99 protein-coding genes, 1 tRNA gene and 2 rRNA genes (1 of these 102 running past the window's edge) are annotated in these 115343 nt (G+C 66.9%); 67 read left to right on the top strand and 35 right to left on the bottom strand.

Annotation, left to right across the window (positions count from 1 at the left end; translation table 11 throughout):
* Positions 1–233, bottom strand: partial view of a LuxR C-terminal-related transcriptional regulator gene (locus FHU31_RS27080; protein WP_167163873.1) — the beginning only. 2404 nt of this gene lie to the left of the window's left edge; 233 of the gene's 2637 nt are visible here — the first part of the coding sequence; its start codon is at positions 231–233; its stop codon lies off the left edge, out of view.
* Between the two features lie 76 nt (positions 234–309).
* Entirely contained in the window at positions 310–1533 is a 1224-nt protein-coding gene (tap, locus tag FHU31_RS27075; protein ID WP_167163871.1) for a multidrug efflux MFS transporter Tap, read from the bottom strand.
* 69 nt (positions 1534–1602) lie between these two features.
* On the opposite strand from tap, the gene FHU31_RS27070 reads away from it, so the two are divergent.
* Both FHU31_RS27070 and FHU31_RS27065 read left to right on the top strand, forming a co-directional pair.
* Entirely contained in the window at positions 1603–2436 is an 834-nt protein-coding gene (locus tag FHU31_RS27070) for a uracil-DNA glycosylase (protein WP_263988109.1), read from the top strand.
* Positions 2437–2443: 7 nt separating this feature from the next.
* Positions 2444–3499: an LLM class flavin-dependent oxidoreductase gene (locus FHU31_RS27065; protein ID WP_167163869.1), complete on the top strand. Its 1056-nt coding sequence runs from the start codon at positions 2444–2446 to the stop codon at positions 3497–3499.
* On the opposite strand, the gene FHU31_RS27060 is transcribed toward FHU31_RS27065, so the two are convergent.
* Genes FHU31_RS27060 through FHU31_RS27050 form a run of 3 tightly spaced genes read right to left on the bottom strand, consistent with a single transcriptional unit; the run spans position 3496 to position 4874 of the window.
* A complete protein-coding gene (locus tag FHU31_RS27060; protein WP_090364034.1) occupies positions 3496–3942 on the bottom strand; it encodes a nitroreductase family deazaflavin-dependent oxidoreductase in 447 nt (148 codons plus the stop codon). The genes FHU31_RS27065 and FHU31_RS27060 overlap by 4 nt on opposite strands.
* 3 nt (positions 3943–3945) lie before the next feature.
* Entirely contained in the window at positions 3946–4383 is a 438-nt protein-coding gene (locus FHU31_RS27055; RefSeq protein WP_167163867.1) for an HIT family protein, read from the bottom strand.
* 23 nt (positions 4384–4406) lie between these two features.
* Entirely contained in the window at positions 4407–4874 is a 468-nt protein-coding gene (locus tag FHU31_RS27050; RefSeq protein ID WP_167163865.1) for a VOC family protein, read from the bottom strand.
* A gap of 27 nt (positions 4875–4901) precedes the next feature.
* Between FHU31_RS27050 and FHU31_RS27045 the strand changes: the two genes are divergently transcribed.
* The 3 genes from FHU31_RS27045 to FHU31_RS27035 all read left to right on the top strand — a co-directional run bounded on the left by FHU31_RS27045 (position 4902) and on the right by FHU31_RS27035 (position 8692).
* On the top strand, positions 4902–5729 hold the full coding sequence (locus FHU31_RS27045) for a helix-turn-helix domain-containing protein (RefSeq protein ID WP_167163863.1): 828 nt from the start codon (positions 4902–4904) through the stop codon (positions 5727–5729).
* 17 nt (positions 5730–5746) lie between these two features.
* Positions 5747–7150: an amidase gene (locus FHU31_RS27040; protein ID WP_167163861.1), complete on the top strand. Its 1404-nt coding sequence runs from the start codon at positions 5747–5749 to the stop codon at positions 7148–7150.
* A 159-nt stretch (positions 7151–7309) separates the two neighbouring features.
* The gene (locus FHU31_RS27035) at positions 7310–8692 is read left to right on the top strand and encodes an HNH endonuclease signature motif containing protein (RefSeq protein WP_167163859.1); all 1383 of its coding nucleotides are present in this window, start codon (positions 7310–7312) and stop codon (positions 8690–8692) included.
* Here the strand turns inward: FHU31_RS27035 and FHU31_RS27030 are convergent, their stop codons facing one another.
* Complete coding sequence (locus FHU31_RS27030; protein WP_167163857.1) at positions 8693–9148, bottom strand: SRPBCC family protein; 456 nt, start codon at positions 9146–9148, stop codon at positions 8693–8695.
* 9 nt (positions 9149–9157) lie between these two features.
* Positions 9158–9646, bottom strand: a complete 489-nt coding sequence (locus tag FHU31_RS31730; RefSeq protein ID WP_234901694.1) for a DNA-deoxyinosine glycosylase — start codon at positions 9644–9646, stop codon at positions 9158–9160.
* A 48-nt stretch (positions 9647–9694) separates the two neighbouring features.
* Between FHU31_RS31730 and FHU31_RS27020 the strand changes: the two genes are divergently transcribed.
* Complete coding sequence (locus tag FHU31_RS27020; protein WP_263988108.1) at positions 9695–10804, top strand: adenylate/guanylate cyclase domain-containing protein; 1110 nt, start codon at positions 9695–9697, stop codon at positions 10802–10804.
* On the opposite strand, the gene FHU31_RS27015 is transcribed toward FHU31_RS27020, so the two are convergent.
* Positions 10790–12991 carry a heavy metal translocating P-type ATPase gene (locus FHU31_RS27015; RefSeq protein WP_167163851.1) on the bottom strand — a complete coding sequence of 734 codons (2202 nt, stop codon included), beginning with the start codon at positions 12989–12991 and terminating at the stop codon, positions 10790–10792. The two genes, FHU31_RS27020 and FHU31_RS27015, sit on opposite strands and share 15 nt — an antisense overlap.
* Positions 12988–13194: a cation transporter gene (locus FHU31_RS27010; protein WP_167163850.1), complete on the bottom strand. Its 207-nt coding sequence runs from the start codon at positions 13192–13194 to the stop codon at positions 12988–12990. Before FHU31_RS27010 ends, FHU31_RS27015 begins: the two co-directional genes overlap by 4 nt.
* A gap of 69 nt (positions 13195–13263) precedes the next feature.
* Here FHU31_RS27010 and FHU31_RS27005 point away from each other — a divergent pair, with 69 nt between their 5' ends.
* Positions 13264–13857: a DUF305 domain-containing protein gene (locus FHU31_RS27005; RefSeq protein ID WP_167163848.1), complete on the top strand. Its 594-nt coding sequence runs from the start codon at positions 13264–13266 to the stop codon at positions 13855–13857.
* Positions 13858–13864: 7 nt separating this feature from the next.
* Here FHU31_RS27005 and FHU31_RS27000 read toward each other — a convergent pair whose 3' ends face one another.
* Entirely contained in the window at positions 13865–14713 is an 849-nt protein-coding gene (locus FHU31_RS27000) for an AIM24 family protein (RefSeq protein ID WP_167163846.1), read from the bottom strand.
* Between the two features lie 190 nt (positions 14714–14903).
* On the opposite strand from FHU31_RS27000, the gene FHU31_RS26995 reads away from it, so the two are divergent.
* Complete coding sequence (locus tag FHU31_RS26995) at positions 14904–15440, top strand: ATP-binding transcription factor AbmR (RefSeq protein ID WP_167163844.1); 537 nt, start codon at positions 14904–14906, stop codon at positions 15438–15440.
* A gap of 22 nt (positions 15441–15462) precedes the next feature.
* Here FHU31_RS26995 and FHU31_RS26990 read toward each other — a convergent pair whose 3' ends face one another.
* Together FHU31_RS26990 and FHU31_RS26985 are read right to left on the bottom strand one after the other, a co-directional pair.
* Positions 15463–17349 (bottom strand): ABC transporter ATP-binding protein, encoded by a 1887-nt coding sequence (locus FHU31_RS26990; protein WP_167163842.1) that lies wholly within the window; start codon positions 17347–17349, stop codon positions 15463–15465.
* Positions 17346–19070, bottom strand: a complete 1725-nt coding sequence (locus tag FHU31_RS26985) for an ABC transporter ATP-binding protein (RefSeq protein ID WP_208411485.1) — start codon at positions 19068–19070, stop codon at positions 17346–17348. The genes FHU31_RS26990 and FHU31_RS26985 overlap by 4 nt, the downstream gene beginning before the upstream one ends.
* Before the next feature lie 105 nt (positions 19071–19175).
* Here FHU31_RS26985 and FHU31_RS26980 point away from each other — a divergent pair, with 105 nt between their 5' ends.
* Together FHU31_RS26980 and FHU31_RS26975 are read left to right on the top strand one after the other, a co-directional pair.
* Positions 19176–19766, top strand: coding sequence for a DUF3558 domain-containing protein (locus FHU31_RS26980; protein ID WP_263988110.1), 591 nt, complete (start codon positions 19176–19178; stop codon positions 19764–19766).
* Positions 19763–20308, top strand: a complete 546-nt coding sequence (locus FHU31_RS26975; RefSeq protein WP_167163836.1) for a DUF3558 domain-containing protein — start codon at positions 19763–19765, stop codon at positions 20306–20308. The genes FHU31_RS26980 and FHU31_RS26975 overlap by 4 nt, the downstream gene beginning before the upstream one ends.
* Positions 20309–20314: 6 nt before the next feature.
* On the opposite strand, the gene FHU31_RS26970 is transcribed toward FHU31_RS26975, so the two are convergent.
* Positions 20315–20806 (bottom strand): SixA phosphatase family protein, encoded by a 492-nt coding sequence (locus FHU31_RS26970; RefSeq protein WP_167163834.1) that lies wholly within the window; start codon positions 20804–20806, stop codon positions 20315–20317.
* 79 nt (positions 20807–20885) lie between these two features.
* Here FHU31_RS26970 and FHU31_RS26965 point away from each other — a divergent pair, with 79 nt between their 5' ends.
* Positions 20886–22031 carry a metallophosphoesterase family protein gene (locus FHU31_RS26965; protein ID WP_167163832.1) on the top strand — a complete coding sequence of 382 codons (1146 nt, stop codon included), beginning with the start codon at positions 20886–20888 and terminating at the stop codon, positions 22029–22031.
* Positions 22028–24643, top strand: a complete 2616-nt coding sequence (locus FHU31_RS26960) for an AAA family ATPase (protein ID WP_167163830.1) — start codon at positions 22028–22030, stop codon at positions 24641–24643. The genes FHU31_RS26965 and FHU31_RS26960 overlap by 4 nt, the downstream gene beginning before the upstream one ends.
* Positions 24644–24776: 133 nt before the next feature.
* Here FHU31_RS26960 and FHU31_RS26955 read toward each other — a convergent pair whose 3' ends face one another.
* Positions 24777–25973: an integrase core domain-containing protein gene (locus tag FHU31_RS26955; protein WP_167163828.1), complete on the bottom strand. Its 1197-nt coding sequence runs from the start codon at positions 25971–25973 to the stop codon at positions 24777–24779.
* Between the two features lie 119 nt (positions 25974–26092).
* Complete coding sequence (locus tag FHU31_RS26950; RefSeq protein WP_167163826.1) at positions 26093–27295, bottom strand: acyl-CoA dehydrogenase family protein; 1203 nt, start codon at positions 27293–27295, stop codon at positions 26093–26095.
* A 90-nt stretch (positions 27296–27385) separates the two neighbouring features.
* On the opposite strand from FHU31_RS26950, the gene FHU31_RS26945 reads away from it, so the two are divergent.
* The gene (locus FHU31_RS26945) at positions 27386–28627 is read left to right on the top strand and encodes an alpha/beta fold hydrolase (RefSeq protein WP_167163824.1); all 1242 of its coding nucleotides are present in this window, start codon (positions 27386–27388) and stop codon (positions 28625–28627) included.
* Here the strand turns inward: FHU31_RS26945 and FHU31_RS26940 are convergent.
* From FHU31_RS26940 to FHU31_RS26925, 4 genes are read right to left on the bottom strand one after another with little or no spacing between them, the layout of a single operon-like run.
* Positions 28614–30293: an oligopeptide ABC transporter substrate-binding protein OppA gene (locus tag FHU31_RS26940; protein WP_167163822.1), complete on the bottom strand. Its 1680-nt coding sequence runs from the start codon at positions 30291–30293 to the stop codon at positions 28614–28616. The two genes, FHU31_RS26945 and FHU31_RS26940, sit on opposite strands and share 14 nt — an antisense overlap.
* A complete protein-coding gene (locus FHU31_RS26935; protein ID WP_167163820.1) occupies positions 30280–32130 on the bottom strand; it encodes an oligopeptide ABC transporter ATP-binding protein OppD in 1851 nt (616 codons plus the stop codon). The genes FHU31_RS26940 and FHU31_RS26935 overlap by 14 nt, the downstream gene beginning before the upstream one ends.
* Complete coding sequence (locus FHU31_RS26930; RefSeq protein WP_167163818.1) at positions 32127–33044, bottom strand: oligopeptide ABC transporter permease OppC; 918 nt, start codon at positions 33042–33044, stop codon at positions 32127–32129. The genes FHU31_RS26935 and FHU31_RS26930 overlap by 4 nt, the downstream gene beginning before the upstream one ends.
* Complete coding sequence (locus FHU31_RS26925; protein WP_167163816.1) at positions 33041–34018, bottom strand: oligopeptide ABC transporter permease OppB; 978 nt, start codon at positions 34016–34018, stop codon at positions 33041–33043. Before FHU31_RS26925 ends, FHU31_RS26930 begins: the two co-directional genes overlap by 4 nt.
* 145 nt (positions 34019–34163) lie before the next feature.
* On the opposite strand from FHU31_RS26925, the gene FHU31_RS26920 reads away from it, so the two are divergent.
* Positions 34164–34355 (top strand): hypothetical protein, encoded by a 192-nt coding sequence (locus FHU31_RS26920; RefSeq protein WP_167163814.1) that lies wholly within the window; start codon positions 34164–34166, stop codon positions 34353–34355.
* 54 nt (positions 34356–34409) lie between these two features.
* Here FHU31_RS26920 and FHU31_RS26915 read toward each other — a convergent pair whose 3' ends face one another.
* A complete protein-coding gene (locus tag FHU31_RS26915) occupies positions 34410–34916 on the bottom strand; it encodes a hypothetical protein (RefSeq protein WP_167163812.1) in 507 nt (168 codons plus the stop codon).
* A 224-nt stretch (positions 34917–35140) separates the two neighbouring features.
* On the opposite strand from FHU31_RS26915, the gene FHU31_RS26910 reads away from it, so the two are divergent.
* From FHU31_RS26910 to FHU31_RS26865, 10 genes are all read left to right on the top strand, one after another.
* Positions 35141–35845: a response regulator transcription factor gene (locus tag FHU31_RS26910; protein WP_167164388.1), complete on the top strand. Its 705-nt coding sequence runs from the start codon at positions 35141–35143 to the stop codon at positions 35843–35845.
* A gap of 43 nt (positions 35846–35888) precedes the next feature.
* The gene (locus FHU31_RS26905) at positions 35889–37415 is read left to right on the top strand and encodes a sensor histidine kinase (RefSeq protein ID WP_167164390.1); all 1527 of its coding nucleotides are present in this window, start codon (positions 35889–35891) and stop codon (positions 37413–37415) included.
* 50 nt (positions 37416–37465) lie between these two features.
* Positions 37466–39292: an ArnT family glycosyltransferase gene (locus tag FHU31_RS26900; RefSeq protein ID WP_263987932.1), complete on the top strand. Its 1827-nt coding sequence runs from the start codon at positions 37466–37468 to the stop codon at positions 39290–39292.
* Positions 39293–39347: 55 nt separating this feature from the next.
* Entirely contained in the window at positions 39348–40571 is a 1224-nt protein-coding gene (locus FHU31_RS26895; protein WP_167163808.1) for a bifunctional glycosyltransferase family 2/GtrA family protein, read from the top strand.
* Positions 40572–40599: 28 nt separating this feature from the next.
* Complete coding sequence (locus FHU31_RS26890; RefSeq protein ID WP_167163806.1) at positions 40600–42567, top strand: ArnT family glycosyltransferase; 1968 nt, start codon at positions 40600–40602, stop codon at positions 42565–42567.
* A 72-nt stretch (positions 42568–42639) separates the two neighbouring features.
* Positions 42640–43146: a beta-class carbonic anhydrase gene (locus FHU31_RS26885; RefSeq protein WP_167163804.1), complete on the top strand. Its 507-nt coding sequence runs from the start codon at positions 42640–42642 to the stop codon at positions 43144–43146.
* A gap of 96 nt (positions 43147–43242) precedes the next feature.
* Positions 43243–44574 (top strand): MFS transporter, encoded by a 1332-nt coding sequence (locus tag FHU31_RS26880; protein WP_167164386.1) that lies wholly within the window; start codon positions 43243–43245, stop codon positions 44572–44574.
* Positions 44575–44693: 119 nt separating this feature from the next.
* On the top strand, positions 44694–45623 hold the full coding sequence (cysD, locus tag FHU31_RS26875; RefSeq protein WP_167163802.1) for a sulfate adenylyltransferase subunit CysD: 930 nt from the start codon (positions 44694–44696) through the stop codon (positions 45621–45623).
* Position 45624: 1 nt separating this feature from the next.
* Complete coding sequence (gene cysN / locus FHU31_RS26870) at positions 45625–47475, top strand: sulfate adenylyltransferase subunit CysN (RefSeq protein WP_234901693.1); 1851 nt, start codon at positions 45625–45627, stop codon at positions 47473–47475.
* Positions 47472–48209 carry a 3'(2'),5'-bisphosphate nucleotidase CysQ gene (locus tag FHU31_RS26865; RefSeq protein ID WP_090363974.1) on the top strand — a complete coding sequence of 246 codons (738 nt, stop codon included), beginning with the start codon at positions 47472–47474 and terminating at the stop codon, positions 48207–48209. Before cysN ends, FHU31_RS26865 begins: the two co-directional genes overlap by 4 nt.
* Before the next feature lie 24 nt (positions 48210–48233).
* On the opposite strand, the gene FHU31_RS26860 is transcribed toward FHU31_RS26865, so the two are convergent.
* The 3 genes from FHU31_RS26860 to FHU31_RS26850 all read right to left on the bottom strand — a co-directional run bounded on the left by FHU31_RS26860 (position 48234) and on the right by FHU31_RS26850 (position 52763).
* Complete coding sequence (locus FHU31_RS26860) at positions 48234–50720, bottom strand: alpha/beta hydrolase fold domain-containing protein (protein ID WP_167163798.1); 2487 nt, start codon at positions 50718–50720, stop codon at positions 48234–48236.
* On the bottom strand, positions 50717–51874 hold the full coding sequence (locus FHU31_RS26855) for an FAD binding domain-containing protein (RefSeq protein WP_167163796.1): 1158 nt from the start codon (positions 51872–51874) through the stop codon (positions 50717–50719). The genes FHU31_RS26860 and FHU31_RS26855 overlap by 4 nt, the downstream gene beginning before the upstream one ends.
* Before the next feature lie 61 nt (positions 51875–51935).
* On the bottom strand, positions 51936–52763 hold the full coding sequence (locus tag FHU31_RS26850; protein ID WP_167163794.1) for an alpha/beta fold hydrolase: 828 nt from the start codon (positions 52761–52763) through the stop codon (positions 51936–51938).
* Positions 52764–53039: 276 nt separating this feature from the next.
* On the opposite strand from FHU31_RS26850, the gene FHU31_RS26845 reads away from it, so the two are divergent.
* Both FHU31_RS26845 and FHU31_RS26840 read left to right on the top strand, forming a co-directional pair.
* A complete protein-coding gene (locus FHU31_RS26845) occupies positions 53040–54002 on the top strand; it encodes an alpha/beta hydrolase (RefSeq protein ID WP_263987930.1) in 963 nt (320 codons plus the stop codon).
* Positions 53999–56770 (top strand): helix-turn-helix transcriptional regulator, encoded by a 2772-nt coding sequence (locus tag FHU31_RS26840; RefSeq protein WP_234901707.1) that lies wholly within the window; start codon positions 53999–54001, stop codon positions 56768–56770. The genes FHU31_RS26845 and FHU31_RS26840 overlap by 4 nt, the downstream gene beginning before the upstream one ends.
* Here the strand turns inward: FHU31_RS26840 and FHU31_RS26835 are convergent.
* Positions 56760–57731, bottom strand: coding sequence for an alpha/beta hydrolase (locus FHU31_RS26835; protein WP_167163790.1), 972 nt, complete (start codon positions 57729–57731; stop codon positions 56760–56762). The two genes, FHU31_RS26840 and FHU31_RS26835, sit on opposite strands and share 11 nt — an antisense overlap.
* 140 nt (positions 57732–57871) lie before the next feature.
* Between FHU31_RS26835 and FHU31_RS26830 the strand changes: the two genes are divergently transcribed.
* The 7 genes from FHU31_RS26830 (at position 57872) to FHU31_RS26800 (ending at position 64693) form a co-directional block, all read left to right on the top strand.
* The gene (locus FHU31_RS26830) at positions 57872–60136 is read left to right on the top strand and encodes a xanthine dehydrogenase family protein molybdopterin-binding subunit (RefSeq protein WP_167163788.1); all 2265 of its coding nucleotides are present in this window, start codon (positions 57872–57874) and stop codon (positions 60134–60136) included.
* Complete coding sequence (locus tag FHU31_RS26825; RefSeq protein ID WP_167163786.1) at positions 60126–60665, top strand: (2Fe-2S)-binding protein; 540 nt, start codon at positions 60126–60128, stop codon at positions 60663–60665. The genes FHU31_RS26830 and FHU31_RS26825 overlap by 11 nt, the downstream gene beginning before the upstream one ends.
* Positions 60662–61678, top strand: coding sequence for an FAD binding domain-containing protein (locus FHU31_RS26820; protein WP_167163784.1), 1017 nt, complete (start codon positions 60662–60664; stop codon positions 61676–61678). The genes FHU31_RS26825 and FHU31_RS26820 overlap by 4 nt, the downstream gene beginning before the upstream one ends.
* Before the next feature lie 100 nt (positions 61679–61778).
* Entirely contained in the window at positions 61779–62372 is a 594-nt protein-coding gene (locus tag FHU31_RS26815) for an isochorismatase family protein (RefSeq protein WP_167163782.1), read from the top strand.
* A 91-nt stretch (positions 62373–62463) separates the two neighbouring features.
* Complete coding sequence (locus FHU31_RS26810; RefSeq protein ID WP_167163780.1) at positions 62464–63153, top strand: pyridoxamine 5'-phosphate oxidase family protein; 690 nt, start codon at positions 62464–62466, stop codon at positions 63151–63153.
* Positions 63154–63179: 26 nt separating this feature from the next.
* Positions 63180–63650: an Rrf2 family transcriptional regulator gene (locus FHU31_RS26805; RefSeq protein ID WP_167163778.1), complete on the top strand. Its 471-nt coding sequence runs from the start codon at positions 63180–63182 to the stop codon at positions 63648–63650.
* Between the two features lie 26 nt (positions 63651–63676).
* A complete protein-coding gene (locus FHU31_RS26800) occupies positions 63677–64693 on the top strand; it encodes a nitronate monooxygenase (RefSeq protein WP_167163776.1) in 1017 nt (338 codons plus the stop codon).
* Here the strand turns inward: FHU31_RS26800 and FHU31_RS26795 are convergent.
* The 4 genes from FHU31_RS26795 to FHU31_RS26780 form a co-directional block, all read right to left on the bottom strand.
* A complete protein-coding gene (locus FHU31_RS26795; RefSeq protein ID WP_167163774.1) occupies positions 64686–65558 on the bottom strand; it encodes a DUF4097 family beta strand repeat-containing protein in 873 nt (290 codons plus the stop codon). The two genes, FHU31_RS26800 and FHU31_RS26795, sit on opposite strands and share 8 nt — an antisense overlap.
* Positions 65559–65571: 13 nt before the next feature.
* A complete protein-coding gene (locus FHU31_RS26790) occupies positions 65572–66216 on the bottom strand; it encodes a response regulator transcription factor (RefSeq protein ID WP_090363948.1) in 645 nt (214 codons plus the stop codon).
* The gene (locus tag FHU31_RS26785) at positions 66204–67520 is read right to left on the bottom strand and encodes a sensor histidine kinase (RefSeq protein WP_167163772.1); all 1317 of its coding nucleotides are present in this window, start codon (positions 67518–67520) and stop codon (positions 66204–66206) included. The genes FHU31_RS26790 and FHU31_RS26785 overlap by 13 nt, the downstream gene beginning before the upstream one ends.
* Positions 67521–67594: 74 nt before the next feature.
* Positions 67595–68008 carry a VOC family protein gene (locus FHU31_RS26780; protein WP_167163770.1) on the bottom strand — a complete coding sequence of 138 codons (414 nt, stop codon included), beginning with the start codon at positions 68006–68008 and terminating at the stop codon, positions 67595–67597.
* Positions 68009–68062: 54 nt separating this feature from the next.
* On the opposite strand from FHU31_RS26780, the gene FHU31_RS26775 reads away from it, so the two are divergent.
* Complete coding sequence (locus tag FHU31_RS26775; RefSeq protein ID WP_167163768.1) at positions 68063–68944, top strand: LLM class flavin-dependent oxidoreductase; 882 nt, start codon at positions 68063–68065, stop codon at positions 68942–68944.
* On the opposite strand, the gene FHU31_RS26770 is transcribed toward FHU31_RS26775, so the two are convergent.
* Positions 68937–70076: an acyltransferase family protein gene (locus FHU31_RS26770; protein ID WP_167163766.1), complete on the bottom strand. Its 1140-nt coding sequence runs from the start codon at positions 70074–70076 to the stop codon at positions 68937–68939. The two genes, FHU31_RS26775 and FHU31_RS26770, sit on opposite strands and share 8 nt — an antisense overlap.
* A gap of 258 nt (positions 70077–70334) precedes the next feature.
* Here FHU31_RS26770 and FHU31_RS26765 point away from each other — a divergent pair, with 258 nt between their 5' ends.
* Both FHU31_RS26765 and FHU31_RS26760 read left to right on the top strand, forming a co-directional pair.
* Positions 70335–74564 (top strand): cadherin-like domain-containing protein, encoded by a 4230-nt coding sequence (locus FHU31_RS26765; protein ID WP_167163764.1) that lies wholly within the window; start codon positions 70335–70337, stop codon positions 74562–74564.
* A 95-nt stretch (positions 74565–74659) separates the two neighbouring features.
* Positions 74660–74995 (top strand): RNA polymerase-binding protein RbpA, encoded by a 336-nt coding sequence (locus FHU31_RS26760; protein WP_090363941.1) that lies wholly within the window; start codon positions 74660–74662, stop codon positions 74993–74995.
* 84 nt (positions 74996–75079) lie between these two features.
* Here FHU31_RS26760 and FHU31_RS26755 read toward each other — a convergent pair whose 3' ends face one another.
* On the bottom strand, positions 75080–75373 hold the full coding sequence (locus FHU31_RS26755) for a hypothetical protein (protein WP_090363939.1): 294 nt from the start codon (positions 75371–75373) through the stop codon (positions 75080–75082).
* Between the two features lie 204 nt (positions 75374–75577).
* On the opposite strand from FHU31_RS26755, the gene FHU31_RS26750 reads away from it, so the two are divergent.
* From FHU31_RS26750 to FHU31_RS31720, 3 genes are all read left to right on the top strand, one after another.
* A complete protein-coding gene (locus FHU31_RS26750) occupies positions 75578–76210 on the top strand; it encodes a GIY-YIG nuclease family protein (RefSeq protein WP_167163762.1) in 633 nt (210 codons plus the stop codon).
* A 249-nt stretch (positions 76211–76459) separates the two neighbouring features.
* On the top strand, positions 76460–76795 hold the full coding sequence (locus FHU31_RS31725; RefSeq protein ID WP_234901692.1) for a hypothetical protein: 336 nt from the start codon (positions 76460–76462) through the stop codon (positions 76793–76795).
* A 141-nt stretch (positions 76796–76936) separates the two neighbouring features.
* Entirely contained in the window at positions 76937–77539 is a 603-nt protein-coding gene (locus FHU31_RS31720; protein WP_263987928.1) for a tyrosine-type recombinase/integrase, read from the top strand.
* 79 nt (positions 77540–77618) lie between these two features.
* Here FHU31_RS31720 and FHU31_RS26740 read toward each other — a convergent pair whose 3' ends face one another.
* Both FHU31_RS26740 and FHU31_RS26735 read right to left on the bottom strand, forming a co-directional pair.
* Positions 77619–78209, bottom strand: a complete 591-nt coding sequence (locus FHU31_RS26740; RefSeq protein WP_167163760.1) for a hypothetical protein — start codon at positions 78207–78209, stop codon at positions 77619–77621.
* A gap of 719 nt (positions 78210–78928) precedes the next feature.
* Positions 78929–80212: an AAA family ATPase gene (locus tag FHU31_RS26735; protein ID WP_167163758.1), complete on the bottom strand. Its 1284-nt coding sequence runs from the start codon at positions 80210–80212 to the stop codon at positions 78929–78931.
* A 718-nt stretch (positions 80213–80930) separates the two neighbouring features.
* Here FHU31_RS26735 and FHU31_RS26730 point away from each other — a divergent pair.
* The 3 genes from FHU31_RS26730 to FHU31_RS26720 all read left to right on the top strand — a co-directional run bounded on the left by FHU31_RS26730 (position 80931) and on the right by FHU31_RS26720 (position 83863).
* The gene (locus FHU31_RS26730) at positions 80931–81443 is read left to right on the top strand and encodes a hypothetical protein (RefSeq protein ID WP_167163756.1); all 513 of its coding nucleotides are present in this window, start codon (positions 80931–80933) and stop codon (positions 81441–81443) included.
* Complete coding sequence (locus FHU31_RS26725) at positions 81440–82927, top strand: hypothetical protein (RefSeq protein ID WP_167163754.1); 1488 nt, start codon at positions 81440–81442, stop codon at positions 82925–82927. Before FHU31_RS26730 ends, FHU31_RS26725 begins: the two co-directional genes overlap by 4 nt.
* 141 nt (positions 82928–83068) lie before the next feature.
* Entirely contained in the window at positions 83069–83863 is a 795-nt protein-coding gene (locus FHU31_RS26720) for a hypothetical protein (RefSeq protein ID WP_167163752.1), read from the top strand.
* Between the two features lie 108 nt (positions 83864–83971).
* Here the strand turns inward: FHU31_RS26720 and FHU31_RS26715 are convergent.
* A tRNA-Arg gene (locus FHU31_RS26715) sits at positions 83972–84047 on the bottom strand.
* 124 nt (positions 84048–84171) lie between these two features.
* Here FHU31_RS26715 and argS point away from each other — a divergent pair.
* The 6 genes from argS to rho all read left to right on the top strand — a co-directional run bounded on the left by argS (position 84172) and on the right by rho (position 92959).
* Positions 84172–85821, top strand: coding sequence for an arginine--tRNA ligase (gene argS / locus FHU31_RS26710; protein ID WP_167163750.1), 1650 nt, complete (start codon positions 84172–84174; stop codon positions 85819–85821).
* A complete protein-coding gene (lysA, locus tag FHU31_RS26705; RefSeq protein ID WP_167163748.1) occupies positions 85818–87215 on the top strand; it encodes a diaminopimelate decarboxylase in 1398 nt (465 codons plus the stop codon). The genes argS and lysA overlap by 4 nt, the downstream gene beginning before the upstream one ends.
* The gene (locus FHU31_RS26700; protein WP_167163746.1) at positions 87212–88537 is read left to right on the top strand and encodes a homoserine dehydrogenase; all 1326 of its coding nucleotides are present in this window, start codon (positions 87212–87214) and stop codon (positions 88535–88537) included. Before lysA ends, FHU31_RS26700 begins: the two co-directional genes overlap by 4 nt.
* Complete coding sequence (gene thrC / locus FHU31_RS26695) at positions 88534–89640, top strand: threonine synthase (protein WP_167163744.1); 1107 nt, start codon at positions 88534–88536, stop codon at positions 89638–89640. The genes FHU31_RS26700 and thrC overlap by 4 nt, the downstream gene beginning before the upstream one ends.
* A 17-nt stretch (positions 89641–89657) precedes the next feature.
* On the top strand, positions 89658–90641 hold the full coding sequence (gene thrB / locus FHU31_RS26690; protein ID WP_167163742.1) for a homoserine kinase: 984 nt from the start codon (positions 89658–89660) through the stop codon (positions 90639–90641).
* Positions 90642–90928: 287 nt separating this feature from the next.
* On the top strand, positions 90929–92959 hold the full coding sequence (gene rho, locus FHU31_RS26685) for a transcription termination factor Rho (protein WP_167163740.1): 2031 nt from the start codon (positions 90929–90931) through the stop codon (positions 92957–92959).
* Between the two features lie 67 nt (positions 92960–93026).
* On the opposite strand, the gene FHU31_RS26680 is transcribed toward rho, so the two are convergent.
* Positions 93027–93638 (bottom strand): TetR/AcrR family transcriptional regulator, encoded by a 612-nt coding sequence (locus FHU31_RS26680; RefSeq protein WP_234901691.1) that lies wholly within the window; start codon positions 93636–93638, stop codon positions 93027–93029.
* Positions 93639–93772: 134 nt separating this feature from the next.
* Here FHU31_RS26680 and fadD1 point away from each other — a divergent pair, with 134 nt between their 5' ends.
* The 16 genes from fadD1 (at position 93773) to FHU31_RS26600 (ending at position 108367) form a co-directional block, all read left to right on the top strand.
* On the top strand, positions 93773–95347 hold the full coding sequence (gene fadD1 / locus FHU31_RS26675; protein WP_167163735.1) for a fatty-acid--CoA ligase FadD1: 1575 nt from the start codon (positions 93773–93775) through the stop codon (positions 95345–95347).
* Positions 95348–95504: 157 nt separating this feature from the next.
* Positions 95505–95735 carry a 50S ribosomal protein L31 gene (gene rpmE, locus FHU31_RS26670; RefSeq protein ID WP_090363897.1) on the top strand — a complete coding sequence of 77 codons (231 nt, stop codon included), beginning with the start codon at positions 95505–95507 and terminating at the stop codon, positions 95733–95735.
* A gap of 72 nt (positions 95736–95807) precedes the next feature.
* Entirely contained in the window at positions 95808–96881 is a 1074-nt protein-coding gene (prfA, locus tag FHU31_RS26665; protein WP_167163733.1) for a peptide chain release factor 1, read from the top strand.
* Entirely contained in the window at positions 96878–97717 is an 840-nt protein-coding gene (gene prmC, locus FHU31_RS26660; protein ID WP_167163731.1) for a peptide chain release factor N(5)-glutamine methyltransferase, read from the top strand. Before prfA ends, prmC begins: the two co-directional genes overlap by 4 nt.
* Before the next feature lie 12 nt (positions 97718–97729).
* Positions 97730–98383 (top strand): L-threonylcarbamoyladenylate synthase, encoded by a 654-nt coding sequence (locus FHU31_RS26655; RefSeq protein ID WP_167163729.1) that lies wholly within the window; start codon positions 97730–97732, stop codon positions 98381–98383.
* A gap of 67 nt (positions 98384–98450) precedes the next feature.
* On the top strand, positions 98451–99617 hold the full coding sequence (locus tag FHU31_RS26650) for a glycosyltransferase family 4 protein (protein WP_167163727.1): 1167 nt from the start codon (positions 98451–98453) through the stop codon (positions 99615–99617).
* A gap of 289 nt (positions 99618–99906) precedes the next feature.
* The gene (locus FHU31_RS26645) at positions 99907–100371 is read left to right on the top strand and encodes an ATP synthase subunit I (protein ID WP_167163725.1); all 465 of its coding nucleotides are present in this window, start codon (positions 99907–99909) and stop codon (positions 100369–100371) included.
* A gap of 10 nt (positions 100372–100381) precedes the next feature.
* Entirely contained in the window at positions 100382–101188 is an 807-nt protein-coding gene (gene atpB / locus FHU31_RS26640; RefSeq protein ID WP_090363890.1) for a F0F1 ATP synthase subunit A, read from the top strand.
* 82 nt (positions 101189–101270) lie between these two features.
* Positions 101271–101528, top strand: a complete 258-nt coding sequence (locus tag FHU31_RS26635) for a F0F1 ATP synthase subunit C (RefSeq protein ID WP_170847486.1) — start codon at positions 101271–101273, stop codon at positions 101526–101528.
* 12 nt (positions 101529–101540) lie between these two features.
* Complete coding sequence (locus FHU31_RS26630) at positions 101541–102077, top strand: F0F1 ATP synthase subunit B (protein WP_167163723.1); 537 nt, start codon at positions 101541–101543, stop codon at positions 102075–102077.
* Complete coding sequence (locus FHU31_RS26625) at positions 102078–103406, top strand: F0F1 ATP synthase subunit B/delta (protein ID WP_167163721.1); 1329 nt, start codon at positions 102078–102080, stop codon at positions 103404–103406. It begins immediately after the preceding gene.
* A gap of 46 nt (positions 103407–103452) precedes the next feature.
* The gene (gene atpA / locus FHU31_RS26620) at positions 103453–105102 is read left to right on the top strand and encodes a F0F1 ATP synthase subunit alpha (protein ID WP_167163719.1); all 1650 of its coding nucleotides are present in this window, start codon (positions 103453–103455) and stop codon (positions 105100–105102) included.
* Between the two features lie 7 nt (positions 105103–105109).
* Positions 105110–106033: a F0F1 ATP synthase subunit gamma gene (locus FHU31_RS26615; RefSeq protein WP_090363883.1), complete on the top strand. Its 924-nt coding sequence runs from the start codon at positions 105110–105112 to the stop codon at positions 106031–106033.
* Between the two features lie 25 nt (positions 106034–106058).
* Positions 106059–107486 (top strand): F0F1 ATP synthase subunit beta, encoded by a 1428-nt coding sequence (atpD, locus tag FHU31_RS26610; RefSeq protein WP_167163717.1) that lies wholly within the window; start codon positions 106059–106061, stop codon positions 107484–107486.
* Positions 107487–107555: 69 nt separating this feature from the next.
* Positions 107556–107921, top strand: coding sequence for a F0F1 ATP synthase subunit epsilon (locus tag FHU31_RS26605; RefSeq protein ID WP_090363880.1), 366 nt, complete (start codon positions 107556–107558; stop codon positions 107919–107921).
* A gap of 11 nt (positions 107922–107932) precedes the next feature.
* A complete protein-coding gene (locus FHU31_RS26600) occupies positions 107933–108367 on the top strand; it encodes a DUF2550 domain-containing protein (RefSeq protein ID WP_167163715.1) in 435 nt (144 codons plus the stop codon).
* Here the strand turns inward: FHU31_RS26600 and FHU31_RS26595 are convergent.
* Positions 108364–108960: a cob(I)yrinic acid a,c-diamide adenosyltransferase gene (locus FHU31_RS26595; RefSeq protein ID WP_167163713.1), complete on the bottom strand. Its 597-nt coding sequence runs from the start codon at positions 108958–108960 to the stop codon at positions 108364–108366. The two genes, FHU31_RS26600 and FHU31_RS26595, sit on opposite strands and share 4 nt — an antisense overlap.
* Before the next feature lie 83 nt (positions 108961–109043).
* On the opposite strand from FHU31_RS26595, the gene murA reads away from it, so the two are divergent.
* From murA to FHU31_RS26580, 3 genes are all read left to right on the top strand, one after another.
* Positions 109044–110297: a UDP-N-acetylglucosamine 1-carboxyvinyltransferase gene (murA, locus tag FHU31_RS26590; protein WP_167163711.1), complete on the top strand. Its 1254-nt coding sequence runs from the start codon at positions 109044–109046 to the stop codon at positions 110295–110297.
* A gap of 375 nt (positions 110298–110672) precedes the next feature.
* A 16S ribosomal RNA gene (locus tag FHU31_RS26585) occupies positions 110673–112190 on the top strand.
* Between the two features lie 392 nt (positions 112191–112582).
* A 23S ribosomal RNA gene (locus FHU31_RS26580) occupies positions 112583–115343 on the top strand; the annotation flags it as partial.

The following is a 115343-nucleotide window of genomic DNA, read 5'->3' as shown; positions in this document are numbered from 1 at the left end:
TCGTCAGCCGAGGTGGTCCACGCGGCGAAGGCACCCAACGGGATGTCGCGTGCGGAGGTGGTGCCGACGATCCAGCGGTACTCGGTGCCCTGCAGCGCGTCACGCACGATGCGACTTTTGCCGATACCGGCCGGACCGCACACCACGATGCCGGCTGAGTCAGGGTCCGACACCCCCGCTCGAACAGCTCGGATCTCCTCGGTGCGGCCCGTCAGCGGCCACGTCAAACGCACATAGGCAGCGTAAAAGGCGTGCCCAGGAAATGCCTAGCATTATTGGGTTTTTGGTCGGACCGATTGATCCGGTGTGCTAGCCGGGCCGGTCGAGTTCGCGCAGTGACGGCAAGGCGACGGCGACCACGCCGATCACCAGCATCGGCAGGGCCAGCGCGAGAAATGTCGTGCGCAATCCGGCTGAATCGGCCAGCGGCCCGGCCAGCAGCAGACCCAGCGGCCCCGCCGCATACGCCAGCGAACCCATCACGCCGACCACCCGACCGCGCAGGTGGTGCGGTGCCCGGGTTTGCATGACGTAGTTGTAGATCGGTGCGATCGGGCCGTAGACGAAACCGACTATCGCGCACAGCACCAGGATCACCGGCAACGGCGGCAGGAACGCCACGATCGTCATGGCCACCCCGAGCGTGATCACCGCGATCAGCATGGTGGTGCGCCGCTTCAGGTATCTCGACAGCACCGCGTACCCCAGCGCGCCGACCAGGCCGCCCACCGACAGCGCCATCAGCACCCAGCCCAGCTGCGCGGGTTCGTTGCGGTCGGTGAAGTACTTGGGGAACAGCACGCTCTCCATCGGCATGTACAGCCCGGTGGCCGTCAGATCGATGATGGCCAGCGTGCGTAACACCTTGGTGTTCCACACGAAGGACAGGCCCTCGACGACGCCGGCCCACACGCGTTCGGGCAGTGCCTCGCGGTTCGGCTTGCCCGCGCCCTCCAGCCGCAGCAACCCGATCGCCGCGATGGAGAAGCCGAAGGTGGCCGCGGTGACCCACATCGTGTTGATCCCGCCGAGGGTGGTGATCAGCAGGCCGCCGATGCCCGGCCCGACGATGTAGGCGAGGTTGAACACCGCCTCGTAGATGCTGTTGGCGTGATCGAGTGTCCAGCCCGCCCGCGCGGCCGCCTCGGGCAGCATCGACTCCCGTGCCGTCATCCCGGCCGGGTCGAACGCGGCGCCGAGCGCGGCCAGACCTGCCAGTACCGCGACGTTGACGGCGTGCACGCCGAAAATCAGCGCGATGACCGGCACGGCGATGACGGACAGGGCAGACAGTGCGTCGGCGAGCATCGAGACCCGTCGCCGGCCGATGTAGTCGACGGCGGTGCCGGCGATCACGGTGGATGCCAGCAGCGGCAGTGTCCCGGCCATCGCGACGATCGACGCGTCAAGAGCTGATCCGTTGCGTTGCAACACAAGCCACGGAAAGGCGATCATGGAGATGCCGTTGCCGGATCCCGCCATGAGGGCAGCGAGCAGGATGAGCAGCGCTGGGCCGCGGGGGCGTGTATTCATGACGTCTCGCCGGAGAATCTAACAGCGCTTCGCCGCACCCGGCCATCGAATTTCAGACAGGATGAGGGCGTGTCCCGCGAGCTTCCCCATCCGCGCACCGGACGGCTGTTCGCCTCGCCGGTGCCACCCGGGACGGGTTGGCCGGGGGATCGCGCGAAATCCTCGACGCCGGTGGCCCACGATCCCGAGGCCGTCGCGGCGCTGGCCGCCGGCGCGGGAACGGTCGCCGCACTCGACGCCGCCTGCGCGGTGTGCGCGGCATGCCCGCGCCTGGTCTCTTGGCGGGAAGAGATCGCCGTGACCAAACGGCGCGCCTTCGCCGACGAGCCCTACTGGGGCCGCCCGGTGGCGGGCTGGGGGGCGGCCCGCCCCCGCGTCCTGGTGGTCGGGCTGGCGCCGGCCGCGCACGGGGCCAACCGCACGGGCCGGGTGTTCACCGGGGACCGGTCCGGCGACCAATTGTTCGCCGCGATGCACCGGGCCGGCCTGGTCAGTTCCGGTCTCAGCGTCGACGCCGCCGACGGGATGCGGGCCAACGGCGTGCGGATCGTGGCGCCGGTGCGCTGCGCCCCGCCGGCCAACAAACCCACCCCCGCGGAGCGGCTGACCTGTGCGCCGTGGCTGCTCGCCGAATGGCGGCTGGTCGCGCCGTACGTGCGGGTGGTGGTGGCGCTGGGTGGCTTTGCCTGGCAGGTCGCCCAGGGACTGCTCGCCGAGGAGCTTGCCGGACAGCGGAAGCCGGTGTTCGGTCACGGCGCGGTGGCGACACTGTCCACGGGCCGCACGTTGCTGGGCTGCTACCACCCCAGCCAGCAGAACATGTTCACCGGCCGGTTGACACCGGCCATGCTCGACGAGGTGTTCGTCCAGGCACGGGAACGTTCCGGCATCACCCGGCGTTGACGCAGTCGTGCGTCTTTCTGTGCTCGATCTCGTCCCGGTCCGGTCGGACCAGTCCACCGCCGATGCGCTGGCAGCCACGGCGGCGCTGGCCAAGACCGCCGATCGGCTGGGGTTCAGCCGATACTGGGTGGCCGAGCACCACAACATGGCGGCGGTGGCGGCCACCAGTCCGCCGGTGCTGATCGCTTATCTGGCCGCCCAGACCTCGCATATCCGGCTCGGTTCCGGTGGGGTGATGCTGCCCAATCATGCGCCGCTGGCGGTCGCGGAGCAGTTCGCCCTGCTGGAGGCTGCCGCCCCGGGGCGTATCGATCTCGGGATCGGCCGTGCGCCCGGCTCGGACCCGGTCACGTCGGTGGCCTTGCGCGGCGCAGCCGGCCGTGACGATACGGATATCGAGCGGTTCCCGCAGTATCTCGACGATGTGGCCGCCCTGATGGGTGCTCGTGGTGTGCGGGTGGCACTGACCCGTGGCGGCGTGGCGCAGCAAGAGGACTACGTCTTGAAGGCCACCCCGGCCGCGGCCAGTGAGCCGCGCCTCTGGCTGCTCGGCTCGTCGATGTATTCGGCGCACCTGGCGGCGGCCAAGGGGTTACCGTACGTTTTCGCCAACCATTTCACCGGGCAGGGCACCGCCGAGGCGCTGGCCGCCTACCGCGCTGAATTCCGGCCGAGCGCAGAGCTTTCCGAGCCCACTACGTTCCTGACGGTCAACGCGTCGGTGGCTCAGACCCGCGCCGAGGCCGAGGATCTGCTGCTGCCGAATCTGCAGATGATGGGCCGGCTGCGCACCGGTCGGCCGCTGGGGCCACTCGATCTGGTCGAAGATGCGCTCGGTGCGACCGTTTCGGCGCAGGAACAGCTCATCATCGACGCGGGCCGGGCCCGCACCGTGGTTGGCGACCCGGCCGAGGCCGCCGAGCAGATCCGTTCGCTGGCCGAGGAATTCGATGTCGACGAGGTGATGGTCAGCCCGGTCGGCTCGGCGTACCGTGGCACCTCGCCTTCCACCGCGCCGGCCCGGGTGACGGCGCTGGAACTGCTCGCGAAGGAGCTTCTCTAAGCGGGCGTCAGGGCGACGATCGGGATGGGCCGGCTGGTCTTGCGCTGGTAGGCCTCATAGCGGTTGGCGTTGTTCTTGTTCACCAACTGCCACAGTCGCGCATAATCCGGGTCGTCGGGCAGGATCGGGCGCGCCGTGGCCGCCAGTCGCCTTGTGCCCACGTTGATCTCGACCTCCGGTCGGGCCTTGAGATTGTGGTACCAGCCCGGCGAGCGCGGTGCGCCCCCCATCGATGCGACCACCAGGTAGTCACCGCCGTCACGGGCGTAGCTCAGCGTGTTGACGCGTGGCTGCCCGGTCTTGGCGCCCACGGTGTGCAGCAGCAGGCTGTTGGGCAGGCCCGGGACCCGGTGACCGATCAGGCCGTTGGTCTTCTGGTACAGCAGGTCGTGCAGGTGCAGCACGCGCAGGCCGGCTTGCTCTATCGGGGACAGATGCGTCATGGGTCAATCCTGCGCGGTGTGCTCCAGTCTCGCCAACCCCGCACGTAGCAGGCGTGCGGACTCCTCGCGATCTGGATCGCGGCGCAGCACCAGGCCCTTTGCGAACGACAATTTGTCGCCGGTGCGGCGTGGCACCACGTGCAGGTGGATGTGGAAGACCGACTGGAAGGCGGCCTTGCCGTCGTTGATCGCGATGTTGTTGCCGTCGGCGTGCAGGCCGGATACCCGGGCCGCCTTCGCGATGCGCTGGCCCAGCACCGTCAGCCCGGCGAGTGTGTCCGGCGGGGTGTCCGTCAGGTCCACGGTGTGCCGCTTGGGGATCACCAGGGTGTGGCCGCGGGTGAACGGCCGGATGTCGAGGAACGCGAGGTAGTCGTCGTCTTCGTGGATCCTGATCGCGGGGGCGGCGCCGGTGACGATGGAGCAGAACACGCAGGTCATGACGCCACGTTAGCCGCCCTCCGTCAGGTGTTCGTGGACGCCCACTCGGCAAGCCTGCGGTCCTGCTCCTCCGGGGTCAGGTCTTCGACGCGGGTCATCACGGTCCAGCGCCGCCCGAACGGGTCGATGAGGGACGCGAATCGGTCACCGGTGACGAAGGTCTGCAGGGGTTCCCGGACGGTGGCGCCCGCATCCACCGCACGTGCCACCACGGCGTCGGCATCGGCGCAGTACAGCCCGATCGACTCGGTGGCGAATGCACCCCGGTCCGGGGCGGCCAGTTGGTAGGCATCCTGGGGATCGCCGAGCTGCAACCGGCCCGCACCGAAGTCCAGTTCCGCGTGGGTGACGGTCCCATCCGGGCCATCCATCCGGCTGATCAAGGTGGCACCGAACGCTTCGGTGTAGAAATCGATCGCCGCGGCCGCGCCGTCGACGCACAGGAACGGGGTCAGGCTGGTGTAACCCTGGGGGATCGGAGTGCTGCTCATATCGGCCAGTTTCGTAGCCTTGAGCCCGTGGCGGCTTGGAAAAACACGCCAGCGCCGGTCCGGGGTGTGGTCGGGCGGGCAGGCAGCATCGCGGCCTTCGAGCTGCGCCGCTGGCCGCCGTCGGACGACGCCGGCAGATTCGTCGAACATTTCTGGTCGGTGCGGTGGGACCGCCGGGCCGAGGGTCCGCACGACAACACCGTCATCACCTTCCCGTCGTTGCACCTCACCAGGGAGTGGGGCGATGACGCCGCCCGGCACGGCTTCGCACTGCCGAACACGCTGGTGCACGGTGTGGTGCCACGCGTGTTCCGCACCACCATCGCCGAGCGTGGCACCGTGGTGGGCGCCCGATTCCGGCCCGGCGGGTTCACCGCGCGATTCGGCCGCGACGCCGCAGAACTCACCGGTCTGGTGCAGCCCGCGGATGACGACCTCTTCGGCGCGCCAATCGAACTCGGTGAGGATCGAGACGTGGTGCGCTCGCGCCTGGATGACGCGATCGGGGACGTCCGTGCGCCGGCCGATCCCGTCTACCGGGAGCTCACCGGACTGATCGAGCGGATGCAGCAGGACACCGCCCTGCACCGGGTGACGCAGGTGATGGCGATCTCGCCGTGGAGTACCCGCACCACGCAGCGGGTTTTTGCGCATTATGTCGGGGTCCCGGTGAAATGGGTGTTGTGCCGCTACCGGCTGCAGCAGGCGGCCCTGGAGATCGAGAGCACGCCCGGCGTCGACTTCGCCGACTTGGCGATCCGGCTGGGTTGGTACGACCAGGCTCATTTCATCAACGACTTTCGTCTCATGCTCGGTTGCACGCCGGGGGAGTACGCCACCGCGCACGGGCCGTGAGCGCTACCGTGGCCACCATGAGCGATATCGCGTTCGCGGGCGCGGCCGAACATGCCCGCATGCTGGCCGCCAGAACCCTGAGTGCGCCCGATCTGCTTGAGCTGTTCCTGGACCGGATTGCGCATATCGATCCCGAGATCCGTTCGTACCGTGTCGTTCTCGCCGACTCGGCGCGGTCCGAGGCTGCCGCGGCACAGGTCCGGCTGGACGCCGGGGAGCGGCTGCCGCTGCTCGGTGTGCCGGTGGCGATCAAGGACGACACCGACGTCGCCGGCGAGGTGACCGCCTACGGGAGCAGCGCGCACGGCCCCGCCGCCACCGAGGACGCCGAGGTGGTGCGGCGACTGCGCGCCGCGGGTGCGGTCATCGTGGGCAAGACCGCGGTGCCGGAGATGATGATCTGGCCGTTCACCGAAACCCTCAGCTACGGGGCGACGCACAACCCGTGGAACACCGATTTCGCCCCCGGCGGCAGCAGTGGGGGCAGTGGTGCGGCGATGGCCGCCGGCTTGGCGTCGATCGCGCTGGGATCCGATGGCATGGGATCGATCCGGGTGCCGTCCACCTGGTGTGGTCTGTTCGGGATCAAGCCGCAGCGTGACCGGGTGCCCACGGCACCGCACGAGAACGCCTGGTGCGGTCTGGTGGCCAACGGCCCCCTCGCGCGCACCGTGGCAGATGCCGCGCTGTTCCTCGACGTCACCGCCCCGGGTGGCGATTTCGTGGCTGCGGCGGCACGTGCGCCCGGCCGGCTGCGGATCGCCGTGAGTCTCAAGGTGCCGCCCGGGGTGACGGCACGGGTCGGTGCTCCGCAGCGCGCCGCCGTCGCCGAAGCCGTTGGGCTGCTTCGCGATCTGGGCCACGAGGTCATCGAACGGGACCCGGACTATCCGGTCGGTGTGGTCTACGGCCACGCCTTGCCGCGGTACTTCCGCGGTGTCCACGACGATGTGCAGATGTTGCCGCATCCGGAGCGGCTGGATTCCCGGACAAGGGCTTTCGCCCGGATCGGCGGCTTGTTGTCCGAGCGCAGGATGGCCGCGATCCGGGCCGCCGAGCCCGCCATCGCGGCGCGGGTGCTGTCTATCTTCGACGACGTCGACGTGGTCCTCACCCCCGGCGCGGCCACCGGACCGTCGCGGATCGGGGCGTATCAGCGCCGCGGCGCCATCTCCACCCTCGCTTTGGTGGCAGCACGGGTGCCGTTCCAGGCCATGTGCAATGTCACCGGGCAGCCGGCGGCAGTGGTGCCGTGGGGACTGGACCCCCACGGGATACCGATGTCGATCCAGCTGATGGGACGACCGTCCGGCGAGGCGACGCTGCTGTCGCTGGGCGCGCAGATCGAGTCGGCCCGGCCGTGGGCGCATCGACGACCTCCGGTGCGCACTGTGAGCCCAACGACGCCGGGTTGGGCTTGACGGAGGCGAAGGACATCGTGGATCGGCTGGGGTAGCGCCCTAGCACTGTTTCTCGGTCGCCGCAACATCGAATCATGTTGTGCGCGTGGATCTGTGGATGGTTTGTTGGGCTGTGGATAACGCCTGAACGTGTCGGTGGTTCGTACTAGTGTTCGAGTCATGGAGGGTGTGGTCGATCTGGAGGCGGTGCTCGACAAGCTGTCGGGCATGGTGTTCGACGATGCCTCGGTCACCGAACTCCTCGACATCCAGACAGCGCTGGAGCGGGTGTATCGGAGGGTCCCGGCGATCCAGCATCGGGTGATGGCGGCGGTGAAAGCCCAAGCCGGCCCCGCCGACTTAGGTGCCCGTAGTTGGAAGGATGCGTTGGGGATCCGGTTGCGGCTGTCCCCGACGGAGGCTGGGCGCCGCCTGGCTGAGGGGGAATTACTGGCCCCACGGCGGACGGTGACCGGTGAGCGGTTGGCGCCGGTGTATCCGGGTACTTCGGCCGCCCAGGCGCGTGGGGAGATCACCGCCGAGCATGTCCGCATCATCACCACAACCATGAAGAAGCTCCCGCCACGGGTGGATGAGCCGACCCGCGCCGATGCCGAGGCCCGGCTGGCCGGGTACGCCAGCGTGCACGATCCGGACACACTGCGGCGCCTGGCCAAGCACCTGCTCGCTGTTCTCGACCCGGATGGGCCCGAACCTCACGACGACGATGAGGTGGCCGAGCGTGGTGAGCAGCGCCGCACGTTCGTGCTGGGTCAGCAGCGCCCCGACGGGACCAGTGAGTTTCATGGCACCGTGACCGCGCAGGGCCGGGCGTATCTGGAACCGGTGCTGGGCAAGTTGGCCGGGCCGGGGATGTGCAATCCCGCCGACCAGAGGCCGTGTACCAAGGGCACGCCGTCGCAGGAGGCGATCGATGCCGACACCCGCAGCCTGGGGCAGCGTCAGCACGATGCGTTGATCACCGTCGCCCGCAACGCCCTGGCGTCGGGTGAGTTGGGTGAGCACAACGGGCTCCCGGTGACGGTGGTGCTCGGTGCCACCGTCACCGACTTCGACGAGGCGATCGGGCACGCGGTGACCGCGGCCGGTAGTCGGGTGCCGATGCGTGAGGTCATCCGCCTGGCCTCGCATTCGTTGTTGTGTCTGGCGGTGTTCGATGAGGTGACCGGGCGGCCGCTGTATTTCGGGCGGACCCGACGCTGCGCCAGTGCGGATCAGCGTCTGGTGCTCACCTACCGGGATCGGGGCTGCACGTTCCCCGGCTGCCGGGTCCCGGCGTATGGCTGCCAAACCCATCACGCGGTGCAGGATTTCGCGCAGGGCGGCCACACCGATATCGACGAACTGGTGCTGGCCTGCGGCCCGCACAACCGTCTGGTCAAAGACGGCGGCTGGAAAACCGTCGTCGCCACCACCGGCAGCGTCGAATGGATCCCACCACCGCTACTGGACACCGGCCAAGCCCGCACCAACCTCTACCACCACCCCGAACACATCCTGGGTGACGGACCGCCGGACCCGGCCCAGGACGCATCCGGGTGATCAGGCCGCCTCGACCTCGGCCTTGATCCGGTTGAGGGTGGTGGTCATATCCCGGATATTGCGCCGGGTGCGCAACTGACCGCCGAAGATACCGAACACGGTGTCGAGCAGGCCGGGTGTCATCCAGAACGACTCGGTGACATCCGTGCCGTCACCGGCGGGGGCCAGGGCGTAATGCCAGTTGTTCACCGGCTTGTCTCCGGCGAGCACCTCGAAGCCGAACTCTCGCCCCGGCTCGCAGGCGGTGACACGGCACGTCGTCCAGTAGATCGGCCCGATCTCGTTGCGCTTGACGTGCCCGCGGAACCGCGCGCCCAACGCGGGTCCGGTCGCGCCATCCAGCCATTCGGATTCGAACACCTCCGGTGAGTACTTGGGGGTGTTGCGAACATCGGCGATCAGATTCCAGACCTGGTCGGCCGGCGCGTTCATGTGTACGGTCACTGAACCTTTCATGGCGCGATCCTAGTCGGCCAGTTCGGCGCGCCAGATCGCCAGCTTGTCGGCGAAGCGCATGGTCTGCGCCGGACTGGTGGACGGCAGCCGCACGGCGGGGACCGGGGTGACGCCGACCAGCCGCCGGTAGTTCGTCTCGGCGGCAGCCCCGTTGAACAGCACCCGCTCGATCGACGGATGCCGGGTGAAGAAGGCCGCAAAGTCGTTGGGCACCATGCTGTCGCGCTGCACCGCGGAATCCAGGCTGCCCTGGCGGATGCAGGTGTGCAGCACATCCCACACCGCGATGCCGTGTGCCAGCAAGGACTCCACCCGCTCCGGGTACGGCGCGTCCGCGGTGAACCCGTACACCTGACCGGCGATCCGCCAGAACGCGTTGCGCGGGTTGCCGTAGTACTCGGCCGCCGCCAGCGACATCACGCTGGGCATATTGCCGCAGATCAGCAAGCGGGCGCCGGCACCGACCAACGGTGGCAGCCCGCGCAGGACGTCGGTCATTCCAGCCACGATCCCACACCGACGATCCCGTACCGCTACGTTGACGTCGTGGACTCTCCAGACATCGCCGACCTACTCGACGGGCTCGAAGGGGACGCGCGGGCCGAGCGCGCCGAGCTGATCGAGTGGCTGTTGGAGCAGGGCATCACCACCGGCCAGATCCGCGATGCGTACTCACCGCTGCTCCTGGCGTCACGGCGGGTACTCGGGGATGACGGCACGCTGGTGTCGGCGCGTGAGATCTGCGAGTCGACCGGCATCGATCTCGATCTGCTGCGGCGGATCCAGCGCGCCATCGGGTTACCGCAGTCCGACGATCCGGACGCGCGGATCCACCCCGCGATCGACGGCGACATCACCTCCTATGTCGTCAAGTTCATGGATCTGGGCTTCGATGAGGACCGCATCGTGGCGGTGATCAGGGTCATCGCCGACGGTTTGGCGAAGACGGCAGAAGCCATTCGGTTCACCGCGCTGTCGGCGATGATGGCCGCCGGCGCCACCGAGCTGGAGATCGCCAAGGCCTCCGAAGCCCTGCTGCGCCAAGCTGATCCGCTGCTCGGGCCGATGATCCAGGACATGCTTCGGCTGCAGTTGCGCCACACCATGGAGACCGAGGCGGTGACGGCTGGGGAACGCGCCAAGGGGCTCCCGCTACCCGGCGCCCGGCCGGTGGCGGTGGCCTTCGCCGATTTGGTGGGCTTCACCCGCCTCGGCGAGGCGGTGCCGCCCGAGGAGTTGGAGGACCTGGCGCGCCGTCTGGTCGACTTGACCTACGACGTGGTCGTGCCACCGGTGCGGTTCATCAAGTCGATCGGCGATGCCGTGATGCTGGTCAGTCCGGACCCGGTGCCGTTGCTGGTCACGATGCTGGCTCTGGTCGACGCGACCGAGGCGGGTGAGGACTTCCTGCGACTGCGTGCCGGCGTGGCCACCGGCATGGCGGTCAGCCGGGGCGGGGACTGGTTCGGCAGCCCGGTCAACCTGGCCAGCCGTATCACCGGGGTCGCACGCCCGGGTTCGGTACTGGTGTCCGAGGCCGCCCGCGACGCGATCGGCGACGATGCCGGGTTCGAGTGGTCCTTCGCCGGTGCACGGCGACTCAAGGGCATCAAGGATGACACCAAACTGTTCCGGGCGCGGCTACCGAACGGGTGAAAACCGGCGCAGCCGTAGGCTGTTCGTCACCACGAATACCGAGCTGAACGCCATCGCCGCGCCGGCGATCAACGGGTTCAGCAGTCCCAGCGCGGCCAACGGCAGCGCGGCCACGTTGTAGGCGAACGCCCAGAACAGGTTGCCCTTGATGGTGCGCAGGGTGGCTCGGGACAATCTGATCGCGTCGGCGGCGGCGCGTAGATCGCCGCGCACCAGTGTCAGATCCGACGCCTCGATGGCGACATCGGTGCCGGTGCCCATCGCCAGACCCAGATCGGCCTGCGCCAGCGCGGCGGCATCGTTCACGCCGTCGCCCACCATCGCCACCACCGCACCGCCGGCCTGCAGCCGCTTGATCTCGGCCACCTTGCCGGCGGGCAGCACCTCGGCCACCACCTGCTCGATACCCAGTTGTGCGGCAACGGCTTCGGCGGCGCCACGGTTGTCGCCGGTCAGCAGGACCGGAGTCAGGCCGAGAGCCCGGAACTGGGCGATCGCCTCGGCCGAGGTGTCCTTGATGGTGTCGGAGACGATGATGACCGCGCGGACACGTCCGTCGGCGGCGAACCACACCGGGGTGCGGCCCTGCCTTTCGGCCGCCTCGGCGGCCGAACGCAGATCGGCCGGCACCGTCATGGCCCACTCCTCGGTCAGCCAGGACAACCGGCCCGCGGCCACCGCCCGGTCGTCCACGACGCCGGTCACCCCGCGTCCGCCGTGATTCTCGAACCCGTCCACCGGCGGCAGCGCTCCACCGGCGTGCTCGGCGATCGCGCGGGCGATCGGATGCTCGGAGGCATGCTCGAGAGCGCCTGCCAGCCGGACGATTTCGGCCTCGGATTCGCCATCGGCGACATGTACCGCGACCACCGACATCCGGCCCGTCGTGACGGTGCCGGTCTTGTCCAGCACCACGGTGTCCACGCGGCGGGTGGATTCCAGCACCTGCGGGCCCTTGATGAGGATGCCCAACTGCGCTCCCCGGCCGGTGCCGACGAGCAGTGCGGTCGGCGTGGCCAGTCCCAGCGCGCACGGGCAGGCGATGATGAGCACCGCGACGGCGGCGGTGAAGGCAGCGGCCACCGAGCTGCCGATCAGCAACCAGCCCGCCAAGGTCAGCAGGGCCAACCCGATCACGATCGGCACGAAGACCGCCGACACCCGATCCGCCAGCCGCTGCACGTCGGCCTTACCGCTCTGCGCTTCGCTGACCAGCCGGGCCATCTGTGCCAACTGGGTGTCCGCACCGATGTGGGTGGCCCGCACCTCGAGCCGTCCACCGACGTTGACGGTCGCCCCGACCACGGTGTCGCCCGGACCGACCTCGACGGGCACCGGCTCGCCGGTCAGCATCGACGCGTCGACGGCCGACGCGCCTGCGGTGACCGTGCCGTCGGTGGCGATCTTCTCGCCGGGGCGCACGACGAACACATCGCCGACCGCCAGTTGTGAGGTCGGGATCCGCACCTCGCTCGTCCCGTTGCGCAGCACCGCGACATCCTTGGCGCCCATATCCAGCAGGGCCCGTAACGCTGCCCCGGAGGTGCGCTTGGCCCGCGCCTCGAAATACCGCCCGGTGAGCAGGAACGTCGTGACGGCGGCTGCCACTTCGAGGTACAGGTGCGGCGCACCGCCGCGGGACACCCACTCGAAGGGCATCTTCATACCCGGCATCCCGGCATGGGTGAAGAACAGCGCCCATACCGACCACAGGTATGCGGCGCTGACGCCCACCGAGATGAGCGTGTCCATGGTGGCGGCGCCGTGCCGCAGGTTGGTCCACGCGGCCCGGTGGAACGGCCAGGCGCCCCACACCACCACCGGCGACGCCAGCGTGAAGGCCAGCCACTGCCAGTTGGTGAACTGCAGTGCGGGGATCATCGACAGTGCCACCACCGGCACGCTCAGGGCGGCGCTGATCAGTAGCCGTTGCCGCCACTCGGTGGACTCGTCACGTTCTGGGGCGGCTGCGGGTTCCGGGGAGGGCAGTCTGGCGGAGTAACCCGTCGACTCGACGGCCGCGACCAGATCGTCGGGGCTGACGGTGTCGGGGAAGTCGACGCGAGCCTGCTCGGTGGCGAAGTTCACGGTGGCGTGAACGCCGTCGATCCGGTTGAGCCGCTTCTCGATTCGTGCTGCGCAGGAGGCACACGTCATCCCGCCGACGTCGAGGGTGAGGGTACTCATGCTGCCTCGTAACCGCAGTCCTCGATGGCGGCAGTCACGGCTTTGCGATCGGGGTAGGTGTCGGGTGTGCCGGAGACGGTGACGGTGCCGGCGCTGAGATCGACCTCGACTCCGGTGACGCCGGGCAGCGGCTGTACCGCGGCGGTGATGGCCGAGACGCAGTGGCCGCAGCTCATACCCTCGACATTGAGAACGATGTTCATGCCCCCATGATATACCGGTAGGGGGTATGGGTAAATGGTCACGTCCGGCCCAGCGATGTGAGGAGAGAGATGAAGAAGACAGCGGCAGTGATCGCGGCAGCGGTTGCGGTGCTGGCGGGTTGTAGCAGCCAGCCCAGTGCGACGAGCCACGACGGCAACGCCGGCCATGACCACCCCAGTTCGGCGGCGGCCGGTGCGGATGCCACGGCCCATGACGATGCCGACGTGATGTTCGCCCAGATGATGATTCCGCACCACACCCAGGCGGTGCAGATGAGCGACATCCTGCTGGCCAAGCAGGGCGTCGATCCCCGGGTGGTTCAGCTCGCCACCGAGATCAAGGCCGCGCAGGCCCCCGAAATCCAGCAGATGCAGGGCTGGCTCACGTCCTGGGGCAGCCCGGCGACGGCGCCGATGAACCACGATTCGATGCAGGGCATGGTCTCCGAGAAGGACATCGAGGCGCTGCGCAACGCCCCCGGCCCGGAAGCGGCCAAGCTCTACGTCACCCAGATGATCGCGCACCACGAGGGTGCGATCACCATGGCTCAGGACGAGATCGCCACCGGGCAGTACGGCCCGGCGATCGAGTTGTCCCACGCCATCGTCGACTCTCAGCAGAAGGAGATCGACACCATGAAGGCGATCCTCCAGACGCTGTAGCGACCGGTCACTGAACCGGGACGGTGACGCCCTCCGACGGCTGGACGATCACGAAGCCCTGACCGGCGAAAGCCACCTGCAGCGCCTCGCCGGAGCCGCGCCCGATCAGCGCACTCGCCTTGAAGCTGGTTTTCAGCGAGGTCTGCAGGTTGGCCGACCAGGCCACCACCGCATTGGTGTCGGCGAAGGTCGGCGCTTCGGCGGCATTGAGCACCACCGGTGGCCCATCGGTGGTCAGGGCCACCCAGCCGGTGCCGCGGAGTGTCGTGTTGAACAGGCCGCCGGTGGCGATGCTGCCGCCTTTGACCCGCTCGATGTTCCAGTCCAGGCTCGATGAGAAGGCCAGCACGTTCTTGCCGCTGATCGACAAGCCGGAGTTGTTCAGATGCAGCAGGTGCACGTCGAAGGACTGCTCGGCGAGGAACACATCGCCCTGGCCGGCGACCCGCATCAAGGGCAGACCCTCACCGGTCAGTGCCTTCTTGAGGAACTTCCCGGCGCCGCCGCCCTCGTAGTTGAACTCGACAGTGCCCTGGTAGGCCACCATCGCACCTTGGCGAGCCAGGAACGGTTCACCGACGCGTACGCGGAGCAACTTCTTGTTCTGGTTGGCGACGGCGGCCGATTCCTTCTCGCTGAACCGTCCGTCGACCAGATCGCCGGTGATGCCGGTGAATCCGTCGCCGGCCGAGGGCGTCACCGGCTGCGGTGGTGCCGGCTGCTGCTGCACGGGCGGCGCGCCCAACGGTGCGGCGTGCACCTGTCCTTGATGTGAGACCTGATCGGTCCACTTCTGTCCGTCCCACCACCGGTATTCGAACCGGCCTTCGGGATCTCTGAGCCACTGACCACTCACCGTATCTCCTCAAATTCCCCAGAATTCGGCACGTGCTAGAGCCACCTTAGGCTGGCGTTCTTTGTTGATGGCAGGAGACGAGCTCGATCGGGTGCGGGCCAAGCGTGCCCTGGCCGGTGCCGGGTAGCCGTGCTGTTCACCGTCGGTGAACTGCGCCCACAACCGTTTGTAACGGTGTAATCATGTAATCATGAGGACACATCATCATCATCGAGATCACGGGCACCGTGCCCCGCGCGACGCCGCGGAAGCCGCCGACTGGTTCGCCGGACGGCTGCCCGACGGCTGGTTCGACGGCGATCCGGACGTCGTGGTCGACCGCGAGGAGATCACCGTCATCGGCCGGTTGCCCGATACCGACGGCGAGGAGAGCACATCGCGCCTGTCGGGCCGCGCCGCGAAGTTCCGCGAGGAGACCCGCGGTGAACGCATGCGGATCGCCGACGAGGCGCAGGATCGCTTCGGGCGCAAGGTCTCCTGGGGCGTCCGGGCCGGCGAGGAGCGAATCCTGTTCACCCACTTGGCGGTACCGGTCATGACGCGGCTGCGCCAGCCCGAGCGTCAGGTACTGGACACCCTGGTCGACGCCGGCGTGGCCCGGTCCCGTTCCGACGCGCTGGCCTGGTCGGTACGTCTGGTCGGTGAGCACACCGACGAATGGCTGTCCAAGCTGCGTGCGGCGATGACGGCGGTGGACGATCTGCGGGCCGAGGGACCGGGGCTCTAGCCCTGGTGGCAGCCACCGGGGGCTACATCTGACTCAGTGTCCAGTACTCGCCGCGGCGGTCCAGCAGGTCGGCATGCGTGCCCTGCTCCACGATGCGGCCGTCCTCGATCACCACGATCCGGTCGGCATCGCGGATGGTCGACAGCCGGTGGGCGATGATGAAACTGGTCCGGTCCCTGCGCAACTCGGCCAGTGCCTGCTGGATGAGCAGTTCGGTCCGGGTGTCCACGGAGCTGGTCGCCTCGTCGAGAATCAGCAGCTGCGGGCGGGCCAGCACCGCGCGTGCGATGGTGATCAGCTGTTTCTCGCCGACGCTGAGACGGCCACCGTCGTCGCCGACCCTGGTGTCGTAGCCGTCGGGCAGGCCGGCCACGAACCGGTCGACAAAAGCGGCGCGGGCGGCGTCGTGCACCTCGTCCGGCCCGGCGCCGGGGCGGCCGTAGGCGATGTTGTCGTAGATACTGGCGCCGAACAGCCAGGTGTCCTGCAGCACCATGCCGATCCGCGAGCGCAGCACCGCCCGTGGCATCGACGTGATATCGGTGCCATCCAGCAGGATCCGGCCCGAGTCCACGTCGTAGAACCGCATCAGCAGGTTCACCAGGGTGGTCTTGCCCGCGCCGGTCGGCCCGACGATGGCGACGGTGGTCCCGGGCTCGGCGACCAGCGAGAGGTCGTGCAGCACCGGGGTGCCGGGCCGGTAGCCGAAGGTGACCCGGTCGAATTCCACCCGCCCGGTGGTGGGTGTCACCGGCAGAGGCGGGGGATCGGGAGCCTCCTCGGGGGCATCCAGGACATCGAAGATCCGCTCTGCGCTCGCGATCCCGGACTGCAGGGTGTTGTACATGGCGGCCACCTGGGTCAGCGGCTGGTTGAACTGGCGCACGTACTGGATGAACGCCTGGATACTGCCCAGGGTGATCTGGCCGGTCGCCACCTGGACGCCGCCGACCACCGCCACGGCCACATAACTGAGGTTGCCGATGAACGTGGTGGCCGGCCCCACGAGGCCGGACAGGAACTGTGCGCCGGTGCTGGAGCGGTAGACATCGTCGTTGAACTCGGCGAACTGCGCGCTGGCGTGGTCGCGGTGGCCGTAGGTCTTGACGATGGTGAAACCGCTGTAGGTTTCCTCGATGTGGGCGTTGAGCCGGCCGGTGTTCGTCCACTGCGCGACGAACAGTTTCTGCGAACGGCGGGTGATGGCCCGCGTTGCCAGCAGCGACAGCGGCACCGTCAGCACGGTCAGCAGGGCCAGCAGCGGTGAGATGGTCAGCATCATCACCAGCACGGCGATGACCGTCAGCGCCGCGGTGAGCAACTGACTGATCGACATCGCCAGCGAGGACTGCACATTGTCGACGTCATTGGTCACCCGGCTGAGCAGTTCACCGCGCTGACGGGCATCCACATAGGACAGCGGCAGCCGGTGCACCTTGTTCTCGATATCGGTGCGCAGCGTGGCGATGGTTCGTTGCACGACGACGTTGAGAATCCTGGCCTGGACCCAGACCATCAGGGCGGCAACGAGATACAGTCCCAGTGCGAGCAGCAGGGTGCGCCCCACCGCGCCGAAGTCGACACCGTGGCCGGGTATCACGTTCATGCCCGAGAGCAGGTCGGCGAACGTGTTGTCACCCCTGGCCCGGGCCGCCTCGATCGCCTGTTCCTTGCTGATCCCGGCGGGCAGTCGACGCCCGATGACCCCGTTGAACAGCAGGTCGGTGGCGTGGCCCAGAATCCGCGGGCCGATCACCCCGATCGCGATCCCACACACGCCCAGCGCGATCACCGCCGCTGTCATCCCGCGCAGCGGTGTCAGTCTCGTCACCAAGCGGATCGCGGAACCCGTGAAATCCCTGGACCGGGCGGCCGGTGGTTGCGGCATCCCGCGCACGGGTCTGGTCATGCGGTCACCGACTGGGAGTCGACGAACTCGGCGTAGGGCGGGCAGTCCCGCAGCAGCGAGGAGTGCGTGCCCGTACCGACCACCCGTCCGGCATCGATGACGATCACCTGATCGGCACCGGCCACGGTGGAAATCCGTTGCGACACGATGATCACCGTCGCGTCCGCCGACGCTTCGCGCAGCGCCGCACGCACCCGTGCATCGGTGCGTACGTCCAGCGCGGAGAAGGCATCGTCGAACAGGTACACCGAGGGCCGCCGGATCACCGCCCGCGCGATGGCCAGCCGCTGCCGCTGACCGCCGGAGAAGTTGATGCCGCCCTGGGCGACCCGCATCTGCAGGCCGTCGGGGTCGGCCCGGACGAAATCGTCGGCGGCGGCGACCCGCAACGCGGCCCACATATCGTCCTCGGTGGCGTCACTGCGCCCATAGCGCAGGTTGTCGGCGATCGTCCCGGTGAAAAGGTAGCCGCGCTGAGGCACCAACCCGATTGCCGACCACAGGGTTTCGGTGCCGTAGTCCCGGATGTCGAGCCCGTCGACCAGCACCGCGCCGGCGGTGACGTCGTACTGGCGGGCGATGAGCGACACCAGTGTCGATTTGCCCGATCCGGTGCTGCCGACGATGGCCGTCACGGTGCCCGGCCGGGCGGTCAGCGAAACCCCCTGCACGACAGGTCGGTCCGCGCCCGGGTAGCTGAAGGTGGCTCCGCGCAACGTGACCTCGCCGCGGAGCGCGTCGACGCGCACCGGATGCGCGGGATCGGTGATCTGCGGGTGGGCGCCCAACACCTCGGTGATGCGTTCCGCGCATGCCGACGCGCGGGGCAACAGCACCAGCAGCAGGGTGGCCAGCAGTACGGCCATCAGGATCTGCATGAAATAGGCCAGGAACGCGATCAGCGAACCGACCTGCATCTGCCCGGCGTCGATGCGGTGCCCGCCGAACCAGATCAGCGCGACGCTGGACACGTTGATCACCAGGGTGGTCACCGGCAGCATCACGGCCTGCCACCGTCCGGCGGTGATCGCGGTGTCCGCCAGCGCGCGGTTGGCCTCGTCGAACCTGCTGCGCTCCAGCGATTCCCGGGCGAAGGCCCGCACCACCCGGATACCGGCCAGCTGCTCGCGCAGCACCCGGTTGATCCCGTCGATGAGGCGTTGCATGGAGCGGAAGATCGGCAGCAGATGCCTGATCACGAGATAGTTGGCCAGCGCCAGCACCGGCACACTGATCAGCAGCAGCCAGGACAGGCCGGCGTCCTGGTGCACCGCCATCGCGATACCGCCGACACCCATGATCGGTGCGGTGATGAGCATGGTGGAGGTCATCTGCACCAGCAGCTGGATCTGCTGGACGTCATTGGTGGTCCGGGTCAGCAACGTCGGGGCGCCGAACCGGGCCGTCTCGGTCGACGAGAAGCCGAGCACATGGCGAAAGATCGACGACCGCAGGTCGCGGCCGAAGCCGACACTGGCCCGGGAGCCGAAGAACACGGCGCCCACCGCGCACACCACCTGCAGGGCGGTCACCCCGAGCATCACGCCGCCGAGGCGGACGATCGCCGGGGTGTCGCCCTTGGCCACACCCTGATCGATGATGTCGGCGTTGATCGTCGGCAGATACAGCGACGCGAGGGTGCTGATCACCTGAAGCGTCGCCACGACGATGAGCAACCCGCGGTAGGGCCGCACGTACCGTCGCAGCAACGCCAGGAGCATCTGGTTACTGTCGCATACCGCCCTGTGTTCGCCGATCTTCGGCATGGGACACGAAAAGGCAGGTCAGTGCGCATGTCAGTGGTTCTGCGCCAGGCTGCCGCTACAGTGCATGTCGTGACGCCCAGACGAGGCCACCGCCGATTCAGCGGTTCCGCGAAGACATTGGTCCTTGTGACCGCCGCGGCCGCCGCGCTCCCGTTGGTTGCCGCCTGCTCGAACTCGGACAGCCCGAGCTCGCCCCAGGTGCCCTCCAGTACGGCGTCGGCGCCGCAGGCCAAGCACGGTCCGATCTTCCCCGAGTGCGGCGGCATCAGCGACCAGACGGTTGCGCAGTTGACCAAGGTGACCGGTCTGGTCAACACCGCACGCAATTCGGTGGGGTGCCAGTGGCTGGCCGGTGGCGGCATCGTCGGCCCGCACTTCTCCTTCACCAGCTTCCGTGGCAGCCCCATCGGTCGCGAGCGCAAGACCGAGGAACTGTCCCGCGCCAGCGTCGACGACATCACCATCGAGGGACGCAACGGTTTCATCGCGGTCGGGGAGGACCCCGTGCTGGGCAAGAGCTTGTGTGAGATCGGCATCCAGTTCGACGACGACTTCATCGAGTGGTCCGTCAGCTTCGCCGAGAAGCCGTATCCCGACCCGTGCGATGTGGCCAAGGAACTGACCCGGCAATCGATTGTGAACGCCAAATGAGCCGCCGGGTTTTCACTGCGCTGGCCACTATGGCTTCAGCGGTCGCGTTGCTGGCCGGTTGCTCCTCGACGGTGGACGGGACGGCGGTGAAGGCCGGTTCGGGCGATGTGCCGCGCAACAACGATTCGCAGAAGACCTACCCGAACCTGCTGAAGGAATGCGATGTCCTCACCGAGGACATCCTGGCCAAGACGGTCGGGGCGGATCCGCTGGACATCCAGAGCACCTTCGTCGGTGCGGTGTGCCGCTGGCAGGCCGCCAACCCTGCGGGCCTGATCGACATCACCCGGTTCTGGTTCGAGCAGGGCAGCCTGGACAACGAGAAGCAGGTCGCGGACAAGCTGAAGTACCAGGTCGAGAACCGCGCGGTGGCCGGTGTGCCGTCCATCGTGATGAAGAACCCGGCGGCCAACGGCGCCTGCGGGGTCGCCAGCGATGCCAGCGGGGTGGTCGGCTGGTGGGTGAACCCACAGACGCCGGGTATCGACGCCTGCTCGATGGCGCTGAAGCTGATGGAACTGACGCTGGCCACCAGCTCCTGACCACCGTTACCGGGGTATGTGGACGGTGACCAGCTGGGCGCCGCCCAGTTCCAGCGCACTCCACGGAGTTTGGACCTGCAGTACCGCGATTGCCGACGTGGGGAACTTCTGCTCGATGGTCTCGACGGCCTCCGCGGAGCTGGCCGCCCCGGCCAGCCCCAAGGCCAGCGCGGACAGCACGGGCTCGTGCCCGACGACCAGCAGGGTGCCGGTTTCTTCTGCGACCTCGTTGATCTCGGCAAGGACGATGCCCGGGCTGGAGTCGTAGAGGCGGTCGACGAACGTCACCGGTGCGTCGATGCCGGTGCGGGCCAGCGTCTGCCGCGTCCGCGTCGCGGTGGAACACAGCACCGCGTCGATCCGGGGTGCGTGCTCGCGCAGCCAGTCCCCGGCCAGTGCGCTCTCCCGAATGCCGCGCGGGGCCAGCGGACGGTCGTGGTCGGACACTCCGGTCGGATAGTCCGACTTGCCATGCCGCAACAAGATGAGGGTTCGCATAGAGCCACCGTACGGTTCCCCGACGGCGAGCCGATGCGCATCCCGGGACTTGTCGGCGGTCGAACCTAGACTTCCCGTCATGCGTTTCCTCCACACCGCCGACTGGCAGCTCGGTATGACGCGGCACTTCCTCGGAGCCGGTGGCTCGGAAGCACAGCCGCGCTACTCCGCAGCCCGTCGGGAGGCCGTGGCGGGGCTCGGTGCGCTGGCCGCCGAGACCGGGGCCGAGTTCGTGGTGGTGGCCGGTGACGTGTTCGAGCACAACCAGCTCGCGCCCGCCGAGGTCAGCAAATCGCTGGAAGCCATGCGCGCCATCGGGGTTCCGGTCTACCTACTGCCGGGCAACCACGACCCGCTGGACGCCGGCTCGGTCTACACCAGCGCCCTGTTCCTCGCGGAACGGCCCGACAATGTCACCGTGCTGGACCGCGACGGCGTCTTTGAGGTCCGTCCCGGTCTGGAGATCGTGGCCGCGCCATGGCGGTCCAAGGCGCCGACCACCGATCTGGCCGGCGCGGTGCTGCAATCGCTGCCCGCTGACGGGACGCTGCGGGTGCTCGTCGCGCACGGCGGCGTGGACGTGCTGGACCCGGACCCGGCCAAGCCGTCGCTGATTCGGCTGGCCGCTCTGAACGACGCACTCGAGCGTGGCGCGGTGCACTATGTCGCGTTGGGGGACAAGCACTCCCGCACCCGGGTCGGTGACACGGGACGCATCTGGTACTCCGGCTCTCCGGAGGTCACCAACTACGACGACGTGGAATCCGATCCGGGGCATGTGCTCATCGTCGATCTCGACGAGTCGCAGGTGCAGGTGAGCGCGCGGCATCTCGGTCGGTGGCGATTCATCACCCTGCGCCACGAGGTGGACGACGACCGCGATATCGCCACTCTGGACATCAACCTGGACCAGTTGCCGGACAAGGACCGCACCGTCGTGCGATTGGTGCTCAAGGGTTCGCTCACCGTCACCGACAAGGCGAAGCTGGATGCCTGCCTGGACCGGTACGCGAGGTTGTTCGCCTCGCTGCGGTTGTGGGAGCGGCACACCGATATCGCGGTGATCCCCGCCGACGGTGAGTTCGACGATCTGTCGATCGGCGGTTTCGCCGCCGGCGCGGTGCAGGAGTTGATGGCCACCGCACGGGCCGACGGTGCCGACGCCGACGATGCCCGCTCGGCCCTCGGGCTGCTGCTGCGGCTCGCCGAAGGACGGGTCGCATGAAACTGCACCGCCTGACACTGACCAACTACCGTGGGGTGGCCCACCGCGATATCGATTTCCCCGACCGCGGTGTCGTGGTGATCAGCGGTGCCAACGAGATCGGCAAGTCCTCGATGATCGAGGCGCTCGACCTGTTGTTGATGTCCAAGGACCGCTCCACCAAGAAAGAGGTCAAGGCGGTCAAGCCCACCCACGCCGATGTGGGTTCGGAGGTCATCGCCGAAATTTCCACCGGTCCTTACCGTTTCGTCTATCGCAAGCGGTTCCACAAGCGTGCCGAGACCGAGCTGACCGTGCTGTCCCCGCGCCGTGAGCAGCTCACCGGTGACGAGGCGCACGAACGCGTGTTGGCCATGCTGGACGAGACTGTGGACACGGCGCTGTGGCAGGCGCAGCGGGTACTGCAGGCGACCGCCACCGCGCCGGTGGATCTGTCCGGCTGTGATGCGCTCTCGCGCGCGCTCGACGTGGCCGCCGGAGCCGGGGACACCACCGGCGGCACAGATTCCGATCCGCTGCTGATCGACCGCATCGACGCCGAGTACCTGACCTATTTCACCCAGACCGGCCGCCCGACCGGCGTGTGGGCTGCGGCCATCCAGCGGTTGCGGGACGCCGACGCGGAGGTGGCCGCCCGTGCCGCCGCGGTGGCCGAGGTCGACGACGCGGTCAACCGCCACGCGGTACTGACGACCACCGTGGCCGAGCTTGCCGCGCAACGCGACGCCGCCCAGGTGCGGCTGGCGCAGGCGCGGGAGGTGGCGGCCGCCGTCGAGCGGCTCACCGCCGAGCGGGACAAGGCGGCTCTGGTCGCCGCGGCGGCCGAAGCCAAGCGCGGCGGCTCCGCGGCTGCGGTCGCCGAGCGGGATCGCCTTCGCGGTGAGATCGACGAAAGATCTTTTGCTGCTGCGGAATTGATCTCTGTCGCGGCGGAGTCCGCGCGCGCCCAGGCGGCAGCCCGGGACGAGCACGCGGCCGCCGAACAGTCGGCGATCGCCGGCGAGGCCGCGGCTGAGGGCACTCGGACGCGTGTGGAGGCTGCCCGGGGTGCGGTGGCCGCGCTGGCTGCCCGCGATGAGGCGGCCCGGCTGGCAGGCAAGCTGGCGCGTATCGACGCCGCCACCGGTGAGCTCGAGCGGGTCGGCGCCGAGCTGGCGTCCATCAGTATCACCGATGCGTTGTTGCGCGAGGTGGAGGCCGCCGAGCGGGCCGTGGAACGCGCGGTCGACCGGGCCGAACTCGCCTCCGCCCACGTGGAACTCGTCGCACTGGCCGATATCGAGCTGCGGTCCGGGGACCGGACCACGGTGCTCGCGGCCGGGCAGCAGTGGTCCGCCGGCGTCGCCGCACCGACCGATATCGAGATCGCCGGGGTGCTGTCGGCCCGGGTGGTGCCCGGTGCGGACGCGGTGGACACCGCCGCCGCGCTCGATGCGGCCCGTCAGGCGCTGGCCGAGGTGCTGCACCGATGCGACGCTGCTGATGCGGCCACCGCCCGCACTCTGCATGCGCGGCGTGCGGAGTGCACCGCGACCCGGGACCGGTTGCGCGCCACGGTGGATGCGCTGACCGGTGACGAGACGGTGGAACAGCTGCGCACGCGGCACCGCGTCCTGTGCGAGGGCGAGCCGTACCCCGACGGGGATCTGGATGCGGCCAGGGCCGAACTCGACGCGGCGCTGACGGCGGCCCGTGCGGCCGATCGTGACGCCCAGGAACGACGCGGCCTGGTGGCCCGGCTGGCCACCCGCCTCAACGAGGCGACGGTCGCGGCGAGTGTGCTTCGGGAGAAGCTGGGCACCGCACAGGCCGAGTTGACCGCCGCCGCCGAACGACTGGCCGGCGAGCGCGTGGTCGCCACCGACGAGGCGCTACGACAGCGTGCCGAAGCCGATGCCGAACACGCGCGGAGCGCGGCCGCCGCCGTGGCCACCCTCGATGCGGAGCTCGCCGCGGCGCACCCGGACCTGGTCACCGCCGCACTGGCCGAGGCCACCGCCGCCGCGCACGCGGCAGAGCGGGACCGGGTCGCGGCCGCGAGTGCGCTCGCCGATATCGCGACCGCGCTGCGGCTGTACGGCACCGAAGGCCGCAAGGGTGCCCTCGACACAGCCGAATCCGAACGCGAGCACGCCTTTTCGGAGCACCAGCGCATCGAGCGCCGGGCGCGGGCCGCTGAACTCCTGCGCTCGGTCATGGCGCGGCACCGGGAGTCGGCGCGGTTGCGCTATATCGAGCCGTTTCGCGGCGAGATCGAGCGATTGGGCCGGATGGTCTTCGGCGCGGACTTCGAGGTCGACATCGACAGCTCGCTGCGTATCTGCAGCCGTACCGTGGGCGGCCGCACGGTGGGCTACGAATCGCTGTCCGGCGGCGCCAAGGAACAGATCGGTATCGTGGCCAGGTTGGCGTGCGCCTCGCTGGTCGCCAAGGAGGACACCGTGCCGGTGGTCATCGACGACGCCTTGGGCTTCAGTGATCCGGACCGGCTGACGAAGATGGCCGCGGTGTTCGACGCCGTGGGTGGTGACGGTCAGGTCATCGTGCTGACCTGTGATCCGGAGCGGTATGCCGGTATCGCCGACTCGCACGTCATCGAACTGTCCGCGTGAGCTCTACGGCGTTAGACCGCGACGGGTGCGGTCATGAGGGCTCCTAGGTGATTTCGGCGCGCTTACCCGCGGTCACCGCGGTGTGGTGTCTCGGGACATCGTTGACACTTTTGTCGCGGGACATCGCTGACACTCATGATGGTGGTTTGGGTTCGCGGGTGCGGTAGGTACGGGTGGTTTTGTCGCCGCGCTGGTAGCGGCGTGTGGGGTCGGCGGTGAAGGTCCGGACCAGCGTGGTGCCGCTGAGGATGGTGATGTGCTCGCCGTCGCGGATGATGTCGCAGACGTGTCCGGCCCAGCGCAGTCCGACGTTGACCTTGTAGGGCGCGACGAACACGTACCCCGATGTCTGACCGACGGTGTGACGGGAGACAACGACCGGTGCCGGCACGGGCCGGTCAGCGGGCCGGGCCTTCTCCCCGATGCTGAACGCCTCGGCGGGGGTGGCCCCACCGTGTGCTCGGTGCGGTCTGTGGTGGTTGTAGACGACGCGGAACTGCTCGAGCAAGGTGTTGAGTTCGGCGATGGTGGCCGCGGGATCGCGAGCGGTGAGCCACTTCTTCAACGTCTGCCAAAATCGTTCGATCTTGCCGCAGGTCTGCGGGTGATACGGCGTGGAGTTGATGGTGCGCACGCCCAGACTGCGCAGCGCGGCTTCGAAAGACGCTTCGAAACCACGCAGTCGGCCGGTATAGACGAACCCGTTGTCGGTCAACGACATCGATGGGATCCCGCACTCGGTGATCCCGGCCAGCATCACCGTCCAGACCAGTTCAGCGGTGCCGGCGCCGACGGCTGCGGCCAGCCCGGCCAGATAGCGGGAGTGATCATCGAGGCTGCCCGCGATCGCCACTGGTGTGCCGTCGGCCAACATCCACTGCGTCCAGTCTGACTGCCAGCATTCATTGGGCCGGTCGAAGCAGAAACGCTTGGTCGCCGACTTCGGGCGTTTCTGCGGTTGCGCAGTGATCTGCCCACGCCGGGTCAGGATCTGCCACACCGTCGAGCGCGACGGCACCCCGGTGATGCCGTCGCGCTGCAATGACCACACGATCGACTGAGGCCCGCAATCGCAGCCCGCTTCCAGCAGCTGCTTGCGCCGCAACACGATCAGGTCCTCCATCTCGGCCGAGGTCTGACCCGGACTGGTCAACGGTCGCCGGGACTGCTCCTGCAGACCATCGATCCCCAACTGCGCGAAGCGTCGTTGGTACTTGTAGAACGTCTCCCGACTGATGTCATGGTCACGGCAGAACTGAGCCACGTTCGGGATCTGACCGGCCAGGGCCGCCGCCATCCGGATGTCCATCGCCGTCACCTTCTGGGCCATGAACCATGCTGGTCCACGCCCTACTCAGGTGTCAGCGATGTCCCGAGACATACAACTGTCAGCGATGTCCCCGAACAGAACACCGCGGTCACCGCGGGTAAGCGCGCCGAAATCGCTGGTCAGAAGTAGGCGTTGGCCGGGACGGGGGTGCCGTGCAGCAGGTTCTGCCCGATGGCGCGCGCCTTCAGGCCCACCGGGTTGTGCAGGGTGATGGTGCGGATGTTGCGCCAGTGCCGGTCCAGGTTGCGGGTCCGGCTGGCCGCGCTGGCACCGCCGAGCTCCAGCAGCCGGGTGGCGGCCGCCAGGGCGACATCATCGAGATGCACCTTGACCTTGGCGGCTTTGAGCTGAGCTTCCGCGGCCAGTTCGGCGTCGGGGACACCGTTGACCGCCGACGCGTCGGCTGCCGCGATGGCGGCGGCGGCGTCGAGCACTGCGGTCCGCGCGATATAGGCGGTGCCGGCCAACTCGCCGAGCTGACGTTGCAGCAGCGGGTCCTCGGTGGGTTTCTCGGCCACCGCGTGGCTGAAGCTGCGCTCCCGTGACCGCAGCAGCGTCACCCCGTCGTCGACGACGGACTCCAGGATTCCGGCCACGATGGCGTGGATGTAGAGCTGCAGCGAGGCGTACTGCACGGTCGGGGACGGTTCGGCGTCGTAGGGGGTGTCGCTGAGCACCTCGTCGGCGGCCACGGCGACTCTGCTGAACGTCGTGGTGCCGGTACCCGTGCGGCGCTGGCCGAAGCCGTCCCAGTCGTCGATCAGCTTGACCCCGGCCCGGTCCGCGGGCACCACCACGGTGGCCACCGAGTCGTGGTCGGTGGTGGCGGTGGTGGTCAGATAGTCCGAGAACAGGGTGCCGGTGCTGTAGTACTTCTCGCCGTCGAGGTGGAAGCCGCCACCCGGTGCCGGCAGCAGCCGGGTGTTGAACACCAGGCTGCCCACCGCCAGACTGCCCTTCTCGCTGAAGGCGTTGCCGAAGGTCTTGCCCTCGACGACCTTGTCCAGCCAGCGCCGGTCGTCACCGCGCAGCCGCTCCTCGACGAACCAGAAGTGCGCCCGGAAGATGTGGGCAACAATCGGGTCAGCGCGTGCGACATCGATGACCGCGGAAAACAGCTGCGGGACAGTCAATCCCGCGCCACCGAGCTCGGTTGGCACGCGCAGCGTGCCGAAGCCGGCCCGTTTGAGGGCGGCCACCTGGTCAAAAGGATTCTCGTCGTTACGGTCTCGGTCCTTGGCGCCCGATCCGATGCGGGTGAGCAGCTCGGTCCATTCGGGTGATCCTGGCAGGATTCGGGAGGTGTGTTCCACGGTGGTCATGTCAACCAGTTGTACTGAGCGGGCCCGCCGGGGCGCACTGCTTGCGATCACCGCGAACCTAAGATCTGCGGCAGGGCACAATGAGAAACGATGACCATGACCGCCAAGCGCCGTCGAGCCCATGCCAAGCTCGCCGCACTGCCTGGTGTGCGCGCCGTGCGCCGGCCGATCGCCCCCGGCCATCCCGGTGAATTCGACCTGTACTACGTGCGGACCGGCCTGAAATCGGCGCATCCGCTGATCATCATTCCCGGTGGTCCGGGGATGGCTTCGGTGGCGTCCTACCGGGGGCTGCGCCGGCATGCCGCTGTCGCCGGGCTGGACGTGATCATGATCGAGCACCGCGGGGTGGGGTTGTCGCGGCACGACGACACGGGTGCCGACCTGCCGCCGGAGGCGATGACCGTCGAGCAGGTGGTCGACGATATCGCCGCCGTGCTCGATGACGCCGGGGTCGGCTCGGCGATCATGTACGGCACCTCGTACGGCACGTATCTGGCCGCCGGGTTCGGCGTGCGCCATCCGCACCGGGTGGCGCAGATGGTGCTCGATTCACCCCTGCTGTCCGCGAGCGATATCGACTACATGCGCGCGGCGATCCGCGGCCTGCTGCTCGACGGCACCGATCCGCAGACCGCCGGCCTGGCGCCGAAGGTGCGCAAGCTGTTCGACGACGGCGTGCTCACCGACTCGGCGGGCCAGTTGGCAGGCGCGCTGTACGGGTATGGCGGGGCGGCGCTGCTAGGCCGGCAGATCGAGCTGCTGTCCAGTGGGCGGACCTGGGTCTGGTCGGGGCTCAATCTGCTGCGCCGGATCCCGCACCACGCGTCGCCGTTTCGGCACGAGGAGGATCTGGTCAATCGGATCGCCTTCCGGGAGCTCAACTTTGCGGGCGTGCCCGACGGTCTGCCGCTGGACCCGTCGGTCGGTATCGCCGAGCACAACCCCGAGCACGAGGCGTTCGAGAGGGAGCCCTTCGATCTGACTGCCGAGATGCCGCGGTTCGGCTGGCCGACCGTCGTGATCTCGGGTGGCCGCGATCTGGTCACCCCGCCCGCGGTGGCCCGCAGGATCGCCGGACTGATCCCCGGTGCGGTGCTCGTCGAGCTGCCCAGCGCCGGGCACAGTGTGCTCGACGTGCGTGAGCGGGCGGCCCTGGCGATCGTCGCCGCCGTGCGCGCGGGTGCGGCGGACATCCTGCCCGACCGTGCCGCCGAACTCGATGCGTTACCCGCCAAAGCGGTTCTGCGCCTTGCGATGTCCGCGCTCACCGCGGCCACGCTGGCCGAGTCCGCGGTGCCGCCCTGGGTCGAGGGCGTCAGGACTTCATGAATCCGATGGCGGTGTAGTTCACGTCGCCCAGGCCGGCCGCGCCGAAGTTGGCCAGCGTGCTGCGGACCGCGACGTTGCCCGGCGTCTGGAACAGCGGCAGGCTGAACCCTTCCGCGAAGATGAGCTTGTCCGCCTCGTTGGCCAGGTCACGTGCCTTGGCGGCATCCAGTTCGTCGAGTACCTGGTCCACCTTGGCGTCGATCTCGGGAGTGCTGATCTTGCCGAAGTTGCTCTCGGAGCCGGTTTTGTAGGTCTGTTGAAGGGAGGACAGCGGGAAAGCGTCGCCACCCCAGGCGAACTGGGCGATATCGAAATTGCCCACGGTGATCCAGTCGGTGAAAAAGCCGGTGCCGGGCTTGGCCTCCAGCTGCAGGTTCACCCCGATCTGGGCCAGGCTGTTCTGCGCCACCTGGGCGATCTGCCGGGTGCTCTTGGCGTCGTAGAACACATCGCGGATCGTCAACTGGCGGCCGTCCTTCTCACGGAACTGGCCGTTCATCTTCCAGCCCAGGGCATCCAGCTCGGCCTTGGCCTTCTCCGGGTCGAAGGCCACCACCGCGCTGTTGTCCTGGTAGCCCTCTTGGCCGGCGACGAAAACATGGTTGTTCAGCGGGGTCGGATTGTCCACCAGGCCGCGCTGGGAGATGTTGGCGATGGCCTGGCGGTCGATACCCTTGGCGACCGCCACGCGCAGTGCCGGGTCGGCCAGGATCGATCCCGGCGCGCCGTTGAAAGTGAAGTGGTACCACTGCGGTGTCGGGGCCCGGCGGACCGCGATGCCGGGGGTGTTGCGCACGATCTGCAGCTCGTCGAGGGACGCGATGCCCGTGGCGTCGATGGTGTTGTTCTGCAGGGCCGGAACCCGGGCCGCGTCATCGAGCACCAGGTAGGTGATGCTGTCCAGCCGCGGGGTGGCCCCCCACCATTTCGGATTGCGGGTCAGCGTGATGCGCTGGGCGGTGCGGTCCACATTGGAGATGATGAACGGCCCGGCCGACGGACCGGGCCCGTTGAGCTGGCCCTTGTTGAAGACCTCCGGGTTCTCGGTCATCTTCTTGGGCTGCAGCATGCTGTTGCCCGCGAACATGCCCTTCCACTCGGTGTAGTGCTGAGCGAAGGTGATGACAGCCTGCCGGTCGTCGACACCGCGTGTCACCGAGGCCACCCGGTCACTGCCCGCCGAACTCGGAATCAGGTAGCGCTTGTCCTTGCCGTTGGTGGCCTGGATCTGCGAGGCGAGGTCCTCCCAGGTGATCGGCGTGCCGTCGCTCCACACCGCCTTGGGATTGATGGTGTAGGTGACCACCTGTGGGTTCTCGCTGGTGAGCTCGACGCTGGTGAAGTAGTCGGGATTCACCGTCGCCGAACCATCCGGGGCGATGGTGAAGGCACGCGGCAAGGTGGCGCGATGAATGGTCTGCGTCTCGTCGTTGCCGTCGATGGTGAGTGGGTTGAAGTTCGCCCTCATCGAGGGCAGCGCGAGTCGCAGGTTGCCACCCTGCTGCAGGGTGTTGGGATCCTGCGGGTTCATGTCATTGGTGGTGCCCACCGTGGCGTCACCGCCGATCGGCGGGATGCTCTGCTCTCCGCTGGAACAGCCGGACAGGACGAGGGTGACGGCGAAAGTGACGGAAGCCAGCCCGTAAGTCAGGCTACGGATCTTCATGGCGATCGACTTTATCCTCCGGTTGCGGGACTGCGTCGAGTAACCGCCGGGTGTACTCGTGCTGCGGTGCGGTCAGCACCTCTTCGGCCGGGCCTTGTTCGACAACGACACCCCGATGCATGACGACCACGTCGTGGGCCAGATGCTTGACCACCGACAGGTCGTGCGAGACGAACAGATACGACAGCCCGAACTGCTGTTGCAGATCCAGCAGCAGGTTGATGATGCCGGCCTGGATGGACACGTCCAGCGCCGATACCGGCTCATCGAGGGCCAGGATCTTGGGCTGCAGCGCCAGCGCCCGGGCGATACCGATGCGCTGTTTCTGCCCGCCGGAGAACTCGGCGGGGTAGCGGCCGGCGTCCTCGGGGCGCAATCCGACCGTCGTGAGCAGTTCGGCCGTTCGGGTCGCGATAGCTCGCTTGTCGAAACCATTGGCGGACAATGGTTCAGCCAGGACATCCGAGACCGGCAGGCGCGGGTCCAGGGCGGCGACCGGGTCTTGGAAGACCACCTGCAGGTCGGTGCGCAGGCGCCGCCGGGTGCCGCGGTCGAGCGTCGCGACGTCGGTGCCGAGCACCTCGATCGAACCCGACTGCGGCGCGGTGAGTTCCAGAATCTGGTGCAGCGTGGTCGATTTGCCCGATCCCGATTCACCGACGATGCCCAGCGTGCGACCCTCGCGCAGTTCGAAGCTGATACCGTCGACGGCCCGCACCTCGCCGACCTGACGGCGCAGCAACACACCTTTCGTCAGGGGATAGGTCTTGACCAGATCGCGGACCCGCAATACCACCGGCGGGGTGTCCGTCGCCTCGGCGTTCTCGGGTTCGGTACGCACGCCGTAGATCTCGGCCGCGCTACGGCCCATCACCTCGTCGGTGTGGATGCATGCCGCGCTGTGCCCGGGGCCGATCTGGAGCAGCGGCGGTTCGGCGGCGGTGCAGTCCTCGGTGGCCAGTGGGCAGCGAGGTGCGAACGGGCATCCCGGGGGCAGCGCGGCCATCGACGGCGGGGCACCGAGGATCGGCACCAGTCGCCGGCCGCGGGGTGCGTCCAGCCGCGGTACCGAGCCGAGTAGGCCCGCCGTGTAGGGCATCGCGCGGTTCTCGTAAAACTCTGACACCGAAGCGCTTTCGACCACCGCGCCGGCATACATCACCAGCGCCCGGTCGGCGAACTCGGCGACCACCCCCAGATCATGGGTGATGATCAGCACGCCGGCGCCGGTGACATCGCGGGCCGTGCGCAGCAGGTCCAGGATCTGGGCCTGAACGGTGACATCCAGGGCGGTGGTGGGCTCGTCGCAGATGATGAGATCCGGATCGTTGGCGATCGCGATGGCGATCACCACGCGCTGGCGTTCGCCGCCGGACAGTTCGTGCGGAAACGCCCGGGCCCGCTGGCCCGGGTTGGTGATGCCCACCAACTCCAGCAGTTCGACCGCCCGGGTCCGGGCCTTGCGGCGGTCCAGGCCGGGCTGGTGGATGCGCAGCGCCTCGGCGATCTGGTCGCCGACGGTGTACACCGGTGTGAGCGCCGACATCGGATCCTGGAACACCGTCCCGATGGAACGGCCCCGAATCTTCGACAGCTGGTTGTCGTCGAGGGTCAGCAGTTCCTCACCGTGCAGGCGCACCGAGCCGGACACCTCGGCGTACTCGGGAAGCAGGCCGACGACGGCCATCGCGCTCGCCGACTTCCCGGCACCCGATTCACCCACCAGGGCCACGACTTCACGCGGGGTGATATCGAAGGACACCCCGCGCACCGCGGACACCCATTCGGTGTCGGTCGGGAACGCGACGGTCAGGTCGCGGACCTCCAGCAGGCTCACTTGGCACCCCTCCGGGGCCGGCGCGATCCGGGGTCCACCGCATCCCGTAACGCGTCCCCGGCGAGGTTGGCGCACATCACGATCAGGATCAGCACACCCGCCGGGAACAGGAACACCCAGGGGAAGGTGGTGGCCGACGGGGTGCCGTCGGCGATCAGGGTGCCCAGTGACACGTCGGGGGCGCGCACGCCGAACCCGAGGAAGCTCAATCCGGTTTCGGCGAGGATGGCGACGCCGACGTTGAGCGTGGTGTCGATGATCAGGATCGAGGCCACGTTGGGGAGCACGTGCCGGGCGATGATGCGGGTGTCGCTGACGCCCATATACCTTGCTGCGGTCACGAATTCGCGCTCGCGCAGACTCATGGTGAGTCCGCGCACCATGCGTGAGCTGATCATCCAGGAGAAGACGGCCAGCAGCACGATCAGCACGAGCAGTGCCCCCGAGCCGTTGGTGTTCCTGGTGGCGATGGCGATCAGCAGGAAGCTCGGCACCACCAACAACAAGTCGACGACCCACATCAACGCACGGTCCCGCCACCCGCCGAAGTAGCCGGCGATCGCGCCGACCACGGCGGCGATGAACGTCGAGATCAGGGCCACGCACAGGCCGATCAGCATCGACTTCTGCATCCCGCGCAACGTCAGCGCGAAGAGATCCTGGCCCAGGGCGTTGGTGCCGAACCAGTGCTTCGGGCTCGGCGGGGTCTGCAGGGCGTAATAGTCCAGATCGGTGTAGCTGTAGGGCAGCAGTGGGGGCAGCGCATAACAGCCGACGAAGAGGAGGCACAGCACGACCAGTGCCACCATGGCGGGCCGGTTGCGGACGAACCGTCGCCACACCAGGGTGCGCCGGGACGCGAAGGTGTGGACGTCCACACCGGATTTGGCTGTGGTCGTCATCGGTTCGCTCATCGGATTCGAACCCGGGGATCGAGCGCCGCCAGGATCACGTCGGACAGGACCCCGGCCAGCAGTACCGTCGCACCGGAGAACACCGTCATCGCGACGATGATATTGGTGTCCTGCGAGGCCAGCCCCTGGACGAACCATTCACCCATGCCGTGCCAGCCGAAGATCTTCTCGACGAACACCGCTCCGGTGACCAGGCCGCCGACACCGTAGGCGAACAGGGTGGCCATCGGGATGAGCGCCGTCCGCAGCCCGTGCTTGACCAGCGCCTGCCGCCGGGTCAGACCCTTGGCCCGGGCGGTGCGGATGAAGTCCTGGCCGAGGACGTCGAGCATCGCGTTGCGCTGATACCGGCTGAACCCCGCGATCGACCCCAGCGCGAGCGTCAGTGTCGGGAGCACCAGATGCTGGATCCGGTCGACGAAGATATTCCAGCCGCCGCCGATCGCATCGGGCGAGGTTTCGCCGGTGTACTCGAAAAGCTGCACACCCAGAATCGAATTCACCCGCAGGGCAACGAGAATCAGCAGGCTGGCGATGACGAACGTGGGCGTGCTGATGATCAGTAGCGACAGCGCGGTGATGACGCGGTCCGAGAGCCGGTACTGCCGAATGGCGCCCCACGCGCCCACCACCACGCCCAGGATCGCGCCGACGACCGAGCCGATGACCACCAGCCGCAGGCTGACCCCGACTCGGCGCCCCAGCTCGTCGCTCACCGGTTGACCGGTCACCGTCTTACCGAAGTCGCCGTGCACGGTGCCCACCAGCCAGGTGGCATAGCGCGCCGGGATCGGCTGGTCGAGATTCAGTTCGGCGGCCTTGGCGTCGATCACCGCCTGTGGCGGGCGCGGGTTGCGCTGCTGCAGACTCTCCAGCGGTCTGAACGTCAGGGACGCCAGCGTGAACGCCAGGAAGGACGCCAACAACAGCAGCACGATGTAGTTGAGCAAGCGTCGTGCCAGAAACCGCGTCATCGAACCTCCTGCATGAGGCACAGGGTAGGAGATGACCGCGCCACAAGCCCGTTACCGGCGAATTGACATGCACGCGTCAGCTTTCTCACAGTGTCGTGGGATTCACTCTCACAGCATGAATTCAACAACTCCCCGGAAGATTCAAATGTTCGCCGCTGCCGTCGGCGCGGGCGCCCTGGTGGCGATCGGCGTGCTCGGCGCGCTGTTCGCCCATTCCAGTGCGCCGATGGCGTCGAACACGATGCAGATCGGCGTCACCACGACATTGGAGCCGACTCCGCCGACCTCGCCAGAGGTGGCCCGCGCGGTGCCCGCCATCAGGGGCCCCGCCAAGTAGCTGCTCGGTGGAGGCGACCCCCACGGCTACACCCTCGGGGTTCGCCGTCGCGCACTAGTGATCGGCTGCGCCGATCGTGGTGATCGATCGGGTGTCACCGGTCCGGGTGGCGCGGATGCTCACCTTCTGGTTCACCGTGAACGGCACGCTGCTGTCTGCCGCTGTCGGCGGGATGACGTACGTGCTGGTGAAGCCGTCGTCGCTGCGCGCGGTGATCGACGTGGCCGACACGGCGGTGACCGTGCCCACCTGGACGAGGTCGGTCTGAAACCCGCCGTTGCCGTCGGGGACCACGAACTCGCCGTGCAGCGCCGCCGGGTCCGTCGCGACGTGACCCGTCCCGGACCGGCCCGGACCCCCGCCGAACGGTTCCGCGCCGGGAGGCGGGCCACCCGGGAATCCACCGAAACCCCCGCCGCGGCCACCGGTGTCGGTCGCCGCGTAGACCGCCCCGCCGCCCAGGGCGCCGATCACCACGGCCACGCCGACCGCGGCGATGGTCTCGCGTTTACCCCAGCGCTGTTCCTGGGGCCGGCCCCAGGGTTGTTCTTCCTCGCTCATATCCGCCACTGTGACGGGAATCCCTATGTGCAGGCTGTGAGGCGAGACGGTTGTGGATAGAACTCGCAATATTCATAGATTGCGCATAGGAACGGCACAGTGCCAGCCCATGACTTGTTTGAATACTGAACAGTGTGACCACGGTGACCAATGGGCTGGCGAACGGGCAGGCAAGCGGAATGTCTAGCGGATCGGGATCCGAGTCAGATCCGGCGCGCGTCGTGATGCGGCGGGCCGACGGAAAGCCGATCAACGTTCTCGTCGTCGACGACGAGCCGGTGCTCGCCGAACTGGTGTCGATGGCTCTTCGCTATGAGGGCTGGGACATCGAGACCGCCGGCGATGGTGCGAGCGCCATCGAACTCGCCAAGGAGAACCCGCCCGACGTCGTCGTGCTCGACGTCATGCTGCCGGACATGAGTGGCCTGGACGTCCTGCGCAAGCTTCGCGACCAACAGCCCGGACTGCCCCTGCTGTTGCTCACCGCCAAGGACTCGGTGGAGGACCGGATCGCCGGCCTCACCGCGGGCGGCGACGACTACGTCACCAAACCCTTCAGCCTGGAAGAGGTCGTCCTGCGGTTGCGTGCACTGCTGCGCCGCACCGGGGTGGCCAACGAAGCCGGCGGTGCGCAGATCGTGGTGGGTGATCTGGTGCTCGATGAGGACAGTCATGAGGTCACCCGGGGCGGCGATCCCATCTCGCTGACCGCGACCGAGTTCGAGCTGCTGCGGTTCATGATGCGCAACGCGAAGCGGGTGCTGAGCAAAGCACAGATCCTGGACCGCGTGTGGAGCTACGACTTCGGCGGCCGGTCCAATATCGTCGAACTGTATGTGTCCTACCTTCGCAAGAAGATCGACAGCGGCCGCGAACCGATGATCCACACCCTCCGCGGCGCCGGCTACGTCCTGCGCCCACCGCGCTGAGGTGAGAAGCCGCGTCCTGGCACCACGCACCTGGTCGCTGCGCATGCGGCTGCTGGTCACCCAGGTCACCCTGCTGGCGCTGCTGTGTGTCGGCATCGGCGTCGCCACCGAGTTCGCGTTGCAGCGATTCCTCATGCATCAGCTCGACACCCAGCTCCTGGAAGCCGCCCGGCGTTCCGCGGGCATCGTCGACCTGCCACCGCCCCCGTTCGGGCCGGGGCCGCCGTTGGACGGCCCGCAGCACAGCGGTGGGCCGCCCGCATTCCGGTTCGACCCGGAGGCCGGGCCCGGCCCGGGGTTCCTGAATGCGCCCGGTCAGGCGATCCGCACCGTCGGCATGGTCATCGGGCACGATGGATCCCTCGATGCCGGGGTGATCACCTCGGAGGGGGCCACCGCCGATATCAGTTCCACCGCGGCCGCTCAGTTGGCCGCCGTCCCGCCGACGCGAACCCCGGTCGCCATGCACCTGGATGGTCTGGGGTCTTACCGGGTGCTCGCCCTGCATGCGCACCGCAGCGGCCGGGTGATCGTGGTCGGTCTGCCCACCACCGTGGTCGACGACACCCTGCTCTGGGTGCTCGCGATGTTCTGTGTCGTTGCCGCGATCGCGCTGGCCGGGGCCATCATCGCCTGCATCTGGATCATCCGCCGGCAACTGGCGCCGCTGTCGCGGCTGTCGGCGGCGGCCCGCGATGTGGCCGATCTGGAACTGGACCGCGGCGAGGTCAATCTGCCCACGCCGATCGTCCCGGTCGACCCCGACACCGTCCATACCGAGGTGGGTCAGCTCGGGTCGGCGCTGAACCGGATGCTGGACCGGATCGCCGGCGCGCTGTCGGCCCGCCATGCCAGCGAGACCCGGGTGCGCCAGTTCGTCTCGGACGCCAGCCATGAGTTGAGGACGCCACTCGCAGCCATCAGGGGTTACACCGAACTCGCCCAGCGCAAGCGCGACGATCTGCCGGCCGATGTCGCGCACGCGGTGAGTCGGGTCGAGTCCGAAGCCCAGCGGATGACGACGCTGGTGGAGGACATGCTGCTGCTGGCCCGCCTGGACGAGGGGCGCCCGCTGGAGCGCGCCCAGGTCGACATGTCGCAGCTGGTGGTCGATGCCGTCAGCGACGCGCACGCCACCGGCCCGGATCACGTGTGGTCGCTGGACCTGCCCGAGGAGCCGGTGCTGCTGGTCGGCGATCATGCCCGGCTGCACCAGGCGCTGGCCAATCTGTTGGGCAACGCCCGCACGCACACCCCGGCGGGCACCTCGGTGGTCACCTCGCTGAGCGTGCTGCCCGACGGCGACGTGCAACTGACCGTGGCCGACGATGGGCCGGGCATCCCGGCGAAACTGCAGCCGGAGGTCTTCGAACGGTTCGCGCGCGGGGATTCGTCGCGATCGCGGCGGATGGGCAGCACCGGGCTGGGTCTGGCGATCGTGGCCGCCGTGATCCGGGCGCACGGCGGGCGTATCGAACTGCGCAGCGCGCCGGGCGATACCGAGTTCGTCGTCACCCTGCCCCGAGGCGAGTCACAGGTAACGCACAGCGCCGACAAAACCGCCACGTAGCGCGGGTTGTGAGGATCGAGTAGGTGACCGCCGTACTGCCCGAGGTAGCTGTGCCCGTGCCCGCATCGACCGCCCGCCGGATCGCGGTGAGGGAACGCGCCGCGCTGGCGGTGCTCCTTGCCGGGACGGCGGTGCTGTACCTGTGGAACCTGTCGATCAGCGGGTGGGCCAACGGCTTCTACTCCGCTGCCGTGCAGGCCGGCGCGAGCGACTGGACCGCCATGCTGTTCGGATCCAGCGACGCCGCCAACGCCATCACCGTCGACAAGACCCCGGCGGCGCTCTGGCTGATGGACATCTCGGTGCGGCTGTTCGGCTTGCACCCGTGGAGTGTGCTGCTGCCTCAGGCGCTCGAAGGAATAGCCGCGGTGGGCTTCTTGTACGTCGCGGTGCGCCGGGCTGCCGGGCCCGGTGCCGCTCTGCTGGCCGGTGCGATCCTGGCGCTGACCCCCGCGGCGGCCCTGATCTTCCGGTTCAACAACCCGGACGCACTACTGGTGCTGTTGCTGGTGGTGGGGGCTTATTGCGTGCAGCGGGCATGCGAGCCCGGCAGCAGCCGCTGGTGGATGGTCGCGGTGGGCGTGGCCGCCGGGTTCGCGTTCCTGGCCAAGATGCTGCAGGCATTCCTGGTGCTGCCGGCTTTCGCCGCGGCCTATCTGATCTGTGCGGCCGCCCCGCTGCGCACCCGGCTGTGGCGCCTCGTCGGGGGCATCGTGGCCCTGGTGCTGTCCGGCGGCTGGTACCTACTGCTGGTCGAACTGTGGCCGTCCGCGTCCCGGCCGTATATCGGTGGCTCCCAACACGACAGCATCATCGAACTGGCGCTGGGCTACAACGGCCTGGGCCGGTTGACCGGTGACGAGGTCGGCGGACTGGGCAACATGAACCACGATGTGGGCTGGGGCCGGCTGCTGGGTTCCCAGATGGGCACCCATATCGCGTGGCTGCTGCCCGCCGCGTTGATCTGCCTGGGCGCCGGCCTGGTGCTGACCCGGCGTGCACCCCGCACCGACGCCACCCGTGCCGCCCTGATCCTGTGGGGTGGCTGGCTGGTGGTGACCGCCGTGGTGTTCAGCTACGCGAACGGCATCCTGCACCCCTACTACACGGTGGCGCTCGCGCCCGCCATCGGTGCCTGCGTGGGCATCGGGGTGAGCATGCTGTGGCAGCGGCGATCCGACCTGAGATGTGCGACGGCGCTGGCCGGTACGGTGCTCGTCACCGCGGTGCTGGCAGCGGTGCTGCTGGGCCGGCAAGCCGAGTGGATGCCGTGGCTGCGCGCGGTCGTGGCGGTCGCCGGGATCGGCGCTGCGGTGCTGATCCTGGTGTCCGGCCGGCTGCCACGAGCGGTGGCCGGCGTCGCCGCTGCGCTGGCGGTGACGGCTTGCCTGGCCGGCCCGGGCGCATACGCCGTCGCCACCGCGGCCAGCCCGCACAGCGGGGCCATCCCCTCGGTGGGGCCGGGGCGCGGCTTCGGTGGCGGTTTCGGTGCTGGTGGGGGTGGACCGTTCGACACTCCCACCCCTAAACCCGCGCTGACGGCCCTGTTGAGCGCCCATGCCGACGACTACACCTGGGTGGCGGCCACCGTCGGCTCCACCAACGCGGCCGGATATCAACTGGCCACCGGTGCGCCCGTGATGGCGGTCGGCGGGTTCAACGGCACCGATCCGGCGCCGACCCTGCAGGAGTTCCAGAAACTGGTGTCGGACAAGAAGATTCACTACTTCATCCACGCTGTGATGATGGGCAACTGGCGGTCCGAGACCAGCGGCAGCCGGGAGGCGGCAGATATCGCGTCCTGGGTGCAGAGCCACTTCACCGCGGTGCCCGTGGCCGGTGTGACGGTCTACGACCTGACCGCCCCGCATTCATAGGTTTCGCATAGCTTGCGCCCACGGCCGACACACCCCGACACCCAACTATGGACTCATGACAGACATCGCCTTCGCCGCGCGGCCCAACGCCGTACAGGTCGCCCGCTCGCTCGCCGTTCCGGTGGTCGACGTGGTGGTGCCGGTGTACAACGAACAGGCCGCGCTGGCCAACTCGGTGCGTCGGTTGCACCGTCACCTGCGGGAGAACTTCCCGTATCCGGTGCGCATCACCATCGCCGACAACGCCAGCATCGACGACACCCCGCGGATCGCCGCCGAGCTGGCCGCCGAACTCGACGAGGTGCGGGTGGTCCGGCTGGAGCAGAAGGGCCGCGGCCGTGCCCTGCACCAGGTGTGGTCGCAGTCCGATTCGCCGGTGCTGGCCTATATGGACGTCGACCTGTCCACCGACCTGGCCGCGCTGGCTCCGCTGGTGGCGCCGCTCATCTCCGGTCATTCCGACCTGGCGATCGGCACCCGCCTGGCCCGCAACGCACGCGTGGTGCGCGGCCCCAAGCGCGAGATCATCTCCCGCTGCTACAACCTGATCCTGAAATCCACCCTGGCGGCCGGCTTCTCCGACGCCCAGTGCGGCTTCAAGGCGATCCGCGCCGATGTGGCGCGCGAGCTGCTGCCCTATGTCGAGGACACCGGATGGTTCTTCGACACCGAGCTGCTGGTGCTGGCCGAGCGCACCGGTCTGCGTATCCACGAGGTGCCGGTGGACTGGGTGGACGACCCCGACAGCCGGGTCGACATCATCGCCACCGCGACCGCGGACCTGAAAGGGGTGGGCCGGTTGCTGCGCGGGTTCGCCAACGGCTCCATCCCGATCAATACCATTGCCGCCCAGCTGGGTTCACGCCGTGCCGCGGCACCGCGCTCGCTGCTGCGCCAGGTGGTGCGGTTCGGCACGGTCGGCGTCGCCTCCACCATCGCCTACCTGCTGCTGTTCATGGCGCTGCACGCCTCGATCGGCGCCCAGGCGGCCAATCTGGTGGCGCTGCTGGTCACCGCGGTCGCCAACACCGCCGCCAATCGCCGTTTCACCTTCGGGGTGCGCGGCGCCGGGGCGGTGCGGCATCAGTTCGAGGGCCTGATCGTGTTCGGCATCGCGCTGGCCATCACCAGCGGATCGCTGGCCGGGTTGCACGCCTTCGTCGAACAGCCACACAAGCTGGTCGAGCTGACCGTCCTGGTGCTGGCCAATCTGGTGGCCACCGCGGTCCGCTTCGTGCTGCTGCGCGGCTGGGTGTTTCATCCGCGCCGCGCCTCCTGAACGACCTACCGACACCCGAAGGACTGAGATGACTGTGACCGATTCCCGGCAGGCGGATGCCTTGGCGAGCGAAGTGACGGGGAAGACAGCCTTGGCCCCCGGCGCGCGCGGCAGGGGAGCCCGGCTGCTGCTGGGCGATGGGACGCAGGCCCCCTGGGAACGGCCCGGGCTGCTGGCCCTGCTGGTCACCACCGCGGTGCTCTATCTCTGGGGCCTCGGTTCCAACGGCTGGGCCAACAGCTACTACGCGGCCGCGGCGCAGGCCGGCACGCAGTCGTGGAAAGCGTTGTTGTTCGGCTCCTTTGACGCGGGTAATGCCATCACGGTGGACAAGCCGCCCGCAGCGATGTGGGTGATGGGGCTGTCGGGCAGGCTGTTCGGATTCAGCGAGTTCACGATGTTGCTGCCACAGGCCCTGATGGGCGTGGCCGCGGTGGCGGTGCTCTACGCGACGGTGCGGCGATGCAGCGGGCCGGGTGCGGGTCTGATCGCCGGCACCGCGCTGGCCCTGACCCCGGTGGCGACGTCGATGTTCCGCTACAACAATCCCGACGCGCTGCTGGTGCTGCTGTTGGTGGTCGCGGCGTACTGCACGGTGCGGGCCATCGGTGCGGTTTCGGCGGGCGCCATGACCACATGGATGGCGCTGACCGGCTGCGCCGTCGGTTTCGCGTTCCTGACGAAGATGCTGCAGGCGTTCCTGGTGCTGCCCGGGCTGGGAATCGCCTTCCTGATCGCCGGCGGCGCGACCGTGGGCAAGCGGGTGGGTGCGCTGGCCGTGGGTGTGGTGGCGATGGCGTTCTCCGCCGGTTGGTATATCGCGCTGGTCAGTCTGTGGCCCGCCGATGCCCGGCCCTATATCGCCGGCTCGACCGACAACAGCCTGCTGCAGCTTGCGTTCGGCTACAACGGCATCCAGCGGATCACCGGTACCAACCAACCCGGTGGCGGTGGGCATTTCCCGGGTGGGCCCGGTGGCGAGGGTGGCCGCAACGTGTTCTTCGGCGGCGAGCCGGGGATCGGCCGGTTGTTCAACGACTTCATGGGCACCGAGGTGTCCTGGCTGCTGCCCGCCGCGCTGATCGGGCTGGCCGCCGGGCTGTGGTTCACCCGGCGCAGCCCGCGCGCCGGTAAGGTCCGTGCCAGCCTGATCCTGTGGGGCGGTTGGTTGTTCGTCACCGGTGCGGTGTTCAGCTATATGGACGGCACCGTGCACCCGTATTACGCGGTGGCGCTGGCCCCTGCGGTGGCCGCGCTGTTGGGTATCGCGGTGGCCGAGCTGTGGCAGGGGCGGCAGTTCCTGGCCCCGCGCCTGGTGCTGACGGCCATGCTGGCCGGCACCGGGGTGTGGACCTTCATTCTGCTCAACCGCACCCCCGACTGGTTCCCCGCGCTGCGCTGGATCATCCTTGTCGGCTCGGTCCTGGTGGCCGCGGTGTTGGCGGTGGGCGCGCACAAACTGGGCAAGGCCACCCTGGTGGTGGCCGCGGCGGCCCTGCTGTTCGGCTTCGCCGGCAGTGCGGCGTATTCGATCGCGACGGTGGCAGGCACGCATTCCGGTGGGCCGATGCCGAGTTCGGGCCCGGCCCGCGCCGGCGGCGACTTCCCCTTCGGGCCGCCCGGGGACCGGGACAAGAAGACCGATGACGCCGCGCTGGAGAAGCTGATCACCGGGCTCGACAACCGTTGGGCCGCAGCGACCATCGGCTCGATGCAGGCCGGCGGTCTGGAACTGAGAACCGGAGCGTCGATCATGTCCATCGGTGGATTCGCCGGCGGCGACAATTCGCCCACGCTGGAGCAGTTCCAGCATGACGTGACCGACGGCCAGGTGCGGTACTTCATCGTCAGCGACCGCGGTCCGGGCGGGCACGGCGGACCGGGTTCGGACAGTCACAGCGCGGGCGCCCAGATCTCGGCGTGGGTGCAGCAGCACTTCACCAAGCTCGATGTGGGTGGCACGACGGTCTACGACTTGAGTAAACCGGTCGACTGATCTCCTGGCGTGCTGGATTCACGATGATTCCGACCGGTGCCCTCGACGTCGACCGTTGTTAGCGTCCGGCAGGTGTCTGTCACCGATCAACTGCTGCGCAACAACGAGGAATACGCCAAGACGTTCAGCGGCCCCGAGAAGTCGAGGCCGTTGCCGCTGCCACCGAGCAAGCATGTCGCCGTGCTCGCCTGCATGGACGCTCGCCTGGACGTCTACCGCGTCCTCGGACTGGGCGAGGGTGAGGCACACGTCATCCGCAATGCCGGCGGGGTGGTCACCGATGACGAGATCCGCTCGCTGGCGATCAGTCAGCGCCTGCTCGGTACCCGGGAGATCATCTTGATCCACCACACCGATTGCGGCATGTTGACCTTCACCGACGACGACTTCAAGCGGGGCATCCAGGACGAGATCGGCCTCAAACCCGAATGGGCCGCCGAAGCGTTCCCCGATGTGGCCGAGGATGTGCGCCAGTCGCTGCGCCGGATCGAGGCCAGCCCGTTCGTCACCAAGCACGAATCGTTGCGCGGCTTCATCTTCGATGTCGCGACGGGCCGCCTCGAGGAGGTGACCCGCTAGCCCGCCGCACGGCGACGGATCGACTTTGTCTTAAACAACTGAACTCACTACCTTTTCGGTGTGGGTGCACCTGAAAGTCCGCCGTTTCCCCGGAGCATGGCGCTCCTGGTCGCCGGTGCGTTCTTCATGGAGATCCTGGACGCCAGCATCCTGACACCGGCGATCCCCGCGATGGCCGCCCAATTCGGGGTCGGTGCCATCGACGTCAACGTGGCGATCACCGCCTACCTGGTCACCGTCGCCGTGCTCATCCCGGCCAGCGGTTGGATGGCCGACCGCTTCGGTATCCGGCGGGTGTTCATCGCCGCCATCGCGATCTTCACGCTGGCCTCGGTGGGCTGCGCGCTGAGCGTGTCGCTGCCGATGCTGGTCGGGATGCGGATTGCCCAGGGTGTCGGCGGAGCCATGATGGTGCCGGTCGGCCGGCTGGCCGTGTTGCGGTTCAGTGGCAAGGCCGACTTGGTGCGGGCGATCGCGCTGTTGACCTGGCCGGCACTCGCGGCTCCGGTGCTGGCACCGGTGCTCGGCGGCGCGATTGCGACCGTCGGCAGCTGGCGCTGGATCTTCCTGGTCAACATCCCGCTCGGCATCATCGGTTTCCTGTTGGCGCTCAAGCTCGTTCGCGGTGATCCCGCACCCGGGCGGACCCCGTTGGACTGGCCGGGCATCCTGCTGTCGGGCGGCGGGATCGCCACGGCGCTGATCGCCCTGGAGCGCATTCGGGTCAGCGGCACCGATTGGCTGCTGGTGGGCGGGTGCGGTGTGGCCGCGCTGGCGCTTCTGATGACGGCGGTCTGGCATCTGCTGCGCACCGAGGCGCCTCTGGTGGCGCTGCGGGTGCTGAAGGTGCGAACCCTGCGGATCACGGTGTCGGCGGGATCGCTGTACCGGATGGTCATCACGGCGGTGCCGTTCCTCCTGCCGTTGCAGTTCCAGCTCGAGTTCGGATGGACTCCGTTCGCGGCGGGTCTGATGGTGGCCGCGCTCTTCGCGGGCAACCTCACCATCAAACCGGCGACGACACCGCTGATGCGCAGATTCGGCATCCGCACTGTGCTACTGGTCAACGGGGTGGCCTCGGTGGGCTGTTTCGGCCTGCTGGCCGCACTCCGGCCGGGTGTGCCGGTGGCGCTCATCGCGGCGGTGCTCTACGTCAGTGGTGCGCTGCGATCGGTCGGGTTCACGGCCTACAACAGCCTGGCGTTCTCCGACGTCGACGGGGACCGACTCACGCATGCGAACACGCTCAACGCGGCGGTGCAGGAACTGGCGGCCGGCCTGGGTATCGCGCTGGCGGCCCTGCTGCTGAGTCAGTTGACCTCCTACTCGCTGACCTACCTGGTGTTCGGAGCGTTGATGGCGGTGACGCTGGTGGAGTCGCTGCGGTTGCCGGGCAATGCCGGCGCGCACGTCAGTGGCGCGGGCTGATCTCCGCACGTCCGACGCACAGCAACCGCGCAGAAACATTGACACTGCCCCGGTGCACCCGTTAGATTCCGGGGTATGTCTGCAATCTTGGTCATCTCTACCAACTTTATGGAGATGCGATGAGTGCCCCCACCGACCTGGACCCGGCGGCGGCTCGTTATGAGTTGAGCCACCTGCGCGCGCTGGAGGCCGAGGCCATCCACATCATCCGCGAGGTGGCCGCCGAGTTCGAGAAGCCCGTCCTGCTGTTCTCCGGGGGCAAGGACTCGATCGTCATGCTGCACCTGGCCATCAAGGCGTTCGCGCCCGGCCGGCTGCCGTTCCCGGTCATGCATGTCGACACCGGCCACAACTTCGACGAGGTGCTGGCTGCCCGCGACGAACTGGTCGCCCAGCACGGGGTGCGCCTCGTGGTCGCCAAGGTGCAGGACGATATCGACGCCGGCCGCGTCGTCGAGACCATCCCGTCGCGCAATCCGATGCAGACGTTCACGCTGCTGCGCGCCATCCGGGAGAACAAGTTCGACGCCGCCTTCGGTGGCGCGCGGCGCGATGAGGAGAAGGCCCGCGCCAAGGAGCGGGTGTTCAGCTTCCGCGACGAGTTCGGGCAGTGGGATCCGAAAGCGCAGCGACCGGAACTGTGGAACCTGTACAACGGCCGTCACCACAAGGGCGAGCACATCCGTGCGTTCCCCATCTCGAACTGGACCGAATTCGACATCTGGTCCTATATCGGGGCCGAGAAGATCAAGCTGCCGTCCATCTACTACGCACACCAGCGCCAGGTGTTCGAACGTGACGGGATGCTGCTGGCGGTGCACAAGTTCCTGCAGCCACGCAAGGACGAGCCGGTCGTCGAGAAGACCGTGCGATTCCGCACCGTCGGTGACGTCACCTGCACCGGATGCGTGGAATCGTTGGCGGGCACCGTCTCCGAGGTGATCGCCGAGACCGCGGTGTCCCGCCTCACCGAACGTGGCGCGACCCGCGCCGACGACCGAATCTCTGAAGCAGGTATGGAAGATCGCAAGCGCGAGGGGTATTTCTGATATGGCAACGCTTCTTCGCATCGCGACCGCCGGGTCCGTCGACGACGGTAAGTCGACGCTGATCGGCCGGCTGCTGTTCGACTCCAAGGCCGTCATGGAGGATCAGCTCGCGGCCGTCGAGCGCACCTCCAAGGAACGCGGAAACGACTACACCGACCTGGCTTTGGTGACCGATGGTCTGCGCGCCGAGCGGGAGCAGGGCATCACCATCGATGTCGCCTACCGCTACTTCGCCACCGCCAAGCGCAAATTCATCATCGCCGACACCCCCGGGCACGTGCAGTACACCCGCAACATGGTGACCGGCGCCTCGACGGCGCAGCTGGTGATCGTGCTGGTCGACGCCCGGCATGGGTTGCTGGAGCAGTCCCGTCGGCACGCCTTCCTGGCCTCGCTGCTGGGCATCCAGCACATCGTCCTGGCCGTCAACAAGATGGACCTGGTGGACTGGGATGAGCAGCGGTTCAACAAGATCCGCGACGACTTCCACGAGTTCGCGGCGCGCCTGGACATTCACGATGTCACGACCATCCCGCTGTCGGCGCTCAATGGCGACAATGTGGTCACCAAATCCGATGTGGCGCCCTGGTACGAGGGCCCGGCCCTGCTGAACCACCTCGAAGAGGTCTACGTCGCCGGTGACCGCAACCTGGTCGACGTCCGATTCCCGGTGCAGTACGTGATCCGGCCGCAGACCCGCGAGCATGCCGATCACCGCAGCTACGCGGGCACCATCGCCGGTGGTGTCATGCGACCCGGTGACGAGGTGGTGGTTCTGCCGGCCGGAAAAACCAGTCGCATCACCGAGATCTCGGGTCCGTCCGGTCCGGTGGACGAGGCATTCACCTCGATGGCGGTGTCGATCAGCCTCGCCGACGACATCGACATCTCGCGGGGCGACATGATCGCCAGGCCGAACAACCAGCCGGATGTCACGAGTGAGTTCGACGCCACCGTGTGCTGGATGGCCGATGCGGCCGCTCTGGAACCGGGCCGCGACTACCTCATCAAGCACACCACCCGCACCACCCGTGCGAAGGTGACCGCACTGGACTACCGGCTCGACGTGAACACCCTGCATCGCGACAAGAGCGCGACGGCGTTGAAGCTCAACGAACTCGGCCGGGTCACGCTGCGCACCCAGGTTCCACTGTTGCTCGACGAGTACTCGCGCAACGCGGCCACCGGGTCGTTCATCCTCATCGACCCGGACACCAACAGCACCGTCGCCGCCGGCATGGTGCGCTCCACGGCGCCCGCCGCCACCCGCGCGGCCAGCCCGAACGCGGTGCGCCACCAGAACCTGGTGACCGCGGCCGATCGCCTGTCGAAGGGTTCCACGGTGTGGTTCACCGGGCTGTCGGGTTCCGGAAAGTCCTCGGTGGCCATGCTTGTCGAGCAGAAGCTGCTGGCCGCCGGCCGGCCGGCCTATGTGCTCGACGGTGACAATCTGCGACATGGCCTCAACGCCGATCTGGGATTCTCCATGGACGATCGGGCCGAGAACCTGCGGCGGCTCGCACACATTGCGACGCTGCTCGCCGACTCGGGCCAGATCGTGCTGGTGCCCGCCATCAGCCCGCTGGCCGAGCATCGCGAGCTGGCCCGCCGAGTGCACGCCGAACGTGGATACGACTTCTTCGAGGTGTTCTGCGACACCCCGTTGGCCGATTGCGAACGGCGTGATCCGAAGGGTCTCTACGCTAAAGCTCGCCGTGGTGAAATCACCCACTTCACCGGTATCGACAGTCCCTACCAGCGGCCGAAGGATCCGGATCTGCGGCTGACGCCCGACTACACCCCGGACGAACTGGCGCAACAGGTGATCGACCTGTTAGGTAAGCGGGCATGAGCCAATCCGATCACGAGCTGGCCGCGCAGCTGGCGACCGAGGCCGGCCGGCTCCTGCTCGGTGTGCGCAGCGATCTCGCCGACGGCAGCGAAGCGGAACGGAAGGCCGCCGGGGACAAGCGGTCTCACGATTTCCTGGTCGCCGCGTTGGCCCGGCACAGGCCTGCCGACGTGGTGCTCTCCGAGGAGGGTGCCGACGACAAGGCCCGGCTGACCGCCGATCGGGTCTGGATCGTCGACCCGCTCGACGGCACCCGGGAGTTCTCCGAACTGGGTCGTGAGGACTGGGCCGTGCATGTCGCGCTGTGGCAGGCCGGCGACCTGGTGGCGGGTGCGGTCGCGCTGCCGGCCCAGGGTGTCACGCTGGCCACCCCGACGGTGGCCGCCCCGCCCGCAGCCCCGGACGTCGCGCGCATCGTGGTCTCGCGGACCCGGCCGCCCGCCGTGGCGCTCGCCGTCCGCGACGCGCTCGGCGGCGTCCTGGTCGAATTGGGTTCGGCGGGAGCAAAAGTGGCGTCCGTGGTGCAAGGAATCTCGGATGTGTACGTACACGCCGGCGGGCAGTACGAGTGGGATTCCGCGGCGCCGGTCGCCGTGGCGCGCGCTGCGGGTCTGCACACCTCGCGGATCGACGGCTCCCCGCTGGTCTACAACCAGGACAACGTACGCCTGCCCGATCTGGTGGTGTGCCGGCCGGAGCTCGCCGCCGCGGTGCTGGCGGTCACGGCAGGCTGACCTCAGCTGTCCGGCCGGGACCGGTCACCCGGTGGCTCGGATCGCTCGGGCAGCGTGTACGGAGCTGATCGCGCTCGACCCCTCGCCGACGGCCGCGGCAACCCGTTTGATCGAGCCGGCCCGCACGTCGCCGACCGCCATGATGGCCGGGACGCTCGTCTCGAACGGAAGCGGTCGCCGACCGAGTGCGGCCCATTCGGGTCCCAACGAGTCGGCGGGTATCTGGGCATCGGTGAGGATGAAGCCGCGATCGTCGAGCGCGACACCGGTGAGCCAGTCGGTGGCCGGGGCGGCGCCGATGAAACAGAACAGCCCGACACAATCGCGCTCGGTGCGGATCGCCTGCCCGTCGTTGCGGGTCGAGGTCGTCATGATCGCGGTGAGGTGGTCGGCGCCGGCCAGCCCGGTCACCTCGGTGCGGGTGTGCACGGTGATCCTGGGGTGCGCCACGATGCGTTCGGCGAGGTACGCCGACATGCTCGCCGTCAGCGATGAACTTCGGACGCAGATATCGACCGCACTCCCTCGATCGGCGAGGAACAGCGCTGCTTGACCGGCCGAGTTGGCGCCGCCGACGACCGTGACCGGCGCATCGGTACACCGGCGGGCCTCCAGTTCTGTTGCGGCATAGTAGATTCCCGCACCTTCGAAGTCGGTCCACCGTTCGATCGGCAACGATCGATAGCGTGCGCCGGTGGCGATGACGACCGCACCGGTGGTGATGACGGTGGCATCGGCCAGGTGTACCTCGATCCGTCCCGCGGCTGCCTGCACGCCGACCACCCGTCGCGGCGAGTCGATACGAGCTCCGAACTTCTGCGCCTGGATGGCGGCCCGCCCGGTCAGTTCGGCACCGCTGAGACCGGAGGTGAATCCCAGGTAGTTCTCGATACGTGAACTGTTGGCGGCCTGGCCGCCCGGCGCGACCGAATCCAGGACCAGGGTGCGCAACCCTTCAGACGCCCCGTATACCGCCGCGCCCAGGCCCGCCGGTCCCGCACCGATGACCACCACGTCGACGTCGCCGCTCTCGAATGCGCCACCGGCCAGGCCGAACGCCTGCGCGAGCCGTTCGGGGGTGGCCCGCCGAATCACGGATTCGGCGGTGACGACCGCAGGCAGGTCGGCGGCGGACAGGCCGGTGCCCTGCGCCAGGCGAGCGCCGGCCTCGGAGCGGAGATCGGTCCATGTGAAAGGCAACTGCAGGCGGTCGAGATAGGTGTGCAGGGCGAGGGTGTGCGCCGACGGTGCACCGGCAAGGATCTCGACGGTGCCGGCCTGGCGGGTCAGCAGATTCTGGCGCCGCGCCACCAGGGACCGCAGAATGACATCGGAGAGATCCGGTTGCTCATCCATCAGGCGGCGGAATTCGCGCGGATCGATCCGCACGATGGTGCCCGCGGTGGCGACGCGGGCATCGAAATAGGTGGCCTGCCCGGTCAGCAGGTTCAGCTCCCCGGTGAACTGCCGGGGACCGTAGTGCGCCACCAGCATTTCCGCGCTGTCGGCAGTGGCGCGGCGGACCACCTCCACGGTGCCGGCTTCCACGACGATCATGTCGCATCCGGCCTGGCCGGCCTGGAACAGGGTCTCGCCCGAGCGGACGTCGTGTCGGGTGCCGTAGGAGGTCAGGACATCCCACTGACCGTCGGTCAGCGGTGGTGCGGCGGGGTTGACACCCGATGTCGCCGAACAGCCCAGGGCCAGCGCCAACAACGAGGTGGCTTGCCGCAGTGCGGCTTTCGCCGACTCGGTCTCGGCCAGCGAATCGAGGGCGACGAAGTCGTGGACCGTGCCGCCGTAGCGGACCGACGTCGTGGGCACGTCCGCCTGTCGGAGCAGGGCGGCCAGGGCCTCGCCCTCATCGCGGACCGGGTCGGCTTCGGCGGTGATGATCAGCGTCGGGGGCAGGCCGGCGAAGTGTGCGGGATGCGCACCGGCTCCCCAGGTCTCCGGGGTCGGCCGGTCCGCGCTGTAGTGCCGCCACCATTGCCCTGCGGTGGCGCTGGACAGCAGGTACCCGTCGGCGAACAGCCGGTGCGACGGCGTATCGCGGCCCGGGTCGGCGAGGGGGCAGAAGGCCGCGAGGAACCTGAGCGCGAACTCGTTGCGCTGTACCGACATCAGGGCGACCGAGATCGCCAGGGTGGCGCCCGCGGAGTCACCGGCAATCGCCATCCGGGTGGGGTCGATGCCGTGGGCGGCGCCGTGCGCGAGCACCCATCGGCATACCGCGTAGATCTGCTCGACGGTCCGGGGATACCTGGCGCTCCAGACGGAACCGTAGTCCGGGCAGACCACCGTGGCGCCGGTCTGCAGGACCAGCTGCTGCACCAACCGATCTCGTGAGCCCGCTGCTTCGGGGAAGAGGTCGCCGCCGCGGAGAAAGACGATGGCGGGGACGGGATCGGTGATCGCCGTCGGCCTGACGAGGCGCACCTTGATAACCCCCAGGTCTTCGCAGTCGACGATCGTCCACTCCTGATGGTCGGCGCTGATCGACCCCGTCATCGGATCCTCTCTTCGGCGGTCAGGTATTGCGGTCCGCCGGGTCCGAGAGCGGACTGGCCGGCCAGTCGGATGCCGCCGGCCGCCACCGCCCGCAGATGAGACAGGCGCGCATGTTCCCAGCCACGTAGCGCACCGACGGGTAACGCGGAGCCGGGCCGCCAACCGGTGAGCACGGCGGCCAATCCGGCGGCGTCGCCGAACGCTTTCGAGGTTCCCGACGCGGTGTGCGGGCGGACGGTACCTGCCGCGTCACCGATCAAGGCGATGTGGTCGGCCGCCATCTGTGCGGGCGGAAGGTCGAAGACGGGCTGCAGGAAAACTCGTGACACCCCGATCAATTCGGCGAGCTGCGGTGGCAGTTCACGCGCTGCGAGTTCGAGCAGGGCGGTCTGGGACTGTTCGGTGAGCTCGCCGGGCGGCAGGAACTGGTCGAACCGCTGGCCCGAACGCCCGGTCATCAGCTCGGCGAGTCGGGCCGCCGCGGTGTTGACGTAGCAGACCCAGTTCACGCGACGCTCACCGGCGGCGCGTTGCCCGTCCGCACCCGGCACCAGGTAGCACAGCATCTGCAGGCCGGGGACGGCGAACATGGTGAACCGCCCCGCGAGCAGCGCCAGCAGGTGTTCGGGTACATCCGCCTCGGGTTCCAGCCCCCGGAAGGCCACATATCCGCTGTACTTCAGATCGCTGCGGCCGGTGAGCAACTGTCGTGTGGTGGAGCCGATCCCGTCGACGCCGACCACGAAATCGCCTGTCGATTCGTGGCCGTCGCCGAATCCCGCGGTGACCCGCCCGGCGTCGAGGCTCAGGCCGGTCAGCGTGCTGTTCATCCGCACACTCTCGCCGCCCAGAGGTTCACGAAGGGCGTGATACAGGGTGTCCCACGCCGTCATCCATTGCGGTGCCGAGTATCGGTGCGGCTCGCCGTGCCGGTGCAACTGTTGGCGTTCGGACAAGGCGACACTGACCGAGGGCACCGACCTGTCGATCTTCGCGAGCAGTTCGGCGACTTCGGGCTGCATGACGATGCCCGCGCCGCGCGGTTGGGTGCGGTCGACGGAGCGTTCGTAGACCGCGATATCGGCTCCGGTCCACCGCATCTCATGGGCGGCGGCAAGCCCGCCGAGGGAGCCGCCGATGATGAGGCAATGCACGTCAGTGCACCGCCCCTGCGTCGCGCTGCGGGTGGGGCAGGTGTGGCATCCCGTTTGCCGATCAGAGCTTCAGGAAGTGCAGCAGATCGGCGTTGATGACGTCGGCGTGGGTGGTGGGCATACCGTGCGGGAAGTTGTCGCGGTAGGTCTTCAAGGTCCCGTTCTGCAGGAGCGCAGCGGATTTCGGCCCGGACGCGACGTAGGGCACGATCTGGTCGTCCACGCTGTGCATCACCAAGGTGGGGATGGTGATCTTCTTGAGATCCTCGGTGAAGTCGGTCTGCGAGAACGCGACGATTCCGTCATAGTGCGACAGTGCGTCGCCCATCATGCCCTGGCGCCACCAGTTTTCGATGATGGCTTCCGACGACTGCACGCCCGGCTTGTCGTAGTTGTAGAACGGCCCCGACGGAAGCGCCCGGTAGAACTCCGAGCGGTTGGCGGCCAACTGGGCCTGCAAGTCGTCGAACACCGATTTGGGCAGGCCTTCGGGGTTGGCCTCGGTCTGCACCATGAGCGGTGGAACTGCGCTGATGAGTGCGGCTTTCGCGGCGCGCTGGGCACCGTGCCGCGCCAGGAAGCGGACGACTTCACCACCGCCGGTGGAGTGGCCGACATGGATGGCATCGTGCAGGTCGAGTGCTTCTACCAGGGCAGCCAGGTCATCGGCGTAGTGATCCAGATCGTGTCCGCCGGGGGTTTGGGTGGACCGTCCGTGGCCGCGCCGGTCGTGCGCGACGACGCGGTAGCCGTGCGAGAGGAAGAACAGCATCTGGTTGTCCCAGTCATCGGAGGACAGCGGCCAGCCGTGGCTGAAGACGATGGGTTGGCCCTGACCCCAGTCCTTGTAGAAGATCTCGGTGCCGTCGGTGGTCGTGATCGTGCTCATGCGGTTCCTCCTGCGTGGTGTTGTCGTTCACTGTCGCCGACCTACCGGCGGTCTGTCATGGACGCTGCCGGTAATCGAGGGGACCGCCAGTGGTACCCCAGCGCTACCTGCCAGCCACCAATTGCTCGAGTGTCCGTCGGCACCCACGCTCTCGTCATCAGTCGGATGACTGAGGGGTCTCCCGCCTGCGGAAGCCGAGCCGGTGTGGTGGCCCGGGCCTATCATTCGAGGATGACGCGGTCACGATGACCGCGTCTTGGCGACAAGGCGCAACCAGTGAGCTCCCATCAGCACTCCGGCGGGGTGGTCCTCGATCCGGCGACCGCCCGCCTGCTGGCCGCGATGAGAATCCCGCCGACCATGCGTGACCTCGGCCCCGAAGACGGACGGGTGGCGTTGCGGGAGGCCCAGCAGTCCGGCCTAGATCGGGTCGGCACGGTCGCGCGGTTCCACACCGCACCGGTGGGACCGTCGGGGCTCACCGGGTTCTGGATCGTGCGCCCGCAGGGAGTGCACGGTCGACTGCCCGCGGTCTTCTACCTGCACGGCGGCCAGTGGATGTTCGGTGATGCCGACACCCATGCCGACGTGATCGCCGAGTTCGCCCTCAGGTGCCGGGTGTCGATGGTGGTACCCGAGTACAGCCGCACCCCGGAGGCGCGTTACCCGGTGGCGCTGGAGGAGTGCTACGCCATGCTGCGGTGGATCCATGCCCACGCCGACGATCTCGAACTGAACGCGAGGGAGTTCGCGATCGCCGGTGACTGTGCGGGCGCGACACTGGCGATCGCGGTGGCGATGCTGACCAAATCCCGCGGCGGGCCGCGCCTTCGGGCGCAACTCGTCTACTACCCGCCCACGGATGCACTGTGCCGCTCCGAGTCCCACCGCATCTTCGGTGCGAACTATCTGGTCAGTAGCGACGAACAGGCCTGGTACTGGCAGCAGTATTGCGATGACGACCCCGAATGTCCCACCGTGTCACCGTTGTACGCCGCGACTGAGGACCTGGCCGGTCTGCCGCCGACGATGGTCGTCACCGCAGAGGCCGATGTGGTTCGCGACGAAGGGGCGGGTTTCGCGGCGAAGTTGCGCGCCGCGGGAGTCGACGTGACGGCGTTGCGCTACCTGGGCACCGTGCACGATTTCGTCGTCCTCAAGCAGTTGGCCGACACGCCGCCCACCCGGGCTGCCATCGAACAGGGAGCGTGGTTTCTCACCGAGGCGTTGTGGCGATGACAGTGGTGCACAGTGCGCCGCGTCTCATCGGTCGAGACTGCGTCATCGCCGCACTTTCGGCGGTGGTGAACAACGCACCCGGAGCACCGCCCGCGCTCCTGGTCATCGGGCAGGCGGGGATCGGCAAGACCGCACTGCTGCGCCGCGCAGCCGCCGGCGCCGATGACGGCGTGCAGGTGCTGTGGCTCGCCGGCGCGTCCAGTTCGCCCGTGCATGTGCGGTTGGCCACGGTGTTGTGGCCGCTTCGCCACCACTGCGAGCAGCTGCCGTGGGGCCTGCAGCGGGTACTGCGCAACCTGTTCGACGGCGGCGAGACCCCGCACGCCTATGCGGCGCCGCTGGCCGACGCGGTGGTGGCGTTGCTGGAGGCCACCTCCGCGCCGACCGTCCTGCTGGTCGACGATATCGACCAATGGGGAAGCGATGCGGGCGAATTTCTCTTCGCCCTGGTCGCGCAGCTGGCGGGCACACGGGTCCGGGCACTGTTCACCGCACGGCGCCGCGACGTGCTCGGCGGCGTGGCAAGGTCCATCGACAGCATCGACGTGCCACCGCTTTCGGCGGCGTCGTCGGCCGAACTGCTGGACGTGCAACCACATCAACCGGATCGCAGCGTGCGCGGCGAGGTGATCCGCTGGTCGCGTGGCAATCCGCTGGCGTTGATCGAGTTGGCCCGCGCCTATGGCCGCAACAAGACCAGGACGTTCCACGGCGCCACCATGAACGAACTGGCCGGGCACCATCCGGTCTTCGTCAACCAGATCGCCGCGCTGCCCGCCGACACCCGGAAGCTGCTGCTGGTGGCGGCGGCCGCCACCGGGTACGAGAGCATCGATGCGATCACCCGGGCCGCCGGCCGCGCGGACGACTTCGCCCACTGGCAACCCGCCCGCGCCGCCGGCATCGTCGAATTCACCGACGACCGGCGCGTGATCTTCGCCAACGCGATCATCCGGTCGGCGGCATACGCCGCCGGCGACCTGGGCATGCAGCGGGCCGCTCACGTGGCGCTGGCCGCCACCCCAGGGCTGAAGGAGAGTCTGCGGGCGTGGCATCTCGCCGCCGCTGCACCCGGTCCGGATGAGGAGATTGCCCAGGCGCTGGAACAGTCGGCCACCATATCGTCCTGTCCGGGAACGGAATTGGAGCTGGCGCGCGCACTGCAACGGGCGGCCGAGATGAGTCCGCAGCGCGGTGACGCGGCTCGCCGGTACGCCCAGGCTGCCAGTGCGGCCAATTTCGGGGGCGATCCAGGTTGGGCCATGGCGCTCACCGACGTGCCGCTGCGGGAGGCCCAGGACGCCGATGTCGCCGGGTTCGCCGCGCTGACCCGGGCCTCCGCGCTGCTGCAATACGCGCGTCCCACCGAAGCGGTCGACACCGTCCGGTCCATCCTCGATGGCCGGCGCCCCGTCGACCGGCACCTGGAGTTGGCGCTGCTGTACGCGGCAGCGGGCGCCGCGTACTACTCAGGGGAACTCGACCATCGCCGGGACCTCCGTCGGTGGCTGGAAACCCTCGAATTACCCACCGTGGCAAGCCGGTTCTCGCTGCCGTTCCCGGTGGGCGTCGCGTCGCTGCAGCGGGCCCATATCGCGATGTACGCCGAGACGGCTGGTTCGGCCGGTGCCCGGCCTCGCGTGTTCGACCGCGCTCTGCTGCGACCGCAGCCCGGAACGCCGGCGAACATGGCACGACGGTTGATCGCCGGTGCGATGGCCTATTCCAGCGAGGACACGGCCGTCGCGGCGCAGGAGCTCGGCATCGTCGTCGGGGATGTGGCGAGTCTGGACGGGTTGCGCGGGTTCACCTTCGCGCTGGCGCCGCTGGCGTGGGCGCTGCTGGACACCGGTCGATGGGAAGAGTTGACGCACCTGCTCACCGCCGCCGCCCCGATCAGCGCCGTCCGGTCGATCACGTTGGTCGACCGCGAGATCAAGGCCTGCACCGCCGCACTGCTCGCCTTCCGGGGTGACGTGGACGGCGCGAGCGCCGCCCTGAAGGAGGCCCGCGCCGTCGCCCCGGGGTCCGCAGCCCCGCCGCGGGCCACCGAAGTGGCCCTGATGCGCGCCTCGGGCTGGATCGCGGTCGTATCGGGGGATTTCGAGGAGGCATACCGGCGCTTCGGGGCGATGTTCCTCAGCAATGCCGATCCTGCGCACTTCGTGATCTCCTACCGCGCGGTTGCCGACCTCGCCTGGGCCGCGACGCGGTGTGGTCGGACCGAGGAGGTGGCGCCGCTCCTTGTCCGGATCAGTAGGCAGGTGATGGTCAAACCACCGGCACGCCTTCGCCTTCTGCAACATCAGGCCACGGCACTCGCGACGGCCGGGCACCGGGCCGAACGTCACTACAAGCTCGCGGTGTTCGACCCGGCGGGCGAACAGTGGCCACTGGACCGGGCCCGGGCGCGGTTGCACTACGGCGAGTGGTTGCGCCGGGCCCGCCGACCCGCTGAGGCCAAGCTGTTGCTCAGTGCCGCACTGGAGGTGTTCGAGCGACTGGGGGTGCAACCCCTGAGCGAGATCGCGCGTTCCGAGTTGCGCGCGGCCGGGGTGCCGGACACCGCGTCAGCTCCCCGAAATGCGCTGCACGCGTTGACGGCCCAGGAACGTCAGATCGTCGCGTTGGCCGCGTCGGGTCTGACCAATCGGGAGATTGCCGAGCGGCTGAAACTCTCGCCGCGCACCATTGCCTCCCACCTCTATCACGTATATCCGAAACTGGGCGTGACGCGGCGTCACGAACTTCGGGAGTTCACCAGCTGAGCGCGGCAGCCAGCGCGGCCGCCGCCTGTGCGGTGGCCGCTTTGGCCGCACCGGACTCCCGCAGGGCGTTCACCACCACGAAGTCGTGAATCGTGCCCTCGTACCGCACCGCGGCAGAGACGGCGCCGGCCGCGCGCAACCGCGCTGAGAAGGCCTCGCCTTCGTCACGGACGACATCGGCTTCGGCGGTGATGATCAACGACGGGGGAAAGCGCGCCAGGTCGCGGTCCTCGGCGCGTAGCGGGCAGACGGTGTCCAGCGTGCGGTCCTGGGGATTCGGGGCGTACTGGTCCCAGTGCCATTGCATGGTGTCCCGGTGCAGGCCGTAGCCCTGCGCGAAGCGCAGGTAGGACGGAGTCGCGAAATCCACGTCCGTGACCGGCGTGAATGCCACCAGGTGGCGGAACTGAAAAGACTTGCGCTGCAACGCCAGCAGTATCACGGCGATCGCGAGGTTGGCGCCCTCGGAGTCGCCCGCGACGGCGAGCCGGGCGGGGTCCAGACCGTGCTCGGCGCCGCGGGTGATCACCCACTGCGCGGTGGCGTAGGCCTGCTCCAGGGCGACGGGATAGCGCACCTCTGGGCACAGCGCATACTCGGGGAAGATCACGGCGGCGCCCGACCTGATCGCCAACTCACGAACGATCCGGTCGTGGGTCGAGGCGTCTCCGCGGACCCAGCCGCCGCCGTGCAGATACAGCACTGCCGCCGAAGGGGCGGTGCGATCCGATCGCTCGACGATGCGGACTCGCAGGGATCCGTGGTCGGGTGTCTCGACTGTGGTCCAGCGTTCGGAGATCTGTGCGGCGGTGTCCGTTCCGGACGTATCCCGTTGCAGCTCGGCCCAGGCGGCACGCTGGGCGGCCGCGGCGTGGGTGTGCGTGAGCGGGTGAGATCCGGCGGATACCAGGAACGCCTGCGCGGCAGGGTCGAGCGCGAGGCCATGCGGGTTCGCCGTCACGTCGCTGCCCTCCCCGGTTCGGACGCGAACTTCAGTGTGAGAGCACCCTCGGACACCCGTCATCAGTCACATGACTGATGACGGCGCACCGCGCCGCGGCGACGCTGGAGTGGGCAGACACGGAGGAGAGGTCACAGGATATGCCGACGGCGTCGGAAAGCGTGGGGCGACCGGTCAGCCGTGTCGAGGGCGTGGACAAAGTGACCGGTCGCGCCCACTACACCGCCGACGTCGCCGTGCCCGGTCTGGTGCACGCGGTGCTGGTGCAATCCGAGATCCCGCACGGCCATGTCACCGAGGATTCCCTGCGCTCCGGTGCCGACCGGGTCGGCCGGGCGCCCGGAGTGCTGCATGTGCTGACCCCGCTGAACTGCCCTGAGCTCAAGGTCTTACCCGACGAGCTGACGTACGACCTGCCGCTGGAGCGTCGCCCGCCGCTGTCGGATCTGACGGTGCAGTATGTGGGTCAGCACATGGCCGTGGTGGTCGCCGACAGCCTGGAGAACGCCACCGGCGCGGCATCGCTGTTCGAACTGACCTATCAGGCCGCGCCCGCACTGCTGAACGCTGCCGCGGTGCTGGCCGCACCGACGGCGCCGGACGAGAAGGGCGGCCAGATCAGGCACGGCAGTTATCGTCCCGACCATTTCGTGAAGCTGGAAGAAGAGAAACTCCAGGATCAGCGCGGTGTCGCACCGTTGCCGGAGAGCGCGGTCACGCGCGTCGATGCGCGCTACACCACACCGAGGAACGCGCATTACCCCATCGAACTGTCGGCGACGATCGCGCAGTGGGACGGCGATCACCTGACAATCCACGACTCCACGCGATGGATCGCCGGGGAACGGATGGCCCTGGCCGCCTACCTCGGGATACCGGAGGATCACCTTCGCATCCTGTCGCCCTTGGTGGGTGGCGCCTTCGGGTCGAAGAGCTTTCTGTGGATGCATGTCGTCCTGTGCGCGGTCGTGGCCCGGGAGGTGCAACGGCCGGTCAAGCTGGTACTCACCCGCGATCAGATGTTCACCTCGACGGGTCACCGCCCGCGCACCCACCAGGAGGTGACGCTGATCGCCGACGGCGACGGACATATCGGTAGTACCGAGCACCACACCGTGACCGAGACCTCGACCGTCGCGCACTTCTGCGAGCCGGCAGGACTGTCGACCCGGTTCCTCTACCAGTCCGCGCACCTGGTCGTGTCGCACCGGACGGCCCGGATCAACGCGCCGACACCATGTTTCATGCGTGGCCCGGGCGAGGCGCCCGGACTGTTCGCTCTCGAGGTGGCCATCGATGAGCTCGCCGAGCGCGCGCACATCGATCCGCTCGACCTGCGGATCCGCAATCACGCCGATCTCGATCAGGCCAGCGGCAAGCCGTGGTCGGGCAAGCATCTGCTCGACTGCTACGCACAAGGGGCGCAGCGCTTCGGTTGGCGCGACCGGCCCGCGGCGCCGCGCTCACTACAGCGCGGCGGTGTCCAGGTCGGCTGGGGGATGGCCACCGCCACGTATCCCGGCCGGCGCATGCCCGCCGGCTGCCGGGTGCTGACGTCTGCCGACGGTCATGTCGAATTCTCCTCGGCCACACACGAAGTCGGTACCGGGGTGCGTACCGTGATGACGCAGGTCGCCGCGGATGCCACCGGACTCCCGATGCACCGGGTGAGTTTTCTGTCCGGCGACTCCGAATTCCCCGCCGCACCTTACAGCGGAGCCTCGCAGACCACCGCTACCGTGGGCTCCGCAGTCTTCGCCGCTGCCACCGAGTGGAAGCGCCGATTGCTGGTCCTGCTCACCGAGGACCCCGACTCGCCGTACTTCGGCGCCGACCCCGCCGGGGTGGATATCGCCGCCTGCGCACCCGCGGCGGTCGGCGCCTTCGCAGACCAGTTGACCTTCGTCGCCGGCAGCGACGCGGGGGACCAGAGCGCGCAGGCGTTTCAGTCCTTCGGCGTGCACTTCTGTGAAGTCGAGGTCGACGAGCACCTCGGCCGTGCCAGCGTGATCCGGTGGGTCGCGGTGATGGACTGCGGGCGGGTGCTCAACCCGAAACTCGCCCGCAATCAGGTGATGGGCGGTATCACCTTCGGACTCGGCATGGCCTTGCTCGAACAGGTGCCCGACGACGACCGGACGGCACTGCCGATCGGTGAGTACTACGTGCCCACACACGCCGACCGGCCCGAATTCGACATCTCCTTCGTCGACGCGCCCGACTACGGCCTCGATCCGATCGGCGTACGCGGCATCGGTGAGATCGGCACCTGCGGAGTCCCCGCCGCCATCGCCAACGCCATCCACCACGCCACCGGCAAGCGGTTGCGTGACCTGCCGATCACCTTGGAGGACCTGATGATCCCGTACCGGCCGGCGGACACGAGGTCACCCGATGAGCGGTGAGACCGAGGTGGAGCTGCACATCAACGGCCAAACCCACCGGATGACGGTCGACATCAGATCGACGTTGCTGGACCTGCTCCGAGAGCGGTTGCACATGACCGGGACCAAGAAGGGGTGCGATCACGGGCTGTGCGGCGCGTGCACGGTGTCGCTGGACGGTGAACGTGTACTCAGCTGCCTGACCTTGGCGGCGTCGGTCGACGGAAGCGATGTCCTCACCATCGAAGGCATCGCCGACGGCGTCGACCTGCACCCGCTGCAGCAGGCCTTTCTGGACTGTGACGGATTCCAGTGCGGGTATTGCACACCCGGGCAGATCTCCTCCGCCCACGCCATGCTCGCCGAGTACCAGCGAGGTGACCTGAGCATGGCCACCTTCGAGGGATCCCGGGCCGACGTGATCACCGGCTGCCCCCGACTCACCGCACCCGAGATCCGGGAACGGATGGCGGGCAACATCTGTCGGTGCGGTGCCTACGCCAACATCGCCGACGCGATCGAGAGCGTCGCCGGAGAGCGGCGTCCGTGAAAACCTTCGAGTTCCGGCACGCGTCCAGCATCGGGGACGCGATCGACGCGGCCACGACCACGGGAGCGAAGTACCTCGCCGGCGGGACCAACCTCATCGACCTGATGAAGGGGGGTGTCGAGCAGCCGTCCGGTGTGATCGATCTGCGGCGTCTGGGCCTGACGTCGATCACCTCGACCGATACCGGCGGGGTGTTCGTCGAGGCCGGGGTGACCAACAGCGCACTCGCCAACCATCCACTGATCCGCACCCAGTACCCGGTGCTGTCACACGCGATCCTCAGCGGCGCCACCACCCAGTTACGCAACATGGCCACCGCGGGTGGAAATCTGTTGCAGCGCACCCGCTGCCCCTACTTCATGCAGACGGTGTTCGCCGCCTGCAACAAGCGTGACCCGGGTAGTGGCTGCGCCGCGCGGCACGGTTTCAACCGTGAGCACGCGATCTTCGGAGCGAGCGCCGATTGCGTCGCGATCAACCCGTCGGATATGGCCGTCGCGCTGGCCGTCCTCGATGCCGTCGTGCATGTGCAGAACGAGACGGGGCGGCGCACCATCCCGATCGATCGGTTCTTCGTGCTGCCCGGCCGCACCCCGGAGATCGACAACGCGCTGGACCCACACGATCTGATCATCGGGATCGAACTGCCGCCCTCCGCTTTCGCCGAGCACTCCTGGTACCTGAAAGTCCGTGACCGCCACAGCTACGCGTTCGCCCTGGTCTCGGTCGCGGCGGGTCTCGTCATCGAGGACGGGGTCATCACCGCCGCCGCCCTGGCCTTGGGAGCAGTGGCGGCCATGCCGTGGCGACTCCCCGAGGCCGAGGCAAGTCTTATCGGCAAGACGCCCACGGCGGTCACGTTCGACACCGCAGCGCAACTGGCGATGGTGAACGCACAACCCCTTTCCCAGAACGGTTTCAAAGTCGACCTGGGTCGCCACAGCGTGGTGCGCGCGCTCACCCTGGCCGCCGTCGACCGCGGGGCCGAGCCCGCCCCGGATACCTCCGGATGATCGCGCTCTGGTCCATCCCGTTGGCCAGGGTGACCGACTCGCCGGACCGGCGGCGCACCTGGTCACGCGGAATTCATCGAGGCCTGGCTACTGTGCAGGCATGACCCGACCGACCCTGCGTGAATTGGCCAGTCTGCCCGCCGTGCCCGCGGCCTGGTCCGATTCCACCCTCGTGCTGATCGACTGCCAGAACACTTATACGCAGGGCGTGATGGAGTTGGAGGGTGTGCAGGCGGCGCTGGACGAGGCCGCGGCACTGCTGGATCGCGCTCGCAGCGCCGGCATTCCGGTCATCCACATCCAGCACGATGACGGCCCCGGCTCGCTGTATGACATCGCGGGGGAGTCGGGTGCGATCGCCGGCCAGGTCGCCCCGCGCGGCGGGGAGCCCGTGATCGTGAAGAATTTCCCGAACTCGTTCGTGCAGACCGACCTGGAGAACGAACTGAAGTCCGTCGGGGCGACGAACCTCATCCTGGCCGGGTTCATGACACACATGTGCGTCAACTCGACCGCCCGTGGGGCGTTCAATCTGGGGTTCGCGCCGACGGTGGTTGCCGCGGCGACGGCCACCCGCTCGCTGCCCGGGGTCGACGGACCGGTGCCCGCGGCGGCCCTCCAGGCGGCCAGCTTGGCGGCGCTGTCCGACTTGTTCGCCGTGGTGGTCGCCGACGGCGCCGGCATCCCGGACTGAGCACTGGCCACGGCACGCCATGGCCGCGTCGTGACGGAGCGGACAGAAAAATGGCAGGCGCAGTCGTGCGTCATCGGCGAAGCTTGAGGGTGTGAACACCCAGTCGCCGACGTCCCCGCCCAGCACCCGTGTCACCCGGCTCCGCGAGAAGCAGGACACCTCGCGAGACGGACTGTACGAACTGCTCGACAGCACGCCGCTGGCCACGGTCGCCCTGGTGCGTGACGGGCATCCCCTCGCGATCCCGATCGGATTCGCACGTCTGGCAGACGAATTGGTGATCCACGGTTCCACGGGGTCGCCGTGGCTGCGTGCGCTGGAGGACGGGGCGGCCGCGGCGGTGTCGGTGACGACCCTGGACGGGGTGGTGGTGGCGCGCAGCGGTTTCGAGTCCTCATTCCGCTACCGCAGTGCCGTTCTGTTCGGGACCTTCGAGGCGGTCCCCGAGGCGGAGAAAGCCGACTACCTGAACGCCCTGACGGACACCTTCATCCCCGGACGGGTGGCCGAACTGCGACCGAGTACCCGCAAAGAGCTGGTCGCGAGCGTGGCGCTGCGGATGCCGATCGGTGCCGACAACTGGTCGCTCAAGGTTAGCGCGGGCTGGTCGGAGGACCCCGAATCCGATGTCGAGGCCGGTGCCTGGGCGGGTGTGGTACCGCTATCGCTGTCCTACGGGACGCCGGAGGAGGCGCCCGACTGCGACCCGTCGATTCCGGTGCCCGACTCGGTGCGCGGCATGACCGGGACCGTGCGCAACGTGGCGCCGCCGCTGCGCTGACCGGCGCGCCTGGCAGAATCCGCAGTATGCGCATGTCGGCGAAGGCGGAGTACGCCGTGCGTGCCATGGTCCAGCTGGCCACCGTCGGCGACGGTGGCCTGGTCAAGACCGATGACCTGGCCAAGGCGCAGGGCATCCCGGCCCAGTTCCTCGTGGACATCCTCTCCGACCTGCGCACCGACCGGCTGGTGCGCAGTCACCGCGGCCGCGACGGTGGATACGAGTTGGCCCGTCCCGCCGCCGAGATCAGCATCGCCGATGTGCTGCGCTGTATCGACGGGCCGCTGGCCAGCGTGCGCGATATCGGCCTGGGCGACCTGCCGTACTCCGGTCCGACCGCGGCGCTCACCGATGTGTGGCGGGCGCTGCGCGCCAGCATGCGCTCGGTGCTGGAACAGACCACGCTCGCCGATGTGGCCACCGGTGAGCTGCCCGTCCATGTGGCGACCCTGGCCGCCGACTACCTGGGCCAGGAGACCGAACGCGGTCACGGCTGAGACGGACGAAGCGAAGGCGGTAGGTGATGGGTGAGTTCAACCTGAACGACCTGGCGGTTCCGATCCTGGTGGCGCCGATGGCAGGTGGTCCGTCCACCCCGGAGCTTGCCGCGGCCGGGTCGGAGGCCGGTGGTCTCGGGTTCGTCGCGGCCGGCTATCTCTCGGCCGACACGTTCGCCGAACGGCTGACCGCCACCCGTAAGCTCACGACGCGACCTCTCGGGGTGAATCTCTTTGCGCCCCAGCCCAGCGCCGTGCAACCCGGCGATATCGACCGGTACATCGCGGAGTTGGCCGGTGAGGCGGCACGCTATGGCGTGTCGCTGGGCGAGCCGAAGTTCAACGATGACGACTGGGCGGCAAAACTCGAGGTCGTGCTCGACATCCGGCCGGAGGTGGTGTCCTTCACCTTCGGTTCGCCCAGCGCCGAGGAGTCCGCCCGGCTCCGCGCCGCGGGTATCACGACCGTCGCCACCGTGACCACGCTCACCGAGGCGCAGGAAGCGGTGGGCAAGGGTGTCGACGCGTTGGCGGTCCAGGGCCCGGCCGCCGGTGGACACCGCGGCACCTACGATCCCGCCGCCCGCCCGGCCGCTCAACCCCTCGATGAGCTGCTGGCCGAGGTGCTCGCGGCGACGGGGGTACCGGTGGTGGCCGCCGGTGGCCTGGTGACGGCGCAGGATGTGGGCCGGGCGCTGGACGCCGGTGCGGCCGCGGCCCAGCTGGGCACCGCCTTCCTGCTCGCCGACGAGGCCGGCAGCAGCCCGGTGCACCGTGCCGCGCTGCAGGATCCCGCATTCACCGAAACCGTTGTCACCAAGGCCTTCTCGGGACGATACGCGCGCGGTTTACGCAACAGGTTCATCGACGAGCATGACGAGAAGGCGCCGCTGGGATACCCGGAGGTGCACTACCTGACCAGTCCGGTACGCGCCGCATCGGTGCGGGCCGGGGACCCGCAGGCCACCAATATCTGGGCCGGCACTGGATTCCGGAGTATCACGACGGGCCCGGCCGCCCAGATCATCGGCGCGCTCATCTGAGCGTATCGACGGTCACGTCGCCGTCATCGGAGCGGACATTGATCTGGGCTGCGGCGCGCGCGGCATCGCTGGTCTCGGGTACCCGCACGGTGGCCGACCCACCGGACTGGGCGTGTACCAGGTAGGGGCCGGGGGTGGGCAGCGAGAGCGAGATGTCACCGTCGCGGGTCACCGCGTCCACCCGGCGTGGCGCCACATCCGCGAACTTCACCGCGATCTCACCGTCGGTGGTGGCCGCATCGAAGGACTCACCGACCGAAATCGGTTCCCGCGCGGTGATATCCCCGTCCTGCGCGCGCACCTCGACGCGACGGACCGCGCCGCGCAGCACGACCGCGCCGTCCGAGGTGCTCGCGGTCAGCTGATCCAGGTCGGCCTGGGCGAGCAACACGCCGGTGTTCTGGCGCACCGTCAGCGCGAGCCGGCGCCCGGTCTCCGGCGGCAGGGTGACGGTGACCTCGCCTGGATCGCCGAAGTCCAGGATCCCGTCGGCGGCTCCGTCCACGGTGACATGAGTGCCGTTGGCGTCATTGGTGACTCGCAGGTACTGATTGCTGTTGCGGCTGGAGGCCACCATGCGCAGATCGATGCGGGGTTCGGTGGCGTTGCGGTCGGCGGTGATGCGCACGGCCACCGGGGAATCGGCGGTGTCCAGGGTGAGCGACCGGATCGTGGTGGGCAGCGTCTGGTGGTCGGTCACCACCCGGAAGGCACTGAGCCCCCAGGCCAGCGTTCCGAAGGAGCCGAGCGCACCCGCGATGACGACGACGGCGATGCCGACCAGCAGGACTCGGATGACGTTGCGTGCGCCGTCGGACACCGGGGGTGGTCCGGCGGGTGCCTGGGGCGGGGTGAGAATGCTCATGGGGCAGTACCTTTCAGGATTCGAGGTAGCGCAAGACGGCCAGCACCCGGCGGTTCTCGCTGTCATCGGGGGTCAGCTGCAATTTGGCGAAGATCGACGCGATGTGCTTCTCGGCCGACCCGACCGAGACATGCAGTGCGGCACTGATCGCCGAGTTCGACTTACCCTCGGCCATGAGCTGCAGCACCTCCCGTTCGCGCGGTGTCAGTTCGTCGAGCACGACGCGGCGCCGCGAACGCACCAGGATCTGTGAGACCACTTCGGGGTCGAGGACGGTTCCGCCGCCGCCGACCACCTCGACCGCATCGAGGAAGGCGGGCACGTCGGCCACCCGATCCTTCAGCAGGTAGCCGAATCCCTTGGTATCCGAGGCGATCAGGTCGGCGGCGTAACGCTCTTCGACGTAGTGGGAGAGCACCAGAACCGCGGACTCCGGGTTCTGCGAGCGGAGCAGGGCGGCGGCGCGGATGCCCTCATCGGTGAACGTCGGCGGCATCCGGACGTCCACGATGGCCAGATCGGGGTGTTCGGAGTTGACGATGTTCAGTAGTCCGGTGGCATCCGGCACACCGGCGACGACCTGGTGTCCGGCGTCGGCGAGGATACGTTCGATACCGGCGCGCAGCAGGGCCGAATCCTCGGCGATCACGATCCGCATGGCAGCACCGCCGTCACGATGGTGGGGCCGGTCGCCGGACTGGACACCGTGAACGTGCCACCGGCGGCACGGACCCGCTCGGTCAGGCCGCGCAGGCCGGTGGCGTCGTTGTCGGCGCCGATCTCGGCGCCACCGCACCCGTCGTCGAACACCGACACATGCAGCACCCGAGCCGCCTCGTCCAGGCGCACCGTCACCACCGCCTGACCGGCGCCGGCGTGTTTGGCCACATTGGTCAGAGCTTCCGCCACCACGAAATAGGCGACCGATTCGACCTCATCGGGCAGCCTGACGGGCAAATGGACATCGAGAGTGGTCGGCACGCCCGAGATCTGGGTGCGCTGCACCACCGCCGAGAGCGCGGCGTCGAGCCCGCGGTCGCTGAGGATGGTCGGGGCGATTCCGCGCACCACATTGCGCAGCTCAGCCAGCGCGCTCATCGCATCGGCGTGCGCCTCGCCGATGAGGGCTTTGGCCGAGGCCGGATCGGTGTCCAGCTTGGTCTGCGCCAGCCCGATGGTCATCGCCAGCGAGACCAGTCGCGGCTGGACACTGTCGTGCAGGTCCCGTTCGATGCGGTGGCGCTCGGTCTGCGCCGAGGACACCGCACCTTGCCGCGCGTCGGCCAGCGCGCTGACCTGGGACTGCAGCGCCGCCGTGGGGGAGGCGGCCAGCAGCCAGCGATCGATCTTCGCGTCGACCGCGGGGGCGAACACCAGGAGCGCGATCGCGGCGAGCAGCGCGACCACGGCCAGCAGCCAGGCCAGCGGTGGCGAGAGGAAGGACAGCCCGGAGTCGGCGTCGCTGCGCCGGATCGCCGAGGCGAACGCCGGGGCCAGGAAGGCGAAGGCCAGCAGCGCCAGGGCGAGTCCACAGACCAGCAGGTCGTATGTCATCCGCAGGTAGTGCTGGCCCACCGCTTTCCAGAACCGGCTGCCGCTGATGTCGAGCCACAGCTGGTGTGCCCAGCGCTGGAATCCGGTGTAGGGCGACATGGCGCGGGGCGGCACGGGGATGTGCAGGCCGAACACCGCCTCGCTGCGCACCCGTTCGACCCACTCCACGCCCCGCATCAGGTAGACGAACACCACTGCGGACAGCACGAATCCGATCACCGACGGGATGGACGAGATGCCGATCACCAAGATGGACAACGGAATCCACAACCACACGGTGGCGAGCGCGGCGCCGGTGACCATCGACGCGGTGGGGATCACCCCGAGATCACGCCACCGGTGGACCGCCGTCGTGTCATCGACGGTATCGACGGTGTCGTCTGCAGTGCTCGACCAGATTGCGACCATGGGTCCAACCTATGGACAGTCGACGTCCGGCGACACCACGTTTTCCGCCGAACCGGGCGGGGGATAACCCCCGGTTACTTGGGTGCGGTGAGTTCCAGTGCGATGTTGTCGGGATCGCGGAACTCCAGGATGTAGGCCGGCCCGATGTCCTTGACCGGCCCGTGCGCGATACCGAGCGCGTCCAGATGTTCGCCCGCCGCGTCCAGGGCGGCGCGGTCGGCCAGCCGGAACGCCAGATGATCCAGGCCGGTGCGGTCCTCGTGGAAGTCGCCGTCGCCGACCGGCCGCAACCCGATCAGGGCGCCACCCAGGTCGTAGATGACCCCGCCGTAGAGAAACGCCAGCGCCTCTCGTGTCGCGGCGTCGGCACCTGGCGGCAATTCCACCAGTACGGGCCAACCGAAGACACCCTCGTAGAACTGCCGCGAGCGTTCGATATCGGTGACCGTGAGCCGCACATGTGCGATGGATGTCGTGGAGATCGCCATGACCACATACTGGCAGTCCGCGTCCGTGCCAGAATCCCCGACGTGCATGTGGGAATGACGATGCCGGTCATGGAGCCGGATCTGAACGCGGCGGTGCTCAAAGAGTGGGCGAAGGTCATCGACGAAGGACCGTTCTCGTCGCTGTGCTGGGGCGAGCGCATCGCGTTCGACAACCCGGACTCACTGACCCTGCTCGGGGCGTTGTCGGCCTGGACCGAGCGGGTGCGCCTGGTGACCACGGTGGTGGTACCCCAGCTGCACGACCCCGTGCTGCTGGCCAAAGGACTCGCGACCGGCGACGTGCTCAGTGGTGGCCGGCTCACCGTAGGTCTCGGGGTCGGTGGGCGGAATGAGGACTACGTCGCCGCCGGTGCGGACCCGGCAACCCAGACCATGCGGCAGATGGCCGACCGGGTGGCGGTGATGAAGCGGGTGTGGAACGGCGAGAAAGTGACCGATTCGGTGCTACCGGTGGGGCCCGCACCGGTGCAACCCGGTGGCCCGGAGCTTCTGGTCGGCACGATCGGCCCCAAGACGGTGCGCAGCGCCGCGCCGTGGGCGGCCGGATTGGCCGGTATCACCATGGATCTCGACGTGGACAAACAGAACGAGCTCTTCGATGTCGCCCGGACCGCGTGGGCGCAGGCCGGACGGCCGGCGCCGCACCTGGCCACCTCGTTCTGGTTCGCCCTCGGCGACCACGACACCGCCCGCACCCAGGTGCACCACCACCTGCGGCGGTACATGAACTGGATCCCGGCCGAGTACGTCGACGCCATGGCGCCGACGACCGGGTGGGCCGGCACCGAGGACGAATTGGCCGAGGTGCTGCACCGGTTCGCCGAGATCGGCACCGACGAAGTGCATCTCATCCCGACGTCCTCGGATACCGGACAGTTGCGCCGCGTCGCCGAGGCGGTGCAGGAGTTCAGCTAGATCCGCGCCGGCCGATGTTGGCGTCCAATGGCTTTCGGGTCCCGGTGGCTTCGCACAGCAACCACGCCAGCGGCACGGTGGTGGCCAGTGTCGCGATGACGAGCACCAGTGTCGAGCCGGTGAAGAGTGGCCACCCCAGCACCAGGTGCATCGTGATCGCCATCATCACCACGTGCAGCAGGAACAGCTCGTAGGAGATGTTGCCGATCCACACCATCGGCCGGCTGCCGAGCAGCCGTGTCCACCGTCCGGTATCGCCGAGCGCAAGTGGAGCGGTGACCAGCATCGCGACGGCCGCGTAGCACAGCGCCCTGGACACCGGATGCGCACCGGCCGGCGTGGCGGCGACCAGATAGGCCACTGCCGCAGCCGGGAGGGTGGCCACCGCGCGTACCCGGATCCCGTTCTCCTGCAGCACCGCAAGTGCCATTCCGGCCGCGAACGCGGCGAGATGGGCGGGCAGCCACATGCCTGCGGAGTTGGGCAGCCAGTCGGTGCGCGATGCCAGGAGCAGCCACAGCGGCGCGATCGCGGCGAGCGCGCCGAGGCCGGCCAGCACCGGACCGGGCCGCCACCGCCGTCCCATGAGCAGGTGGGCCAGCAGTGGTAGGACGGCGTAGAAGGAGGCTTCCACGGCCAGGCTCCACATCTGCGACAGTCCCGGATGCAGATAGGTCACCAGGAAGTTGTCGATGTAGATCTGGGTCAGCGTCAGGTGGCGCAGCAAGCCCAGCCACGTCTGGCCGGGATTCGGTTCCGGGGTGAAGTAGAGGAAGACCACATAGGTGAACAGCACGGCGGTCGCATAGCCCGGCATGATGCGCCGGATCCGGGCCCGGGCGTAGCGACCCGGCCGGGGCGCCGGGGCACCGGCGGCCGCCGATCGGACGTACGGCCGGAACAACAGCAAGCCCGACAACGCGAAGAAGATCGGCACCCCGATATCCAGATGGCCCAGCAGCGAGCCGAGGTAGCCGAGGTTCAGGGCGCCTGTGGCGAACGCGGCGTGCGTGCCGACCACCATCAGGGCGGCGAGCGCCCGCAAGCCCGTGAGCGAGGCCTGCCGAGGTACGGGTTCGAGGGCCGGCAGGGTGTCCGGCCCGCGCAGCGGTGTGGACGGCCCGGCAGACATCTCGTCAAGGCTAGTGAGTCAGCTGTGTGAGCGCCCGGGACCAGATGTGCCGGCAGCCTCGCTTCCCGGGCTTGCGGGGCGCGGTCCATCCGGTCGAACCGGCCGGTGAAACTCGCCGGGTGAACCGTTTACAGCAAATGCGCAAAGCGAACTCGACGGCGGAAAGTTGGAGTTACACTCGCGACACTTGCTGTCGTTTCGCAGAGTCAAGCCAACGCTCGCGCTCAACAGTACGGCCACCGAGCAGTGGGAGAGATGATGCAACTGCGCCATGGCAAACACGTCGGCAGGGTCGGCGCATTGGCCGTGGCGTTGGGCATCGGGTCGGCTGTCGGGGTGCCGGTGGGCATCGCCTCCGCTACTCCCGAGGACTCGACCGTCTCCTCTTCGGCGGATGGCGGGACGACCGCCGGATCCGGATCCACCGGGTCCTCGGGTTCGGGTGGCAGCACGCCGGCAGGTGCAGCCGACACCACCACACCGACGACCACAGGTGAACCCACCGGTTCGGTCACCGGAGCGGTGACGCCCGGTGCGGTCGTATCCGGTTCGGGCGGTGCCCACGCCCGTGCCGACGATTCGGTGCCCACTCCCAAGCCCACTCCGAAGCCCAAGGCCAAGAAGAAGCCGACACCCGCGCCGCGCCCCGCTGTCGCCGAATCCGCCAAGGTGACGAGCCGGTCCGTCGCCCAGGCGAGCACCGGTGGCTCCGCTGCGGAGAATGAGCCGCCGTCGACCGCCAGAGTCGCCGCGGCCGTGGCGCAACAGGCGGTCGCCGAGGCCCCGGCGGCACTCGCGGTGACGCGACCGGTTGTGCCGAACCCGGTACAGACCTTCGGCACGTTGGTCAGCGGTATCGCTCATCAGGTGGCGTCGTCGTTCCTGGGCGCGCTGCGCGGCGCGCTGGCGGACTCACCGCTGGGGTGGGTGATGCTCGGTGCGGCCCGACGTGAAGTCGGGACGACCGAGGACGCGACCACCGAGGTCGCCGCCATGGCGATGGCGGCCAGCCAAACCGTCGCCGCGGTCAACCAGCCGCCGACCGCGTCGGTCACCTGGGGCCGGCCCGACGCGACCACCGGCACCGTCCTCGGGAAACTGACCACGAGCGACCCCGAGGGTAAGAAGGTCGCCGTCGGAATCGGGAACGCGCCGGCCACGGGCACGTTGACCTACAACGCCAAGACGACCACGCTCACCTACACCCCCACCACGGCCCAGCGGTTCGAGGCCTCCGCCACGCCCACCGACGACACCGTCGGGATGACGCTCACCGTTTCCGACGGCGTCAACACCGTGGCGGTACCGGTGAACATCCCGGTGAGTCCGTCGCCGTTCTACACAGCGGCCACCGTCACGAACATCACCGACCCCAGTGCGGTCGTCACCTCGGGCACCCGGGCCTATGTCGCCGATCGCAGCACCGGGAAAGTCACCGTCTTCGACACGACCACGAACACCGTCATCACCACGTTCGCGGCGGGAACCGGTCCCGACGGTCTTGCCGTCAAGGCCGACGGCACCCGGCTCTACGTGTCCAGTTCGACCGGTAACACCGTCACCGTCATCGACACCAAGACCAATACGGTGAAGGCCACCGTTGCGGTCACCAATCCCACTGCCATCACCATCAACCCCAGCGGCAGCACGGTGTACGTGGCCAGCGGCGCCACCGGCACGGTGACCAAGATCAGCACATCCACCAACAAGACCGCCGGTACCGTCACCCTCGCCGGGGGCCTGACACCCGGTGAACTCGCGGTGAGTGCCGACGGTAAGACGATCTTCGTGGTGAGCGCGAAAGCGACTGGCGGCGGCACCATCTCGTCGTTCTCGTCCACCGGTTCGGTGGCCACGTCGATCGCCGATTTCGGCGGCACCCCCGTCGGGCTGGCCGTCGACTCGGTCCACAAGTTGGTCTACGTCGCCGATGCGAGCGGTGGTCTCACCGTCGTCGATCTCGGCGCACACACGACGGGCACACTTGATCTCGGCCAGCCACTGTCCGGTATCGCGCTCACCAAAGACCGCAGCGCCTTGATGGTGACCACCTCGACCGGCCTCGTGGCGGCGCTGCGCACCAGCGACGGCGCGGTCGTCGGGGTCGCCGACAGCGGCGTCGCCGCGACATCGGCGCAATCCGGTACGGTGCTCACCCCGGATGGGACGCAGATGTGGGTGACCGATCCCCTCAACGGCACCGTCCGCGTGGTGTCCCTGGTTCCGCAGAACAAGGCGCCCTTCCTCAATGATCCGGTTGCGGCCGTGTCGAATCCGGCCACCGGCGCGCTCGCCGGGCGCGTCGGCGTCGTCGATTTCGACGGTGATCCACTGACCTACGCGGTGACCGCCAAGCCCACCAAGGGCACGTTGGTGCTCAACGCCGACGGGACCTACACCTACACGCCCACCGCCGCCGCCCGGCACGCGGCAGCCGTGCCCGGCGCGCCCGGCTCGGTGACGAAGGATTCGTTCACCGTGACGGTCTCCGACGGTCGGTACGGCACGATGACCACCACCGTCGCGCTGGCCATCACCCCCGACAACAAGATCCCGACCGTCACCACGACCATCGGCAACCCGAACGCATCGACCGGTGTGGTCAAGGGCACGATCGCGACCGCCGACGGCAACAAGGACAAGCTCACCTACACGGTGAGTGGGCAGCCGGCGAAGGGCACCGTCGGCGTCACGACGGCCGGGGCGTTCACCTACACACCCACGGCGACGGCCCGTACCGCCGCGCTGGCGCCCGGCGCCACCCACGACCAGAAGATGGACACCTTCACGGTCACGGTGGACGACGGCCACGGTGGTCTCGTGCCGGTCACAGTGAACGTCAAGATCGGCGCGGCCAACGTCAAACCCGTTGGGGCGAAAGCCGTCATCGCGGTCACCAACCCCCGTTCGGGCCTCGTCACCGGATCGGTCACCGCGACCGACTCAGACGGCGACACGCTCACCTACACCGCGGGCAAGACCACCAAGGGCGCCGTCGTCGTGAACGCCGACGGATCGTTCACCTACACGCCGACGGCCGCTGCCCGGTTGGCGGCCTCGAAAGCCGGGGCGAGTGCAGCGACCAAGACCGAGACCGTCACCTTCACCATCGGTGACGGATTCGGAGGCACCACAACGACATCCGTGAATGTGTCCATCGCCCCGAACCCGACCACGAACAACGCGCCGACCAACGGCCAAGCGACCGTGGACGACACATCGAGCGCCATCGGCACCGTGACCGGCACGGTCACCGCCGACGACCCGGACGGTGACACGCTGACCTACAGCCTGGGCAGCGGTCCGGCGTTCGGGGCGGCCACGGTGACGTCCGACGGAAAGTTCACCTACATCCCGGATGTCGACGCGCGGTATCGCGCCCTGGTGACCCCCGGGGACGATACGGACACGTTCACCGTCACGGTCACCGACGCGTTCGGCGCGACCACCACGGCCACGGTCGGGGTCACGATTGCGCCGCCGTCGGCCACCGCCGTCGATCAGCGGCCCACCGAGATCGCCGTCAATGCCCAGCAGATGTACTTCTATTCGCAGACCGACACCGACAAGGCCATGGGGTTGCTCAAGGACGCCGGTATCACCACCATTCGGATCATGTTGCCCTGGGCGGGAATCGAGCCCGCCGACGGTGCATACGACTGGACCGCCGTGGACCGCGTCGTCAACAGCGCCCAGGGCAACGGCATCACCGTGCTCGGTGTGCTGGGTACGACTCCGGACTGGGCCGCGGTGCCCGGTCAAGCGCAGTACCAAGGCCGTCCGGCAGACCTCGACGCGTTCGCAGAGTTCGTCACCGAGGTGGCGACCCACTTTCAGGGCCGGGTCTCCGACTACGAGGTCTGGAATGAGCCCAATGCCGGTATTTTCTGGGCGCCGGCTCCCGACGCCGCGCAGTATACCGCGCTGTTGAAGGTGGCCTACACCGCCATCAAGGGTGCCGACCCGGATGCCGTCGTGATCGCGGCGTCGGTCGGTGCCGGGCCGGAGGACCCGGAAGTGGCGATCAACCCGGTGACGTTCCTGGCCCAGATGTACGCGGCGGGCGCGGGCGGATACTTCGACGCGGTGTCGTTCCACCCCTACCAGTACGCGTTGTTGTTCTCGGTGGGGGACGGCCATGCCGGCACGCCGATCACTCAGGCCGAGCAGATGTACGCGGTCATGGTGGCCAACGGTGACGGGAACAAGAAGATCTGGGCCACCGAGTACGGCGAGCCGACTTCTGATGTCTCCGAGGCCGCGCAGGCGGCCTACATCGGTGACTTCCTGCGCACCTGGCGCACCCTGGAGTTCGCCGGGCCGTCGTTCCTGCACACCTTCGCGGACTACCCCGACCCCGACCCGACCCAGGCCTCGTTCGGCTTGTTCCGGCAGGACTGGACACCCAAACCGGCGGTCTCCACCGTCGAGCAGGTGATCGCGGAGAACCAGGCGATCGAGGCCGCCGCCGCGGCGAGCGTCCTTTAGGGCATCGCTGCTGAGTTCGTCGCGGGAACGGGAGCGCCGTATCAGGGCGTAGTCTTGCGGGGAAGCCCCGTTACGTGAAATGAGGATTGTTGGCTATGTCGAATCGCGTGATGAAGGGCAGCCGCCTCGGCGGAGTCAGCTACGAGACCGACCGTGACCACAACCTGGCACCGCGCCAGGTGGCGCGTTACCGGACCGACAACGGCGAAGAATTCGATGTGCCGTTCGCCGACGACGCCGACCTTCCGGGCACCTGGGCATGCCGCAACGGGCAGGAGGGCATCCTCATCAACGGTGAGGCCGCCGAGCAGAAGCCGGTGAAGGCCGTGCGCACCCACTGGGACATGCTGCTGGAGCGCCGCTCGGTGGAAGAACTCGAAGACCTGCTCAAGGAACGTCTGGAAGTCATCAAGACCCGTCGCCGCGGCTAGCTCGGCGACCCGCAACGTTGTCCGCGCCACGGCGGTTCGACGTACTGCTCTTGGTGCCGAACAGTCATCGATGATCGCCCTGCGCTAAGACGTGGCGCGGACCCGAGCGGCATCGAGTTCGGCCAGGAGCGCGTCGACTTCGGCGCGTTTCTCGGCGGGCACCATCAGCGAGTAGAAGGTGCCGACTCCGATGGTGAGTTGAAGCAGGTGCTCGCGTTCGCCGCCGAACAGCTTCTTGCGCCGGCTGATCTCCTTGACGTCGGTGCCCGAGTATTTGTCGGCGGGGTTGCGCCCTATCGAGTTGTTGGTCCGCAGCTTCTCCACCCACACGCCGTCGACCACGATGCTCTCGCCGTTGATCCCGTCGATGCGAAACATCAGCAGATCCTAGCCGGGTCCCGCGTCCACCGAGAAAGGTACGGGACCTGGTCAAAGTGACATCAGATGCACCACGTGCACGTCGCCTTCGGCACCGGTCGAGATGTGGCGTGGTAGCCGTGGGCGGTGACCTTCGTGATGGTGTCGCACGGTCACCGCGCGACAGTGCACAACGTCAGTGCAACCGCGACTACGCTGGGCGATATGGCTGAGTCGATGTCCGAGAAGCGCCGCGCCAACGCGGTCGTGAATTTCCTTGCTGCTCAGCGGTATACACGTGCCGAGGTGTTCGCCGACCCGTGCCCGGTGCCCAGTGCGGCGGGCGCGTACGGCTGGTGGTTCCGGGATATCCCGGGCGGTATCGATGTCTCCGGCTGTGAACAACGCGACGGCTGGACATTGCTCTACGTCGGTATCAGCCCCGGGCCGCCACGGACAGACGGCAAACCGCACGTCCCTCAGGATCTGCGCAAACGCGTCCGGTACCACTTCGGCGCCGGCAATGCCGGTGCCGACGGCTCCACGCTGCGCAAGTCGCTGGGCGTGCTTCTCGGTGATCAGCTGGGCTTCGCCCTGCGCCGCATCGGGTCGGGCAAGCGGCAGACGTTTGCCGGCGGGGAAGCCGTCCTGACCCAGTGGATGGCCGAGAATGCCGCCGTGTCCTGGGTGCTGCACCCCGAGCCCTGGTATCTCGAACCCAAGCTGATCGATGCCCTGAATCTGCCGCTGAACTTCCAGGAGAACGGGCGGAACGCCTTCGCGCCCGAGCTCAAGCGGCGGCGCCGCGAGGCGGCGGTGAAGGCCGGCAAGATGCGCGTGCTCGCCGAGTGGTCGTAGGCGGCCGCGGGAAGCCCGCGCAAACCTGCCTGAACTGCTAGAACAAGGGTGCCCCCGGCAGGATTCGAAAGTGCCGTCTAACCCAAACTCAAAGTGTGCCCTGACCTGCAAAGGGGGCTCTAGCCAGCATCTTTGGCTGATCTGGCGTTCGCTCATCATGCCCATCACGCGCGGGGTAGAATGGTTGGCATCGTTGAGTCATGGTTGAGCAGCCGCAAATCCGCTGGTTAAATAATTGGGCCGCAGTATTTGAGCGCGATTCTGTCAGGAATCAGTAGAAAGCAACCAACCAAGTCGGCGCGCTATCAAGCGTCGTTCGTCGGTCCCGATCTGCGGCGACATTTCGCGCCGGTCACCTTGGAATCGAAGATGACCGCCGAACGTTGGCTGACGAAAGAACGGGATCGGGTCGAGCGATGCGCGGCCAGCGACGAAGGTCTGTCATCGTGGAAACCGCCGGAAGTGATCGCCACCGAAGTTCAGGCCGCGGCGGTCACGGTGGCCGACTACGCCAAGACGGTGATCGGTGAACGCAACCTGAAAGCGCGAACGCGGATCGGCTACGAAGCGTCGTTGAAGAACTAGATCGATCCCAAGCTTGGCCGGTATGCGGTTAAAGACCTCACACCCGCGTTGGTCCGTTCGTGGTTCTCCGGCCTTGGCAGCACCCACCCAACACGCAACGCGCACGCTTACGCGCTTCTGAGCATGGTCTGCAATACCGCCGTGCGCGACGGTCTGATCGATCGCAACCCGTGCATGATCGAGCGCGCGATGAATCCCAAGACGAAGCGCCAGGCGGTCGTCCCGACCATTCCCGAACTGGAAGCCATCGCCGACGCACTTGGCACCGATCCGAAGAACGGGCGGTTTCGCGCGTTGGTGTTGCTCTCGGCGTGGTGCGGTCTGCGCTACGGGGAGGTCTCCGAGCTTCGACGCAAAGACTTCGACGCGGACTGTTCGGTTGTGACCGTCGCGCGCGGTGTCACCCATCGCAGCGGTAATTGCATGGTCGACACACCGAAAGACGGCCAGCCCGCCAAGGTGGTGATTCCGCCGCACATCCGCGATGACATCAAATCGCACTTGGCGAATCACGTTGACAAGGCGGGGGATTCGATGCTGTTCACACCCGCGCGCGGTGGCTGCCACGTCAATGATCGAGTGTTCGCCAAAGACATGTTCAAGCCCGCGCTAGCGTCCATCGGTCGCGACGATATGCGCGTGCACGATCTGCGCCACTTCGCCGGAACTATGACCGCGCAGGTTGGCAATCTGGTCGAAACGATGGCGCGGCTTCGACACTCCACCCACAAAGCGCGAGCCTGATCTACCAACAGCAGGTCTCCGGCCGGGACGTCGCCGTTGCCGATGCGCTGTCGGCGTTGCGCGCCGAAACGCTGACGGGTCAGGGAGTCGGTTCGGTTCCTGCTTCTAACTGACGAAGCCGCAACACAAGGTCGCGGGAAGGCTTGACATCGGGACTCCATCCACCAGAGTCCTTCATTCCGGCGACAAGTCGTACTCGTTCGCGCAGTTCATCTCGCAGCACATCCGCTCGCTCCTGAGCACCGATCATTTGTGATACGTTGCTGTCGAGTTCGTAGTGCGGCATCGACACGAACAGTTCGTTAGGATCTCCGCGTTTCGCCAGAATATCGAAATACTCGTTCGTGCAAGCTAAGTAGTCGAGAACGAGTATTCGGTCCTGCCTCTCAATAAAGATTCCCGCGCGAATCATGAAATCGTTCGCGCCGCCGATCAGCTTTGCTCGGTCACGCGGTTCGAGGCCGTCGCTCAAGGCGCGCCGCATCTGCTGCTGAGTGTCGTTCACGACATCCCACAGTTCGAGGTAGGTCTCGATGAGCTTGCTGCGGTATAGCTTTGTGTCTTCGCGCCCCGCGTCACGTTTCCACCGCCGTTCACCTAACCAAAGGCCAGCAAGAACGCCGCACAACCCCAGGGTCGGTCCAAGGATCGCGAGCACAGTCGTCGTCACGGACGGCAGTGTCCCACTATCGATCGGTCGACGCTCGAAAAAACACAGGCGACTTGCAGCTTCATAGTTCGATCATCGTTGAGCTATGAACGCAAAACCCGCTGAAGTGCGGCGATGACCGCAACCCGGCAGGTTTCGTACCCGCCGGGTTAGCCGCGTCCGCGTGGCAACGCGCGTTGCGATTGCCGGATGACGGCGCGGCCAGCCTCGCGGGCTGCGGCCACGTCGGCGCGGCGCTGCTCTGCGACGGACACCGCGAAGGGCGCGCGCGAATTCCTGGAACTGGTCACCGAGTGCGCCGCCGATCTGGGCGGGGTTGATCTGGTGGTGCTCGACACGGTGAACCGGTTCACCGCGGGCGGCGAAAACGACGCCGACACGTGGAGCCAGTTCTACCGGCATTCAATCCAACCCGCTACGCGACCAGAAGATTGCCGTTCTCCGCCTCGACCACTTGGGAAAGAACGCCGATCTCGGTCCGCGCGGAAGCTCGCACAAGCTGTCCGACGTTGACGCCGATTTCCGGCTGACCACACCCACACCGGGAAGCGACGATTTGGTGTTGACGCTGGGAAAGCGCCGACGACCGCACTTCGCCGAAACGGTGCCTGCGGCGGATCGACAATCCGCTACGTCACGAACGCCGAAGCGTCGCCGCATCGCTGACAACTCAACAGGTGGATGGAACGGTCGCCGCACTCGATCCGCACGTGATTGCCTTAGTCGACGATCTGGACCGGCTCGGCATCGACGCCAAACTTGGCCGGACAGCCGCCCAAACCGCGTACGCCTCTGCTGGCGGCACGCTCACCGCTGCCAACGACCGGTGGGCGGCAGTGGTGAAGGTGCGCAAGAGCAACGCGCAGGCGCACACCGGGAACGGCGGTCACCAACCGTGACGCGGCTCGAAACGCTGTGCCGAACTGTCCTGAAAGCTGTTCTGACGGGACCACGAATCGGGTTTTTGTCCGGGACAGGTCTGACCTGCGAAAACATCGATTTTCGGGGTTTGCTAGCCTGTCCGGGACAGAAAAGCTGTCCTGGCGAACTGTCCCGAGTGCGCCCAAATCGGGGAAGTATACCACCGCAAGGTTGGGCAGATCCATGGGCGCGCTCATTGCGTCCAGACCATCGCGCCACCAGTCCTCGCCGTTCTCGGCGTCCAGACAGATCACCCGCGCCGGGTCGAACGTCTCGGCGTGATCGGTGTGGGTTCGCCCGACAGACGCGTCGACCGACAGACCGCGCGCGATCACCGATTTACCGGTGCCCGGTGCGGCCGACAACGACACGTAGCTGTCGCAAGCCAGCACGTCTGGCAACAGCCACGACACCGGCTTGCGCGGTTGGGTGCGCAGCCGCCGAAGATCCAGCGGGGCGTTTCGCCGATCTACAGTTTGGCCGGTGGTCGGGGCTTCGTCGCTTTGGTCATGGGTGGCGGTTCCGATCTGCAAACGGTCGAACCATCCGACGAGCGAACCCGCATCGCGTTTGTCGTCGCGATGATCGGTGCCGAAGTCGCGGCGCGCACGGTTAAGCAGATCGGCCATCATCGCCGGGTCGTCATCGGCGGTTGCGACCTTGCCAATCGAGGTGCGCAGCATTCCGGCGAACTCGCCGCGCTGCGGTGCGCGGTCGGTTCCGCGAAACGACGCGTTCCAGTCGGCGTGCAGATCGTTGAACACATCCGCCGACACAAGACCAGGTGCGACCTCTCGCGCCGCCCAACCGAGAACCGACATCATCGCGGCGTGACGGCTCTCGCCGCCTGCAACGCGTTTGGTGTAGTTGTCGCGGAACGTCTTTCGCCGCTTCGGCTCCAGATGACGCGACACGAACGATTCCGGTGCGAGTAGGTCGGCCAAGATCTGGTCGCGCATCTGGGCCGCGACCGGATCGAGGGTTTTGCCGCTCGCCGGAGCGGTCTTGGACGGAATGAACGAACGCGCGGCAATCGGACCGCGATAGTCAGCGGCACGTTCGCCACACCGCGACGGCATCATCCGCGATCCGGCCGATCTTGGACTGTCAGACGTGTATGTCCACCATCGGGAGGGACGCTGACGTGGCGACCAGGAAGCAGAAAGCGGCGCGCGCCAAGTTCGCGAAGCAAGCGCGGTCGAAGGGTTCGACCAAAGTCGGTCGACGGGCCAAGAGCACTGGCCGTCAGCGGAAGCGCTGACGATGGCGAAACGACGCAACATCAAGCGCGACCGCCGTGGGAGATTCGCGCCGACCGGCTCACGGTCGTCGCGGGTGAAACGGGCCGTGCCGACCAAAGTCGATTCGCGAAAGGTCAGCGGCGGTCGCGTCGGCCCTGGCGGGGAGTACGTCGGCGTTCGTGCCGGAATTGAACTCAAACCGAAGCGCGGCCGGACGCGCTACTACGTCGGCGTCAGCGCCGGACGCCGCGTCTCGTACTGAACGGTCTGGCGGTTCTTACCGCCTGCCGCTAGGTGCTGAACTTGTCGTGGCCGAGAGTTAGCGTGAGGCTAGAGCCAGGTTGTGGGGCGGCTCGGTTGGCGGCAGACGACACGGCCGAGAATGCCGACTAGCCAGATCGGGGGTGACGTACCGTACAGCGAATGATCGCGTGTATGTGGGGGAGCTTGTGTGTCGGGTGAAACTGAACAGGCAAAGGGTCGGCAGGGCGCACTGCTAGCCAAGCAATGGCTAGATCGATCGACCAGGGTCAGAGCTGAACTAGTTAATCCAGACGGCGTGGCCAAGAAGAAGTTGAGCCTAAAGAAGGCCCACTTTAAGGATGCCAACGCTACATTTTCTTTTGATCTTGGTGGACGTTTCCGCGAAGGAGACTTTGATGGTGAGCAGTTTCTCGCCGAAGTCAAGAACTATGCAAACTCGTCTGATTTACCCCAGCATTTTCGTGGGTTCCTCGCTCACTGCTACCGCGCCGTGGCCATTGACCATATGATGGCAGATCAGTTCTTCTGGATCTCTTTCGCCCCGCACGGTGGGACAAGATGGGATAAAATTACCAGCGTTGATGACATCAAAGATGCAGTCCTTCATAAGGATTTTGTAGATGTCAATTTCACGCCGGGGCAAGATTGCGAAAAAGAATTCAGTCCTGAAATTGCAGAAACGGTGTCAAAGCGAGTATGGCTTCTTATCTTGTCGCCTCAGCAGATCGAACATCTAACGCTTACGCAGAAGCACCACGGTGTTCTCGAAGATTATATTGTGAATAGCGCGAAAGAGGTCGAGTTGTGACTACCTATAACGATATATTAGCGGCCGCGGATGCTCCAGAATATGATGACGCAATAAGGCAGATCAAACGACTTGCTGCGAAGGCATTGCATGAAGCAGACGACGACGTGCGGCTGCTATCGACGGAGCATTTCAACCATTCTTATTTACCCGATTTCGTCATGCGTTGGAGAAATCGTCAGGATCGATTCGTCTATCTGCGTGCATCAGCGTATGCGGAGGAGATCGAAGAAGACGTCGTAAGACTTACTGATCACAATCCGATCTTCGTTCAGCTGAGCGAGTTCGTGCCTTATAACGATCGGCCAATTCGACAAGCAATTGACTCTCTTTCCCAGTCTGCTGGTGCGCGGAAGAGCCTCATTGCGAGCGTGCCGGCAATCGGACTCCTGGATGACGCTCCTCGTACCGGTAAAATGCTGTCATCTTTTGTTATGCGAGGCGGTAGGGGTGTAATTGAAGATTCGGAAGTTGTAACACTTGCGCAGACGGTCGAGTCGGGATTTGACGGAGCGATGCACTCAGACCGCGAAAAGACCGCGGACGCAATCCAAGCTGTCGAAACAGTTCTTGACCCGGCTTCGACTGTTGAATTTACTCACTTGTTTGAAGCGGCGTGGATCAGCGGCGGAGCTTCAGGCGTGGAATTCCCTGGCGGCCTAACCTCAATTGGTGACAACCTGACAGCAGATTTACTTGGCCAAATGTTAGAGATTGTCCCAGAATCGCTATCGGATTTTTGGGAGCAAATTGGTAACGCCGTCACCCTTGAATCTTTCAGTCAGTTGCATCTGGTGGGGAGTCAGCCACGGCTTCAAAGCATAATGAAGAACGCTATTTCACGGCTTGCTTCGAACCGGTACATGATGCGCAGAACGCAACGTTCCGACCAAGAGGTGGACCCGTTTATCTGGCAAATCGACAGTGGGACTCTTTCGCTACGGGGAGCGGGTTACCAAGCGTGGATCGGTGCACCCGCTCTCAACGCGACTGAGAATGCCACCGACGAAGACTTCGCAGTCGATCTACCGCCGACGTTATCCAACCTATCGATGCGCGCCGAAGAGGCTCAGTTAACGATCTCTGACATCGGGGTGAGCGACACCGACGGCATAACCGTCCGATTTACCTCACCTGGGCAGGGTGACGTTGCGACGAGTGACCTCGTCGAGAGGGTGACGGAGACGGTCGGCAATTTGGTTCGGGTCAACGAAGTCGTAGCGCTCGTAGAGGGAAAACGGGTGCCGGTCGACTACAACAGAGGTGTTGCCGGTCCGCGCACCAGCTCCAGAGTGTCGGTTTCCGGGCTGATTTGGAACGGCTGGAACCTGCTGGCCGAAACCGACGACGAAGTGCGGGAGACGCTCGCACAAGTACTGAATCGTAACGGCGAACCTGACCGTTCTGAGGATGCCGGTGATGTCTTATCAGACGTTGACCCATCCCCAGATCCAGTGGCCGACGAAGGTTCGAAGAGCGTCTAGGCGGTAGCTCAGTCAGCTAAACGCGTGGTGGTGGCGACCCGCCAAGGCGGGTGCTGTCGCGGGCGTCGCCGGACGGTTTTGTCGTACCGCGTCCTTATCGTTTGAGCCGGAAGGTTCGAAACGGATCTAGGGGAGTGAACGGTGAATCTGATTCCGGCTTGGCTACAGATCACGACGTCGATCTCGACAACGGTCGGTGTGCTGATTGCGCTCTACGTCGCGGTGTGGCGTGAACCGCGCAAGGCGCGACGAGAGCGTGACGACCGAGACGCACAAGCGACTGAAGATCGCGACCGATATAACGATCAGATGGCCGCTTTGCAGCGCGCCGAAGACGACCGAATCGCAGCACAGGCCCGCAAGATCGTTCCTGAAATCGCGAGCGGGGACCGGTTCGGCGAAAACATCTGGCTTGCACACATCCAGAACGCCAGTACCGGCGTCATCAACGATCTTCGAGTCGTCGTTATCGCCTACGACGACCAGGACGTCGAAGTCACCGACGGGGTGCAGAAGGCTACCGGCCAACTCGACATATCCGGGGCGATGGAGAAAATTATTTCGGACGCGGTCAGCGGCGGTGTTGGTGGATTGATGAACTCGGGTCCGATGGCAGGCTTGCTCCGCCAACAGCAACAGTTTGGCATGGGCGCGATGGGCATGGGGTACGGGCAACCGTCGATTGCAAATCAGATGAAGAACGCAATGGCACAACAGATCAAGCCACAGGTGAGCGCCGCTCTTCGGCAAGCGATGATCGGCCAAATTCAATCCGAATGGCCGCCATCGTTGGGACCAGGCGCGTCGACTTCAGTCGCCTACCGCGCAACCCGGTCCGGTCTGCGATTGCGCATCGGCATTCGATTCGAAGATGAAGCAGGTTATGTGTGGAACCGCATCAACACTGACCAGCCCACGCGAGACGACCCCAGCTAACGAATCCGCGCCACCAGCGAAGACGTGGATGGTTGGATCATTGTTGAGCCCTGTGTGGGAGGTCGGCCATACCGGCCCATAGCGCCTGGTGAGAGGCGGTTTTCGGTGTGGTGCCCCCGGCAGGATTCGAACCTGCGGCCTTCTGCTCCGGAGGCAGACGCTCTATCCCCTGAGCTACGGGGGCGCGTGAAACTCGCGCCGTTAGGGCTTTGTCAGACTAGCGGAGCAAGACTAGCGCATGGGAGCGCGCCCCCGTGAATCGGAATGGATTCGGGTGCTGACCACCCCAGACCATAGGATGGACCCCTGTGACACCCGCCGACCTGGCTGCCCTGCTCAAGACCACCGCCGCCGCGGTCCTGGCCGAACACGGCCTGGACACCGCCGCGCTGCCCGAAACGGTGACCGTCGAGCGTCCGCGCAACCCCGAACACGGTGACTACGCCACCAACGTCGCACTTCAGCTCGCCAAGAAGGTCGGCGCCAATCCTCGTGAGCTGGCCGGCTGGCTGGCCGAGGCGCTGACCGCCGCCGACGGGATCGCCGCCGCCGAGGTCGCGGGCCCCGGATTCGTCAACCTGCGTATCGAGGCCGGCGCCCAAGGCGTCGTCGTCACCAACGTGCTGTCCGCCGGGGCCACCTACGGGCACTCGGCTGACCTCGACCTGAAGATCAACCTGGAATTCGTCTCGGCCAACCCGACCGGGCCCATCCACATCGGTGGCACCCGCTGGGCCGCCGTCGGCGACGCCCTGGGCCGCTTGCTGACCACCCAGGGCGCCGAGGTCACCCGCGAGTACTACTTCAACGACCACGGCGGCCAGATCGACCGCTTCGCCCGCTCGCTGGTGGCCGCGGCCATGGGCGAACCCGCGCCCGAAGACGGATACGCCGGCAGCTATATCAACGAGATCGCCGCAGCCGTGCTCGCCAAGGCGCCCGACGCGTTGAGCCTGCCCGCCGACGAGCGGCAGGAGAAGTTCCGGGCGATCGGCGTGGACCTGATGTTCACCCACATCAAGAAGTCGCTGCACGACTTCGGCACCGACTTCGACGTCTACACCCACGAAGACTCGATGCACACCTCCGGCCGGGTCGACCAGGCCATCGCGAAGCTGCGGGAAAACGGTGCCATCTACGAGAAGGACGGCGCAACGTGGTTGCGCACCACCGAGTTCGGTGACGACAAGGATCGGGTCGTCATCAAGAGCGATGGCCATCCCGCCTATGTCGCCGGCGACCTCGCGTACTACCTGGACAAGCGCGCACGTGGCTTCGACCTGTGTATCTACATGCTCGGCGCGGACCATCACGGCTACATCGCCCGGCTCAAGGCGGCCGCCGCCGCGCTCGGTGACGACCCGGACACCGTCGAGGTGCTGATCGGGCAGATGGTCAACCTGGTCCGCGACGGCCAGCCGGTCCGGATGAGCAAGCGCGCCGGCACCGTGATCACCCTGGACGACCTGGTCGACGCCATCGGGGTGGACGCCGCCCGGTATGTGCTGATCCGGTCCTCGGTCAACAGCCCGATCGATATCGACCTGGCGTTGTGGTCCTCGGCATCCAGCGAAAACCCGGTCTACTACGTGCAATACGCGCACGCCCGGCTCTCGGCTCTGGCCCGCAGCGCCGCCGATCTGGGCCTGGCCGCCGACACCGCACACCTGGAACTGCTCAGCCACGACCGTGAAGCCACCCTGATGCGCACCATCGGCGAATTCGGCCGGGTGCTCAAAACCGCAGCCGCACTTCGGGAACCGCACCGGGTGTGCCGGTACCTGGAGGACCTGGCCGGTGACTACCACCGGTTCTACGACTCCTGTCGGGTGCTGCCCCAGGGCGACGAAAAGCCAGCAGAGCTGCATTCGGCCCGGCTGGCGCTGTGCGAGGCCACCCGCCAGGTCATCGCCAACGGTCTGGCGATCCTCGGCGTCAGCGCCCCGGAGCGGATGTGAGTGCGCAGACCGCCGGTGCTGCCGTGCCGGACAAGCCGCAGACGCCCGACGAGATCCTGCTTCTGGCCCCGAATGTCTGGCCGCGCAACCTGGCTCGAGGTGCCGATGGTGTCGTCTCGGTTGCCGGGGTGACGGTCACCGACTTGGCCGCACAGTTCGGCACCCCGCTGTTCGTCATCGACGAGGACGATTTCCGCTCGCGCTGCCGGGATATCGCCGCGGCGTTCGGTGGCGGCGAATACGTGCACTACGCGTCGAAAGCGTTCCTGTGCACCGAGATCGCCCGCTGGGTGAAATCCGAGGGTCTGTCGCTGGATGTCGCCACCGGTGGTGAGCTGGCCGTCGCGCTGCACGCGGACTTCCCGGCCGAGCGGATCACCGTGCACGGCAACAACAAGTCCGTGGACGAGCTCAGCATGGCGGTGAAGGCCGGGGTCGGGCATATCGTGCTGGACTCGGAGATCGAGATCGAGCGCCTCGACGCCATCGCCGGTGGAGCCGGCATCGTCCAAGACGTGTTGGTGCGGGTCACCCCCGGAGTCGAGGCGCACACCCACGAATTCATCTCCACCGCGCACGAGGACCAGAAGTTCGGGCTGTCGCTGGCCAGCGGCGCCGCGTTGGACGCGGTACGCCAGGTGTTCGCCACCGACCACCTGCGCCTGGTCGGCCTGCACTGCCACGTCGGCTCGCAGATCTTCGACGTCTCCGGCTTCGAGATCGCCGCGCGTCGCCTGATCGGACTGCTCCGCGATGTGGTCGCCGAGTTCGGCGTGGACAAGACCGCGCAGATGAACATCCTCGATCTCGGTGGGGGACTGGGCATCTCCTACGTGCCGTCCGACGATCCGCCGCCGATGCAGGAGCTGGCCGACAAGCTCAAGGCGATCGTGAAGAACGAATCGGCGGCCGTCGGGCTGCCCACGCCGAAGCTGGTGGTCGAGCCGGGCCGGGCCATCGCAGGGCCGGGCACGATCACCCTCTACGAGGTGGGCACCGTCAAGGATGTCGCCATCAGCGACACCGCGCAGCGGCGCTATGTCAGCGTCGACGGCGGGATGAGCGACAACATCCGGCCCGCGCTGTATGACGCCGAGTACGACGCGCGGCTGGTGTCGCGGGTCAGCGAGGCCCCGGCCGCGCTGGCTCGGATCGTCGGAAAGCACTGCGAGAGCGGCGATATCGTGGTCCGCGACACCTGGGTGTCCGATGACATCACCCCCGGTGATCTGTTGGCGGTGGCCGCGACCGGCGCCTACTGCTATTCGATGTCAAGCCGGTACAACCTGGTGACCCGGCCGGCTGTGGTGGCCGTCCGCGAGGGCAGGGCCCGGCTGATTCTGCGGCGGGAAAGCGTCGACGATCTATTGAGTTTGGAGGTGAGCGGCGAATGAGCAAGAAGGACAAGCCCATCGGCGTAGCGGTGTTGGGTCTGGGCAATGTGGGCACCGAGGTGGTGCGCATCATCAACGAGAGCGCTCCGGACCTGGCCGCCCGCATCGGCGCGCCACTGGAACTGCGCGGTGTGGGGGTCCGCACCGTCTCCGCCGACCGCGGGGTGCCGATCGAGTTGCTCACCGACGATATCGACGCGCTGGTCTCCCGCGACGACGTCGATATCGTCATCGAGCTGATGGGACCCGTCGAACCGGCCCGCAAGGCCATCCTCAAAGCGCTGGAGACCGGCAAGTCCGTCGTCACCGCGAACAAGGCGCTGATGGCCCAGTCCACCGGCGAACTTGCCCAGGCGGCCGAAAAGGCCCGTGTCGATCTGTATTTCGAGGCAGCAGTGGCCGGCGCGATCCCGGTGATCCGGCCGCTGACCCAGTCGCTGGCCGGTGACACCGTGCTGCGGGTGGCCGGCATCGTCAACGGCACCACGAACTACATCCTCAGCGCCATGAACGACACCGGTGCCGACTACGCCAGCGCGCTCGCCGATGCCAGTGCCCTGGGTTACGCGGAGGCCGACCCCACCGCCGATGTCGAGGGTTACGACGCCGCCGCGAAGGCGGCGATTCTGGCTTCGATCGCCTTCCACACCCGGGTCACCGCAGACGACGTCTACCGCGAGGGCATCACCAAGGTCAGCGCCGCCGATTTCGAGTCGGCCAGGGCGCTGGGCTGCAATATCAAGCTGCTGGCCATCTGCGAGCGACTGACCAACGATGAAGGGCAGCAGCGGGTTTCGGCTCGCGTCTATCCGGCGTTGGTGCCTCTGGAGCACCCGCTGGCCACCGTCGGCGGGGCCTTCAACGCCGTGGTGGTCGAAGCCGAGGCCGCCGGTCGGCTGATGTTCTACGGGCAGGGTGCCGGCGGTGCACCGACCGCGTCCGCGGTGATGGGCGATGTCGTGATGGCGGCCCGCAACCGGGTTCAGGGTGGCCGTGGCCCGCGTGAGTCCAAGTACGCAGAGTTGCCCATCGCGCCGATCGGCTTCATCCCCACGCGCTACTACGTGAGCATGAACGTCGCCGACAAGCCGGGCGTGCTGTCCTCGGTGGCGGCCGAGTTCGGCAAGCGCGAGGTCAGTATCGCCGAGGTGCGCCAGGAGGGCACCGTCGACGAGGACGGGCAGCGCCACGGTGCGCGCATCGTCGTCGTCACCCACAAGGCCACCGACGCCGCACTGTCGGAAACCGTTGCCGCCCTTGCCGACCACGACGCCGTGGAGTGCATCAACAGCGTGCTGCGACTGGAAGGAACCGCAGAATGAGCAAGACCGCCGAGGCGAGCGAAGCGACGGGGATCGGACCCGTGCACATCCCCTGGCCCGGTCTGATCGCCGCGTACCGGGACCGGTTGCCGGTCACCGACGAATGGACGCCGGTCACCCTGCTGGAGGGCGGGACCCCGCTGATCCATGCCAAGCGCCTGTCCGAGCAGACCGGTTGCACGGTGCATCTGAAGGTCGAAGGACTCAACCCGACGGGGTCGTTCAAAGACCGCGGGATGACCATGGCGGTCAGCGATGCGCTGGCCCGCGGGCAGAAGGCGGTGCTGTGCGCCTCGACGGGTAACACCTCGGCGTCGGCCGCCGCCTATGCCGCCAAAGCCGGTATCACCTGCGCGGTGCTGGTACCCCAGGGCAAGATCGCGATGGGCAAGCTGGCCCAGGCAGTCATGCACGGCGCCAAGATCATTCAGGTCGACGGCAACTTCGACGACTGTCTCGAGCTGGCCCGCAAGCTGACGGCGGACTTTCCGTCCATCGCCCTGGTGAACTCGGTGAACCCGGTGCGCATCGAGGGGCAGAAGACTGCCGCCTTCGAGATCGTCGACGCGCTCGGTACCGCACCGGATGTGCACTCGTTGCCGGTCGGCAATGCCGGGAACATCACCGCCTACTGGCGTGGGTACAGCGAGTACCACCGCGACGGCGTGAGCGACCGCCTGCCGCGGATGCTGGGCACCCAGGCCGCCGGCGCGGCGCCGCTGGTGTCGGGCCAGCCGGTCAGCCACCCGGAGACGATCGCCACCGCCATCCGGATCGGTTCACCGGCGTCCTGGAATTCGGCCGTCGAAGCGCAGCAGCAGTCCAACGGCCGGTTTGTGGCGGCCACCGACGAGGAGATTCTGGCGGCGTACCACCTGGTGGCCCGGGTCGAGGGCGTTTTCGTCGAGCCGGCATCGGCGGCCAGCATCGCCGGGCTGCTCAAGTCGATCGAGGACGGCTGGGTCAAGCCCGGTTCCACGGTGGTGTGCACGGTGACGGGCAACGGTCTCAAGGACCCCGACACCGCCCTCAAGGGCATGCCGCCGGTGACTCCGGTGCCGGTTGATCCGGTGGCCGTCGTCGAGAAGCTCGGCCTGGTCTGACGGGCGGACGAACTCTCGTGACCCAGATTCTGCGGGCCGGGTTGACGGCCTCGTCCGCTGTGGCGGCCTCCAGTGCCAACCTCGGACCAGGCTTCGACAGTCTCGGTCTCGCGCTCGGTCTGTACGACGAAATCTTCGTGGAGACAACGGAATCCGGCCTCAAGATCGATGTCGAAGGGCAGGGCGCCGGTCAGGTTCCGCTGGACGAGTCGCACCTGGTGGTGCGGGCCATCCACCGAGGCCTGGCGGCAGCCGGCCTGCAGGTCGGCGGGTTGAAGGTGACCTGCCGCAACGTGATCCCGCATTCGCGTGGGCTGGGCTCCTCGGCGGCAGCCGTGGTGGGCGGTTTGGCCGTCGTCAATGGGCTTGCCGTGCAAGTAGGTTCACCGGAACTGAGCCGCGATGAACTGGTGCAGTTGTCTTCGGAGTTCGAGGGGCACCCCGATAACGCGGCGGCCGCCGTGCTCGGCGGGGCCGTGGTGTCCTGGACCGTTTCGGGCGCCACGGGGGAGCGGAGCGACGGGGGCAAGGCCTGTCCGGCTCGTTACGGCGCCGCCCAGCTGGACCTGCACCCGAACATCCGGTTGTTCCCCGCGATCCCGGAGAACCGGTCATCGACGGCCGAGACCCGCGCCGTGCTACCCACGCAGGTGCCCCATACCGATGCCCGGTTCAACCTCAGCCGTGCGGCGATGCTTGTGGTGGCCCTCACTCAACGGCCCGATCTGTTGTTGGAGGCGACCGAGGACCGGCTGCATCAGTCGCAGCGGGCGCCGTCGATGCCGGCATCGGCGGAATATCTCGCGACCTTGCGGCGGTTGAACATACCAGCGGTGCTCTCAGGAGCTGGACCTGCGGTGATAGCTCTGACCAACGGGACGGATCTACCGGCGCAGGCTCTGGAGTTCGGCGCCGCGAAGGGATTCGCCGTCACCGAAATGTCGGTGGGCCACGGTGTTCGCTGGTCACCCGGTATCGCCGGACACGCCGCTTCGGGATAACACGCGAAAGAGGGCGTTTCTTGCTTCCGGCAGTGATGCGAGTTATTCTCGCAATTGTCCAGCAATCGCAGCGTCTCTAGCTGCGCCGACACTAGGACGACTACCTCATCTTCTCGTATTTCACTCGTGGGCTGACGGTCCTCCGCATGGCGGCGAATCCCGGTGGTCATCGTTGCAATGGTGACGGTGGCGCCGTGGAAGACAACGCAATCGGCTGTTTGGCTGACTGCACATGACCTTCGGGGACCCCTCGCGTCGGATGGACGGCGGGGAAAGAAAGGAAATCCGTGACTGATACGGACCTCTTCACGACCAGCGACAGCGACGTGGCCGTCGCCGCGCAACCAGTCGTGGAAACCACCGATGCGCCCAGCACGGGCGCCACTCGCGGTGGCCGTGGCGGCTCGCTCACGTCGATGCTGCTCCCGGACCTGCGCGCGCTGGCCAATGAGGCCGGCGTCAAGGGCACGTCCGGCATGCGCAAGAGCGAACTCATCTCTGCCATCAAGGAAATCCGCAGCGGGGGTGGCGGCACGGCCGCTGCAGCCGACGCGGCACCCGCGGCAAAGGCCGCGAGCGCCCCTGCCGCTGCAGCCGATGCGCCGGAGCAGACCGAACGGCCGCGGCGTGAGCGCCGCGGTGCTTCCCGGGGTACGGGCGCGCCCGCCGCAGCGCAGGAGCCTGCGTCGCAGGACAGCGCCGAGGCCGGCCAGGACGCCGCACCCAAGCAGGACGTCGAGTCCAAGCAGGACGCCGCACCCAAGCAGGACGCCGAGGCGAAGAGCCAGGACGCGCCGGCCGGTGACGCGACACCTCGTGAAGAGGTGAAGTCCGGTGGCCAGGACAAGCAGGACAAGGCCGAGGGCGCCGGCAGCGGCGACCAGCAGCAGCACGGTGGTCAGCAGAACCGCAACAACCAGAACCGCAACAACAACCGCGGTGAGAACAACAACCGCGGAGAGAACAGCAACCGCGGCGACAACAGTAACCGCGGCGAGAACAACAATCGCGGCGACAACAGCGGCGATGACGATGACGACAGCCGCCAGGGCCGGCGCGGACGCCGGTTCCGGGACCGCAGGCGCCGTGGCGAGCGCACCGGCGACGGTCCGGGCAGCTCCGGCGGCGGGGGAGACCGCGACACCGAGTTGCGCGAGGACGACGTCGTCCAGCCGGTCGCCGGCATCCTCGACGTGCTCGACAACTACGCATTCGTCCGCACCTCCGGCTACCTGGCCGGACCTAACGACGTCTACGTGTCGATGAACATGGTGCGCAAGAACGGCCTGCGCCGCGGCGATGCCGTGACCGGCGCGGTGCGCGTCGCCCGTGAGGGTGAAGGCGGCGGCGGAAACAACCCGCGCCAGAAGTTCAACCCACTCGTGCGGTTGGACACCGTCAACGGTGGTCCGGTCGAGAACGCCAAGAATCGGCCCGATTTCACCAAGCTGACGCCGCTCTACCCGAACCAGCGGCTGCGCCTGGAGACCACGCCCGAGCGGCTGACCACCCGGGTGATCGACTTGATCATGCCGATCGGCAAGGGCCAGCGCGCCCTGATCGTGTCCCCGCCCAAGGCCGGTAAGACGACGATCATGCAGGACATCGCCAACGCGATCTCCACCAACAACCCGGAATGCCACCTCATGGTCGTGCTCGTCGACGAGCGCCCCGAAGAGGTCACCGACATGACCCGCTCGGTCAAGGGTGAGGTCATCGCCTCGACCTTCGACCGGCCGCCGTCAGACCACACCCAGGCCGCCGAGTTGGCCATCGAACGGGCCAAGCGCCTGGTCGAACAGGGCAAGGACGTCGTGGTGCTGCTCGACTCGATCACCCGGTTGGGCCGCGCATACAACAACGCGTCGCCGGCCTCGGGCCGCATCCTGTCCGGTGGTGTGGATTCCACCGCGCTGTACCCGCCCAAGCGGTTCCTCGGCGCGGCCCGCAATATCGAGCACGGTGGCTCCCTGACGATCATCGCCTCGGCGCTGGTCGAGACCGGCTCCACCGGTGACACCGTGATCTTCGAGGAGTTCAAGGGCACCGGCAACGCCGAGCTGAAGCTGGACCGCAAGATCGCCGAGCGTCGGGTGTTCCCCGCCGTCGATGTCAATCCGTCCAACACCCGCAAGGACGAGCTGCTGATGTCGTCCGAGGAGTTCGCCATCGTGCACAAGCTGCGCCGGGTGCTCTCCGGGCTGGACTCGCATCAGGCCATCGATCTGCTGATGAGCCAGCTGCGTAAGACCAAGACCAACTACGAGTTCCTGGTCCAGGTCTCCAAGAACGCACCCGGTAGTAACGGCGACGACTAGTCCGCGCCGATCGACCGACGAAAGAGTCCCGCTTCGTAAGAAGCGGGACTCTTTTTGTCGATTCGGCTTATGCGGGAGCGCTGCGCAGCGCGGGCATGAGATAGCGCCGAATATGGGTGAGTAGCTGATTCGAGTCGCCGGGATCGAGCGTGTCGCCCGGCACGGTGGCCAGCGAGATCACCACGCGCGCCACCCATTCGGAGGCTTCGGCGATGATGACGTCCGGGTGGATCTCGCCCTTCTCCCGCGCGGCGATCAGGTAGCGGGACCAGAAGCTCGCCAGGTCGGGCACCAGACCCTGTACACCGGCGCCCGCACACGCGGCGAACTCATCGGGCTCGTCGATCCGCAGCTTCATCAGGAGTGCGCCCGGGTCGTCGTACGCGGTGCGGCCGTGCCGGATACCCGCGGCAATCTGCTGATCCAGGCCCTCGACCTGCTCCAGGACAGCGTGCGCCTCGGACCAGTACGCCTCGTTGAGGCGGACGATCGCGGCGCCCAGCAGGGTCACCTTGTCGGGGAAGTGCCGGTACAGCCAGCCGCGGGACACCCCTGCGCCCTCGGCCACCTCGGAGACGGTGGTGGCCCGGATGCCCTTGGCGCGCAGGCACACTTCGGCGGCGTCGATCAGCCGATCACGCACGCTGGGCGGGGTGGTGGTGCTGGTGGTGCTCGTCAAAGGTGCCGGCTCCTGGTCATATGTACGGGGTGGGGCTGTACTGATTGTGCCAATGGCGGCGCGGCTATGGTGCACACCCTCCGCCATGGTAGACACTTTCACCAATGTGTTCACCGTCGTCGAGAGGGTCAGCAGTGGCCGACACGCTCCAGCAGTTGTTGCGCGAACGCGCCGAGCAGGACACCGTCGCGGTCAAACACGGCGACCGGAGCTGGACCTGGCGCGCGCACGTGGCAGACGCCACGCGGCAGGCCGCGGCACTCATCGGACGTGCGGATCCGGAGCGGCCGATGCATGTCGGCACGCTGCTGGGCAACACCCCCGACATGCTCACCGCGCTCGCGGCGGCCGCACTCGGGGGATATGTGCTGTGCGGCGTCAACACCACGCGGCGCGGCGACGCACTGGCCCGCGATATCGCGAAGGTCGACACCCAGATCCTGATCACCGATGCGGAGCACAGGCCGTTGCTCGACGGGATCGATCTGGCCGGCGTCACGGTGTACGACACCGGCAGCGACGAGTGGGCGCAGCTCCTGGCCGGGGCACCGGATCTCGCGCCGCACAAAGAGGTCACCGCCGACGACACGTTCATGATGATCTTCACCTCGGGAACCAGCGGCGATCCCAAGGCGGTCGAGGTGCCCCACGCGACGGTGCTCTTCGCCGGCAGTGCCCTGGTGCAGCGCTACGAACTGGACTCCACCGACACCTGCTATCTGTCCATGCCGCTGTTCCACTCCAACGCCGTCTACGCCGGATGGAGCGTGGCGCTCAGCGCCGGGGCCGCGATGGCGCCCGCGACATTCTCCGCCTCGGGGTTCCTGCCCGATATCCGCCGCTACGGGGCCACCTACATGAACTACGTCGGCAAGCCGCTGGCCTACATCCTGGCGACCGCCGAACAACCGGACGACGCCGACAACACGTTGCGCGTCGCCTTCGGCAACGAGGCGGCCGATCGCGATATCGACGTGTTCAGCCGTCGCTTCGGCTGCACCGTCTGGGACGGGTTCGGCTCCACCGAGACCGCCGTGATCATCACCCGCACCGAGGACTGCCCGGCCGGTTCCATCGGCAAAGGCTTCCCGGGGGTGGCGATCTACCACCACGAGACCGGGGAACCCTGCGCCGTCGCGCGCTTCGACGACACCGGTGCGCTGATCAACGCCGACGAAGCCACTGGTGAACTGGTCAACACCTCGGGCAGCGGGCTGTTCCGCGGCTACTACAACGACAAGTCCGCCACCGACGAACGGATGCGCGGCGGCGTGTACTGGTCTGGCGACCTGGCCTACCAGGACGCGGACGGCTGGATCTACCTGGCGGGTCGCACCGCGGACTGGATGAGGGTGGACGGCGAGAACCTGACCAGCGGCCCGATCGAGCGGATCCTGCTGCGACTGCCCGCGATCAACCGGGTCGCCGTCTACCCGGTGCCCGACGAGCTGGTCGGTGACCAGGTGATGGCCGCCGTGGTGCTGCGCGACGGCGCGGAACTGACGCCCGCGGAGTTCGCCGAGTTCCTGGCCGCCCAGCCCGATCTCTCGCCGAAGGCCTGGCCGCGCTACCTGTGGATCGCGGCGGATCTGCCGAGTACGGCGACCAACAAGATCCTCAAACGCGAGCTGGTCGCGATGGGTACCGATCCGCAGGGCCGGACCATCTGGAAGCGTGACGGCACCGCGTATGCGGCGCACCTCGGATAGCGTCGCGGGACCGGGAATAGCGGCCGGTGATCGTGCGTTTTCGCACCTGACGGTTGACCTGGCATAATGGACCGTCGACCCTCGGTTCCGGTTCACGTCCGTACGTCCTCAGGTCAGAGGCGGGCGACCCGGCGGCCAACGATTGAAGAGGAAAACCATGAAATCGGGTATCCACCCCAACTATGTCGAGACCTCCGTGGTCTGCGGCTGCGGCAACACCTTCACCACCCGCAGCACCAAGGACAGCGGCCACATCGTGGTCGAGGTCTGCTCGCAGTGCCACCCGTTCTACACCGGTAAGCAGAAGATCCTCGACAGCGGCGGCCGCGTGGCCCGCTTCGAGAAGCGGTACGGCAAGCGCAACACCAAGGCTGCTGCCGACAACTAGCTGTCCCATCGGCGCCCGTTCTGTCAGATTCTTGTCAGGCCGGGCGCCGATCTGCGTTTACTGGAGGTCACGATGACCGGTTCACCTTCTCCGATCGAAGCGTTGCTGACCGAGCATGCCGATCTCGAACGCCAGCTCGCCGACCCTGCGCTGCACGCCGACGCAAGCGCGGCGCGGCGCGTCGGGCGCCGGTTCGCACAGGTGTCCCCGATCGTGTCGACCTACCGCAAGCTGGAGGCCGCCCGCGGCGACCTGGAGGCCGCCCGCGAGCTCGCCGCCGAGGATGAGGCGTTCGCCGCCGAGGTGCCCGAGCTGGCTGCCCGGGTCGACGAACTCGACGCCCGGCTCGTCGACCTGCTTGCCCCGCGCGATCCGCACGATGCCGACGATGTCGTACTCGAAGTGAAGTCCGGTGAAGGTGGCGAGGAATCGGCGCTGTTCGCCGCCGACCTCGCGCGGATGTACATCCGCTACGCCGAGCGGCACGGCTGGACGGTCACGGTCCTCGACGAGACCTGGTCGGACCTGGGCGGCTACAAGGACGCCACCATCACCATCGCCAGCAAGGGCGATTCCGCCGACGGTGTGTGGGCGCGGATGAAGTTCGAGGGTGGCGTGCATCGCGTGCAACGCGTCCCGGTCACCGAATCCCAGGGCCGGGTGCACACGTCGGCCGCCGGCGTCCTGGTCTACCCCGAGCCCGAAGACGTCGAAGCCGTGCAGATCGACGAATCCGATCTGCGAATCGACGTCTACCGGTCCTCCGGTAAGGGCGGCCAGGGCGTCAACACCACCGACTCGGCGGTCCGGATTACCCACCTGCCCACCGGCATCGTCGTCACCTGCCAGAACGAGCGCTCACAACTGCAGAACAAGGCCCGCGCCATGGTGGTGCTCGCCGCCCGGCTGCAGGCGCTCGCCGAGGAGCAGGCGTCGGCGGACGCGTCGGCGGACCGAGCCAGCCAGATCCGCACCGTCGACCGCAGCGAGCGGATCCGTACCTACAACTTCCCGGAGAATCGGATCGCCGACCACCGCATCAACTTCAAGGCACACAACCTCGATCAGGTGCTCGACGGTGATATGGACGCGTTGCTCGACGCCTTGGCCGCCGCCGACAAGCAGGCGCGCCTGCAACAGGCATGAGCCCCACGGTCCGGCAGGCGATCACTGACGCGACCGCCACGCTGTCGGCCGCCGGTATCGATTCCGCGCGTGCGGACGCCGAGTCGCTTGCCGCCCACGTCGCCGGTGTGGATCGTGGCAGGCTCGCGGTATTCGAACCGGATCCCGGATTCATCGACCGTTACCACTCCCTGGTGTCCCGTCGTGCGCTGCGAATTCCGTTGCAGCACATCGTCGAAACCGCAGCGTTTGGTCCGTTGGTGCTGCATGTCGGGCCCGGGGTGTTCATCCCGCGCCCGGAGACCGAGGCGCTGCTGGAGTGGGCGCAGGCCCAGCCGCTGCCGGCCGATGCGGTGATCGTCGACCTGTGCACCGGATCGGGCGCACTCGCGTTGGCGCTGGCCCGGCACCGGCCGGACGCCCGGGTCGTCGCGGTGGAGGATTCCGTCGATGCGTTGCGCTACGCCGAGTTGAACTGCCGTGGCACGGCGGTGCAGCTCATCCGGGCCGACGTCACCGCTGACGGGCTGCTGGCCGAACTCGACGGAGCCGTCGACCTCATCGTCAGCAATCCGCCCTACATCCCGCTCGGTGCCGAGCTGGATCCCGAAGTCGCAGAACATGATCCGGACCACGCCCTGTTCGGCGGAGCGGACGGCATGTCGGTCATCGGGCCGATCGTGACAGCGGCGGCCCGACTTCTGCGGCCGGGTGGACGTATCGGTGTCGAACACGACGACACCACCTCATCCGCCACGGTCGAACTGTTCGACCGGTCGGCGGCGTTCACCGACATCACCGCCCGCCGAGATCTCACCGGGCGGCCCCGCTTCGTGACGGCTACCAGGAACGGGTGAGAGGCTGACGTTATGTCTGAGCTGTTTGACTGCGCCGACCCCGATCAGCGTGCCACCGGGCTGGCCTCCGCGATAAGCGCCGCCAAGGGCGGCCGGTTGGTCGTCCTGCCCACCGACACCGTGTACGGCATCGGTGCCGACGCCTTCGACAGCGACGCGGTGGCCGCGCTGCTGGCCGCCAAAGGCCGCGGCCGGGATATGCCGGTCGGTGTGCTGGTCGGTTCCTGGCACACGATCGACGGTCTGGTGTACGCGGTGCCGCCGGCGGCGCGCGAGCTGATCCAGGCGTTCTGGCCCGGCGCACTGAGCCTGGTGGTGCGGCACGCCCCGTCCCTGCAGTGGGACCTGGGCAACTCGGCCGGCACCGTGATGCTGCGTATGCCGTTGCATCCGGTGGCCATCGAGCTGCTGCGCGAGGTCGGACCGATGGCCGTGTCCAGCGCCAACATCTCGGGTAGTCCGGCCGCGGTGACAGCTCAGGACGCCCGGAGTCAACTGGGGGAGCGGGTCGAGGTCTACCTGGACGCCGGTTCGTCCCCACAGGGTGCGGCGTCGACGATCGTCGACCTCACCAGCGCGAGCCCCCGGGTGTTGCGCGAAGGGCCCGTCAGCGTCGCCGATATCGCCAAGGTGCTCGGTGTCGAACCCGAGACTCTGCTGGGTTGATCTCCCGGGTCGCTGCGCTCCAGCCCGACGAATCTGACCCTCAGCTTCGTCGCGTACGGTTCACCGGGTGGTGAACGTAGCCGTGCTGGCGTTATCGGACCGGGGCGCCGGTGTCCCGCTGCGGGAGCTCGCCCTGGTCGGTCTCACCGCCGCCATCATCACGTACTTCGCCACCGGCTGGGCCCGGGTGATCGCCACTCGGGTGGGCGCGGTGGCCTATCCGCGGGAACGCGATGTGCATCTGCAGCCGACCCCCCGGATGGGTGGGTTGGCCATGTACATCGGGGTGGCTGCGGCCATCCTGCTGGCGTCGCAACTACCGGCGCTGAACCGGGGTTTCGTCTATTCCACCGGTATGCCCGCCGTCGTCGTCGCGGGCGGGCTCATCATGCTCGTCGGCCTGATCGACGACCGGTGGGGGCTGGACGCACTGACCAAATTCGCCGGCCAGATCACCGCCGCCAGTGTGCTGGTGACGATGGGGGTGGCGTGGAGCGTCCTCTACATCCCGATCGGTGGGGTGGGCACGCTGGTCCTCGATCAGGTCACCTCGATCCTGCTGACCCTGGCGCTGACGGTGTCGATCGTCAATGCGATGAACTTCGTCGACGGGCTCGACGGGCTGGCGGCCGGCCTCGGGTTGATCACCGCACTGGCCATCTGCATCTTCTCCGTCGGACTGCTGCGCGACCACGGTGGCGACGTCCTGTTCTATCCCCCCGCGATGATCTCGGTGGTGCTGGCCGGCGCGTGCCTGGGTTTCCTGCCGCACAACTTCCACCGCGCCAAGATCTTCATGGGCGACTCGGGTTCGATGTTGATCGGACTCATGCTGGCGGCGGCGTCGACGACGGCGGCGGGCCCGATCTCGCAGAACGCCTACGGTGCCCGCGACGTGTTCGCGCTGCTGTCCCCGTTCCTGCTGGTGGTCGCGGTCATGTTCGTGCCCGCCCTGGACATGCTGCTGGCGATCATCCGTCGCACCCGCAAGGGCCTGAGCCCCTTCAGTCCCGACAAGATGCACCTGCATCACCGTTTGCTGCAGATCGGGCACTCGCATCGGCGGGTGGTTCTGCTCATCTACTTGTGGGTGGGAATCGTCGCGTTGGGTGCCGCGAGCACCATTTTCTTCGACCCGCGTTACACCGGCGCGGTGATGCTGGCGGCCATCGTGGTCGCCGGCATCGTCACCCTGATTCCGCTGCTGCGGCGCAGGGAACCGTCCGTCGACTGACCGTCCGGAGGGGTGGTACGACGGACTTACGACAAAAAGTAGTAGGCCTGTTTTTGGGCCTCCTACCTTGTGGTACGGTTCTGCCCATAACCCGAAAAACCTCACGGGTTGCCGGCCCGGCGCGTCGGTCGAAAGACCGATCGGCACCGATTTACGACCGACAAAGGGAGCTACCCCTTGGGTGATTCCAGCGCGCCCGTCGCCCTCCGATACGCTCGGCGGGCACGCACAGGAATTTTGCAGGACAGATGAGTAACGCCCTCGACGACGCGGGATTGAGGTGAGCCAGGTGACGACGCCAGCGCAGGATGCGCCGTTGGTGTTCCCCTCCGTGGCATTTCGCCCGTTGCGTCTGCTCGTCGTCTGCGTCGGTCTCACCGCCCTGGCCATTCTTGCCGCCGGTTACACCGGTCACATCTTCTTCGGCGTCTTCTTCGGTGTCGGTCTCGGACTCGGTTTGCTCAACGCACTGCTGGTGCGCCGTGCCGTCGAGTCGATCACGGCGCAGGACCACCCACTCAAGAAGAAAATGGCCATAAACTCCGCGACGCGACTGCTGGTCATCACCGCCGTCGCACTGGCCATCGCGATCGGCTTCAAAGCGCACGGCGGGATCGCCGTCCTGTTCGGATTGGCGATCTTCCAGGCACTGCTGGTGTTGTCCACCAGCCTTCCGGTGCTGAAGAAGATCCGCAAAGACGGACTGGACGTCCAAGGCACTCCCGATACCTCCGGCACGGAATCGAAGGATTGAGCTGACACAGATGAATGAGATCGTTCTCGCCGCTGAGGGCGCCGAGGGAGGCGGCGGCGCCGCCATCCACGTGGGGCACCACACCATGGTGTTCGAGTGGTTGGGCATGACGTTCAACGGCGACACCATCCTCGCGACCGCCATCACGGCCGTCATCATCATCGCGCTGGCGTTCGTGCTGAAGGCCAAGGTGACGTCGACGGGTGTGCCCGGCGGGGTGCAGCTGTTCTGGGAGGCACTGACCATCCAGATGCGCCAACAGATCGAAGGGTCGATCGGCATGAAGATCGCCCCCTTCGTGCTGCCGCTGTCGGTGACGTTGTTCGCCTTCATCCTGGTCTCGAACTGGCTGGCCGTGCTCCCGCTGCAGTACGGCGGGGCCGACGGGGCCGCCGCCGAGTGGTACAAGCCGCCGGCCTCGGACATCAACTTCGTGCTGGCGCTCGCGCTGTTCGTGTTCCTCTGCTACCACGCGGCCGGCTTCTGGCGTCGCGGGCTCATCGGTCACCCGATCAAGGTGCTCAAGGGCCACGTCAGCATCCTGGCGCCGATCAACATCGTCGAGGAGATCGCCAAGCCGATCTCGCTGGCACTGCGACTCTTCGGCAACATCTTCGCCGGCGGCATCCTGGTGTCACTCATCGCGATGTTCCCCTGGTACATCCAGTGGGCTCCGAACGCCATCTGGAAGACGTTCGACCTCTTCGTCGGTCTGATCCAGGCCTTCATCTTCGCGCTGCTGACGATCCTGTACTTCAGCCAGTCGATGGAGCTGGACCACGACGACCACGACTCCAAAGAGAACGCGCACCACTGATCCACATCACGACCACTGCACTGAACCGTACGAACCAGAAGTCCTGGTGGCAACGCCACCAGCTATCAAGGAGGAAATAGGAATGGATGCAAACGCCCTCATCACGGCGGGTGCGCTGATCGGCGGCGGCCTGATCATGGGTGGCGGCGCGATCGGCGCCGGTATCGGTGACGGTATCGCCGGTAACGCGCTGATCTCCGGCATCGCCCGGCAGCCCGAGGCCCAGGGCCGGCTGTTCACCCCGTTCTTCATCACCGTCGGTCTGGTGGAAGCCGCTTACTTCATCAACCTGGCATTCATGGCGCTGTTCGTCTTCGCCACGCCGGCCTACACGGGCTAGTAATCCGCAAGCATGGGTGAACTCGCTACGACTGTCCTGACGGACGGCATCAACATCCTGGCGTCCAGCCAGGCAGCGGAAGAAGGCGGCGGGGGGCAGAGCAACTTCCTGCTCCCCAACGGCACCTTCTTCGCCGTGCTGATCATCTTCCTGATCACGCTCGGCGTGATCTGGAAATGGGTTGTGCCGCCGGTCAGCAAGGTCCTCGCCGAGCGTGAGGCGATGCTCGCCAAGACCGCTGCGGACAGCCGTAAATCGGCCGAGCAGGTAGCGGCCGCGCAGGCCGACTACGACCAGGCAATGGCCGGCGCACGCACCGAGGCCTCCGCGATCCGCGATGAGGCCCGGTCAGCCGGTCGTGAGGTGGTGGACGCCAAGCGGGCCGAGGCCAGCGGTGAGATCGCTGAGACCCTCCGCCAGGCCAATGAGCGGTTGTCCCAACAGGGTTCGGCCACTCAAAGTGAGCTCGCCTCCTCGGTCGACGGACTGTCGGCCACCCTGGCCAGCCGCATCCTCGGCGTCGACGTGAAATCGGGACGGAACAAGTAGATGTCGATTTTCATCGGGCAGCTGATCGGCTTCGCCGTGATCGCCTACATCCTGTGGCGCTATGTGGTGCCGCCGGTGAAGACACTCATGGCCAAGCAGCAGGACGCCGTCCGCACCGCTCTGGCCGAGAGTGCCGAGGCAGCACAGAGGCTCGCCGATGCCGACGCCATGCACGCCAAGGCGCTGGCTGATGCCGCCGCCGAGTCCTCGAAGGTCACCGAGGAGGCCCGCCAGGACTCTGTGCGGATCACCGCCTCGCTGACCGAGCAGGCCGGTGTCGACGCCGAGCGCATCAAAGCCCAGGGCGCACAACAGGTTCAGCTGGCACGCCAGCAGCTGGTCCGGCAGCTGCGCCAGGGGCTCGGTGACGAGGCCGTCGAGAAGGCGGGTGACCTGGTGCGTGGCCACGTGGCCGATCCCGCGGCGCAGGCCGCAACGGTCGACCGCTTCCTGGCCGATCTGGCTGCGATGGCGCCGTCCACCGTGGTCATCGACACCGCTGCGACCGCCGGTCTGCGGGCCGCCAGTCGTGCGGCGGTCGCGACGCTGACCGGTGAGTTCGACACCGTCGCAACAGGCCTGGACGCCGACGGGTTGACCGCGCTGGCCGGCGATCTGGCCGAGGTGGCCCGTCTGCTGATCACCCAGGGTGCGCTCAACAAACACTTCGCCGAGCCGTCCGACTCGGCCGACGCCAAGATCGCATTGGTGGATCGGCTGCTGAACGGCAAGATCGGTGCGCCCGCGCTCGATCTGGTTCGCACCGCCGCCGCGCAGCGCTGGTCGGCCGAGGCCGACCTGGTCGACGGTATCGAGTACACCGCGCGGCTGGCGTTGCTGCGGCGTGCGCAGGTCGACGGTGAAGTCGACGACGTGGAGGACCAGCTTTTCCGGTTCGGTCGTGTTCTGGACGCCGAGCCCCGGCTGTCCGCCCTGCTCAGCGATTACACGACGCCGGCTGACGGCCGAGTTGCGTTGCTGGACAAGGTTCTCGGCACCGCGAACGGCACCGCCCGGGCGCTGCTGGCGCAGACCGTCGTCCTGCTCCGCGGTGAGCGCGCCGACCAGGCGGTCATCGACCTGGCCGAGCTCGCGGTGGCGCGACGCGGTGAGCTCGTCGCCCATGTCACGGCCGCTGCCGATCTGACTGCGGCCCAGCATGCCCGGTTGGGTGAGGTGCTCACCGGCATCTACGGCCACCCGGTCGCCATCCAGCTGCATGTCGATCCGAACCTGCTCGGCGGTCTGACTATCGCCGTCGGCGACGAGGTGATCGACGGCTCCATCGCGTCACGACTGGCTGCCGCCCAATCCGGCCTGCCGGACTGACACCCCACGAACCCCCAGAAAACCCAAGGTAGGAAGACGAAAAACCATGGCAGAGTTGACAATCTCGGCTGCTGATATCGAAGGTGCCATCGAGGACTATGTGTCCTCGTTTTCCGCCGCCACCGAGCGCGAAGAGATCGGCACCGTCGTCGACGCCGGCGACGGCATCGCCCACGTCGAGGGCCTGCCCTCAGTGATGACGCAGGAGCTGCTCGAGTTCCCGGGCGGCGTCCTGGGCGTGGCCCTCAACCTCGACGAGCACAGCGTCGGCGCGGTCATCCTGGGCGACTTCCAGAAGATCGAAGAGGGCCAGCAGGTCAAGCGGACCGGCGAGGTGCTCTCGGTGCCCGTCGGCGACGCCTTCCTGGGCCGCGTCGTCAACCCGCTGGGCCAGCCGATCGACGGGCAGGGCGAGATCGCCTCGGACACCCGTCGCGCACTCGAGCTGCAGGCGCCGTCGGTGGTGCAGCGGCAGGGCGTCAGCGAGCCGTTGCAGACCGGTATCAAGGCCATCGACGCGATGACCCCGATCGGCCGCGGCCAGCGCCAGCTGATCATCGGTGACCGCAAGACCGGTAAGACCGCAGTCTGCGTCGACACCATCCTCAACCAGCGGGAAGCGTGGGCAACCGGCGACCCCAAGCAGCAGGTGCGCTGCGTGTACGTCGCGATCGGCCAGAAGGGCACCACCATCGCCAGCGTCAAGCGGGCGCTGGAAGAGGGTGGCGCGATGGAGTACACCACCATCGTCGCGTCCCCCGCCTCCGATCCCGCCGGCTTCAAGTGGCTGGCGCCCTACACCGGTTCGGCCATCGGGCAGCACTGGATGTACGACGGCAAGCACGTGCTGATCGTGTTCGACGATCTGTCCAAGCAGGCCGACGCCTACCGCGCCATCTCGCTGCTGCTGCGCCGCCCGCCGGGCCGCGAGGCGTTCCCCGGTGACGTGTTCTACCTGCACTCCCGGCTGCTGGAGCGTTGCGCGAAGCTCTCCGACGAGCTCGGTGGCGGTTCGATGACCGGGCTGCCGATCATCGAGACCAAGGCCAACGACATCTCGGCGTTCATCCCGACCAACGTCATCTCCATCACCGACGGCCAGTGCTTCCTGGAGTCCGACCTGTTCAACCAGGGTGTGCGACCGGCCGTCAACGTCGGTGTGTCGGTGTCCCGCGTCGGTGGCGCCGCGCAGATCAAGGCCATGAAAGAGGTCGCCGGTTCGCTGCGTCTGGATCTGTCGCAGTACCGCGAGCTGGAGGCCTTCGCGGCCTTCGCCTCCGACCTGGACGCGGCATCCAAGGCCCAGCTGGACCGTGGTGTGCGCCTGGTCGAGCTGCTCAAGCAGGCGCAGTACAGCCCGCTGGCGGTCGAGGACCAGGTCGTATCGATCTTCCTCGGCACCCAGGGCCACCTCGATTCGGTTCCGGCCGAGGATGTCTCGCGCTTCGTCGACGAGTTCCTGGAGCACGTGAAGGCCAGCCACTCGGAGATCCTCACCGGGATCAAGGAGTCCAAGAAGCTCTCCGAGGAGGCCGAGGAGAACCTGGTCAAGGTGATCAACGACTTCAAGAAGGGTTTCTCGGCGACCGACGGCAGCTCGGTGGTGGTCAAGGACGCCGAGGCCGAAGCACTGGACCCCGAGGACCTGGAGAAGGAATCGGTCAAGGTCCGCAAGCCGGCTCCCAAGAAGGCCTAGGTAACCCATGGCAGCCACACTTCGCGAGCTACGCGGACGTATCAAATCCGCCTCGTCGATCAAGAAGATCACGAAGGCACAGGAGCTGATCGCCACGTCGCGGATCGCCAAGGCGCAGGCCCGGGTCGACGCGGCCCGGCCCTACGCCACCGAGATCACCAACATGCTCACCGAGCTCGCCGGTGCCAGCGCGCTGGATCACCCGCTGCTCGTCGAGCGGGAGAACCCCAAGCGGGCCGGTGTCCTGGTGGTGTCCTCGGACCGCGGCCTGTGCGGTGGCTACAACGCCAACGTGCTGCGCCGCGCCGAGGAGCTGTTCTCGCTGCTCCGTGAGGAGGGCAAGAAGCCGGTTCTCTACGTCGTCGGCCGAAAGGCCTTGGGCTACTACAACTTCCGGCAGCGTGCCGTGGTTGAGTCCTGGACCGGCTTCTCGGAGCGGCCGGACTACGAGCACGCCAAGGACATCGCCGAGACCCTGGTGGCGGCCTTCCAGTCCGGTGCGGACGACGACGGCGACGACGCGGGTGCCGACGGCATCCTCGGCGTCGACGAACTGCACATCGTGTCGACCGAATTCCGGTCCATGCTGTCGCAGACAGCGGTGGCCCTGCGGATCGCGCCGATGGTCGTCGAGTACGTCGGCGAGCAGGAGACCGGACCGCACACCCTGTATTCGTTCGAGCCCAGCGCCGAGAACCTGTTCGATGCGCTGCTGCCGCGGTACATCGCGACCCGCGTGTACGCCGCGCTGCTGGAGGCGGCGGCTTCGGAATCGGCCTCGCGCCGGCGCGCCATGAAGTCGGCCACCGACAACGCCGACGATCTGATCAAGGCGCTCACGTTGGCGGCCAACCGTGAACGTCAGGCGCAGATCACCCAGGAAATCAGCGAAATCGTCGGTGGCGCCAACGCGCTCGCCGACGCCAAGTAGGCCTCGTAGGAAAGCGAAGAAGAATATGACTGCTACCGCAGAAAAGACCGCAGGCCGGGTCGTGCGTATCACGGGCCCCGTGGTCGACGTGGAGTTCCCGCGCGGCTCCGTACCCGAACTGTTCAACGCACTGCACGCCGAGATCACCTACGGCGCGCTGGCCAAGACCCTCACCCTCGAGGTGGCCCAGCACCTCGGTGACAACCTGGTGCGCACCATCTCGATGCAGCCCACCGACGGCCTGGTGCGCGGCACCGAGGTGTCCGACACCGGTGCCTCGATCTCGGTGCCCGTCGGTGACGGCGTCAAGGGCCACGTGTTCAACGCCCTCGGCGACTGCCTCGACGAGCCGGGCTACGGCAAGGAATTCGACCACTGGTCGATCCACCGCAAGCCGCCGGCCTTCGCCGACCTGGAGCCCCGCACCGAGATGCTGGAGACCGGTCTGAAGGTCGTCGACCTGCTCACCCCGTATGTGCGCGGTGGCAAGATCGCCCTGTTCGGTGGTGCCGGCGTCGGCAAGACCGTGCTGATCCAGGAGATGATCAACCGTATCGCCCGCAACTTCGGTGGCACCTCGGTGTTCGCCGGCGTGGGGGAGCGCACCCGTGAGGGCAACGACCTTTGGGTCGAGCTCGCGGATGCCAACGTGCTCAAGGACACCGCCTTGGTGTTCGGCCAGATGGACGAGCCGCCGGGCACGCGTATGCGCGTGGCCCTGTCCGCGCTGACCATGGCGGAGTACTTCCGCGATGAGCAGGGCCAGGACGTGCTGCTGTTCATCGACAACATCTTCCGGTTCACCCAGGCCGGTTCCGAGGTATCGACCCTGCTTGGTCGTATGCCGTCGGCCGTGGGTTACCAGCCGACGCTGGCCGACGAGATGGGTGAGCTCCAGGAGCGGATCACCTCGACCCGTGGTCGCTCGATCACCTCGATGCAGGCCGTGTACGTGCCCGCCGACGACTACACCGACCCGGCGCCGGCCACCACGTTCGCCCACCTGGACGCCACCACCGAGCTCTCCCGTGCGGTGTTCTCCAAGGGCATCTTCCCGGCGGTGGATCCGCTGGCGTCGTCCTCGACGATCCTGCACCCCAGCGTGGTCGGCGACGAGCACTACCGGGTCGCCCAGGAAGTCATCCGGATCCTGCAGCGCTACAAGGATCTTCAGGACATCATCGCGATCCTCGGCATCGACGAGCTCTCCGAAGAGGACAAGGTCCTGGTGTACCGGGCCCGTAAGATCGAGCGCTTCCTGAGCCAGAACATGATGGCGGCCGAGCAGTTCACCGGTCAGCCGGGTTCGACGGTGCCGCTCAAGGAGACCATCGAGGCCTTCGACAAGCTGGCCAAGGGCGAGTTCGACCACCTGCCAGAGCAGGCGTTCTTCCTCATCGGTGGTCTCGACGATCTGGCGAAGAAGGCCGAAAGCCTCGGCGCCAAGCTGTGATGAGCGCTTGCGCGAAGAACAGGTGGGTTGAGTTGAGCGTTCACCCGATAACCGGATTGGTGGTGTCCAATGGCTGAGCTGGACGTCGAGATCGTCGCAGTCGAGCGCGCGCTGTGGTCGGGTAAGGCGACGTTCGTGTTCACCCGTACCACTGCAGGTGAGATCGGCATCCTGCCGCGGCACATCCCGCTGGTGGCTCAGCTGGTCGACGACGCCATGGTCCGGGTCGAGCGCGAGGGCGAGGATGATCTGCGTATCGCGATCGACGGCGGTTTCCTGTCGGTCTCCGAGACCGGTGTGAGCATCCTGGTCGAGAATGCCGAGTTCGAATCGGAAGTGGACGCCGACTCGGCAAAGCGGGATTCCGAATCCGACGACCCCGCCACCGCAGCGTGGGGGCGTGCTCGTCTGCGCGCCGTCGGGCAGCTCGACTAAAGGTCACGACGATGAGCGCGCTCATGTGGATCATGGTCGCGCTCATTGGTGTGCTGATGCTGGCGGTCGCCGCCCTGGTGTACCGATTGTGGAAGTTGCGGCAGGTTGGCGGCACCGCCGCCATCCTGCGCGACTATCCCGCGGTCGGAGGGCAGGGTTGGCGGCACGGCGTCATGCGCTATCGCGGTGGCGAAGCCGGCTTCTACCGGTTGTCCAGTATTCGTTGGTGGCCTGATCGGCGGCTCAGCCGATTGGCCTTGGAAGTGGTCGGTCGCCGTTCCCCCCGGGGGGACGAGTTCGACATCATGACCCAGGAAATCGTGATCCTGGAACTGCGCGACTCCGGCCACGGCTACGAGGTCGCCCTCGACCGCGGCGCGCTCACCGCGTTCACCTCCTGGGTGGAGTCCCGCCCCTCCCGCCGCACTCGGCGGCGATCCGGCTAGCGCTCTTCTTTCGGCTGGTCCGCCTGCCCACCGCCCGGCTTCCACAGCACATCGCCATCCGGGTTGGCCGCGCGCGACATGATGAACAGCAGGTCCGAGAGCCGGTTCAGGTATTTGGCCGGCAGCACGTTCACCGAATCCCCGTACTCCTCGACCGCGGCCCAGGCCGAGCGCTCGGCGCGGCGAGTGACCGTCCGTGCCACGTGCAGCAGGGCCGACAGCGCGGTGCCGCCGGGCAGGATGAACGAGTTCAGCGGAGCCAGTCCCTCGTTGAACCGGTCGCACCACCCTTCGAGCCGGTCGATGTACTCCTGCGGCACTCGCAGCGGCGGGTACTCCGGGTTCTCCGCGACCGGGGTCGAAAGATCGGCGCCGGCATCGAACAGATCGTTCTGGATCTGGCGGAGGACGGCCACGATCTCGGGGCCGGGATTGCCCAGGGCGATGGCCACACCGAGGGCGGCGTTCGCCTCGTCGCAATCGGCATAGGCCTGCAATCGGGCGTCGTTCTTCGAGACGCGACTGAAATCACTGAGCCCGGTGCTCCCGTCGTCGCCGGTTCGGGTATAGATGCGGGTCAGGTGCACGGCCATGGTTGAACCGTACCGGTCACAGCCGCATCGCAACCTGGCCACGCGTTCTGATTCCGGCCGCTGATCTGCTTACACTGGCCCGCGTGAGCGAGCGTTTCGTGGTGACCGGTGGTAGTCGGTTATCGGGCGAAGTCGCCGTCGGGGGAGCCAAGAACAGCGTCCTGAAGTTGATGGCCGCGTCCTTGCTGGCCGAGGGCACCAGCACCATCACCAACTGTCCGGACATCCTGGATGTGCCGTTGATGGCCGAGGTGCTGCGCGGCCTGGGGGCGACCGTCGAACTCGACGGCTCGACGGTCCGGATCGCGTCTCCGGACGAACCCAAGTACGACGCCGACTTCGCCGCGGTCAGACAGTTCCGGGCGTCGGTGTGTGTGCTGGGTCCGCTGGTCGGGCGCGGTAAACGTGCCAAGGTGGCCTTGCCCGGCGGCGACGCGATCGGATCGCGGCCACTGGACATGCACCAGGCAGGCCTGCGCCAACTCGGGGCCCGCTGCAATATCGAGCACGGCTGTGTCGTGGCCGAGGCCGATCATCTGCGCGGCGCCGAGATCCAGCTGGAGTTTCCCTCCGTCGGTGCAACCGAGAACATCCTGATGGCCGCGGTGTTGGCCGAGGGTGTGACGACGATCCACAACGCCGCCCGTGAACCCGATGTGGTCGACCTGTGCGACATGCTCAACCAGATGGGGGCACAGGTCCAAGGGGCCGGCTCGTCGACGCTGACGATCACCGGTGTGGATCGGCTCTATCCCACCGAGCACCGCGTCATCGGTGACCGCATTGTCGCGGCCACCTGGGGGATCGCGGCGGCGATGACACGCGGCGACATCTCGGTCACGGGTGTGGACCCGGCCCACCTGCAGCTGGTGTTGCACAAGCTGCACGATGCGGGGGCCACGGTCACCCAGCACGACAACGGCTTCCGGGTGGTGCAGTACGAACGGCCCAAAGCCGTCAACGTGGCGACGCTGCCGTTCCCGGGATTTCCCACCGACCTGCAGCCGATGGCGATCGGATTGGCGTGCATCGCCGATGGGACCTCGATGATCACCGAGAACGTGTTCGAGGCGAGGTTCCGCTTCGTCGAGGAGATGATCCGGCTCGGTGCCGACGCGCGGACCGATGGTCACCACGCGGTGGTCCGTGGTCTGCCGCAGTTGTCGAGCGCGCCGGTGTGGGCGTCCGACATCCGGGCCGGTGCGGGCTTGGTGCTCGCCGGCCTCGTCGCCGACGGCGATACCGAGGTGCACGACGTCTACCACATCGATCGGGGCTACCCGTTGTTCGTGGAGAACCTGGCCAGTTTGGGTGCGGAGATCGAGCGAGTAAGCTGATCTGAGACGGGCGTACCACCGTCACAAGCCTCTGACCAGGGGATTTGACTTCGCGGCGGCCGTGGATCTAATCTTTTGAAGTCGCCGCGGAAACGCGAGACAGAGAAGCTTGACTCGCCGGACAAGTTAGTTTAAGCTGGCAGGGTTGCCCCGAAACGGGTAGCTTCGACAAAATCAAGTCTGTTGTTTGAGAACTCAATAGTGTGTTTGGTGGTTTTTGTTTGTTGTTTTTTGGCCACTCATTTTGGGGGGATTCCCGTCTTCCTGAGTTTGGTGGGTGGCTGTTTTTTTTGGATGCCAGTTTTGGTGTCTTTTGTTAGTGATCGGATTTTTCTGATTCGAATTCTGCCTGCGCCTTTTGGGTGTGGGGGTTTTTGTTTGGAGAGTTTGATTCTGGCTCAGGACGAACGCTGGCGGCGTGCTTAACACATGCAAGTCGAACGGAAAGGCCCTTCGGGGTGCTCGAGTGGCGAACGGGTGAGTAACACGTGGGTGATCTGCCCTGCACTTTGGGATAAGCCTGGGAAACTGGGTCTAATACCGAATATGACCGCATTCTTCATGGGGTGTGGTGGAAAGCTTTTGCGGTGTGGGATGGGCCCGCGGCCTATCAGCTTGTTGGTGGGGTAATGGCCTACCAAGGCGACGACGGGTAGCCGGCCTGAGAGGGTGACCGGCCACACTGGGACTGAGATACGGCCCAGACTCCTACGGGAGGCAGCAGTGGGGAATATTGCACAATGGGCGCAAGCCTGATGCAGCGACGCCGCGTGAGGGATGACGGCCTTCGGGTTGTAAACCTCTTTCAGCACAGACGAAGCGCAAGTGACGGTATGTGCAGAAGAAGGACCGGCCAACTACGTGCCAGCAGCCGCGGTAATACGTAGGGTCCGAGCGTTGTCCGGAATTACTGGGCGTAAAGAGCTCGTAGGTGGTTTGTCGCGTTGTTCGTGAAAACTCACAGCTTAACTGTGGGCGTGCGGGCGATACGGGCAGACTTGAGTACTGCAGGGGAGACTGGAATTCCTGGTGTAGCGGTGGAATGCGCAGATATCAGGAGGAACACCGGTGGCGAAGGCGGGTCTCTGGGCAGTAACTGACGCTGAGGAGCGAAAGCGTGGGGAGCGAACAGGATTAGATACCCTGGTAGTCCACGCCGTAAACGGTGGGTACTAGGTGTGGGTTTCCTTCCTTGGGATCCGTGCCGTAGCTAACGCATTAAGTACCCCGCCTGGGGAGTACGGCCGCAAGGCTAAAACTCAAAGAAATTGACGGGGGCCCGCACAAGCGGCGGAGCATGTGGATTAATTCGATGCAACGCGAAGAACCTTACCTGGGTTTGACATGCACAGGACGCCAGTAGAGATATTGGTTCCCTTGTGGCCTGTGTGCAGGTGGTGCATGGCTGTCGTCAGCTCGTGTCGTGAGATGTTGGGTTAAGTCCCGCAACGAGCGCAACCCTTGTCCTATGTTGCCAGCGGGTTATGCCGGGGACTCGTAGGAGACTGCCGGGGTCAACTCGGAGGAAGGTGGGGATGACGTCAAGTCATCATGCCCCTTATGTCCAGGGCTTCACACATGCTACAATGGCCGGTACAAAGGGCTGCGATGCCGTGAGGTGGAGCGAATCCTTGTAAAGCCGGTCTCAGTTCGGATCGGGGTCTGCAACTCGACCCCGTGAAGTCGGAGTCGCTAGTAATCGCAGATCAGCAACGCTGCGGTGAATACGTTCCCGGGCCTTGTACACACCGCCCGTCACGTCATGAAAGTCGGTAACACCCGAAGCCGGTGGCCTAACCCTTGTGGAGGGAGCCGTCGAAGGTGGGATCGGCGATTGGGACGAAGTCGTAACAAGGTAGCCGTACCGGAAGGTGCGGCTGGATCACCTCCTTTCTAAGGAGCACCACGAGACCTGGCCGGCCCCGTAGATTGCGGGATCAGCCGATTGTCAGGCGATTCGTTGGATGGCCTTTCGCCTGTAGTGGGTGGGGGTCTGGTGCGACAACAAACTTGTAAAACTGCCAGACACACTATTGGGCTTTGAGACAACAGGCCCTGCGATGCCCGTGCCTTTGTGGTGGGGGTTGTCGGCCTTCGACCCGTTGGGGTTGGTGGTGTTTGTTGTTGCCCTGCTTTGGTGGTGGGGTGTGGTGTTTGATTTGTGGATAGTGGTTGCGAGCATCTTGCACGCAGAATTGTTGGGCTGCTGGCCTTTGGGTTGGTGGTCTGGTGTTTTGTGTGTTGTGATGTGCAATTTCTTTTTTCTTTATTCTGGTTTTTTTGTGTTGTAAGTGTTTAAGGGCGCATGGTGGATGCCTTGGCATTGGGAGCCGATGAAGGACGTGGGAGGCTGCGTTATGCCTCGGGGAGCTGCCAACCGAGCGTGGATCCGAGGATGTCCGAATGGGGAAACCCAGCACGAGTGATGTCGTGTTACCCACACCTGAATATATAGGGTGTGGGGGGGAACGCGGGGAAGTGAAACATCTCAGTACCCGTAGGAAGAGAAAACAAAAGTGATTCCGTGAGTAGTGGCGAGCGAAAGCGGAGGATGGCTAAACCGTATGCATGTGATACCCGGCGGGGGTTGTGTGTGCGGGGTTGTGGGGCGTTTCTTCTCTCATCCGCCGATGAGGGCAACAGTGATAAAGGTGTGTGTTAGCGGAAGTGGTCTTGGGATGGCCTGCCGTAGACGGTGAGAGCCCGGTACGCGAAAATGTGCACCCTGTTGTGGAACTGTCCCCGAGTAGCAGCGGGCCCGTGAAATCTGCTGTGAATCTGCCGGGACCATCCGGTAAGCCTGAATACTTCCCAATGACCGATAGCGGATTAGTACCGTGAGGGAATGGTGAAAAGTACCCCGGGAGGGGAGTGAAATAGTACCTGAAACCGTGTGCCTACAATCCGTCAGAGCCCTCGACTTGTCGTGGGGTGATGGCGTGCCTTTTGAAGAATGAGCCTGCGAGTCAGGGACATGTCGCGAGGTTAACCCGTGTGGGGTAGCCGCAGCGAAAGCGAGTCTGAATAGGGCGTATCCAATCCGTAGGGGTTGGTGTAGTGGTGTGTTCTGGACCCGAAGCGGAGTGATCTACCCATGGCCAGGGTGAAGCGCGGGTAAGACCGCGTGGAGGCCCGAACCCACTTAGGTTGAAGACTGAGGGGATGAGTTGTGGGTAGGGGTGAAAGGCCAATCAAACTCCGTGATAGCTGGTTCTCCCCGAAATGCATTTAGGTGCAGCGTTGCGTGTTTCTTGCCGGAGGTAGAGCTACTGGATGGCCGATGGGCCTCACAAGGTTACTGACGTCAGCCAAACTCCGAATGCCGGTAAGTGTAAGCGTGGCAGTGAGACGGCGGGGGATAAGCTCCGTGCGTCGAGAGGGAAACAGCCCAGATCGCCGACTAAGGCCCCTAAGCGTGTGCTAAGTGGAAAAGGATGTGCAGTCGCGAAGACAACCAGGAGGTTGGCTTAGAAGCAGCCACCCTTGAAAGAGTGCGTAATAGCTCACTGGTCAAGTGATTGTGCGCCGATAATGTAGCGGGGCTCAAGCACACCGCCGAAGTCGCGGCATTCAACTTTGTTGGATGGGTAGGGGAGCGTCCTGCACCCAGTGAAGCAGCCTGGTAATGGAGCTGTGGAGGGTGTGGGAGTGAGAATGCAGGCATGAGTAGCGATAAGGCAAGTGAGAACCTTGCCCGCCGAAAGACCAAGGGTTCCTGGGGCAGGCCAGTCCGCCCAGGGTGAGTCGGGACCTAAGGCGAGGCCGACAGGCGTAGTCGATGGACAACGGGTTGATATTCCCGTACCCGTGTGTGCGCGCCCATGATGAATCAGAGGTACTAACCGCCCAAAACTGTCGTTACTGATCACCTTCGGGTGTGAGGATTGGCAGGGCTGCGCGGGACCTTCTCTGGTAGTAGTCAAGCGATGGGGTGACGCAGGAAGGTAGCCGTACCAGTCAGTGGTAATACTGGGGCAAGCCGGTAGGGAGAGGCCTAGGTAAATCCGGGTCTCATTAATCCTGAGAGGTGATGCATAGCCGATTGAGGCGAATTCGGTGATCCTATGCTGCCGAGAAAAGCCTCTAGCGAGCTCACACACGGCCCGTACCCCAAACCAACACAGGTGGTCAGGTAGAGAATACTAAGGCGTACGAGTGAACTATGGTTAAGGAACTCGGCAAAATGCCCCCGTAACTTCGGGAGAAGGGGGACCTCCTACTGTCATGGTCTTTACGGCCGGCAGCGGTGGGGGGTGGCACAAACCAGTGAGAAGCGACTGTTTACTAAAAACACAGGTCCGTGCGAAGTCGCAAGACGATGTATACGGACTGACGCCTGCCCGGTGCTGGAAGGTTAAGAGGACCCGTTAACTCGTAAGGGTGAAGCGGAGAATTTAAGCCCCAGTAAACGGCGGTGGTAACTATAACCATCCTAAGGTAGCGAAATTCCTTGTCGGGTAAGTTCCGACCTGCACGAATGGCGTAACGACTTCTCAACTGTCTCAACCATAGACTCGGCGAAATTGCACTACGAGTAAAGATGCTCGTTACGCGCGGCAGGACGAAAAGACCCCGGGACCTTCACTACAACTTGGTATTGGTGCTCGGTTCGGTTTGTGTAGGATAGGTGGGAGACTGTGAAGCATGCACGCCAGTGTGTGTGGAGTCATTGTTGAAATACCACTCTGACCGTATTGGGCCTCTAACCTCGAACCGTATATCCGGTTCAGGAACAGTGCCTGGTGGGTAGTTTAACTGGGGCGGTTGCCTCCTAAAATGTAACGGAGGCGCCCAAAGGTTCCCTCAACCTGGATGGCAATCAGGTGTTGAGTGTAAGTGCACAAGGGAGCTTGACTGCGAGACGGACATGTCGAGCAGGGACGAAAGTCGGGACTAGTGATCCGGCACCTCTGAATGGAAGGGGTGTCGCTCAACGGATAAAAGGTACCCCGGGGATAACAGGCTGATCTTCCCCAAGAGTCCATATCGACGGGATGGTTTGGCACCTCGATGTCGGCTCGTCGCATCCTGGGGCTGGAGCAGGTC

It is taken from the genome of Mycolicibacterium fluoranthenivorans (assembly GCF_011758805.1).
Taxonomy (GTDB): Bacteria; Actinomycetota; Actinomycetes; order Mycobacteriales; family Mycobacteriaceae; genus Mycobacterium; species Mycobacterium fluoranthenivorans.
Note: the sequence above shows the minus strand (reverse complement) of the source record. Positions and strands in the feature narration are given on the sequence as shown.

Coding starts and splice junctions, on each gene's coding strand:
- thrC (WP_167163744.1), top strand. CDS start 88,534: ATGAGCAAGACCGCCGAGGCGAGCGAAGCGACGGGGATCGGACCCGTG.
- FHU31_RS26910 (WP_167164388.1), top strand. CDS start 35,141: ATGCGGCGGGCCGACGGAAAGCCGATCAACGTTCTCGTCGTCGACGAC.
- FHU31_RS31730 (WP_234901694.1), bottom strand. CDS start 9,646: ATGACCGACGTCCTGCGCGGGCTGCCACCGTTGGTCGGTGCCGGCGCC.
- FHU31_RS26990 (WP_167163842.1), bottom strand. CDS start 17,349: ATGACCAGACCCGTGCGCGGGATGCCGCAACCACCGGCCGCCCGGTCC.
- tap (WP_167163871.1), bottom strand. CDS start 1,533: ATGAATACACGCCCCCGCGGCCCAGCGCTGCTCATCCTGCTCGCTGCC.
- FHU31_RS26760 (WP_090363941.1), top strand. CDS start 74,660: ATGTCGAATCGCGTGATGAAGGGCAGCCGCCTCGGCGGAGTCAGCTAC.
- FHU31_RS26825 (WP_167163786.1), top strand. CDS start 60,126: ATGAGCGGTGAGACCGAGGTGGAGCTGCACATCAACGGCCAAACCCAC.
- FHU31_RS26975 (WP_167163836.1), top strand. CDS start 19,763: ATGAGCCGCCGGGTTTTCACTGCGCTGGCCACTATGGCTTCAGCGGTC.
- FHU31_RS26785 (WP_167163772.1), bottom strand. CDS start 67,520: ATGGTCGCAATCTGGTCGAGCACTGCAGACGACACCGTCGATACCGTC.
- prfA (WP_167163733.1), top strand. CDS start 95,808: ATGACCGGTTCACCTTCTCCGATCGAAGCGTTGCTGACCGAGCATGCC.
- FHU31_RS26655 (WP_167163729.1), top strand. CDS start 97,730: ATGTCTGAGCTGTTTGACTGCGCCGACCCCGATCAGCGTGCCACCGGG.
- FHU31_RS26765 (WP_167163764.1), top strand. CDS start 70,335: ATGCAACTGCGCCATGGCAAACACGTCGGCAGGGTCGGCGCATTGGCC.
- FHU31_RS26635 (WP_170847486.1), top strand. CDS start 101,271: ATGGATGCAAACGCCCTCATCACGGCGGGTGCGCTGATCGGCGGCGGC.
- FHU31_RS27010 (WP_167163850.1), bottom strand. CDS start 13,194: ATGAACATCGTTCTCAATGTCGAGGGTATGAGCTGCGGCCACTGCGTC.
- cysD (WP_167163802.1), top strand. CDS start 44,694: ATGAGTGCCCCCACCGACCTGGACCCGGCGGCGGCTCGTTATGAGTTG.
- FHU31_RS26755 (WP_090363939.1), bottom strand. CDS start 75,373: ATGTTTCGCATCGACGGGATCAACGGCGAGAGCATCGTGGTCGACGGC.
- FHU31_RS26920 (WP_167163814.1), top strand. CDS start 34,164: ATGTTCGCCGCTGCCGTCGGCGCGGGCGCCCTGGTGGCGATCGGCGTG.
- FHU31_RS26630 (WP_167163723.1), top strand. CDS start 101,541: ATGGGTGAACTCGCTACGACTGTCCTGACGGACGGCATCAACATCCTG.
- FHU31_RS26915 (WP_167163812.1), bottom strand. CDS start 34,916: ATGAGCGAGGAAGAACAACCCTGGGGCCGGCCCCAGGAACAGCGCTGG.
- FHU31_RS27030 (WP_167163857.1), bottom strand. CDS start 9,148: ATGAAAGGTTCAGTGACCGTACACATGAACGCGCCGGCCGACCAGGTC.
- FHU31_RS26795 (WP_167163774.1), bottom strand. CDS start 65,558: ATGAGCATTCTCACCCCGCCCCAGGCACCCGCCGGACCACCCCCGGTG.
- cysN (WP_234901693.1), top strand. CDS start 45,625: ATGGCAACGCTTCTTCGCATCGCGACCGCCGGGTCCGTCGACGACGGT.
- FHU31_RS26925 (WP_167163816.1), bottom strand. CDS start 34,018: ATGACGCGGTTTCTGGCACGACGCTTGCTCAACTACATCGTGCTGCTG.
- FHU31_RS26600 (WP_167163715.1), top strand. CDS start 107,933: ATGAGCGCGCTCATGTGGATCATGGTCGCGCTCATTGGTGTGCTGATG.
- FHU31_RS26850 (WP_167163794.1), bottom strand. CDS start 52,763: ATGAGCACGATCACGACCACCGACGGCACCGAGATCTTCTACAAGGAC.
- atpB (WP_090363890.1), top strand. CDS start 100,382: ATGAATGAGATCGTTCTCGCCGCTGAGGGCGCCGAGGGAGGCGGCGGC.
- FHU31_RS26970 (WP_167163834.1), bottom strand. CDS start 20,806: ATGCGAACCCTCATCTTGTTGCGGCATGGCAAGTCGGACTATCCGACC.
- FHU31_RS26775 (WP_167163768.1), top strand. CDS start 68,063: ATGACGATGCCGGTCATGGAGCCGGATCTGAACGCGGCGGTGCTCAAA.
- FHU31_RS26945 (WP_167163824.1), top strand. CDS start 27,386: ATGACCATGACCGCCAAGCGCCGTCGAGCCCATGCCAAGCTCGCCGCA.
- FHU31_RS27015 (WP_167163851.1), bottom strand. CDS start 12,991: ATGAGTACCCTCACCCTCGACGTCGGCGGGATGACGTGTGCCTCCTGC.
- FHU31_RS26895 (WP_167163808.1), top strand. CDS start 39,348: ATGACAGACATCGCCTTCGCCGCGCGGCCCAACGCCGTACAGGTCGCC.
- atpD (WP_167163717.1), top strand. CDS start 106,059: ATGACTGCTACCGCAGAAAAGACCGCAGGCCGGGTCGTGCGTATCACG.
- FHU31_RS27005 (WP_167163848.1), top strand. CDS start 13,264: ATGAAGAAGACAGCGGCAGTGATCGCGGCAGCGGTTGCGGTGCTGGCG.
- FHU31_RS26815 (WP_167163782.1), top strand. CDS start 61,779: ATGACCCGACCGACCCTGCGTGAATTGGCCAGTCTGCCCGCCGTGCCC.
- FHU31_RS27035 (WP_167163859.1), top strand. CDS start 7,310: ATGGAGGGTGTGGTCGATCTGGAGGCGGTGCTCGACAAGCTGTCGGGC.
- FHU31_RS26830 (WP_167163788.1), top strand. CDS start 57,872: ATGCCGACGGCGTCGGAAAGCGTGGGGCGACCGGTCAGCCGTGTCGAG.
- FHU31_RS26965 (WP_167163832.1), top strand. CDS start 20,886: ATGCGTTTCCTCCACACCGCCGACTGGCAGCTCGGTATGACGCGGCAC.
- FHU31_RS26625 (WP_167163721.1), top strand. CDS start 102,078: ATGTCGATTTTCATCGGGCAGCTGATCGGCTTCGCCGTGATCGCCTAC.
- FHU31_RS26840 (WP_234901707.1), top strand. CDS start 53,999: ATGACAGTGGTGCACAGTGCGCCGCGTCTCATCGGTCGAGACTGCGTC.
- FHU31_RS26880 (WP_167164386.1), top strand. CDS start 43,243: ATGGCGCTCCTGGTCGCCGGTGCGTTCTTCATGGAGATCCTGGACGCC.
- FHU31_RS26735 (WP_167163758.1), bottom strand. CDS start 80,212: ATGATGCCGTCGCGGTGTGGCGAACGTGCCGCTGACTATCGCGGTCCG.
- FHU31_RS26995 (WP_167163844.1), top strand. CDS start 14,904: ATGAGGACACATCATCATCATCGAGATCACGGGCACCGTGCCCCGCGC.
- FHU31_RS26930 (WP_167163818.1), bottom strand. CDS start 33,044: ATGAGCGAACCGATGACGACCACAGCCAAATCCGGTGTGGACGTCCAC.
- atpA (WP_167163719.1), top strand. CDS start 103,453: ATGGCAGAGTTGACAATCTCGGCTGCTGATATCGAAGGTGCCATCGAG.
- FHU31_RS27050 (WP_167163865.1), bottom strand. CDS start 4,874: ATGAGCAGCACTCCGATCCCCCAGGGTTACACCAGCCTGACCCCGTTC.
- FHU31_RS26940 (WP_167163822.1), bottom strand. CDS start 30,293: ATGAAGATCCGTAGCCTGACTTACGGGCTGGCTTCCGTCACTTTCGCC.
- FHU31_RS26615 (WP_090363883.1), top strand. CDS start 105,110: ATGGCAGCCACACTTCGCGAGCTACGCGGACGTATCAAATCCGCCTCG.
- prmC (WP_167163731.1), top strand. CDS start 96,878: ATGAGCCCCACGGTCCGGCAGGCGATCACTGACGCGACCGCCACGCTG.
- FHU31_RS26780 (WP_167163770.1), bottom strand. CDS start 68,008: ATGGCGATCTCCACGACATCCATCGCACATGTGCGGCTCACGGTCACC.
- FHU31_RS26595 (WP_167163713.1), bottom strand. CDS start 108,960: ATGGCCGTGCACCTGACCCGCATCTATACCCGAACCGGCGACGACGGG.
- FHU31_RS27055 (WP_167163867.1), bottom strand. CDS start 4,383: ATGACCTGCGTGTTCTGCTCCATCGTCACCGGCGCCGCCCCCGCGATC.
- FHU31_RS26950 (WP_167163826.1), bottom strand. CDS start 27,295: ATGACCACCGTGGAACACACCTCCCGAATCCTGCCAGGATCACCCGAA.
- FHU31_RS26860 (WP_167163798.1), bottom strand. CDS start 50,720: ATGACGGGGTCGATCAGCGCCGACCATCAGGAGTGGACGATCGTCGAC.
- FHU31_RS26800 (WP_167163776.1), top strand. CDS start 63,677: ATGGGTGAGTTCAACCTGAACGACCTGGCGGTTCCGATCCTGGTGGCG.
- FHU31_RS26605 (WP_090363880.1), top strand. CDS start 107,556: ATGGCTGAGCTGGACGTCGAGATCGTCGCAGTCGAGCGCGCGCTGTGG.
- FHU31_RS26790 (WP_090363948.1), bottom strand. CDS start 66,216: ATGCGGATCGTGATCGCCGAGGATTCGGCCCTGCTGCGCGCCGGTATC.
- FHU31_RS26750 (WP_167163762.1), top strand. CDS start 75,578: ATGGCTGAGTCGATGTCCGAGAAGCGCCGCGCCAACGCGGTCGTGAAT.
- rpmE (WP_090363897.1), top strand. CDS start 95,505: ATGAAATCGGGTATCCACCCCAACTATGTCGAGACCTCCGTGGTCTGC.
- FHU31_RS26985 (WP_208411485.1), bottom strand. CDS start 19,070: ATGCTCCTGGCGTTGCTGCGACGGTACGTGCGGCCCTACCGCGGGTTG.
- FHU31_RS26905 (WP_167164390.1), top strand. CDS start 35,889: ATGCGGCTGCTGGTCACCCAGGTCACCCTGCTGGCGCTGCTGTGTGTC.
- FHU31_RS26890 (WP_167163806.1), top strand. CDS start 40,600: ATGACTGTGACCGATTCCCGGCAGGCGGATGCCTTGGCGAGCGAAGTG.
- FHU31_RS26700 (WP_167163746.1), top strand. CDS start 87,212: ATGAGCAAGAAGGACAAGCCCATCGGCGTAGCGGTGTTGGGTCTGGGC.
- FHU31_RS26865 (WP_090363974.1), top strand. CDS start 47,472: ATGAGCCAATCCGATCACGAGCTGGCCGCGCAGCTGGCGACCGAGGCC.
- FHU31_RS26960 (WP_167163830.1), top strand. CDS start 22,028: ATGAAACTGCACCGCCTGACACTGACCAACTACCGTGGGGTGGCCCAC.
- FHU31_RS26770 (WP_167163766.1), bottom strand. CDS start 70,076: ATGTCTGCCGGGCCGTCCACACCGCTGCGCGGGCCGGACACCCTGCCG.
- FHU31_RS27040 (WP_167163861.1), top strand. CDS start 5,747: ATGAGCGATATCGCGTTCGCGGGCGCGGCCGAACATGCCCGCATGCTG.
- FHU31_RS26955 (WP_167163828.1), bottom strand. CDS start 25,973: ATGGCCCAGAAGGTGACGGCGATGGACATCCGGATGGCGGCGGCCCTG.
- FHU31_RS27060 (WP_090364034.1), bottom strand. CDS start 3,942: ATGACGCATCTGTCCCCGATAGAGCAAGCCGGCCTGCGCGTGCTGCAC.
- FHU31_RS26805 (WP_167163778.1), top strand. CDS start 63,180: ATGCGCATGTCGGCGAAGGCGGAGTACGCCGTGCGTGCCATGGTCCAG.